Annotated in this window: 88 protein-coding genes and 5 tRNA genes (1 of these 93 running past the window's edge); 70 read left to right on the top strand and 23 right to left on the bottom strand. The window is 36.2% G+C overall.

All coding sequences use genetic code 11. The annotated features are described in order from the left end of the window. Positions 1-609 (top strand): T9SS type A sorting domain-containing protein (locus ACTB0X_RS05220; protein WP_463023937.1); only part of this gene is annotated, 609 nt, incomplete at its 5' end. Between the two features lie 109 nt (positions 610-718). Here the strand turns inward: ACTB0X_RS05220 and ACTB0X_RS05225 are convergent. Continuing rightward, the gene (locus tag ACTB0X_RS05225) at positions 719-1,198 is read right to left on the bottom strand and encodes a hypothetical protein (protein WP_463023938.1); all 480 of its coding nucleotides are present in this window, start codon (positions 1,196-1,198) and stop codon (positions 719-721) included. Between the two features lie 222 nt (positions 1,199-1,420). Here ACTB0X_RS05225 and ACTB0X_RS05230 point away from each other — a divergent pair, with 222 nt between their 5' ends. Both ACTB0X_RS05230 and ACTB0X_RS05235 read left to right on the top strand, forming a co-directional pair. Beyond that, positions 1,421-1,630: a hypothetical protein gene (locus ACTB0X_RS05230; RefSeq protein WP_463023939.1), complete on the top strand. Its 210-nt coding sequence runs from the start codon at positions 1,421-1,423 to the stop codon at positions 1,628-1,630. 189 nt (positions 1,631-1,819) lie between these two features. Then, positions 1,820-6,049 carry a T9SS type A sorting domain-containing protein gene (locus ACTB0X_RS05235; RefSeq protein WP_463023940.1) on the top strand — a complete coding sequence of 1,410 codons (4,230 nt, stop codon included), beginning with the start codon at positions 1,820-1,822 and terminating at the stop codon, positions 6,047-6,049. A gap of 38 nt (positions 6,050-6,087) precedes the next feature. Here ACTB0X_RS05235 and ACTB0X_RS05240 read toward each other — a convergent pair whose 3' ends face one another. The 3 genes from ACTB0X_RS05240 to ACTB0X_RS05250 form a co-directional block, all read right to left on the bottom strand. Then, positions 6,088-7,473 carry a PhoH family protein gene (locus ACTB0X_RS05240; RefSeq protein WP_463023941.1) on the bottom strand — a complete coding sequence of 462 codons (1,386 nt, stop codon included), beginning with the start codon at positions 7,471-7,473 and terminating at the stop codon, positions 6,088-6,090. Between the two features lie 158 nt (positions 7,474-7,631). Beyond that, positions 7,632-8,849, bottom strand: coding sequence for a 3-deoxy-D-manno-octulosonic acid transferase (locus tag ACTB0X_RS05245; protein WP_463023942.1), 1,218 nt, complete (start codon positions 8,847-8,849; stop codon positions 7,632-7,634). A gap of 2 nt (positions 8,850-8,851) precedes the next feature. Beyond that, positions 8,852-9,622, bottom strand: coding sequence for a hypothetical protein (locus tag ACTB0X_RS05250; RefSeq protein ID WP_463023943.1), 771 nt, complete (start codon positions 9,620-9,622; stop codon positions 8,852-8,854). An 82-nt stretch (positions 9,623-9,704) separates the two neighbouring features. On the opposite strand from ACTB0X_RS05250, the gene ACTB0X_RS05255 reads away from it, so the two are divergent. From ACTB0X_RS05255 to ACTB0X_RS05290, 8 genes are read left to right on the top strand one after another with little or no spacing between them, the layout of a single operon-like run. Further along, positions 9,705-10,835 (top strand): DegT/DnrJ/EryC1/StrS family aminotransferase, encoded by a 1,131-nt coding sequence (locus ACTB0X_RS05255; protein ID WP_463023944.1) that lies wholly within the window; start codon positions 9,705-9,707, stop codon positions 10,833-10,835. 13 nt (positions 10,836-10,848) lie between these two features. Next, the gene (locus tag ACTB0X_RS05260) at positions 10,849-12,159 is read left to right on the top strand and encodes a UDP-glucose dehydrogenase family protein (protein WP_463023945.1); all 1,311 of its coding nucleotides are present in this window, start codon (positions 10,849-10,851) and stop codon (positions 12,157-12,159) included. A 1-nt stretch (position 12,160) separates the two neighbouring features. Further along, entirely contained in the window at positions 12,161-13,144 is a 984-nt protein-coding gene (locus ACTB0X_RS05265; protein WP_463023946.1) for a UDP-glucuronic acid decarboxylase family protein, read from the top strand. 2 nt (positions 13,145-13,146) lie between these two features. Further along, positions 13,147-13,719 carry an acyltransferase gene (locus tag ACTB0X_RS05270; protein WP_463023947.1) on the top strand — a complete coding sequence of 191 codons (573 nt, stop codon included), beginning with the start codon at positions 13,147-13,149 and terminating at the stop codon, positions 13,717-13,719. After that, positions 13,719-15,014 carry a nucleotide sugar dehydrogenase gene (locus tag ACTB0X_RS05275; RefSeq protein ID WP_463023948.1) on the top strand — a complete coding sequence of 432 codons (1,296 nt, stop codon included), beginning with the start codon at positions 13,719-13,721 and terminating at the stop codon, positions 15,012-15,014. The genes ACTB0X_RS05270 and ACTB0X_RS05275 overlap by 1 nt, the downstream gene beginning before the upstream one ends. Before the next feature lie 2 nt (positions 15,015-15,016). Further along, positions 15,017-16,069, top strand: coding sequence for a dTDP-glucose 4,6-dehydratase (gene rfbB / locus ACTB0X_RS05280; protein WP_463023949.1), 1,053 nt, complete (start codon positions 15,017-15,019; stop codon positions 16,067-16,069). Position 16,070: 1 nt separating this feature from the next. After that, positions 16,071-17,072, top strand: a complete 1,002-nt coding sequence (locus ACTB0X_RS05285) for an SDR family oxidoreductase (RefSeq protein WP_463023950.1) — start codon at positions 16,071-16,073, stop codon at positions 17,070-17,072. 19 nt (positions 17,073-17,091) lie between these two features. Then, positions 17,092-17,841: a tyrosine-protein phosphatase gene (locus ACTB0X_RS05290; protein ID WP_463023951.1), complete on the top strand. Its 750-nt coding sequence runs from the start codon at positions 17,092-17,094 to the stop codon at positions 17,839-17,841. Between the two features lies 1 nt (position 17,842). On the opposite strand, the gene murB is transcribed toward ACTB0X_RS05290, so the two are convergent. Beyond that, on the bottom strand, positions 17,843-18,883 hold the full coding sequence (gene murB, locus ACTB0X_RS05295; RefSeq protein ID WP_463024127.1) for a UDP-N-acetylmuramate dehydrogenase: 1,041 nt from the start codon (positions 18,881-18,883) through the stop codon (positions 17,843-17,845). Positions 18,884-18,954: 71 nt separating this feature from the next. Here murB and ACTB0X_RS05300 point away from each other — a divergent pair, with 71 nt between their 5' ends. Next, a complete protein-coding gene (locus ACTB0X_RS05300; protein ID WP_463023952.1) occupies positions 18,955-20,037 on the top strand; it encodes a glycosyltransferase in 1,083 nt (360 codons plus the stop codon). On the opposite strand, the gene ACTB0X_RS05305 is transcribed toward ACTB0X_RS05300, so the two are convergent. Next, a complete protein-coding gene (locus ACTB0X_RS05305; RefSeq protein ID WP_463023953.1) occupies positions 20,034-20,765 on the bottom strand; it encodes a cell division ATP-binding protein FtsE in 732 nt (243 codons plus the stop codon). The genes ACTB0X_RS05300 and ACTB0X_RS05305 overlap by 4 nt on opposite strands. 223 nt (positions 20,766-20,988) lie before the next feature. Between ACTB0X_RS05305 and ACTB0X_RS05310 the strand changes: the two genes are divergently transcribed. From ACTB0X_RS05310 to ACTB0X_RS05335, 6 genes are all read left to right on the top strand, one after another. Further along, positions 20,989-24,153: a tetratricopeptide repeat protein gene (locus ACTB0X_RS05310; RefSeq protein WP_463023954.1), complete on the top strand. Its 3,165-nt coding sequence runs from the start codon at positions 20,989-20,991 to the stop codon at positions 24,151-24,153. Next, a complete protein-coding gene (locus ACTB0X_RS05315; protein WP_463023955.1) occupies positions 24,143-25,810 on the top strand; it encodes a TonB-dependent receptor in 1,668 nt (555 codons plus the stop codon). Before ACTB0X_RS05310 ends, ACTB0X_RS05315 begins: the two co-directional genes overlap by 11 nt. 147 nt (positions 25,811-25,957) lie before the next feature. Further along, on the top strand, positions 25,958-27,922 hold the full coding sequence (gene gyrB / locus ACTB0X_RS05320) for a DNA topoisomerase (ATP-hydrolyzing) subunit B (RefSeq protein WP_463023956.1): 1,965 nt from the start codon (positions 25,958-25,960) through the stop codon (positions 27,920-27,922). 181 nt (positions 27,923-28,103) lie between these two features. Next, positions 28,104-29,969: a carbamoyltransferase family protein gene (locus ACTB0X_RS05325; RefSeq protein WP_463023957.1), complete on the top strand. Its 1,866-nt coding sequence runs from the start codon at positions 28,104-28,106 to the stop codon at positions 29,967-29,969. A 1-nt stretch (position 29,970) separates the two neighbouring features. Then, positions 29,971-30,120, top strand: coding sequence for a DUF5989 family protein (locus ACTB0X_RS05330; RefSeq protein WP_463023958.1), 150 nt, complete (start codon positions 29,971-29,973; stop codon positions 30,118-30,120). Continuing rightward, positions 30,121-30,486, top strand: coding sequence for an SxtJ family membrane protein (locus ACTB0X_RS05335; protein ID WP_463023959.1), 366 nt, complete (start codon positions 30,121-30,123; stop codon positions 30,484-30,486). A 123-nt stretch (positions 30,487-30,609) separates the two neighbouring features. Here ACTB0X_RS05335 and ACTB0X_RS05340 read toward each other — a convergent pair whose 3' ends face one another. Then, entirely contained in the window at positions 30,610-31,833 is a 1,224-nt protein-coding gene (locus tag ACTB0X_RS05340; RefSeq protein WP_463023960.1) for a T9SS type B sorting domain-containing protein, read from the bottom strand. A gap of 3 nt (positions 31,834-31,836) precedes the next feature. Continuing rightward, complete coding sequence (locus tag ACTB0X_RS05345; RefSeq protein WP_463023961.1) at positions 31,837-32,400, bottom strand: RNA polymerase sigma factor; 564 nt, start codon at positions 32,398-32,400, stop codon at positions 31,837-31,839. A gap of 180 nt (positions 32,401-32,580) precedes the next feature. Here ACTB0X_RS05345 and mdh point away from each other — a divergent pair, with 180 nt between their 5' ends. Then, positions 32,581-33,516 carry a malate dehydrogenase gene (gene mdh, locus ACTB0X_RS05350; RefSeq protein WP_463023962.1) on the top strand — a complete coding sequence of 312 codons (936 nt, stop codon included), beginning with the start codon at positions 32,581-32,583 and terminating at the stop codon, positions 33,514-33,516. A gap of 63 nt (positions 33,517-33,579) precedes the next feature. Continuing rightward, entirely contained in the window at positions 33,580-33,999 is a 420-nt protein-coding gene (locus ACTB0X_RS05355) for a retropepsin-like aspartic protease (protein ID WP_463023963.1), read from the top strand. Here ACTB0X_RS05355 and ACTB0X_RS05360 read toward each other — a convergent pair. Further along, positions 33,996-36,512: a T9SS type A sorting domain-containing protein gene (locus ACTB0X_RS05360; RefSeq protein ID WP_463023964.1), complete on the bottom strand. Its 2,517-nt coding sequence runs from the start codon at positions 36,510-36,512 to the stop codon at positions 33,996-33,998. The two genes, ACTB0X_RS05355 and ACTB0X_RS05360, sit on opposite strands and share 4 nt — an antisense overlap. 180 nt (positions 36,513-36,692) lie before the next feature. On the opposite strand from ACTB0X_RS05360, the gene secDF reads away from it, so the two are divergent. The 33 genes from secDF (at position 36,693) to ACTB0X_RS05525 (ending at position 71,106) form a co-directional block, all read left to right on the top strand. Next, the gene (gene secDF, locus ACTB0X_RS05365) at positions 36,693-39,737 is read left to right on the top strand and encodes a protein translocase subunit SecDF (protein WP_463023965.1); all 3,045 of its coding nucleotides are present in this window, start codon (positions 36,693-36,695) and stop codon (positions 39,735-39,737) included. Between the two features lie 81 nt (positions 39,738-39,818). Further along, the gene (locus ACTB0X_RS05370) at positions 39,819-40,076 is read left to right on the top strand and encodes a Sec-independent protein translocase subunit TatA/TatB (protein ID WP_463023966.1); all 258 of its coding nucleotides are present in this window, start codon (positions 39,819-39,821) and stop codon (positions 40,074-40,076) included. Then, positions 40,077-41,018 (top strand): calcium/sodium antiporter, encoded by a 942-nt coding sequence (locus ACTB0X_RS05375; RefSeq protein WP_463023967.1) that lies wholly within the window; start codon positions 40,077-40,079, stop codon positions 41,016-41,018. Between the two features lie 153 nt (positions 41,019-41,171). Further along, a complete protein-coding gene (locus ACTB0X_RS05380; protein ID WP_463023968.1) occupies positions 41,172-43,364 on the top strand; it encodes a glutamine synthetase III family protein in 2,193 nt (730 codons plus the stop codon). A gap of 131 nt (positions 43,365-43,495) precedes the next feature. Further along, positions 43,496-45,619, top strand: coding sequence for an OmpA family protein (locus ACTB0X_RS05385; RefSeq protein WP_463023969.1), 2,124 nt, complete (start codon positions 43,496-43,498; stop codon positions 45,617-45,619). 70 nt (positions 45,620-45,689) lie between these two features. After that, a complete protein-coding gene (locus ACTB0X_RS05390; protein WP_463023970.1) occupies positions 45,690-46,859 on the top strand; it encodes an AIR synthase related protein in 1,170 nt (389 codons plus the stop codon). Between the two features lie 5 nt (positions 46,860-46,864). Then, a complete protein-coding gene (gene prfA / locus ACTB0X_RS05395; protein WP_463023971.1) occupies positions 46,865-47,950 on the top strand; it encodes a peptide chain release factor 1 in 1,086 nt (361 codons plus the stop codon). 3 nt (positions 47,951-47,953) lie between these two features. Next, on the top strand, positions 47,954-48,778 hold the full coding sequence (pyrF, locus tag ACTB0X_RS05400; RefSeq protein ID WP_463023972.1) for an orotidine-5'-phosphate decarboxylase: 825 nt from the start codon (positions 47,954-47,956) through the stop codon (positions 48,776-48,778). An 8-nt stretch (positions 48,779-48,786) separates the two neighbouring features. After that, positions 48,787-50,058 (top strand): DUF2851 family protein, encoded by a 1,272-nt coding sequence (locus ACTB0X_RS05405; RefSeq protein ID WP_463023973.1) that lies wholly within the window; start codon positions 48,787-48,789, stop codon positions 50,056-50,058. A 3-nt stretch (positions 50,059-50,061) separates the two neighbouring features. Beyond that, positions 50,062-50,295 carry a PspC family transcriptional regulator gene (locus ACTB0X_RS05410; RefSeq protein ID WP_463023974.1) on the top strand — a complete coding sequence of 78 codons (234 nt, stop codon included), beginning with the start codon at positions 50,062-50,064 and terminating at the stop codon, positions 50,293-50,295. Positions 50,296-50,333: 38 nt separating this feature from the next. Continuing rightward, a complete protein-coding gene (locus tag ACTB0X_RS05415) occupies positions 50,334-51,242 on the top strand; it encodes an SDR family oxidoreductase (protein WP_463023975.1) in 909 nt (302 codons plus the stop codon). 54 nt (positions 51,243-51,296) lie between these two features. Beyond that, a complete protein-coding gene (locus tag ACTB0X_RS05420; RefSeq protein WP_463023976.1) occupies positions 51,297-53,363 on the top strand; it encodes an alanine/glycine:cation symporter family protein in 2,067 nt (688 codons plus the stop codon). Positions 53,364-53,407: 44 nt separating this feature from the next. After that, positions 53,408-54,373 (top strand): helix-hairpin-helix domain-containing protein, encoded by a 966-nt coding sequence (locus ACTB0X_RS05425; protein ID WP_463023977.1) that lies wholly within the window; start codon positions 53,408-53,410, stop codon positions 54,371-54,373. Between the two features lie 2 nt (positions 54,374-54,375). Beyond that, positions 54,376-54,903 (top strand): adenine phosphoribosyltransferase, encoded by a 528-nt coding sequence (locus tag ACTB0X_RS05430; protein ID WP_463023978.1) that lies wholly within the window; start codon positions 54,376-54,378, stop codon positions 54,901-54,903. Positions 54,904-54,913: 10 nt separating this feature from the next. After that, positions 54,914-56,053 (top strand): acyl-CoA dehydrogenase family protein, encoded by a 1,140-nt coding sequence (locus tag ACTB0X_RS05435; protein ID WP_463023979.1) that lies wholly within the window; start codon positions 54,914-54,916, stop codon positions 56,051-56,053. A 64-nt stretch (positions 56,054-56,117) separates the two neighbouring features. Next, complete coding sequence (rpsU, locus tag ACTB0X_RS05440; RefSeq protein WP_463023980.1) at positions 56,118-56,309, top strand: 30S ribosomal protein S21; 192 nt, start codon at positions 56,118-56,120, stop codon at positions 56,307-56,309. A gap of 91 nt (positions 56,310-56,400) precedes the next feature. Next, the gene (locus ACTB0X_RS05445; protein WP_463023981.1) at positions 56,401-57,279 is read left to right on the top strand and encodes a tyrosine-type recombinase/integrase; all 879 of its coding nucleotides are present in this window, start codon (positions 56,401-56,403) and stop codon (positions 57,277-57,279) included. An 11-nt stretch (positions 57,280-57,290) separates the two neighbouring features. Continuing rightward, the gene (gene hpf / locus ACTB0X_RS05450; protein ID WP_463023982.1) at positions 57,291-57,593 is read left to right on the top strand and encodes a ribosome hibernation-promoting factor, HPF/YfiA family; all 303 of its coding nucleotides are present in this window, start codon (positions 57,291-57,293) and stop codon (positions 57,591-57,593) included. A 173-nt stretch (positions 57,594-57,766) separates the two neighbouring features. Continuing rightward, a tRNA-Thr gene (locus ACTB0X_RS05455) sits at positions 57,767-57,840 on the top strand. A 32-nt stretch (positions 57,841-57,872) separates the two neighbouring features. Continuing rightward, a tRNA-Tyr gene (locus ACTB0X_RS05460) sits at positions 57,873-57,955 on the top strand. A 17-nt stretch (positions 57,956-57,972) separates the two neighbouring features. Beyond that, positions 57,973-58,046 (top strand) — tRNA-Gly (locus ACTB0X_RS05465). Between the two features lie 14 nt (positions 58,047-58,060). Then, positions 58,061-58,132: transfer RNA gene (locus ACTB0X_RS05470), tRNA-Thr, on the top strand. 64 nt (positions 58,133-58,196) lie between these two features. Continuing rightward, positions 58,197-59,384: an elongation factor Tu gene (gene tuf, locus ACTB0X_RS05475; RefSeq protein ID WP_463023983.1), complete on the top strand. Its 1,188-nt coding sequence runs from the start codon at positions 58,197-58,199 to the stop codon at positions 59,382-59,384. Positions 59,385-59,461: 77 nt separating this feature from the next. Further along, positions 59,462-59,534, top strand: a tRNA-Trp gene (locus tag ACTB0X_RS05480). A 14-nt stretch (positions 59,535-59,548) separates the two neighbouring features. Then, on the top strand, positions 59,549-59,740 hold the full coding sequence (gene secE / locus ACTB0X_RS05485; RefSeq protein ID WP_463023984.1) for a preprotein translocase subunit SecE: 192 nt from the start codon (positions 59,549-59,551) through the stop codon (positions 59,738-59,740). Between the two features lie 19 nt (positions 59,741-59,759). Then, positions 59,760-60,311 (top strand): transcription termination/antitermination protein NusG, encoded by a 552-nt coding sequence (gene nusG / locus ACTB0X_RS05490; protein WP_463023985.1) that lies wholly within the window; start codon positions 59,760-59,762, stop codon positions 60,309-60,311. Positions 60,312-60,335: 24 nt separating this feature from the next. Next, entirely contained in the window at positions 60,336-60,773 is a 438-nt protein-coding gene (gene rplK / locus ACTB0X_RS05495) for a 50S ribosomal protein L11 (protein WP_463023986.1), read from the top strand. Positions 60,774-60,800: 27 nt separating this feature from the next. Then, the gene (rplA, locus tag ACTB0X_RS05500) at positions 60,801-61,499 is read left to right on the top strand and encodes a 50S ribosomal protein L1 (RefSeq protein WP_463023987.1); all 699 of its coding nucleotides are present in this window, start codon (positions 60,801-60,803) and stop codon (positions 61,497-61,499) included. A 24-nt stretch (positions 61,500-61,523) separates the two neighbouring features. Beyond that, on the top strand, positions 61,524-62,045 hold the full coding sequence (gene rplJ, locus ACTB0X_RS05505) for a 50S ribosomal protein L10 (protein ID WP_463023988.1): 522 nt from the start codon (positions 61,524-61,526) through the stop codon (positions 62,043-62,045). A 54-nt stretch (positions 62,046-62,099) separates the two neighbouring features. Further along, positions 62,100-62,477: a 50S ribosomal protein L7/L12 gene (gene rplL / locus ACTB0X_RS05510; protein WP_463023989.1), complete on the top strand. Its 378-nt coding sequence runs from the start codon at positions 62,100-62,102 to the stop codon at positions 62,475-62,477. A 103-nt stretch (positions 62,478-62,580) separates the two neighbouring features. Beyond that, the gene (gene rpoB / locus ACTB0X_RS05515) at positions 62,581-66,411 is read left to right on the top strand and encodes a DNA-directed RNA polymerase subunit beta (protein WP_463023990.1); all 3,831 of its coding nucleotides are present in this window, start codon (positions 62,581-62,583) and stop codon (positions 66,409-66,411) included. Between the two features lie 76 nt (positions 66,412-66,487). Then, a complete protein-coding gene (rpoC, locus tag ACTB0X_RS05520; protein WP_463023991.1) occupies positions 66,488-70,777 on the top strand; it encodes a DNA-directed RNA polymerase subunit beta' in 4,290 nt (1,429 codons plus the stop codon). A 17-nt stretch (positions 70,778-70,794) separates the two neighbouring features. Beyond that, positions 70,795-71,106, top strand: a complete 312-nt coding sequence (locus tag ACTB0X_RS05525; protein WP_463023992.1) for a DUF3467 domain-containing protein — start codon at positions 70,795-70,797, stop codon at positions 71,104-71,106. A gap of 222 nt (positions 71,107-71,328) precedes the next feature. Here the strand turns inward: ACTB0X_RS05525 and ACTB0X_RS05530 are convergent, their stop codons facing one another. The 4 genes from ACTB0X_RS05530 to ACTB0X_RS05545 all read right to left on the bottom strand — a co-directional run bounded on the left by ACTB0X_RS05530 (position 71,329) and on the right by ACTB0X_RS05545 (position 77,120). Beyond that, positions 71,329-73,611, bottom strand: a complete 2,283-nt coding sequence (locus tag ACTB0X_RS05530; RefSeq protein WP_463023993.1) for a patatin-like phospholipase family protein — start codon at positions 73,609-73,611, stop codon at positions 71,329-71,331. A gap of 56 nt (positions 73,612-73,667) precedes the next feature. After that, entirely contained in the window at positions 73,668-74,444 is a 777-nt protein-coding gene (locus tag ACTB0X_RS05535; RefSeq protein WP_463023994.1) for a helical backbone metal receptor, read from the bottom strand. A gap of 6 nt (positions 74,445-74,450) precedes the next feature. Further along, positions 74,451-75,815: a pyridoxal-phosphate dependent enzyme gene (locus ACTB0X_RS05540; RefSeq protein WP_463023995.1), complete on the bottom strand. Its 1,365-nt coding sequence runs from the start codon at positions 75,813-75,815 to the stop codon at positions 74,451-74,453. Positions 75,816-75,896: 81 nt separating this feature from the next. Beyond that, positions 75,897-77,120 (bottom strand): ABC transporter permease, encoded by a 1,224-nt coding sequence (locus tag ACTB0X_RS05545; RefSeq protein WP_463023996.1) that lies wholly within the window; start codon positions 77,118-77,120, stop codon positions 75,897-75,899. 12 nt (positions 77,121-77,132) lie between these two features. Between ACTB0X_RS05545 and ACTB0X_RS05550 the strand changes: the two genes are divergently transcribed. Then, the gene (locus ACTB0X_RS05550) at positions 77,133-78,398 is read left to right on the top strand and encodes an exo-beta-N-acetylmuramidase NamZ family protein (protein ID WP_463023997.1); all 1,266 of its coding nucleotides are present in this window, start codon (positions 77,133-77,135) and stop codon (positions 78,396-78,398) included. A gap of 80 nt (positions 78,399-78,478) precedes the next feature. Then, positions 78,479-79,333, top strand: a complete 855-nt coding sequence (locus tag ACTB0X_RS05555) for a toxin-antitoxin system YwqK family antitoxin (RefSeq protein WP_463023998.1) — start codon at positions 78,479-78,481, stop codon at positions 79,331-79,333. Between the two features lie 88 nt (positions 79,334-79,421). Here ACTB0X_RS05555 and ACTB0X_RS05560 read toward each other — a convergent pair whose 3' ends face one another. The 3 genes from ACTB0X_RS05560 to ACTB0X_RS05570 form a co-directional block, all read right to left on the bottom strand. After that, positions 79,422-81,821: a gliding motility-associated C-terminal domain-containing protein gene (locus ACTB0X_RS05560; RefSeq protein WP_463023999.1), complete on the bottom strand. Its 2,400-nt coding sequence runs from the start codon at positions 81,819-81,821 to the stop codon at positions 79,422-79,424. Between the two features lie 295 nt (positions 81,822-82,116). Beyond that, complete coding sequence (locus ACTB0X_RS05565; protein ID WP_463024000.1) at positions 82,117-83,310, bottom strand: pyridoxal phosphate-dependent aminotransferase; 1,194 nt, start codon at positions 83,308-83,310, stop codon at positions 82,117-82,119. Positions 83,311-83,579: 269 nt separating this feature from the next. Continuing rightward, on the bottom strand, positions 83,580-84,026 hold the full coding sequence (locus ACTB0X_RS05570) for a DUF1573 domain-containing protein (protein ID WP_463024001.1): 447 nt from the start codon (positions 84,024-84,026) through the stop codon (positions 83,580-83,582). Positions 84,027-84,513: 487 nt separating this feature from the next. On the opposite strand from ACTB0X_RS05570, the gene ACTB0X_RS05575 reads away from it, so the two are divergent. From ACTB0X_RS05575 to pheT, 6 genes are all read left to right on the top strand, one after another. Then, positions 84,514-87,141 carry a valine--tRNA ligase gene (locus ACTB0X_RS05575; protein WP_463024002.1) on the top strand — a complete coding sequence of 876 codons (2,628 nt, stop codon included), beginning with the start codon at positions 84,514-84,516 and terminating at the stop codon, positions 87,139-87,141. 462 nt (positions 87,142-87,603) lie between these two features. Continuing rightward, positions 87,604-89,679 carry a polyphosphate kinase 1 gene (gene ppk1, locus ACTB0X_RS05580; RefSeq protein ID WP_463024003.1) on the top strand — a complete coding sequence of 692 codons (2,076 nt, stop codon included), beginning with the start codon at positions 87,604-87,606 and terminating at the stop codon, positions 89,677-89,679. Positions 89,680-90,138: 459 nt separating this feature from the next. Further along, positions 90,139-90,636 carry a YkgJ family cysteine cluster protein gene (locus tag ACTB0X_RS05585; RefSeq protein WP_463024128.1) on the top strand — a complete coding sequence of 166 codons (498 nt, stop codon included), beginning with the start codon at positions 90,139-90,141 and terminating at the stop codon, positions 90,634-90,636. A 72-nt stretch (positions 90,637-90,708) separates the two neighbouring features. Next, positions 90,709-92,817 (top strand): ATP-dependent DNA helicase RecG, encoded by a 2,109-nt coding sequence (gene recG, locus ACTB0X_RS05590; protein ID WP_463024004.1) that lies wholly within the window; start codon positions 90,709-90,711, stop codon positions 92,815-92,817. 249 nt (positions 92,818-93,066) lie between these two features. Continuing rightward, positions 93,067-93,975, top strand: coding sequence for a WD40 repeat domain-containing protein (locus ACTB0X_RS05595; protein ID WP_463024005.1), 909 nt, complete (start codon positions 93,067-93,069; stop codon positions 93,973-93,975). An 82-nt stretch (positions 93,976-94,057) separates the two neighbouring features. After that, entirely contained in the window at positions 94,058-96,490 is a 2,433-nt protein-coding gene (gene pheT / locus ACTB0X_RS05600; RefSeq protein WP_463024006.1) for a phenylalanine--tRNA ligase subunit beta, read from the top strand. Between the two features lie 326 nt (positions 96,491-96,816). Here pheT and ACTB0X_RS05605 read toward each other — a convergent pair whose 3' ends face one another. Both ACTB0X_RS05605 and ACTB0X_RS05610 read right to left on the bottom strand, forming a co-directional pair. After that, positions 96,817-98,826: a urocanate hydratase gene (locus ACTB0X_RS05605; protein WP_463024129.1), complete on the bottom strand. Its 2,010-nt coding sequence runs from the start codon at positions 98,824-98,826 to the stop codon at positions 96,817-96,819. 5 nt (positions 98,827-98,831) lie between these two features. Then, the gene (locus ACTB0X_RS05610; protein ID WP_463024130.1) at positions 98,832-99,008 is read right to left on the bottom strand and encodes a DUF5522 domain-containing protein; all 177 of its coding nucleotides are present in this window, start codon (positions 99,006-99,008) and stop codon (positions 98,832-98,834) included. Positions 99,009-99,079: 71 nt separating this feature from the next. Here ACTB0X_RS05610 and ACTB0X_RS05615 point away from each other — a divergent pair, with 71 nt between their 5' ends. The 4 genes from ACTB0X_RS05615 (at position 99,080) to ACTB0X_RS05630 (ending at position 103,089) form a co-directional block, all read left to right on the top strand. Next, positions 99,080-99,994: a 1-aminocyclopropane-1-carboxylate deaminase/D-cysteine desulfhydrase gene (locus ACTB0X_RS05615; RefSeq protein ID WP_463024007.1), complete on the top strand. Its 915-nt coding sequence runs from the start codon at positions 99,080-99,082 to the stop codon at positions 99,992-99,994. A 101-nt stretch (positions 99,995-100,095) separates the two neighbouring features. Beyond that, positions 100,096-101,052, top strand: a complete 957-nt coding sequence (locus ACTB0X_RS05620) for a glucosaminidase domain-containing protein (RefSeq protein WP_463024008.1) — start codon at positions 100,096-100,098, stop codon at positions 101,050-101,052. A gap of 384 nt (positions 101,053-101,436) precedes the next feature. After that, positions 101,437-102,336: a Ppx/GppA phosphatase family protein gene (locus tag ACTB0X_RS05625; RefSeq protein ID WP_463024009.1), complete on the top strand. Its 900-nt coding sequence runs from the start codon at positions 101,437-101,439 to the stop codon at positions 102,334-102,336. Positions 102,337-102,342: 6 nt separating this feature from the next. Next, entirely contained in the window at positions 102,343-103,089 is a 747-nt protein-coding gene (locus ACTB0X_RS05630; protein ID WP_463024010.1) for a DUF481 domain-containing protein, read from the top strand. On the opposite strand, the gene hemG is transcribed toward ACTB0X_RS05630, so the two are convergent. From hemG to ACTB0X_RS05645, 3 genes are all read right to left on the bottom strand, one after another. Continuing rightward, entirely contained in the window at positions 103,086-104,453 is a 1,368-nt protein-coding gene (gene hemG / locus ACTB0X_RS05635) for a protoporphyrinogen oxidase (protein ID WP_463024011.1), read from the bottom strand. The genes ACTB0X_RS05630 and hemG overlap by 4 nt on opposite strands. A gap of 192 nt (positions 104,454-104,645) precedes the next feature. Next, a complete protein-coding gene (hemN, locus tag ACTB0X_RS05640) occupies positions 104,646-106,010 on the bottom strand; it encodes an oxygen-independent coproporphyrinogen III oxidase (RefSeq protein ID WP_463024012.1) in 1,365 nt (454 codons plus the stop codon). A gap of 75 nt (positions 106,011-106,085) precedes the next feature. Then, complete coding sequence (locus ACTB0X_RS05645; RefSeq protein ID WP_463024013.1) at positions 106,086-106,907, bottom strand: transporter; 822 nt, start codon at positions 106,905-106,907, stop codon at positions 106,086-106,088. A 119-nt stretch (positions 106,908-107,026) separates the two neighbouring features. Between ACTB0X_RS05645 and ACTB0X_RS05650 the strand changes: the two genes are divergently transcribed. From ACTB0X_RS05650 to ACTB0X_RS05660, 3 genes are all read left to right on the top strand, one after another. After that, entirely contained in the window at positions 107,027-110,407 is a 3,381-nt protein-coding gene (locus tag ACTB0X_RS05650) for a methylmalonyl-CoA mutase family protein (protein WP_463024014.1), read from the top strand. 73 nt (positions 110,408-110,480) lie between these two features. Further along, positions 110,481-111,299 carry a hypothetical protein gene (locus ACTB0X_RS05655; RefSeq protein WP_463024015.1) on the top strand — a complete coding sequence of 273 codons (819 nt, stop codon included), beginning with the start codon at positions 110,481-110,483 and terminating at the stop codon, positions 111,297-111,299. 43 nt (positions 111,300-111,342) lie between these two features. Next, a complete protein-coding gene (locus ACTB0X_RS05660) occupies positions 111,343-111,780 on the top strand; it encodes a DUF2147 domain-containing protein (RefSeq protein WP_463024016.1) in 438 nt (145 codons plus the stop codon). Between the two features lie 41 nt (positions 111,781-111,821). Here ACTB0X_RS05660 and ACTB0X_RS05665 read toward each other — a convergent pair whose 3' ends face one another. Both ACTB0X_RS05665 and ACTB0X_RS05670 read right to left on the bottom strand, forming a co-directional pair. After that, positions 111,822-112,442, bottom strand: a complete 621-nt coding sequence (locus tag ACTB0X_RS05665) for a class I SAM-dependent methyltransferase (RefSeq protein ID WP_463024017.1) — start codon at positions 112,440-112,442, stop codon at positions 111,822-111,824. Between the two features lie 52 nt (positions 112,443-112,494). After that, positions 112,495-113,181, bottom strand: coding sequence for a hypothetical protein (locus ACTB0X_RS05670; protein WP_463024018.1), 687 nt, complete (start codon positions 113,179-113,181; stop codon positions 112,495-112,497). A 110-nt stretch (positions 113,182-113,291) separates the two neighbouring features. On the opposite strand from ACTB0X_RS05670, the gene ACTB0X_RS05675 reads away from it, so the two are divergent. Both ACTB0X_RS05675 and pruA read left to right on the top strand, forming a co-directional pair. After that, entirely contained in the window at positions 113,292-114,032 is a 741-nt protein-coding gene (locus ACTB0X_RS05675; protein ID WP_463024019.1) for a glycosyltransferase family 2 protein, read from the top strand. An 84-nt stretch (positions 114,033-114,116) separates the two neighbouring features. Beyond that, positions 114,117-115,343, top strand: the 5' portion of a protein-coding gene (gene pruA, locus ACTB0X_RS05680) for an L-glutamate gamma-semialdehyde dehydrogenase (RefSeq protein ID WP_463024020.1). 396 nt of this gene lie beyond the right edge of the window; 1,227 of the gene's 1,623 nt are visible here — the first part of the coding sequence; its start codon is at positions 114,117-114,119; its stop codon lies beyond the right edge, outside the window.

Below are 115,343 nucleotides of genomic sequence, written 5' to 3' on the forward strand. Positions count from 1 at the left end.
GACACTACCTTTAATAATTTAGGAAGTCCAATTGACTCTGCTTACCCAGGTACAGCAGGTGTAGGCAGTGTAATAAAAACCCCTGATGACGGGTATTTATTGGGAGGTTATTTTAATCAGGTACAAGGGTATGCAAAAAACAGTTTAGTAAAGTTAGATTCTGTAGGAAACATAGAGCCGCAGTATTTTACATCAAGAGGGCCTGATTCTACCCATGTGTGGAAAAATCAAGGCTATGTTAATAAAATAGTTCCATCAAAATTCGGTGGGTATTATGTAATGGGTAATTGGTTGTATTGGGATGGCGTGCCTACTCAGCCCATTATTCGCATCCATGAAATGCAAGTTGTTGGTTTGAAAGAGCAGCAGCAATTAGGGGCATTGCTTAAAGTATATCCCAATCCTGTGCAAGAGCAGTTGTATTTGGAGTTTTTGTCCAATGTACGCGTTAGTTCAATTGAGTTATACAGTTTGCAAGGAAAAGTGGTACAATCGTTTCATCACAAAGTCAATTCTATTTCTGTCAATGGCTTAAAAAATGGCATCTACTTTCTGAAAGTCATTTCAGAGCATGGGGTGAGTACGGAGAAAGTGGTGGTAGCTAATTGATCATTCAAAAATGAGAGAGACCTACTGATGCAACCCTTCAGAGGGTTTTAAACCCTCTGAAGGGTTAGTGTTTAAGTTTGAGGTGTGAAAGTAACAAAATGAAATTCCATTAATAAGTACTCATTGACTTCGTTTCAATATCTCCACTTGGCTTGAAATATATCATTTGAAAACGATCGTCTTTGGTCACTTTTATCTCGTAAAAGACATCTTCACCAGTACTTTCCGCCTGATAAGCTTCTTCTACTTTCCAAAATTTGTATTCTGTTTTTTTAAACCCTTTCACTACTTTTTTGGGGAGTTCGTTTGGCCAGTTTAGTTTTTTTCTTCGTTGTAAAGTACCACCCTCATTATCAAATAATACTTTATTGATGTTACTTTCTAATGTAAATTCAGCTTGATAGTTTTTGTCTATTCTCCACCACTGAATCAATTTTCCATCTGGATATGCAGCTTTGAAACTGGCAATGGCCTCGTCTGGAACTTCTGCAGCTGTTAATCGAGTTACATGGCTTGATTGTGCAGAAAGATTAATGGTAAAAGTGATAAAAAGTGCGGTTAATAATGCGAATAAGATTGAACGTTTCATATTGTTTTGTATTTTTTTTAAATACTAAAGAAACCTTTATGCCGTTTTTTGTGTCTTGCTGATAAGTGTGTTTTCTTCCTCATCAATTCTAGATAGATGAGGATTTTTAGAAATAAAGTGTGAATATTTTGTAACACTGCACGAAATGGAAAGAATAGTCAATGTGATTTAAAGTTTGGCACATTTTTTAATCACTTCTATTAACCCTTAAAAAGTATTGATATGAAAATAGCTACAAATAGATTGCAATTATTTCCTCACGGTGGGGGATGGACCATATTTTACGAAGGCACCTTTTCTTTTACAGGTGTAATCAATGATTTTGCAAAAGCACTTTTGGTGGCCAAAGATTTGGCTCGTAAAAATTGCGCACAGTTGTTAGTGAGAGACGAAGAAGGGGAAGTGTTATTAAATACTTCGTTTAAAAGTTAGTTAGAGTTAGATTGTTAGTTGATAAAAAAGGAAGCCTTCTCAGTTGAGAGGGCTTTTTTTTGTTTTTTGATTGATTCATGTCTTGTAAAAGTTCCTTTTAAGTATTAATATCTCTAGTTGGTTGTTAATTAGCTTGTTTGTTAAATATTATTAATTATATTTAGCCTTTATTTTCAATCCCTGAAAACTATGAAAAAGCTATTGGTATGTTTTGTAATTATTTTTTCTTTCCATCACTCCTATGCTCAACTTAAGAAGCAAGTTCTTTTGATTGATTCTAATCTCGCTGCAGATACAGCAAATATTCAGAATAGAGACATAAGGTTTGCTGATCTTAATGGAGATGGCTATCAAGATCTTATATTGAGTTGTTGGTTTCCTACTGGCCCTAATTTGACTTCTACTGATTCAATTTTTATGTATGAGAATGATGGTTCAGGTAATTACATTAATAGAAAACTAATTTATACTAAACCATCATTAGGGAATTGGGCATACATTATAGATTTTGTATTTATAGACATGAACTATGATCAAATTCTTGACTTAGTTGTTGGGACAGACAAAAGTGGCAAGCATATTTTGTGGCTTCAGAATGATGGGAGTGGAAATTTCTCTAATCCATACACAATTGTAGATTCGCCAGCCGGTCGAATGGAGAAGTTTAACGTTACGACTAGTAGAAGTCTTCTAACGCCTGATATAGTAATAAAAACGTCTAATGACTTATTTATTTTAATAAATGATAGTGCTGCTCGTAAATGGACTTTAGATACAATAGTATCGGTGAATAACAATATTGGAATTGTTTCATCTGTGATAGATGGTTCTGATCTCTACGCATTGGTATATGAGAATAATAGTCTTAATTTGAATAAGTACTCCTACTTCAGTTACACTTCGAGTTATGTTGAAAAGCTAGATTCAAATTTGCAATTCTTTGCAGCTAGATTATTTATTACAGATTTTGATAATGATTACAATAAAGATATTTTAATTACAGAGGGTTCTTTCTACATAAAAAAGAATTTGTCGGGATCTTATGGACCGCTTACTTACATTGCTTCATATAATAATTTTCGCAGCTTCGGTGATGTAAATGCAGATGGCTTTAATGATATTATTGAACTAAAGCCTAAACCAAATTCCACAACACCGGACTTGAGTTATCGAGAGAATTTAAGGAATGGGAGTTATGGATCATCAATACTTCTGCAGGAGAATTATGTGATGTTTGAGTTGTATAGAATAGGTGTGCTGCGTTCTATTGATTTTGATAATGATAACGACGTAGATTTTTTGACTCGAAATGGAGATACCATTTTTTTACTAGAGAACTATTCAAAATCTTCATATAAAGGAGAAGGGAAAGTGTTTTTAGATGAGAATAGAAATAAAAATTTTGATTCGAATGAAAGGCTGTTAGACGGAATTAAGGCGACGGATTCCAATTCAAGAAATTTCAATTTTACGAATGAGGATGGCGAGTTTAGTATTGATGTCTACCCCTATGGAACTTCTGTTATTACTTTAGATTCGTTATCTTCCTGGGAAATTACAACGGATAGTCTGGATTATTCATTCAATTCTTCTCATCTAGTGCCATCAAGACTAAATTTAGATTTTGGAATTGCTCGAAAGGACACTATATCAAGATTTAATACAACGTTGGTAGGAGGTTTTCCAAGGTGCAATAGCACCACCAATTATTATATAGAGGTTTCAAATGTTGGAGGTTCTATAATAGATGGAAGAGTGGAGCTTCAATTAGATCCTTCCATCACTTTTAATTCAGCAAGCTTAGCCCCCGATTCGATCGTAGGGAATAAAGTATATTGGCGAATAGATTCAATCAATTACTTTGATAAAATAAGAATTAGATGTGATGTAACTATGCCAAATTTTACATCAATTGGATCCACCTTATTTAGCAGCTTAATTGTTAAAGATCATTCCTCAACTGTTATTCATTCGGATAGTTTAAGTCAAGTATTGAGGTGTTCGTATGATCCAAATGACAAAACAGTTTCACCTATCGGTGAAGGAATAAAAGGATATGTTAATAAAAAGGAGGATCTAGAATATTTGATTCGCTTCCAGAATACAGGTAACGACACGGCTTACAATGTAGTAATTACTGATCGGTTAAAAAATATCGATCCACTATCTTTTCAAATGATTTCAAGCAGCCATTCAGTTAGTGTCGATATTGATAAAGCGGAGTTGGTGTCATTTGTATTTAACAACATTAAATTGGTAGATAGTATTACAAATGAAAAAGAGAGTCATGGCTTTGTAAAGTTTAAGGTTCAACCAAGAGATTATATAAGACCAAACACTAAAATGTCAAACACTGCAAAAATTTACTTTGATGGGAATCCTGCTGTTATTACAAATACAGTAAGTAATCATATTGAGTGTTATGATACCAGTTCAGTCTCATTTAGAATTTTTGATAATTATTTAAAAGTCCTTGCAACAGGTTATTTGAATAAATTTCAGTGGTACTATAATAGTGCCTTATTAAACTCTGAAAGTGATACAGTAGTATTTAGGGGTGATGGGGTTTATAAAAGTATAGTAACAAGTCAGTATGGTTGCCAATCGGTTTCAGAGTTGTATTTGGATGGCGATAATGTGATTAATAATTGTGATGATTACTTCTGGCCTCTAAATGGAAGTACATATAATTCTTCAGGGATTTATTTTGATACTATAACTACTAATCCACATCGAGACTCAATCACAGTCTTGAGTTTAGAAATTAAAAATAACACTAGCTCGACATTTACTTCAACTTTTTGCGGGACTTATGCATGGCAAGGAATGAATTTAACACAAAGCGGAACGTATCACGATACGATTCCAAATTCAGGCGGCTGTGATTCACTGATGACGTTGAATTTGATAGTAGGCAATTCTACAAGTTCAAGTTTGTCAGCCACTACATGTGGAGCTTATGCATGGCAAGGAATGAATTTAACACAAAGCGGAACGTATCACGATACGATTCCAAATTCAGGCGGCTGTGATACGTTGATGACGTTGAATTTGACATTGAGCAATTCTACTAGTTCAAGTTTGTCAGCTGCATCATGCGGGGCCTATACTTGGCAAGGAATGAGTTTAACACAAAGCGGAACATATCACGATACCATTCAAAATTCGGGTGGCTGTGATTCATTTATGACGTTGAATTTGATAGTAGGAAATTCCACTAGTTCAAGTTTATCAGCCACTTCATGTGGAGCTTATACTTGGCAAGGGATGAGTTTAACACAAAGCGGAACGTATCACGACACCATTCAAAATTCAGGCGGTTGTGATTCATTGATGACGTTGAGTTTGACATTAGGGAATTCAACTAGTTCAAGTTTATCAGCTACCTCATGTGGGGCTTATACTTGGCAAGGGATGAGTTTAACACAAAGCGGAACGTATCACGACACGATTTCAAATTCAGGCGGATGTGATTCATTGATGACGTTGAATTTGACATTGAGCAATTCTACTAGTTCAAGTTTGTCAGCTACATCATGTGGGGCCTATACTTGGCAAGGAATGAGTTTAACACAAAGTGGAACATATCACGATACCATTCAAAATTCGGGTGGCTGTGATTCATTAATGACGTTGAATTTGACATTAAGCAATTCTACTAATTCAAGTTTATCAGCTACCTCATGTGGAGTTTATGCATGGCAAGGAATGAATCTAACACAAAGCGGAACGTATCATGATACCATTCAAAATTCAGGCGGCTGTGATTCATTGATGACCTTGAGTTTGAATATAGATACAAATACTAGTTCTGTTACTTCAATATCTTCATGTGGTACTTTTAATTGGAGGGGGAATAATTATAGTCAAACCGGGATATATTTTGATACCATTCCAAATGCGAATGGGTGCGATTCATTAATGACCTTTAAATTATTTTTGTTGAATTCTGATAAGTCTGTTGCAATCAATAATGATACTCTGCTTTCTAATCAAACTTTCGGAAGATATCAATGGTTAGATTGTAGTGCCAATTTTGCGCCTTTGTTGAATGATACAAATCAATATTTTGTTCCGAGTCGAAATGGTAGTTATGCAGTTGAAATTAACAATGGGAACTGTACAGATACTTCTAGCTGCATTCTCGTAACAACAGTAGGAGTCGCTAATCCAAAGATTGAATTAAGTGAGGTGAGCCTATTTCCAAATCCATCAAATGGACTATTGAATATTAGTTTTAGTGAGACTAGTTTTTCAGGTAGTGTTGAACTAAAAGATTTAAATGGGAGGTTATTAATGGTAAAGGATCTTTCTTCTACTACTATCTATTCATTCGAGTTAAATCAGCCGCCTGGAGTTTACTTAATAACACTTAAAACCATTAATGAAACTAAAAGTTACAAGGTATTGCTTAGATAATTTATAAAAGAAGGCTTCAATTAAGAAGCCTTCTTTTTTTACAATAACTCATTTGCAATATTTGCTAATTCTGAACGCTCTCCTTTTTCTAGAGTGATGTGAGCAAATAGTTTATTTCCTTTTAGTCGATCAACTAAATAGCTCAATCCATTACTCTGCTCATCCAAGTAAGGCGTATCAATTTGATGAACATCTCCAGTGAAAATGATCTTGGTGTTTTCGCCTGCTCTTGTAATGATTGTTTTGACTTCATGAGGAGTTAAGTTTTGAGCCTCGTCCACTATAAATATAACATCAGACAAACTTCTACCTCGAATATAGGCCAATGGAGTAATAACGATTTTCTCGCTACTCTGCATTTCAGAGATCTGCTTGTAACGTTTGTCAGCCTCGTCAAATTGGTTTTTGATGTATTTTAAATTGTCGAATAAAGGCTCCATGTATGGCCCAATTTTGTCTTTAATGTCGCCTGGTAAAAAGCCCAAATCTTTATTGCTCAATGGTACAATTGGTCGGGCCAAAATAATCTGCTTAAAATTTCGCTTTTGTTCTATTGCTCCTGCCAATGCCAAAAGGGTTTTACCTGTTCCTGCTACTCCTTGCAGCGTGACCAATTTGATGTCAGGGTTTAATATGGCATGCAATGCAAAAGCTTGTTCGGCATTTTTTGGCTTGATTCCAAAAGCGTTGTTTTTTTCTACTCGTTCTATTCGGTCCAAAACCGGATTGTAAAAAGCCAATGAACTAGCTTTTCCGTTTTTTAAAATGTAGAAATGATTGTTGATTTTTTCTTTTGCCATAAAAGAGTGATCCTCTAGAAACCCTTTTTCATAGATTTCTTTTATTACCTGATGGTCCAAATCATTAATAAGCATTTTGCCACTAAATACGCTTCCTAAATCTTTTACTTTTCCTGTTTCATAATCTTCAGCAGTAATGTTAAGAGCTTTTGCTTTTAGTCGGAGGTTGATGTCTTTTGTAACTAGAATTATTTTTCGACCTTTTTCCGTTTCTTGTAGACTTAGTGCAGTATTTAGGATTTTATGATCTGCCTTTTTATCTCCGAAAACTTTCTCGGCATCCAATAAATAATTCTTATTGGCAAGGACTATTTTAAACTTCGACTTTTTGTTTTCCACCATCGGAATCCAGTCTTGCAAGGTGTGGTTCTGACTTAACCGGTCAATAATCCGAGTAAACTCTCTTGCTTCATAGTTTTTCGAGTCATTTCCTTTTTTGAAGTTGTCTAATTCCTCTAATACAGTGATAGGGATCACCACATCGTTGTCCTCAAAGTTGTGAATGGAATTGTGGTCATGAATGATAACTGAGGTGTCTAAAACATAAATTTTAGATTCCTTTTTTGATTTTCCCGTTGAGGTTTTTTTGGCTGTAGCTTTTGATGATTTTGCGCTCGTTGGCATAGGCGTTTATTTTTTCTTTTAAAGCTACTCCCAATATTTTCCAAATGGCAAGCTGAAGTTGAAAAGAAATAAACTGTTAACCTGTGATAATTATATATTAACGGAAAAGTAAAACGAATTAAATGATTGCTTAACTTGTACCTTCGTTTTGTCGGATTTTAGATTTTCTGTGAGATAAAATCTAAGATAATTTTGGTCGCTCCTTGTTGCTTGTAAACGTATTCTCTCGCCAACTTTCCTTTTTTCATTCGTATATCATCATTTTGAAACAAAGTGCGAGCAATTTGTTCAAATTCTGCTTTTGTGGCAATGCTTTCTGCAGCTCCGATTTCAATTAAATCTTTTGCTTCTTGAAATTTCTGAAAATTGGGTCCAAAAACAACTGGTATTCCATAGCTTGCAGCTTCTAATGTGTTGTGGATTCCGCTTCCAAATCCACCGCCAATGTAGGCCCAGGTTCCATAGGCGTATAGTGACGATAACAACCCAATAGAATCAATGATTAAAACCTTTTTGGTCACATCCATTGAAGAATACAAAGTACCTTCCTCACTAAACAATTGCTGTAAGTTTTTTATCCGATTGTCATTCACTTCATGTGGAGCAATGATGAGTTGGATCTTGTTTTGACGGACAAAATCCACCAATATTTTCTCATCTTCTGGCCATGTACTACCTGCAACAAATGTTGGTTTCTCGTCTACGAAAGCAGCGATATCATGAAGTGGTTTTGCAGCACTTACCACATCTATCACTCGGTCAAATCGGGTGTCACCTGCTAATGTTGTATTCGTGTAATTTATGGATGACAATAAGTCGATGGAAGATTGATTTTGTAAGAAAAAATGGTTGAATGATTGAAGTTGTTTTCTGAACCATTTACCGTACCATTTAAAAAAATGTTGATTGGATCGAAAGATTCCAGAAATGAGAAATGTGGGCGTTTTTGATTTTTTTAATTCAATCAGGTAATTGAACCAAAATTCATATTTAATAAAAAATACGAAATGAGGTTTTACAATTTTTATGAATTTCTTTGAATTGCTGAGTGTGTCTGCAGGAAGATAACAAATGTAGTCGGCTCCGCTATAATTTTTTCGAATTTCATACCCTGAAGGTGAGAAGAAGGTCAATAAAATAAAATGAGCAGGGTGTTTTTTACGGTAATTTTCAATGACCGATCTACCTTGCTCAAATTCACCTAAAGAGGCACAATGAAACCACACTACTTTTTTGTCTGAAGGGATATTATTTTCTAGATGTTCAAATACTTTAACTCGTCCATCTACCCATAATTTTGCTTTTTGAGTAAATAGTGAGGCAAAATGAATGGTAAATTGATAAAAGAGGATTCCTAGTGTATAAATCGTCCTCATAATTAATAATAGTAGAATTCTTGAGTAGATTTTTTGTAGAAAGGAATAATCCATCCTATTTTTATTCCATACATGCTATCAAATCTACTTTTAGTATCCTCTTGCTGAAGGTCGTAATTATAGCCTCTCTTATTTTTTGTAAAAGCTTGGATACCCTCAATTCCAGCATAAAAATTGATCAGTCTTGTTTTGCCATAATATTGATAGCCTATAAATTGATTCACTGAAAATCCAGTCGATAATCGATCGTAACCTTTCTCCATTTCTTTCGTGAGTTGAAGAACCTCTCCATCTCTATAATCAAGGTTAATTCGGTGACTTAAAAACCCTAGGCCTGCAGAAACCAATAACCCTGAGTTTTTATTTTTTCCTTTAAAGTTAAAAATTTTACCTGCCATAAAGTGAAAATTATACCCCCGTTGTTCTATTAAAATGGCTGTTACTGAACCATTTTGTGTAGTTACATATCCATCGCCATTAGTAATAAAATTGATGATGGTAGGTTCCTTCACTTCATTCCCAAAATTGCCATCCATCTTAAATGAAAACTGCCAATTGCTTTTTGTTTTGTAGCCAATTTCGCCGCCCACAGAAGCTGTATTCCCAAATCGTTCCGCAAAATCATTCGCAGGGGCATAATACCCGAAGTTTAATTTTACGAAAGCTACTCCAATAGTGGAATCCATATTTATTTGAGAAAACCCATTTAAACCTGATAGTGTAAGGATTGACATTAATAAAATAGACTTAGAAACAGCGAATATTTTTTTCATTTTGCGAATTTACGAATTGTTTTATTTGCCTGTGGTCGGTCAAAAATAACTATCTTCGCAACGCAATTTTTTATATTATCTTATGAATGATATTCAAATGGTTGACTTAAAAGGTCAATACCAAAAAATTAAAGATAAAGTTGATTCTCGAATAGCTGAAGTGATAAATTCCACAGCATTTATTAACGGGCCTGAAGTCAAGTCTTTTCAAGAAGGGTTAGAGAAATATTTAGGTGTAAAACATGTTATCCCATGTGCTAACGGAACCGATGCCTTGCAGATTGCAATGATGGCATTAAACTTAAAGCCTGGAGATGAGATAATTACTACTACTTTTACTTTTGTAGCCACTGCGGAAGTTATTGCTTTGTTGGGCTTGGTGCCTGTGTTAGTTGATGTAGATGCTGATACTTACACTATTAATGCTGATTCGCTAAGAGCCGCAATTACAGATAAAACAAAAGCAATTGTTCCAGTTCATTTGTTTGGACAATGTTCCAATATGGATGAGGTGATGGAGATTGCGAATGAAAAGTGTTTATTCGTCATTGAAGACAATGCTCAAGCAATTGGGGCTGATTTTACCTCAAAAGATGGAACAGTTAAAAAAGCTGGAACAATTGGTATTGTGGGCTGTACTTCCTTCTTTCCATCAAAGAATTTAGGTTGTTATGGTGATGGGGGAGCTATTTTTACTGACAATGATAAGTTGGCTGAAAAAATAAGAATGATTGTAAATCACGGAATGAAGGTGCGTTACTATCACGATGAAATTGGAGTTAACTCGAGATTGGACAGCATTCAGGCTGCCGTTTTAGGGGTTAAGTTACCTGAGTTGGATCACTATAATGCAGCTAGAAGGTCTGCAGCAGATTTTTATGATGCAGCTTTTGCTGGAACTGATAAAATTGAAACTCCGGCTCGAGCACCGTATTCTACCCATGTTTTTCATCAGTATACTTTGAAATTAAATGGTGTAGACCGTGCAGGCTTGCAGCAATTTTTGTCTGAAAATGGAATCCCAGCTATGATTTATTATCCGGTTCCATTGCATCAACAAAAAGCCTATAAAGACGATCGCTACAACGATGGGGATTTTCCTGTTTCTGAGGATTTGAGTCGACGAGTGATGTCTTTGCCGATGCATACTGAATTAACAAAAGAACAATTGACATTTATCACCGAGAAGGTGTTAGAATTTATAAACAAATAATAAGAAATTTTCTATGAAAATAGCAGTAGTAGGAACCGGTTATGTAGGTTTAGTAACAGGGACTTGTTTAGCCGAAACAGGAAATGATGTAATCTGTGTGGACATTGATGCATCTAAAGTTGAAAAAATGAAAAGTGGTATTGTGCCGATTTATGAGCCCCACTTGGATGTAATTTTTGAGAGAAATATCAAGCAAAAAAGATTGAAGTTTACAACGGATTTAGAGTCCGCAATAAAAAAAGCTTCGATTATATTTTTGGCGTTGCCAACTCCTCCTGGTGAGGATGGTTCAGCAGATTTGTCCTATGTGTTAGGAGTGGCTGATCAGTTGGGTAAGTTGATCGAAGATTACAAAGTTATCATTGATAAAAGTACAGTGCCTGTAGGAACAGCTGAAAAAGTTCACGCAGCAGTAGCAGCTAATGCGAAGGTTGATTTTGATATCGTTTCTAATCCAGAGTTCTTAAGAGAAGGGTTTGCAGTTGATGATTTCCTGAAGCCTGATAGAGTCGTAATCGGCACAGAATCTCCAAGAGCCAGAAAAATTTTGGAGGAGTTGTATAAGCCATACGTAAGACAAGGGAATCCAATAATTTTTATGGATGAAAAGTCTGCAGAGTTGACGAAATATGCTGCAAATGCATTTTTAGCAACAAAAATTACTTTCATGAATGAGATTGCAAATTTCTGTGAGAAAGTAGGAGCTGATGTAGACATGGTAAGAGCAGGGATTGGTTCTGATACTCGAATTGGTAAGCGTTTCTTGTTTCCAGGAATTGGATACGGTGGAAGTTGCTTTCCAAAAGACGTTCAGGCTTTAAGTAAGTCTGGAGCAGAGGCAGGATATCCTTTCCAAATTTTGGATGCTGTGATGAAGGTTAATCAAGAACAGAAGATAGCAATTCTTCCAAAAATTGAGGATTACTTTAAAGGAGATTTGAAAGGCAAGAAAATCGCGATCTGGGGGTTAGCATTTAAACCGGACACGGACGATATTAGAGAAGCTCCAGCATTGTATATCATTGACGAATTGATTAAAAGAGGAGCCGTGGTTTCTGCTTACGATCCTGAAGCAATGGACAATGTAAGTAAAGTTTTAGGGGATAAAATTCACTACGCTTTAAACATGTATGCGGCTGTAGAAGAGGCTGATGCATTAGTTATTGCCACTGAATGGTCAGTTTTTAGAACACCAGACTTTACGAAACTATCAAAGAAAATGAAGAGTAAAGTGATTTTCGATGGTCGAAATCTATATGACTTAGATCAGATGAAAGAGCACGGATATTATTACAGCAGTATTGGAAGAACACTAATCGCGTAAAATGAAAAGAATATTAATTACAGGAGCAGCAGGATTTTTAGGATCACATCTTTGCGATCGTTTTATCAAAGAAGGATATTATGTTATCGCAATGGATAATTTGATTACAGGAAACATTGATAACTTGAATCATTTAATGCCCTTGTCAAATTTTGAATTTTTTCACCATGATGTTTCTAATTACGTGCATGTTTCTGGTGAATTGGATTATATCCTGCATTTTGCATCTCCTGCAAGTCCAATAGATTATTTAAAAATCCCAATTCAGACCTTAAAAGTGAGCTCATTAGGGACTCACCGATTATTAGGTTTGGCGAAAGCTAAGAATGCTAAGATTTTGGTTGCCTCAACTTCTGAAGTCTATGGCGATCCATTGGTGCACCCTCAAACAGAAGATTATTGGGGAAATGTGAATCCTATAGGACCTCGTGGTGTTTATGATGAAGCAAAACGTTTTCAAGAAGCGATAACAATGGCTTATCATACTTATCACGGTGTAAAAACTTCAATTGTAAGGATATTTAATACTTATGGCCCTAGGATGCGTCTGAATGACGGGAGAGTGTTACCTGCTTTTGTTGGACAAGCACTTCGAGGAGAAGACTTAACAGTGTTTGGAGATGGTAGTCAAACACGCTCATTCTGTTATGTTGATGATTTAATTGAGGGGATATATCGACTGTTAATGAGTGATATTTCTGAGCCTGTTAACATTGGTAACCCAAATGAGATTACTATTGGACAATTCGCGGAAGAAATCATAAAATTAACCAATACAACTCAAAAGGTGATCTACAAGCCTTTACCAGTAGACGATCCGATGCAAAGACAACCTGACATTACCAGGGCTAGAACTCTTTTAGGTTGGGAGCCGAAGGTAGATAGAGCTGAAGGCTTAAAAATCACTTACGACTATTTTAAATCTTTGCCAGAAGAACAACTTTATAAAAAAGAACACAATACATTTGAAGGTTATATAAAATAGCGATGGAATACTATTCACATGAAACTGCTATAATTGACGAAGGTTGCAAAATAGGTGCTAATACAAAAATTTGGCATTTTACGCACATTATGCCAAATTGTATTATTGGTGAAAAATGTAACATCGGCCAAAACTGTGTTATTTCACCAGAAGTAATTTTAGGTAATAATGTAAAGGTTCAAAATAATGTGTCCATTTATACTGGAGTTGCCTGTCAAGATGATGTATTCCTTGGACCTTCCATGGTTTTTACCAATGTGATCAATCCAAGAAGTGCGGTAATAAGAAGAGACCAATATTTGAAAACGGTTGTAAAGAAAGGTGCTAGTATTGGAGCCAATGCGACTATAGTTTGCGGACACGACATCGGTGAATATGCGTTTATCGGAGCAGGTGCTGTGGTAACTAAAACGGTTCTGCCTTTTGCATTGGTAGTAGGGAATCCGGCTAAACAAATTGGATGGATTAGTGAATTTGGACATCGATTAGAATTCAACCTAGACAATGTGGCGACTTGTACAGAAAGTGGTCAAACATATAAATTAGAAAATAACAACGTAAAAAGAATTTCATAATGGGAATTTATAAAAAAATAGTTGATAAAGAGACCAGTATCGCAATTATTGGATTAGGTTATGTTGGGTTGCCAATTGCTTTAGAATTTGCCAAGAAGGTAAAGGTGATTGGGTTTGATATCAATCAAGAGCGTGTGGATATGATGAAAAATCAAATCGATCCAAGTGAAGAGCTAGAAAAGGAAGCATTTGAGAATTGTGATATCTTGTTCACTGCCAATAAAGCAGATCTTAAAGCAGCGACATTTTTTATTGTTGCAGTTCCTACACCCATTGATCAGCACAATTTACCTGATTTAAAGCCATTGTTATCTGCGTCAAAAACAGTTGGTGATGTTCTGAAAAAGGGAGATTACGTAGTTTTTGAATCGACTGTTTATCCCGGTTGTACCGAGGAAGATTGTATTCCTGTATTGGAGCAAGTTTCAGGACTTAAATTTAGAGAAGATTTTAAGGTAGGATATTCTCCTGAACGAATTAATCCGGGAGATAAAGAGCATACCCTTCATAATGTAGTGAAAGTAGCAGCAGGTTGTAGTGATGAATCATTAGAAGAGATTGCTCAAGTATACGAATTGGTAGTGCAAGCCGGAGTGCATAGAGCAGCTACTATTAAAGTAGCTGAAGCTGCAAAGATTATAGAAAATACACAACGAGATGTAAATATTGCATTGGTGAATGAGCTTTCCATGATTTTCAATAAGATGAATATTAATACGTATGAAGTATTAGAGGCGGCTGGCACAAAATGGAATTTTCTAAACTTTAGACCTGGTTTAGTTGGTGGTCACTGCATTGGTGTAGATCCGTATTACCTTACCTATAAGGCAAAAGAGTATGGCTTCCATGCGCAGATAATTAATTCAGGACGTTCAGTTAATGACGGAATGGGTGCATACATCGCTAAGAATACCATTAAAAAAATTATTGCAAGTGGTGTTCATGTTAGTGAATCTAAGGTGTTGGTAATGGGTGCTACTTTTAAAGAGAATGTGAGCGACATTAGAAACTCCAAGGTGGCTGACGTAATCGAAGAATTGAAATCGTTTGGCGCATCAGTAGATGTAATTGATCCACATGCTAGTTCTGAGCATTTAGAAAAGGAGTATAATTTTGGGTTAGCTGATCGATTGGCGAACAATTACAATGCGATTATCGTTGCAGTGAACCATGAAGAGTATTGTAATTATGACGAGAGTTATTTTAAATCAATAGCTGCAAAAGGTGCCTTGATTTATGATTTGAAAGGAATTTATAAAGGAAAGATTCAAGAACTGAATTATTTAAGCTTATAAAAATGAAGAATATTTTGTTGACAGGGGGTGCTGGTTTTATCGGTTCTCATGTGGTCCGTTTGTTTGTAAATAAATACCCTGATTACCATATTTACAATCTCGACAAATTGACTTATGCAGGGAATTTAGAAAACTTAAAAGACATTGAATCTAAATCGAATTATACCTTTTTAAAGGGAGATATAGTTGATGGAGATTACCTGAAATCCATTTTTGATAAATATCAGTTCGATGCGGTTATACATCTGGCAGCAGAGTCTCATGTAGACCGGTCAATAACTAATCCACTAGAATTTATTAAAACTAATATTGTTGGAACTGTAGAGTTATTAAATATTGCAAGAACCTCATGGAATGGAAATTATGAAGGGAAGCGATTCTATCATATTTCTACTGATGAGGTTTATGGTTCCTTGGGGGAAACAGGATTGTTTGAAGAAACGACTCCTTACGATCCGAGAAGTCCCTATTCTTCTTCAAAAGCATCTAGCGATCATTTAGTACGTGCCTATTTTCATACTTATGATATGCCAGTAGTTATTTCTAACTGTTCTAATAATTACGGTTCTCATCAGTTTCCTGAGAAATTAATTCCTTTATTTATTCACAACATTAAGAATAATAAACCTCTGCCAGTTTATGGCAAAGGTGAGAATGTACGAGACTGGTTGTGGGTAAATGATCATGCAAAGGCAATTGACGTGATTTTTCATGAAGGAAAAAATGGAGATACTTATAATATTGGAGGACATAATGAATGGACAAATATTTCTTTAATAAAGGAATTATGTACGATCATGGACGACAAATTGGGAAGAGAGAAAGGTGCTTCAGAAGAACTGATTACTTATGTAAAAGATAGAGCTGGTCACGATGCTCGATATGCAATTGACGCCACCAAAATAAAAGACGAATTGGGCTGGGTTCCATCCATTACTTTTGAAGAAGGATTAAGAAATACAGTAGATTGGTATTTGCAGAATGAAGAATGGTTGAATAGCGTTACTTCTGGTGATTACAAAAAATATTACGAACAACAATATCAAGAAAGATAATATGTACGATACTCCCTATCATACTGCAGACCTTACTACCCAAACTATTTTAGTAACAGGGGCAGCCGGATTTATCGGTTCTCATATTTCTCAATACTTGTTACGGTATGGAGCTAAGGTTGTTGCGTTTGATAGCTTAGTTACAGGATTGCAGTCCAATATTGATTTATTTAAGGACCATCCCAATTATACATTCATTAAAGGGGATTTGACCAATTTTGATGATTGCAAGAATGCAATGAGTAGAGTGGATGCAGTTTGTCATCAAGCTGCGTTAGGGTCAGTTCCACGCTCATTGAAGTTTCCTAAGGCTACTCATGAGTCAAATGTGACTGGGTTTTTAAATATTTTGGAAGCTGCTAAATTCCATAAAATTAAACGTGTTGTTTATGCTAGTTCTTCTTCTGTTTATGGAGATAGCCAAGAATTGCCAAAAGTAGAGAGTAAAATTGGTAAGCCACTTTCTCCATATGCGGTTTCTAAATACAGCGATGAATTGTATGCGAATGTTTACAATTTGGCTTATGATATGGAGTTGATAGGATTGCGTTATTTTAATGTTTTCGGTCCGCGCCAAAATCCGGAAGGAGAGTATGCTGCTGTGATTCCATTGTTTATGAAAAGGTTATTGTCTGATCAATCCCCATATATAAACGGAGATGGAGAGCAAACAAGAGATTTTACTTTTGTAGAAAATGCTGTTCAAGCCAATATAAGAGGACTTTTCACAACCAATCCCAAAGCGTTTGGAGAAGCATACAATGTGGCTTTTGGTTCAAGAGTTTCTTTGAATCACATGGTAGAACGGTTGAAAGAATTGATACAAACTGAGGTGGATGCAATACATCGTGAACCAAGAGAAGGTGATATAAAAGATTCATTAGCAGACATTTCAAAAGCTAGAGAATTGATGGGTTACAACCCACTCTTCAATATAGATAAAGGACTAGAAATTACCTTAGAATGGTTTAAGGAAAATAAAGAAGTCTTAGGTTTGCACTGAATTTGATTCGATTAAAATCATGAGCCTATTCTCAAAATTATTTAAGAAAAAAGAAAAGTTATTGGAGCCCGCTGATTTATCTGTGCTTCATGCTGATTTTCACTCGCATTTAATTCCCGGTATTGATGATGGAGCTCAGACAATGGAGGAGTCGATTGAGCTTATAAAAGGGTTGGTTGAGTTAGGGTTCAAGAAGATTATCACCACTCCTCACTGCATGGTAGATTACTACCGAAATACTCCTGAAATTATTAATTCGGGGTTGGCTAAAGTTCAAGAAGAACTGAAAAATCAAAAAATAGATGTATTGTTAGAGGCAGCTGCTGAGTATTATTTAGACGATGATTTTGAGCGTAAAATTAATGGTGGCGAGGTTTTAACTTTTGGAAATAATTACGTGTTGTTTGAATTGCCATTTATTTCTGAACCACCAAATTTAGGACAAGTCCTTTTTACATTGCAATCAATGGGCTATCGACCTATTCTAGCTCATCCAGAGCGATATGGTTTTTATTACAATGAGTTCGAAAAATACCAAGAATTCGTAGATAGGGGTGTCCATCTTCAAATTAACCTAATGAGCTTGATGGGGCATTATTCTCCAGAGACCAAGAAAGTAGCAGAAAAATTAATCGATAGAGGATTGGTGACTTTTATAGGAAGCGATTTGCACAATGTCCGTCAATTAGACTTATTGAAATTGGCCATTAAATTCCCCTATTTACATCAATTGTTAGCGTCAGGTAAATTGAAGAATGCTGAGTTGTAGTCTATATTATATTTACTTCTCGCTCTAATTCCACTCCAAACTTACTTTTTACTGATTCAAGAATATCGGTAGATAACTGATAGATTTCATCGCCTGTTGCACCTCCATAGTTTACCAAAACGAGTGCTTGCAATTTGTGCACCCCATATTGACCAATCGTTTTTCCTTTCCAGCCACATTGCTCAATTAGCCAACCGGCCGCCAATTTGAATTCATTATTACCAACATCATAAACTGGAATATTCTCAAACTGTTTTTTTAATGTGTTTGCGATTTTTGCTGATACCACTGGGTTTTTGAAAAAACTCCCTGCATTTCCAATGACTTTTGGATCAGGTAATTTTGAGGAACGAATTGCAATTACTGCATCACTAACATTTTTTATGGTCGGGTTAGTTATACCTCTTTCGTTAAGTTCATTATTGATAGCGCCATAACTGGTGTTTACATTTGGATTTTTGTTCAATTTGAAATTTACTGCGGTGATCAAATATTCGCCTTTTACCGTGGTTTTGAAAATGCTGGAACGGTATCCAAATTCGCAGACTTCATTTTGAAAGATTTTTTTCTCACCAGTGTTAAGGTGAAATGCTTCTACACTTTCTATAACGTCTTTTACCTCTACCCCATAAGCACCAATGTTTTGCATCGGACTAGCACCAACTTTTCCAGGAATTAATGATAGATTCTCTACTCCGGCATAATTTTGGTCAATACAATACAAAACGAACTGATGCCATCCTTCTCCGGCTGCTACATTCAGGTAGACCGAATTTTTACCTTCTTTTGTTTTTCTAATTCCGGTTAAGTTATTGGTCAATACAATTCCATCAAAATCTTTAGTGAATAATACATTGCTACCACCACCTAAAATCAATAATTGCTTGTTACTTTTTTTGATGTAATCAATAATAGATGGGAGTTGATCTTCGTTAGTTAAATTGATCTGCTCAGCAGCGTAGCACTGAATACCAAATGTGTTTAATGATTTTAATGAAGCATTTTTATTGATTTCCATAGAACTTGTGGTTTGCTTGCAAATTTAGATTTTCCACAATAATATAAGAAACCAATGGATAAACTATTTGCTTTTTATATTTTCGTAGCCTTGATATGACAAAAAATAGACGCATCATCGTTTCTGTTACCAATGATCTTTGCACGGACCAAAGAGTGGCTAAGGTGTGCCAATTTCTAATTGATCAAGGATATGAAGTGACTTTAGTAGGTCGAATTCTTCCAAATAGCTGGGAGATGAATGTTCCATATGAAACGAAACGATTTAAATTAATCTTCAATAAAGGACCTTTGTTTTACCTCAATTTTTCTATTTCGTTATTCTTTTACCTGTTGTTTTCTCGAAAGGCAATTCTATTGTCGAATGATCTAGATACGTTATTGCCCAACTACATCATATCAAAAATTAAAGGAGCTTCTATAGTCTATGACAGTCACGAGTACTTCACAGAAGTGCCTGAGTTAATTCATCGACCTAAAATCCAAAAAATATGGGAATTAATTGAACAAACTATTTTGCCAAGAATAAAATCTTGTTATACGGTGAGCGAGTCTATTGCGAAAGCCTATCAAGAAAAATATGCAGTCGATTTTAAAGTTGTTCGGAATTTACCTACTCAGAAATTAAAAGATATTCCACCTCGAAGTTCAACTATTATTTATCAAGGGGCTTTAAATATTGGTAGAGGTTTGGAAGCACTGATTACCGCTATGGAAAATGTCAATGGGAGTTTAATAATAGCCGGCTCTGGGGATATTGAGGATAAATTGAAGAAGCAAGTCATGGACTTAAACTTAGAATCCAAAATTACTTTTTTAGGAAGACTAGATTCAAAAGCATTAACAGAGATCACCAAGACGGCTAAAATAGGTGTTTCCTTGGAAGAAGAATTAGGATTGAATTACACCTTTGCATTGCCAAATAAGCTTTTTGATTATATTCAAGCCCGAGTGCCAGTGCTGGTTTATCAACTGCCCGAAATGAAAAAGATAGTTGAGGGTTTTGCAGTAGGAGAAGTCCTAGAATCTCATGATCCCAACATTTTAGCAGCAAAATTGAATCAAATGCTTCTGTCAGATCAATATGAGGCGTGGGTTAAAAATTGCGACAAAGCTGCAAAAATTCTCAATTGGGAAAAAGAGCAGGAGGTGCTAAAGACTGTTTTTGATTCGATTTAGTCGATGCTCTCTGATGAATTATTTTCTTCTATTATTTCTTTGCTGCTGCTTTTTGCAAACCCTGGGTCGATGGTTCCCTTTTCGAAACTTAACGTTCTGCCAGGAAATTTTGCCATCAACTCGTAATCATGTGTGGCCATTAAAACTGCTTTGCCATTTTGAGCAATGCTAAATAATAGTTTCATGATTTCATTAGAAGTTTCAGGATCTAAATTTCCTGTTGGTTCATCCGCTAAAATAATATCTGGGTCATTCACCAATGCTCTTGCTATTGCCACTCTTTGCTGTTCACCACCTGAAAGTTCATGTGGAAATTTGAATCCTTTTGTGCCCAAGCCAACTTTCGTTAACAATTCTTGAATGGCTTCTTCCATTTTTCGTTTTTCTTTCCAGCCAGTAGCTTTCATGACAAACTTTAAATTTTCATTCACACTTCGGTCTGATAATAATTGAAAATCCTGAAATACAATCCCGATTTCTCGTCTTAAAAACGGGATTTTTTTGCGTTTCAATTCTTTTAAATTAAATCCGGCCACTTTGCCTTCTCCGTGCTCAAGTGTCAATTCCCCATACAATGTTTTAAGAAAACTACTTTTTCCGCTTCCATTTTTACCTACAAGAAACACAAATTCTCCTTTATTGATTTGAATACTAACGTTAGAAAGAACCAGATGTTTCTTAATAAAAACTTGAACGTTAGTTAATTCGATAATTGTTTCTGAGGCCATTGGTTGTTGTTTTAATGGTAGCAAATGTATTAAATCTAATCACAACGAAAGATTTGTGGTATGATAGCACAAATATGATACATTTTGAATCCCGATCTCCTGGCAGTATGTATTTATGTAAACAAGATTGCGTTGAAAACTTGAGACAGAATTATTCCCATACGCCATAATATAGTTTAATTTTAGCGTTTATAGTTATCAAATCAATTAAAGAAATTCAAAGGTGAGTGTAATTGAAATCCCAAAAATTGAGAACCGACTTTTCCAATTGTTTGCGTTTGCGCTTTTTTTAATGCTCGTTCAATCAAGCGATATTAAAGCCCAACAATCGGTAAATTATGTGGATGAATACGTTTCTTATAGAGATGCATTGGATCTCTTTGACAAAGAAAAGTATGGACCAGCGCAAGAGAAATTCGCTCAAGCAATGACTTCAATTAACAATGTCTCTAATGAAGCTTATAAGGATGCCAAATATTTACATGCCATCTGTGCAATTGAGTTATTCCATGCTGATGCAGAAGCATTATTGGTTGATTTTTTTCATCAATATCCTGAAAGTAAGAATATAAAACAAGCATATTTTAATTTAGGGAAATTTGAGTTTCGGAAGAAGAGATACGATGACGCCATTGAGTATTTTGATAAAATTGTTGTTACTGACTTAGAGGTAAAACAACAATCGGAATATTATTTCAAGAAAGGGTATAGCTTATTTTCTGAGGAGAGATTTGATGAAGCAGCAAATAATTTTTATGAAATAGTTGATACGGATAATCCATATACGTCAACAGCGAGATACTATTATGCGCACATTTCTTACCACAACGGGAAGTATGAAACGGCTTCTAAGAATTTCAAAAAAATTGAGAATGATCCTTTGTTCGCCCACATTGTGCCTTATTACTTCACTCAAATATATTATCTACAAGAAAAGTATGACACCCTTTTGGCTTATGCGCCTGGTTTATTAGACTCAATTAAAACAGATAGAGCCGCAGAGATTAGTCGTTTGGTTGGCGACGCTTATTACAGAACTGGTAAGTATGAGCAATCGTTGCCTTATTTGGAAAAGTACATGATTGGCAATCCTTCAATTCGATATGAAGATAAATATCAGTTAGGATACGCTTACTTTAAAACTGGCGATTGCAACAAATCAATTGACTGGTTGGAAGGTGCCATAGGAGATAATGACACCATTAATCAATCTGCTTTTTATAGTTTGGGTGAATGTTTCTTGAAAGTAAACAATAAGAAACAAGCAAGAGCTGCCTTTAGAAGTGCCTCCGAAATTGATTTAGACGCTTCTTTGAGAGAAGATGCATTATTCAATTATGCAAAATTAGCATACGAATTATCTTATCACCCTTATGATGACGCCATTTTAGCTTTCGAGGAATTTATAAATACTTATCCGAAATCACGCAAGGTGGAAGATGCGTATGAGTATTTGGTGGCAGTTTATTACACAACAAAAAATTACAAAGAAGCGCTGCGATCTATGGCGCGTATCAAGGATAAGAATTATAAATTGCAACAAGCGGAACAACGAATTGCCTATTACAGAGGGGTAGAGTTATATAATGATGGAGAGTACAAGTCAGCAATTTCGCATTTTGATCAATCTACGGCTTTGCCAATTGATCCAATGTTGACTGCTCAAGCCACTTATTGGAAGGCAGATGCTTGCTACCGAGTGAAGGACTATGACAATGCGGTTGGTTATTATACTGAATTCTTGTATCTACCTAGCTCAGCTAAATTGACTTATTACAACTCTGCATTTTACAATACAGCATATGCTTTTTACGATCAAAAAGACTATTCTACTGCCATCTATTGGTTTAGAAATTTTATCTCGAAAGAGAAAGGAAAGAAAACTCCTTTACGGAATGATGCTTTTTTAAGATTAGCAGATGCTTATTATGTCACCACTGATTATAATCGAGCATTAGAGAATTATGAGGAAGCATTGAATATTGGGCTAATTGAAATGCCATATGCGACCTATCAGTCTGCAATGGCAAGTGGTTTGATTGGTGACAATAAGGGAAAGTCGGAGTTGTTGAAAATGCTTATTTCTAATTATGAGAAATCAGATTACACTGATGATGCTTTATTTGAATTGGCTAAAACTCAATTGGTGTTCAATAATCCTGACCTCGCTTTGGCAAACTATCAGCGGTTAATTACAGAGTTTCCAAATAGCAGTTACATAAGTGAAGCTTTATTAAAGAAAGGATTGATTTATTACAATAAGAGTCAGGATGATCTGGCCCTAGCTGCATTTGATAAGGTAGTTAAAGACTACGGAAATAGTAAAAACGCTAAAGAAGCACTTGAAAAGATTAGAAAGATTTATGTGGATAAGGGAGATGTCAGTGCTTTCGAAAAATACATTGATGGAGTTCCTTTTGCAGATATTTCCAAGGCTAGATTAGATTCTACGTCTTATGAAATCGCACAGAATAGTTATTTATCAGGCGATTGTAAAGGAGCAACTAAAAATCTAACCAATTACATTACCAAATACCCGAAAGGTGTTTTTTCATTGAATGCCCATTTTTATAGAGCAGACTGTGAGTATAAAAATAGCTTTTACAATGAAGCCCTTATAGATTACAATGTAGTGTTGGCTTCTCCAAAGAATAAATTTACAGAAGATGCTGTATATGCGACCGCATTTATTTATAAAGCTTTAAATGATACGATGAAGGCGATTTCATCTTTTGAAAAATTGGAGAAAATTGCAGAGAAGCCTGCAAATCGTTTCGATGCTCAGTACAATTTGATGGAATTGTATTTCATGAATAAAAACTACAATAAAGCCTATAGTTATGCTGAGCTTATTTTAGCTAGTGAGAAATTGGATGTTAAGTTGATGGAAGAAGTGAAGTTGATTAAAGCCAAGATTGACTTTACTCGTGAAAATTACGATGCGGCAATCGCAACTTATACCGAGGTTTCTAATTATTCGAATAAAAGAGGAGCCGAAGCAAAATACATGGTGGCTAAGATTAGATACCTGAAAGGAAATTATAGTGGTTGTGAGGAAATGGTTTACAAATTGGTAAATCAAGTGCCATCTTATCCTAGATGGATAGGAAAGGGTTTTATATTGTTGGCAGATAATTTTTTAGCACAAGAAGATGCATTTAATGCTAAAGTGACCTTACAAAGTGTGATCGACAATGCAGACGATGAAGAGTTGGTTCAGATTGCTAAAGAAAAATTGAACATCATCATTAAGTCTGAGAAAGAAGAGCAATCAAAAGAGAAAAAAGAAGCACCCCAAATCGAGTTGATCGAAAATGATTCAAAAGATGAAAAATTATTTAATGAGCAATCGCAACCAGAAAAAAAGGAGGGTAAAAATGAAGAATAGTATTTTATTTTTAGTTGCCCTTTTCGCAATAGTTCAACTGAACGCTCAGAATCAAGTATTGAAAGATTCGTTTATTGTAGTAAAATCCTATAAACCTGTAATTGCCGATGGAAATCGTATTGGATTCAATCCTGTAATTGAGGACACTCAAAAAGTAATTCAAGACTTGAAATATTCTTTTATTAGCAAGCAAGTTCCGGTGAGTTTTGAGGTAGAGCCAATCTCAGCTGCTAAGATTAAAGGAGAACCTTTGGTGAAATTATACAATGGTTATGCTAGAATAGGAATTGGGAACGCAATCACACCTTTGGCTGAATTGTATTTGCACAATTCAAGATCAAAAACGTATTCATTGGGTACTCATTTGAAATATCAAAATAACAATGACATCAATGGTTATGATAATTCGTCAATGAGTCGATTGGGTGCTACTGTATTTGGCAAGCGCTTTTGGAAATCGAATACATTGGGTGGTTCAGTTGCCTACAATCGAGAGGGTTTTAATTACTATGGATTTAAGGTAGACGATGCCAACCGTGCTATCGCTGATACAACAGATACAAAGCAAGTGTATCATTTGTTGGCGGCCAACTTAGAATTAAAAAGTACTAAACAAGATTCATTTAATTTAAGACATACAGTTGGTTTGAATTATTATCGAATTAGCGATCTAGATGCTGTTGCTGCAGAAAATAATATTGTGGCGACTGCAAATGTTGGGAAGTTTCACAACAATGAATACTACATGGTAGACGCTAAAGTCGACTTTAATAATATTTCTAATCCTACAGACACTTCCAATAACGTATTGGTAGGGTTAAGTCCACAAGTGAATAGTTTGGGTGAAAAATTTAGATTAAATGTTGGATTGGGGATTTATGTTGATGCCTCCTCGTCGGCTAAATTTCACTTTTATCCAATCGTAGACTTCAAGTACAATGCTTTGCGTGATGTAATTGTGCCATATGCGGGATTTACAGGTCGAATGCAACGAAATAATTTTAGATCGATTACAAGAATCAATGAGTTTGTGACAAACGATTTGTTGTTGTTGAACACGAATTATCGATATGAAGCATTTGCAGGTATTAGAGGGGTAATAAGTTCTAAGTTGTCCTTCAATACTTCTATCAAAAAATCAAAAATGGATGATTACGGTATGTTTGTGAAGGATGTTAGTGTTTTAAGAAATAAATTTAAAGTTATTTACGACGACATTGAACAATTGCAATTAACCGGTGAAATTCATTATCAGCAATCAAAAAAGTTGAAGGTATATCTTAGAGGAGATTATTATGGATACGATGCAGGAACAGAGGAGGAGGTGTGGCATATGCCCAATTATAAGGTGATGTTGTCAGGAGTATATGATTTAAACGATAAAATTTTAGTTCGCCTAGATTTACATGCAATCGGAAGTCAATATGCAAAAACCTTTGCAACAATAGAGACCGGAGGAACTGAGGTTGTTGAGGCGGTAACCAAAGAGAAGTTAGACGGAGTTTTCGATGCTAATATTGGTTTCGAATATCGATACACAAAACGATTGTCGGCCTTTGTAAACTTCAATAATATTGGGTCAGTGAGCTATGAAAGGTGGCAAGATTATCCGACTCAGCGATTCTCTGTTTTAGGAGGATTGACTTATAGTTTTTAAATAATTAACAAACCGCTTAATTATTTCTATTTCATTTAATTAAATGTTGATAAAACAGTTTTTTTAGTGTCCTTTTTATTGGGTCGCTAAAGAGGCAATGGTTATATTTGTTACCGACTGAATTTAGTATAAATCCAAGCTGATAAAATGAGCGAAAAAGAAGAAGAAAAGTTGGATCGTAGCGGTTATTCTGCATCCAATATACAAGTCCTTGAAGGGCTAGAGGCTGTTAGAAAAAGACCTGCGATGTATATTGGTGATATCGGAATTAAAGGCCTACATCACCTGGTGTATGAAGTGGTTGATAACTCGATTGATGAAGCATTAGCTGGTCATTGTGATACCATTGGAGTGTATATCAATGAAGATAATTCGATTACTGTAGAAGATAACGGTCGTGGTATTCCTGTTGATTATCACGAAAAAGAAAAGAAATCTGCACTAGAAGTTGTAATGACAGTTTTGCACGCAGGTGGTAAATTCGATAAAGACACCTATAAGGTTTCCGGAGGACTACACGGTGTTGGAGTTTCTTGTGTGAATGCTTTGTCTACGGATTTAAAAGTAGAAGTTCATAGAAAAGGAATAATTTATCAACAAGAATATAAGATTGGTAAACCTTCTTATCCTGTAAAGGAAGTAGGTGTGACGGAAAAGACTGGAACGATTGTAACGTTTATGCCTGATAAAACTATTTTTCAGGAGTCAGAGTACAATTACAACACCTTATCTGCTCGATTGAGAGAATTGTCTTTTCTGAACAAGCAAATTCGATTAACCATAACCGACCTAAGAGAAAAGGATGAAGAAGGAAACTTTATCACGGAATCATTTTACAGCGAAGGTGGATTAAAAGAATTTGTTGAGTTTTTGGATCAATCTAGAGAACGTTTAATCGATGAAACCATTTATATGGAAGGCGAGAAAAACGGAATTCCTGTAGAAGTAGCGATGGTTTATAATACTTCATACACTGAGAATATTCATGCGTATGTGAATAATATTAACACGCATGAAGGTGGTACACACCTTTCAGGATTTAGAAGAGGTTTAACTCGTACGCTTAAAAAATATGCTGAAGATTCTGGCGCTCTAAATAAATTAAAGTTTGACATTAGTGGAGATGACTTTAGAGAAGGATTGACTTGTGTAATTTCTGTAAATGTTGCCGAACCACAATTTGAAGGACAAACCAAAACGAAGTTGGGTAACAGCGAAGTGATGGGTGCAGTAGATCAAGCGGTGAGTGAAATGCTAACTAATTATTTGGAAGAGCATCCAAAAGATGCGAGACAGATTGTACAAAAAGTAATTTTAGCTGCTACAGCACGTCACGCTGCTCGTAAAGCTAGAGAAATGGTTCAGCGAAAGAATGTGCTATCCGGTAGTGGATTGCCAGGTAAATTAGCTGATTGTTCTGAAAAGGATCCTGCACTTTGCGAAATATACTTGGTCGAGGGAGATTCGGCAGGTGGTACTGCAAAACAAGGAAGAAACCGAAAGTTTCAAGCCATTATGCCGTTGAGAGGAAAAATCTTAAACGTGGAAAAAGCCATGCATCATAAGATTTTTGAAAACGAAGAAATTAAAAATATATATACTGCCTTAGGTGTTCGAGTTGGAACTGAAGAGGATTCAAAAGCGTTAGATACTTCAAAACTACGTTACCACAAAGTAATCATTATGTGTGATGCCGATGTGGATGGTAGCCATATTGAGACATTAATTTTGACTTTCTTTTTCCGTCACATGAAGGAATTAATCGAAGGAGGAAACATTTATATTGCTACTCCTCCACTGTATTTGGTGAAGAAAGGAGCACAATCGGAGTATTGCTGGAATGATAAACAACGAGATTTGGCTGTAGAGCGAATGAAAGGAAGTGGAAAGGAAAGTAGTGTGGGAATTCAGCGTTACAAAGGTCTTGGAGAGATGAATGCAGAGCAATTGTGGTCAACTACAATGAATCCTGAATTTAGAACATTAAGACGTGTAGCTATTGATTCTGCTGCTGAGGCAGATCGTATTTTCTCAATGTTGATGGGCGATGAAGTTCCACCACGTAGAGATTTTATCGAGAAGAATGCAAAGTATGCAAAAGTGGATGTTTAATTCACTTTTAAATGAATAGAAAAAGCCATCCAAATCTAATTTGGATGGCTTTTTTATGAGTGAACTTTTTTCCTTTTGACTTTTAGGTAAGTTCATTTTAATTTACAGTTATTCTGTGCTCGCCACTTTTTACAATACAATCGTTTTGATTAGCTTTAACACCTTTAAATAATCACTTCACTTGAGTAAAATACTTGGAATATCCGCATTCTATCATGATTCTGCTGCAGCTATTATCTGCAATGGTGAAATCATTGCTGCAGCGCAAGAGGAACGTTTTACTCGAAAAAAACACACAGCTGAATTTCCAATTCAATCCATCAAATACTGTTTATTAGAATCTGGATTTTCATTAGACGAGTTAGATGCAGTGGTTTTTTATGATAAACCATTGCTAAAGTTTGAGCGATTACTGGAAACCTATTATGCATTTGCACCCAAAGGATTGTTTTCATTTCTAAAGTCGATGCCGGTCTGGTTAAAAGATAAATTATTTTTAAAAAAAGAGATTTATGACGGATTAAAGGCAGTTGAAGAATACGACAAGAAGAAACTTAAACTGTTGTTTTCAGAACACCATTTGTCTCATGCCGCTAGTGCATTTTATCCTTCTCAATTTTCAGAAGCTGCTATCTTAACAATTGATGGAGTAGGTGAGTGGGCTACTGCTTCTATCGGGAAAGGAGAGGGGAATAAAATTGCCTTATTGAAGGAGTTACACTTTCCGCATTCCTTAGGTTTGTTGTACAGTGCTTTTACCTATTACTTAGGTTTTAGAGTAAATTCAGGGGAGTATAAATTAATGGGATTAGCTCCATATGGTGATCCTATCTCTACTCAAACAATCGAATTTATTTCAACGATAAAAAATCAGTTAGTCGACATTAAGTCTGACGGATCCATCTGGTTGAATCAAAAATATTTTAATTACTCTGTTGGATTGCAAATGACTCACAATGGAAAATGGGCTAACTTATTTGGAATCGACGTTAGAAAAGAAGATGACGAGTTAACTCAAGACCATTGCAATTTAGCATTGGCCATCCAAACGGTCACTGAGGAGATTGTGCTTCTATTGGCGAAAGAAGCTAAACGAATCACTGGTTCTGATCAGTTGGTTTTAGCTGGAGGTGTTGCGTTAAATTGTGTCGCAAATGGCAAGCTGCAATCTTCAGGAATGTTTAAAGCTATTTTTATTCAGCCTGCTGCAGGTGATGCTGGTGCTTCTTTAGGTGCAGCTTTGGCTGCCAATTATGGATATTTCCAAAATGAAAGGGTTGTAGATCTTAAAAATGACAGCATGAAAGGGAGCTATTTAGGGCCTTTCTATTCTGAAAAGGAAGTAATGCAATTGAATGCGAAATATAAAGCAGTTTCCGATAAATGCCTTTCTGATGATGAGTTAGTTGCAACCTGTGCACAATTAATTAAGGATAAGAAAATCATTGGTTGGTTTCAAGGCCGAATGGAATTTGGTCCTCGTGCACTGGGCAATAGAAGTATTATTGCCTTGGCAACTGACGCAGAAATGCAGCAAAAAATAAATCTAAAAATTAAATTCAGGGAGGGTTTTAGGCCTTTTGCCCCTTCGGTCCTTAAGGAAGAATCTATTCGGCTATTCGAGTTGAAAACTGAATCGCCTTATATGTTATTGGTGTCGAAAATAAAGGAAGAATTTCGAAAGGAGTTACCTCGTGATATCTATAATACACCATTAAAAGAGAGATTATCCGTACCACGGAGCCAATTGTCTGCAATCACTCATCTGGATTATTCAGCACGAATTCAGACTGTCACTGCAGAGTCGAATGCATTGTACTATAAATTATTACAATACGTAAAAAAGGAGACCGGCTTTGGTGTTTTGGTGAATACAAGCTTTAATGTGCGTGGAGAGCCTTTGGTATGTAGTCCCGAAGATGCGTATCGCTGTTTTATGAATACTGAAATGGATGTATTGGTTTTGAATAATTACATTTATCACAAAGAATCGCAACCCGATTGGAATAATAAAAATAAGTGGAAACAAACCTTTAAAAGGGATTAAGATGGAATTTTTTAGAGATTTATGGCTGTTTATGCGCGAACGAAAAAAGTTCTGGTTGGCCCCTATTATTATTGTTTTATTGCTCATTGGACTATTGATAGTATTTAGCTCAGGAAGTGCAGTAGCTCCTTTTATATATACATTGTTTTAAATGGAAAACGTTAAATCCAATCCGGATAAAACCATCTTAACCATCAGTGTTGGGCTTTTGGTGGTTTATTACTTTTCTAAAGTAGAAGCATTCTTATTTATTGCTATTTCAATTGGATTGATTGGAGTATTCTCTCATTATTTAGCCACCAAAATTGAGTGGTTTTGGATGAAGTTGGCTCAGTTTTTAAGTTATATTGTTCCCAATATTATACTCTCTTTCGTATTCTATTTCATTTTAACACCAATTGCTCTTTTGTCCAGAATAGGCAAAAAGAATCCACTCCAGCTTAAAAATACAAGCGACTCTGTGTTTATAGATAGAACCTCAGAAATTCAACCATCTGATTTTGATAAAGTGTGGTAATTCTGCGCTATTTCAATGTGTAAAATAAAATCCAAATTTTCCTATAAAAAAAAGAGCCGAAACTTTTGGTTTCGACTACTTTTCATAACTAGTTTGAATAGGGATTCATAATTAGTAATGTCGTTATTTTAAATTCACAATTTTGATTTGACCATTATAAGGATGAATCTCATTGTTATCATCGTATAAATTTACTTTCCACAAGTAGGTGCCCATGGTCATCATTTCACCGTCATTATTTCTTCTTCCATTCCATGGCTTGGTATAGTCTGAAGTGCTGTATAGTATTTGTCCTGATAAGCTATAGATGGTCATTTCAAATTTCAAGTTATTGGCTTCTATAGCTTTTGGAATGAATGCATCATTTATCCCGTCACCGTTTGGAGTAAAAGCATCGTATGAATAGATGTTGAAATCTTCTTCAATTTGAATCGTTTTTGTAGTGGTTGATTTGCAACCATTATTATTTTTTGTCGATAGAGTTACGTTTATTTTCGACTCTCTACTAAATGTCTGGTTAAAGTCAGCTTTGTTCGCTACCTCAGTGCCATTAATGAACCAAGTATATACTATTTCGCTATTTGATTCGCTTTCAAAATTGTAAGTAATCTTTGCAAATTCCTCACTTTTTTTCGCTGCTATAAAGTTAGATTTAGAAGCCGATGAAATGGTAAATGATTTTGAATCAATTCTTTTGTCACCTTCAAATAAAGATAAGTTGTATTCGCCTTCTCTCTCAGTTATATATTCATTTCCATCAACTGCCTCTCCATTTATCTTTATAACCTGATTTTTAGAAAGTGGGGTTTTAGTTTCAAATTTAACAACGTCGTCTAGACAAAAGGCAGTTTGATTTAGCACCAACTCATTCTTTGGAGAATTGCTCTCAATAGAAATTGATTTTTCATCTGAAGCAGGTTGTAGCTTCTTAGGAATTGTCTTTTCTGTTGGATTAACTTTTTCTCCCTTTTTTTCGATTGATTTTTGTTGCTTAGTTTCTTGCTTTAAATCTTGTTGTTTTACATTATTGATAGAAGTGCCTTCTAGATTATCTATTTTTTCGATCGAAGGATTTGTCGACGATTGATCTTGTTCTTTTTCAATTGCGTCAGTAGGGGCTATTTTTTCGGCAGTTACTGGTTTGGTAGGTTGGTCTGAATTAAAATAATATGCACCCAAAGCAATAATCGCGGCACCTACAAATATAGAAGCCACTTTGTAGAAAGGCGCTATACCTTTCTTAGGTAGCTGCTTAGAAAGGGAGTTCCAGTCTGCAGCATTGTATTCAAATTCAAACTCATTAAGCTTGTCTTGAATTATTTTGTTGTATTTATCTTGTTCCATCATTGTCTAATCTCTTTTTCTATCTTCTAAAAGTTTTCTCAGGTTTCTTTTGGCTTTCGCTAAGTTTGATTTGGAGGTGCCTTCACTAATGTCTAATTCATCAGCAATTTCTTTGTGCGAGTATCCATCCAAAACAAATAAACTAAATACGGTTCGATACGATGGGCTCAACTTTTGAATGCTGTCCATTATATCTTTTGCCCTAATATCATCATATATTGATTCGTCTTCATCTGGTGTTTCCACTAGCATGTTTTCGTCAATATTTGATTCAGAAATCGCGTATTTATTCTTGTTCAATCGATAATAGTCAATCGCATTATTTACCATTATTCTCCTGATCCAACCTTCCAAAGAACCCACATTGTTGAATTTATGTATTTTCTTAAATACCTTCAAAAACCCATCTTGCAATAAATCTTTTGCCTCTTCTGGTCTTCTTGAATACCGATAACAAACTGCTAGCATCTTTCCATACATCATTTTGTATAGGTCTTGCTGTGCGTCTCTATTGCCTTTTGAGCAACCCACAACAATTTCTTCTAACTTTTCAGGCGATATCGGCTCCATTCAACTTTTATACTGCTTTGACGGTAAAAGTAACAAAGGTTGCCTTCACCTTTTAAATTTTCCTCAATTCCTTTTTTCGACATTTTAATCGATAAATAATTGGCGGTTTATTTTCCTCAAAGCTTTAGGTTTCCTAATTTAGCAGCTTCCTTAGAGTTTCATATTAAAACATAAAATAAAATGAAAGTAACTGTAGTTGGTGCCGGTAATGTAGGTGCTACATGTGCAAATGTTATCGCTCACAAAGAGCTTGCAAACGAAGTGGTATTAGTAGATATTAAAGAAGGGTTTGCCGAAGGTAAAGCGCTTGATATTTGGCAAACTTCTCCAATTAATTTATACGATACAAGAACGATTGGTTCTACTAACGATTACGCAAAAACTGCTAATTCTGATGTAGTTGTAATAACTTCTGGTTTGCCAAGAAAACCAGGAATGAGCAGAGATGATTTAATTTCTACAAATGCTGGTATCGTTAAGTCGGTAACTGAGAACATTATAATGCATTCACCAAATGCTAAAATTATCATTGTTTCTAATCCTTTAGATGTAATGACTTATGTAGCATATTTGACTGCAAAAGTTGATTCAAGTAGAGTATTTGGAATGGCTGGTATTTTGGATACTGCGCGTTACAGAAGTTTCTTAGCGGAAGCATTAGATGTTTCTCCAAAGGATATTCAAGCAGTATTAATGGGCGGTCATGGTGATACTATGGTTCCACTTCCTCGTTATACTACTGTTGGTGGTATTCCGGTTACTGAATTGATCGATGCTGATAAATTAGACGCAATTGTTGAGCGTACTAAAAAAGGTGGCGGTGAATTAGTAAACCTAATGGGTACTTCTGCTTGGTATGCACCTGGTGCTGCAGCAGCTCAAATGGTTGAAGCTATTGTTAGAGATCAAAAAAGAATCTTCCCAGTTTGTGCGTGGTTGCAAGGTGAGTACGGAATGAAAGATATTTATCTTGGAGTTCCTGTAGTTTTGGGAAAAAATGGAATAGAAAAAATTATTGAATTGGATTTAAATGCAGACGAAAAAGCACTATTAGAAGAATCAGCTGTTGCTGTGAAATCAGTTATGGATGTTTTTGATAAAATGAATATCGTTTAATTTCAATATTAATTATAGTATAATTGGGGTGAGAATTTTTTCTCACCCTTTTTTTATGGTAAAATGGCAGTTAAAATACCAATCGAATTTGTTCAAATAGATGAAGGAATTCACTTATTAGTAGAAGTAATTATTAATGGATTTCCAGTTAAGCTAGTGTTAGATACTGGTGCTTCTCGCACAGTATTAGATAGAAATACAATCGACCTATTCTTGGTTGATCAACTAGAAGAAACTGATGAGGAATCGACTAGTATAGGAAATGGTTCATTGAAAAGTCAAAAAGCAGTAATCAATGAGCTTCTGTTCGGTTCATTAGCACTTACGAATAGAATCGTCAACGTTTTGGACCTTTCCAATGTGATCGAAGTATACGAAGCCCTTAATTTGCCAATGATTCACGGAATACTTGGTGCCGAATTATTGCAAGAACTAAATGCGGTAATTGACTTTAAAGAAAAGAGTGTAACAATCTCTAGTTAATGTACGATTAGCTTTTCAGCCTTGCTCACTTTGCCGTCAGATTGAAGTTGTATAAAGTAAACCCCTTTATTTTGTTGACTTAAGTCTAGTTGTTCCATTTTTTGGCGGATGGTTTTCTCCAAAACTAATTTTCCTACTAAGTCAAATATTTTTACTTGATATGATTTTCCTTCTTCGAAATCAGATAGTAATAGGTTAAATTCTCCTTTAGAAGGGTTTGGGAATATTTTGAGTTGCATTTTAGAAGAACTTTCAAAATTAGCATGGTCATTATCGATTCCAACAAATCCATCACCATAAAAAATAGTTATACCACCCGATTGATTACCCAAAATAAGATCAATTTTCCCATCATTGTTTAAGTCATAAACATCACCTGATAAATTATACCCAATATTTAAATCAAGTGCATTGTCTTGAGTGAAAGTAAATGATCCGTATATGTTGGAGTCTATGTCTGTAAATGCTTTTAATTTGCCATTATTAGCAGGTGAAAGTAGTTGTAATTTACCTTGGTACTCGTAAAAAAGCGGTTGGCTGTTGTTGGATGGTTTATTTTGATTTTCATATATAGCAGACCTTACATTTCCAATAGAATCATATGAAACATTGATATATCCATTCCCGCTTTCATTGATAGTATCACTATCTATAATGTAGTTTCTAAAAGTAAGGTAATTGCTTGCTTGATTAACGCCTGTTAAATATAGAAATCCCCTATTCGCAGGGATGCTTGTTTCTGTAATCTCATATCGATCATTGATTGTTAAACCTGAAAGGTCCGGGTTGCCTTCAATGTAATATTTGAATATAAAGTTGCCTTCCCAAACAATAGAATCAATTTTTAAGTTGAAAATTGGAGATGCGTTAGTGCCTCTGTTTTTGAAAAAGTTTAGGTTACCTAACCGCTCGCCAACAACTAAATCAACTTTGCCATCTTTGTCTAAGTCAATAATTCTAGGGTTAGCATTTTCCCCTACTTCTATTTTTTGATAATTTTTCTCAGCTAATCTAAAATCGGCAACTGCTCCAATTCCTGCAATGTTTTCAAAGTAATGTAGTTTGCCAGTATCGTCACCAATAAGCATATCTACATCACCATCAGCGTCCAAATCACCAAAAGCAGTTGAGAGTCTATTAATGGCTCTATTTCCAAACCCTAATAATGGAAGTGTGTCAATTTGAAGGTAGTTTCGATCAATTAATTCAAATCTTGGATTGTTCTGAGTTCCTACATTTTTTAGTAATGCTAATCTACCCGCAGTAGTTAAAGAATCATCTCGATAAAAATTATTTCCGACAACCATGTCCATTAATCCATCAGAATTATAGTCAAAGAAGGTAGGCAAAGCATCTTTCCCGAAATCTAGGATTTCATCTTGAAGGAAATCACTTTTTACATATTCAAATTTTGGATTTCCAAGCGTTCCTGTATTTAAAAATAACCTTGTATTTTTTGCGTTTAAAGCGCTTACGTCATCAGTATTCACTGTTAAAATTAAATCCTTATTTCCATCATTGTTAAAATCCATAATGTATGTGGCTGGGAAGGTTGGGATATTGTTTCGATTTAATGAGTCCGGAGGATATATCCCATCATAGCTTACAATGTGGGAAGATTTAAATCCTGGCGTTTGGTCTCCATTAATCAAACGTTTTACAGAAGTTGAAGAAATGTCACCTAAAAGTAGATCCATTCCATTTTGATTGTCAAAGTCGTATAAAGTAACTGTGGATCCTGAGTGTTTATCTGTATTTACAGGAGTTCCTTTTGTGCCATCAGTAATTTCAGGATTATTGATATTGTTGTAACCACAACTATCTAAAAAGAGTTGTTCATCCACATTGCTTTCTGTGAACCTCCCCCAACAATAATTTCTATACTCGAATTTCAATCCGCAAATACCTAAAGAGTCCATTGAAACATTCTTTTGGTAATTGAGTTGGGTTGCCCCAAATGTTAGAAAATCAATGTCCCCATCCCCGTCTATGTCAGCAATGCCCGGTATGTCAGTTTTGGTTGAATTTAAGTTTTGTGGGAAAGTTGAAGAGCCTTTAACGAATAAAATTTCAGCAGCTCTAAATCTATTATTACCTAAAGATCCGATATTCTTGTGTGCCACAACTCCGCTTGATCCATCTCCTCTGAACATATCAATCATTCCATCGCAATCATAATCAATTAGTTTGATCCAGTCGTAAGATTTTGGGAGTATGTTGATGTATTTTGGTGCATACTTATAACGTACAACTCCTTGACTGCCTTCATTTAAATAGGTAACAAATTTCTCTCCTGCTCTATCAAAAACAACTAAATCTAGTTTCCCATCACCATTCAAATCAATTTCGTTGAATTGTGGCGCATTGAATCCGCCAGCGAACGCTGCATCCAAAAGAATTCCATTTTCCGAAACTTTTATGGAGTCAGCAATAACATATGTAAATTGAGAATGGGCAGAAATTTGTGTAAAAATAAATCCTACAAGTAAAAATAGTTTAGAAGGTATTCGCATGGTAAATGGTAGTTAATTTTAATTCAATCCAGTAGACGCCAAGATAAGAAGAAACGTTGTCTAACAGACCTTTTTTTTTTAATTCAAAATAATATGAATATAAAAGTACATCAAAATTGTTAATTACTAATGGAAATTCTATATTTGCACGCTTAATTTTGACGCACAAATACTAATAAAATGCAGAACAAAGGTTTAATCTGGACTTTCATCGTATTGCTATCACTAGCTTGTCTTTATCAATTGTCATTTACTTGGGTTGTTTCCGGAGTAGAGTCTGACGCTAAGGCATATTCGAATGGAGACCCCAAGGCTGAAGAAAGATATTTAGATTCAATGTCTTCAGTAGCAGTCTATCCAATTTTTGGATTTACTTATGCAGAGAGTAAGAAAAATGAACTGAACTTAGGTCTTGACCTGAAGGGTGGAATGAACGTAACCTTAGAGGTTTCTGTTGAGGATGTAGTAAAAGCTTTGGCCTCAAATAGCCAAGATGAGACTTTTGCAAAAGTAATCAACCGTGCTAAGGAATTGAAAAGAGAAAGTGACGATGATTATGTGACTCTTTTTGATAAAGCGTGGAAAGAAGTAGCTGCTGATAAGCAGATGACTGCTATTTTCTATACCTTGGAGAACAAGGATCGAATAGAAAGAAGTGCTACTAATGAAGACGTAATTGCCTTCATTCGTGAAGAAGCAGAGTCTGCATTTGATAGAAGTTTTGAAGTTTTGAGAACTAGAGTTAACCTATTTGGTGTAGCTCAACCTAATATTCAGAAGTTATCTGCTTCTGACCGTATTTTGGTTGAATTGCCAGGTGTTAAGGATAAAGATCGAGTTAGACAGTTACTGCAAGGAACTGCTAAGTTGGAGTTCTGGGAAACATACGAGAACCAAGAAGTATATCCTATGCTAGCTGAAGCCAACACGAAGTTGAAAGGCTTGTTGCTTGGTGAAGATTCTGATAAAGTGATTGAAATTGATTCAGCGGCAGTAATTGTTTCTGATTCTACAGTTGAAATTGCTGAAAATAATGAAGAGTTACTTTCTGGTGATTCAACAATGGTGGATACTGCGGTTGCTAAAGAAGAAAATTTAACTGATTTAATTTCTGGTGGAAATGAGTCGGATAGTTTAGGTCAAGGCGAGCAATCTATAGAGGAGTTTACAAAAGAAAATCCTTTGTTTGCGGTTTTGACTCCTGCTATTTTTCAAAATGAGCAAGGTAGTTACAGCCCTGGGAATGGTCCTGCTGTAGGTTTTGCAAGAATTTCTGATACTTCTAAAGTAAACGAATACTTGAGAATGGAAGAAATCCAAGCGATGTTCCCTTCTAAATTAAAATTGTTATGGACTGCAAAACCTTATGATGACGCTGAGCAATTTTTGCAATTAATCGCTATCAAAGTAAACAATAGAGACGGAAAAGCTCCTTTAGAAGGTGATGTTATTACTGATGCATTTCAAGATTTTAGCCCAATGGGTGGACGTCCTGAGATTACCATGAAAATGGATGCAGTAGGAGCAAAAGAATGGAAAGCCATTACAAAAAGCAATGTTGGTTCAAGCATCGCAATTGTTTTAGATAACTACGTTTACTCTTTCCCAAATGTGAACCAAGAAATTTCAGGTGGAGTTTCATCAATTGAAGGTGACTTCTCTATTGATGAAGCGAAATTAATCGCAAACATTTTGAAGGCTGGTAAATTGCCTGCTCCGGCTAAAATCGTTGAAGAAGCTATTGTTGGTCCTTCATTAGGACAAGAAGCAATTTCTTCAGGACTGTCATCATTCTTGATCGCCTTGTTGATTGTATTAATATACATGGTCTTTTATTATGGTAAAGCGGGTATTGCTTCAGATATCGCATTGTTGGCTAACTTATTCTTTGTTTTAGGAGTTCTAGCTTCAACGAATATTGCTTTGACACTTCCTGGTATTGCGGGTATTGTTTTAACGATAGGTATGTCAGTGGATGCAAACGTGCTAATTTATGAGCGAATTCGAGAAGAGCTTGCTGCCGGTAAAGGTGCTAGATTGGCAATTGAAGATGGATATAAAAATGCTTATTCTTCAATCCTAGATGCAAACGTAACTACACTATTGACTGGTGCTATTCTTTGGTTCTTCGGTACAGGTCCTGTTGAAGGTTTTGCTAAGACTTTAGTGATTGGTATTTTTACTTCACTATTCTCTGCAATCTTCATTACTCGATTGATTTTTGCTTGGAGATTGGATAATAAAAAGAAGATTACAGTTTCTACTCCTTTTACAGAAGGTGCATTCCAAAACATGGCGTTGAAGTTTGTAGCCAATAGAAAGAAGTTTTACATCTTCTCAGGAATCCTAATCTTAGTTGGAATTAGTTCTTTTGCTACAAAAGGATTGTCTTATGGAATTGACTTTACTGGAGGTAGGACTTACTTAGTTCGTTTTGATCAAGAGGTAAATACTACTGATGTTAGAAATTCATTGAAAGATGCATTTGTTACCGAGAATGGAGTGAATTTATCTCCTGAGGTAAAAACTTTTGGTAATGCGGATCAAGTAAAGATTACAACATCATTCTTAATTGATGATGAAGCTTTGGATGCTGATGATAAAGTAGAGGGTAAGCTAAACGAAGGTTTGTCTAAGATGAACTTGGATTATGAAATCATGAGTTCACAAAAAGTTGGTCCGACTATCGCAGACGACATTAAAACATCATCATTCTGGGCTATTGCATTCTCTTTAGTTATCATTTTCTTATACATTGTATTTAGATTTAGAAAGTGGCAGTATGGCCTTGGGGCTATTGTAGCGATTTTCCATGATGTACTTATTGTGTTAGCAATATTCTCAATATTCTATGGTATTTTACCTTTCTCTTTAGAAATTGACCAAGCATTTATTGCAGCTATTCTAACGGTAGTGGGATACTCTATTAACGATACAGTGGTAGTGTTTGATAGAATTAGAGAGTATTTAGGGATGCACAAGAAGGCGCCAATGGATGAGACTATCAATAATGCCTTGAACAGTACATTGAGTAGAACATTTAATACTTCTTTAAGTACAATATTCGTATTGTTAATGATCTTCCTTTTTGGTGGTGAAGTAATTCGAGGATTTGCTTTTGCACTTTTAATTGGTGTAATCGTTGGAACTTACTCTTCACTTTGTATTGCTACACCGGTAGTAGTAGATTTAGCGAAAAGAGACGAGCAAAAGAAAGTAAAGTAATAAATTAATATTTTTAATAAGCCCCATTCTTCAATAGAGGAGTGGGGCTTTTTATTTAATTTTGTTTCAAATTATAAAGACATGTTGAACTCCATCTTGCTTTTTTTCAATATTGGTACTCCCGAGTTATTCGTGATTATTTTAGTCATTATTATGTTCTTTGGATCTAAGAAGATTCCGGAGCTTGCGCGTGGTCTTGGGAAAGGGATTAGAGAATTCAAGAATGCCACTTCAGATATTCAAGAAGAGATTCGTAAAAGCTCTAAAGTTGTGAATGAAGAAATCAACATTACAAAAGACATAAACAGTCAGCCTCGAAAGAAAAATTCTGAAAACTAAATGCTACTATCCACTCTATTTCTTATTGGTGGTTTTCTGCTTTTAATATTAAGTGGAGACTTTTTAGTTAAAGGAGCGGTATCGATAGCATTAAAATTTAAGCTGTCTTCATTGGTCATAGGAATGACTATCGTCTCTTTTGGTACTTCTGCACCTGAATTGCTCGTGAGTATAGATGCTGCATTAAGTGGTTTTCCCGATATTACAATTGGAGCAATCGTTGGTTCTAATATCTCTAATATTGCTTTGATATTGGGACTTACAGCAATTATTTTTCCCATCGCTGTTAAACGTGCTACCATTCGGACGGATTGGCCAATGATGATGTTTTCTACATTGTTGTTCATTGCATTTGTCTTAGACGGAGAATTGTCGGCAATCGAAGGCCTTATTTTATTTGCTGCCTTGATAATTTTTATTGTTTGGTTAATTTACAACAGTAGAAAGACCCATGAACTGCCTGCTGCAGCAGAAGAAGTAGATGAAAGTGCTAAGAAGATTCCTGTTTGGAAGGCTGTTTTTTTAATTGGTCTTGGTGCATTAGGGTTGGTTTTTGGAGCTGATTTGATGTTAGAAGGTGCTGTCGATATAGCCAGGAAGTTTGATGTAACTGAACGTGTCATCGGATTAACCATCGTTGCTTTTGGGACAAGTTTACCTGAATTGATTACATCTTGCGTCGCAGCTTATAGAAAGGAGGCTGATATTTCAATTGGAAACCTTATTGGCTCCAATATATTTAATCTATTAGCAATTTTAGGTATAACAGCCATGATTCATCCAATACCGGTATCATCTAGTATTATCAATTTTGACAATTATGTGTTGTTGGCTATTTCAGCACTAATTTTTCCATTAATCTATTTTGGAAGGAAAGTCTCAAGAATAAAAGGTGTATTTCTTGTGTTATTCTATGTAATATACATTTATTCCCTCTTTTAGTAGTTCTTGGAGGGGGTGTCACATAATAAAGTGATTTTATTTTCACTTTGATTGAATAATTATGGGGGGTGGTTGATAAATAAATGCTTTTTTTTGAGCGAATCTAGATTATCTGTTTAAATTTGCAGGATAATTCACCTCAAATTTAATTTTATGTCAACTATACGTTTTAAAGCTTTAGAGGCCGTAATGTCTCGAACCCCAAAAGAAGTTAATTATCCTTCTGCTAAAGTTTCTGATTATTATGGAGTTCATGTATTCGATAAGGATGCAATGAGCCAGTATATGCCTAAAGATATCTACAAGGCAGTAGTTAGTGCAATTGAACAAGGTACACGTGTTGAACGTAAGATTACTGACTTAGTAGCATCGTCTATGAAGTCTTGGGCAATGGAAAAAGGGTGTACACATTATACGCACTGGTTTCAACCATTGACAGGAACTACTGCAGAAAAGCATGATGCATTCTTTGAGCCAATTAGCGAGAATAATGTAGTTGAGCGATTTGACGGAAATCAGTTGGTTCAACAGGAGCCAGATGCATCAAGTTTGCCAAATGGGGGTATCCGAAATACATTTGAAGCCAGAGGATATACTGCTTGGGATCCATCTTCCCCTGCATTTATTATTGGTAAAACTTTATGTATTCCAACTATATTTATTTCATACACAGGCGAGTCGTTGGATTATAAAATGCCATTATTAAAGGCATTGAACGCAGTTGACAAAGCTGCAGTTGATGTGAATCACTATTTTGATAAAAATGTAAATAAAGTAATTGCTACATTAGGTTGGGAGCAAGAATATTTTTTAGTGGACATCGCATTATTTAATGCGCGCCCTGACTTAATTGCAACTGGACGAACAGTTTTTGGTCATTCTCCTGCAAAAGGGCAAGAGTTAGAAGATCATTATTTTGGTGCAATTCCTGAAAGAGCAAGCGCGTTTATGCGTGAACTCGAGATTGAATGCATGCGTTTAGGTATCCCTGTTAAGACTCGTCACAATGAAGTAGCTCCAAATCAGTTTGAGTGTGCTCCGATTTTTGAAGAAGCCAATTTAGCTGTTGATCACAACCAATTGCTAATGGATATTATGGATCGAGTTGCTCGAAAGCATAATTTTAAAGTGTTGTTGCATGAAAAGCCATATGCTGGTGTAAATGGATCAGGAAAACACAATAACTGGTCATTGAGCACCAATACAGGTGTAAACTTATTAAGTCCGGGAAGTACGCCTAAATCTAACTTGAGATTTCTAACTTTCTTTATTAGTGCTATAAAAGCAGTTCATGATAATGCTGATTTATTAAGGTCTTCCATCGCAACTCCAGGTAATGAGCATAGATTAGGAGCAAATGAAGCACCTCCTGCAATTATCTCTGTTTTTATCGGTTCTCAATTAACAAAAGTGTTGAACCATCTGGAAACAAAAGTGAGTGAAAATAAAGCATTGACGGCTGATGAAAAAACAGAGTTGAAGTTGAATATTGGAAAGATTCCTCAAATATTATTAGACAATACAGATCGAAATAGAACTTCTCCATTTGCATTTACAGGAAACAAATTTGAGTTTAGAGCTGTTGGCTCAACAGCAAACTGCGCCAATGCAATGACTATTATCAATACAATTGTTGCTAAGCAGTTGGTAGACTTTAAAGAAGATGTTGATGCCTTAATTTCTAAGGGAGATAAAAAAGATGATGCAATCTTTAAAGTATTGAGAAGATACGTTGTTGAGTCTAAGAAAATTCGTTTTGAGGGTAATGGCTATGGTGAAGAATGGTTAAAGGAAGCGGAGAAAAGAGGATTAAATAATATCAATTCTGCGCCGCATGCATTAGATGTACTAAAAGAGAAGAAAACAATTGATTTGTTTGCGTCTCAAAATGTTTTGACGCACAGAGAATTGGAGGCTAGGCATGAGATTGCATTAGATAATTATACCACTGTTATTCGAATTGAATCAAGAGTAATGGGTGATTTAGCAATTAATCACATCATTCCTGTTGCAATTCGTTATCAAAATATTCTGATCAACAATGTAAAAGGTTTGAAAGCCATCTTTGATGCCGCGGACTTTAAGAAAAATGCAAAGAATCAATTGGAGATGATAGCAGCAATTTCTCAACACATCCAGATTATTTCTGAAAATGCTGAAAAAATGCGCGTTGAACGAAAAAGAATTAACAACTTATCTTCATCTGAAGAAAGAGCAAAAGAATACAGCTTAAAAGTGAAACCATTTTTCGATATTATAAGAAAAAGTGTCGACAAATTGGAGTTGACAGTAGATGACGAAATGTGGCCATTGCCAAAATATAGAGAATTATTGTATACCAAATAATCCCAAAATACAATCATGTACAAGCTTGATGTGTGCATGATTATATTTTACTTTAATGTACTTCATTGTAACATTAAAAAGATTTGTTTATTTTAGCACCCGTTGTGTAAAAAAAACCTTAATTCACCTCTATGAACTATAACAAACTAGTAGGTCTATTTTTCTTTGCTTTTATTTTTTCCCTAAATGTTAGCGCTCAAAAAGATTTCTTAAAAGAAGCAGATCATGCTCTTTACACTGAAGGAAAATACTTCGACGCCATCGAAATGTATAAGAAAGCCTATACAAAAGAGAAAGGCAGAGACGTAAAAGCCGAGATCATTTTTAAAATGGCTGAATCTTATCGCTTAAGTGATCAACCTGAACAAGCCGAAGTATGGTATGATAAGGCAATTCTTGCTCGTTATAACAACCCTTTATCTTACCTTCATTTAGGTGAAATGAAAATGGTGAATGGGAAGTATGATGAAGCAATTGTGCAGTTTAAAAAATACATTGCTGAAGTTCCCGAAGATCCAAGAGGTCAGCAAGGAGTGAAGTCAGCGCAAGATGCTCAAAAATGGAAAGATCAACCTACAAAGTATGTGGTTGAACCAATGAGTTTATTGAATTCTGAAGGCTATGATTTTTCTCCAACCTTTTCTGACAAAAACAATGAAGAAATAATTTTTACTTCTCTAAGAGAAGGCGCCACTGGTTCAGGAGTTTCTGCTGTTACTGGTCAAAGCTTTGCAGATTTGTATGTAACTTCTGTTGATAGAAAAGGAAAATGGAGTGAACCTAAATTAGTAGAAGGTATCAATACTGAAAGTGAAGAAGGTTCTGCAGTGATGAATCAGCGTAGAAATACAATTTACTTTACTAGATGTATGGTGGATAAAAAAGGGTATTTCGGTTGTAAGATTTATCAAGCTAAAAAAATGGGAAATTCCTTCGGTCAAGAAGAAGCTATTCCATTAGGAACTGATAGTACTACCATTGGTCACCCTGCATTGTCAGAGGATGATAAAACACTGATTTTCGCAGCTGACCTTGAAGGCGGCTATGGTGGAAAGGATTTATGGTATTCTACCTTAATTTCTCGTTCTAAAGGATGGTCTGAGCCAATCAATTTAGGTTCTGATATCAATACAGAAGGAGATGAAATGTTCCCTTACATTAAAGATGATGGAACATTGTATTTTGCCTCCAATGGTTTACCAGGGATGGGTGGATTAGACATTTTTAGTGCAGAGTCATTGGGAGAGAATAAGTGGGGAAATCCACAAAACATGAAGTCTCCAATTAACTCAAACGCCAATGATTTTGGAATTATCTTTAATGGAAAACAAAATAGAGGTTACTTTACGACTAGCCGACAAGGTGGTAAAGGGGAAGATGATATTTGGTCATTCTCTGAGCCTCCATTATTCTTTAAGTTAGAAGGATTAGTTAAAAACCTAGAAACAGGAGAGCCATTGGTTGCTGCTACAGTTACTTTAATTGGAACAGATGGTACCACTGCAGAGGCTGAAACGGATGCTGCCGGTACTTTCTCTTTTGCAGACAATGCTGGAGATCCTTATATTAAACCAAATACTTCCTATTCGATTTCTGTAACTAAGCCTGAGTTTTTAAAAGCAAAAGGTAACGAAACGACAGTCGGTGTTGAGGAAAGTAAGCGATTTGCACACTTGTATGAGTTGCAGCCTATAACTAAAGAAGCAATTAAGTTACCGGAGATTTTATATGAATTTGGTAAAACGACTCTTACCCCTCAAGCGAAAGATTCTCTAAATTATTTATACACTACGTTGATAGATAACCCGAATATTGTTATTGAGTTGAAGGCAAATACCGATAGTAGAGGTAGTGGCCCATTCAACATGAAACTATCTCAAGGACGTGCAGAATCTGCAGTAAACTACCTAATAAGTAAAGGTATTGCAGCAGACAGAATGGTGCCGAAAGGATACGGTGAGGACGCTTTGTTGATTACAGATGCTGAGATCAATGCAATGGCTACTGAGGAAGAACGTGAGGCTGCTCACCAATTGAACAGACGTACTGAATTTTCTATTTTGAGAACAGATTACATTCCTAAGAATGTACCTCAAATCCCAACGATAGAAACCGAGGGTTCTGAGGAGACAACACCTTCCGAAGAAGTGGTTCCTAGTGAAGATGCTGCACCATCTGGAGAAGTCGCTCCTGATAGTGAAGTAGAGTCAACAGAAGAGAACACAGAGGATACCGCTCCTGAAGGAGAAGAGTAGCGCAATAGATTTTATGATACTAAACGTCCCTTTCGTCTTATTCGAAGGGGATGTTTTTTTATTTTAACACATGGGTAATAACGAAAGATACGCACAGCGGGGTGTTTCAGCATCTAAAGAAGATGTGCACAACGCCATTAAGAATGTAGATAAAGGATTGTTTCCACAAGCTTTCTGTAAGATAGTACCTGATACTTTAACTGGAAGTGAGGATCACTGTATTGTGATGCACGCAGATGGTGCAGGCACGAAATCTTCGTTGGCTTATGCTTACTGGAAAGAGACTGGAGATATATCAGTTTGGAGAGGAATTGCACAAGATGCCATTATTATGAATACCGATGACTTATTGTGCGTCGGTGCTATTGATAATATTTTAGTTTCTTCTACAATTGGTAGAAACAAAAATTTAGTGCCAGGCGAAGTGATTTCAGCCATTATTAATGGAACAGAAGAGGTTTTAGCAGATTTAAGAAACCAAGGAATTGGGATTCATTCAACTGGTGGTGAAACTGCTGATGTAGGAGATTTGGTGCGGACAATTATTGTGGATTCTACGGTTACTTGTCGCATGAAGAAATCTGATGTAATCTCAAATCACAACATAAAACCCGGAAATGTTATTGTTGGATTGAGCTCTTTTGGTCAAGCTTCCTATGAAACGGAGTATAATGGAGGAATGGGAAGTAACGGACTTACAAGTGCTAGACATGATGTGTTTGGGAAAGCTGTTAAATCAAAATTTCCTGAAACTTATGATTCAGCAATTCCTGATGAGTTGACTTACTCCGGGAAATATGCCTTAACAGATCATATTGATGGGGTTTCTATCGATGTGGGTAAATTGGTGTTGTCTCCTACGAGAACGTATGCTCCTATCATTAAGCAAATCATAGAAAAGTATAAAGGGCAGATTGACGGAATGGTGCATTGCAGCGGTGGAGCACAAACTAAGGTGTTACACTTTGTTGATAAAGTACACGTTGTAAAGGACAATTTATTTGATGTTCCCCCATTGTTTCAATTAATAAAAGAGCAATCTGGAACTGAATGGAGCGAGATGTACAAAGTCTTCAATATGGGACATCGTATGGAATTGTATGTAGACGAATCTATCGCAAATGACATCATTAAAATAGCTCAATCATTTAATGTGGAAGCGAAGATTGTGGGAAGAGTTGAAGCGTGTGATCAAAAGAAGCTGACCATTAAGAGTGAGTTTGGCGAATTTATTTATTAGAAACTATGAGTAATTTATTACAAAAGCTGCAATCCATTAAAGAACGATGGGACGAAGTAGCACAATTGATCGTCGATCCAGAAATTATTTCGGACATGGATCGCTATGTCAAATTGAATAAAGAATATAAAGACTTAGAAGTTTTTGTTTTGACTTATGAAGACTATAAGAATGTGCTTGATAATATAGTTTCCTCCAAAGAAATTATATCGAAAGAGAAAGACGAAGAGTTTCGTGAGATGGCCAAAATGGAGTATGATGATTTGGTCGAGAGAAGAGATGAGTTAGAGGAGAAAATTAAATACATGTTGATTCCTAAGGATCCAGAAGATTCTAAGGATGTTATAGTCGAAATACGTGGAGGTACAGGAGGAGATGAAGCTGCTATTTTTGCTGGAGACTTATTTAACATGTATACGCGTTTTGTACAATCTAGAGGCTGGAAATATGAAGTGCTTTCTATGAATGAAGGAACTTCTGGAGGCTTTAAAGAGGTGTCGTTTAGCGTTAGTGGAGATGATATTTATGGAACCTTGAAATATGAATCAGGGGTGCATCGAGTTCAACGTGTACCTCAAACTGAAACTCAAGGTAGAGTGCATACTTCTGCGGCTACAGTTGCAGTTATGCCAGAAGCTGATGAAGTAGATATTAATTTGAATATGTCTGATGTGAAAAAAGATACGTTTAGATCTTCAGGTGCAGGTGGACAGCACGTAAACAAGACCGAGTCGGCAGTTCGATTGACTCACATCCCTACCAATACAGTGGTAGAATGTCAAGAAGGTCGAAGCCAGATAAAGAATTATGCTCAAGCATTAACCGTATTGCGATCTAGATTGTACGAAAAGGAATTGGCTATTAAAAATGCTGAACGAGCAGCACACCGGAAAACATTAGTATCCTCAGGTGATCGATCTGCAAAAATTAGAACATATAATTATCCGCAAGGAAGAGTAACTGATCATCGGATCAACTTTACGGTTCATAATCTAGATGCGATTATAAATGGTGGATCACTAGATGAAATAAGCGATGCCTTGAAAATGGCTGAGAATACTGAGAAAATGAAAGAAGGTTCAATTGATTAAATCATGAATAGAGTAGAGTTAGTTGCCCAAATTAAAGCAAAGAAGAGTTTTTTGTGTGTTGGGTTAGATACCGATATAGAAAAGATACCTGTGCATCTTCGAGAAAAAGAAGATCCAATTTTTGAATTTAATAAGGCCATTATTGATGCCACAAAGGACTATTGTGTAGCCTATAAACCAAATATTGCTTTCTACGAAAGTCTAGGAAGTAAGGGGTGGTTGAGTTTGGAGAAAACGTTGAATTATATTCCGAAAGATATTTTTACCATTGCGGATGCAAAGCGCGGAGACATCGGAAATACATCTAAATTGTATGCACGCGCATTTTTCGAGCAAATGGATTTTGATTCCATTACTGTGGCTCCTTATATGGGAAGCGATTCAGTGTTGCCTTTTTTGACTTACGAAAATAAATTTGTCATTTTGTTGGCTTTGACTTCCAATGAAGGAGCGTTAGATTTTCAGTTTATGACATCAAACTCAACTGGACTGAAATTATATGAAAAAGTAATTGCAAAGGCGAGTACTTGGGGAAATTCTGAAAACTTAATGTTTGTCGTTGGTGCCACTCGCCCAGAGATGTTGAAGAATATACGAAAGTTGGCTCCTGATAATTTTCTACTAGTTCCTGGTGTAGGTGCTCAGGGTGGTAGTTTAGAAGGAGTGGCAATGAATGGTATGAATAAAGACTGCGGACTATTAGTTAATTCTAGTAGAGGGATTATTTATGCCGATCAATCAGAAAGCTTTGCAACTGTAGCTGGTGAAAAAGCAAAAGAGCTGCAACAAGAAATGGAAGGTTACTTAAAGAAATTTGAAGTAATTTAAAGCAAAAAATGAAAGAAGACTTTCTACATTATATCTGGAAATTTCAAAATTTCAATACAGTAGAACTGGTTGGAACAAAAGGCGAACAGATTACAGTAAAGTCGATAGGAGTGCACAACCAAGATGCAGGGCCTGATTTTTTAAACGCACGTATACTTATTAATGGCCGCGAATGGGCAGGAAATGTGGAGATTCATATCAAGTCTTCTGATTGGTATGCCCATAAACATGAAAAGGACACCAACTATGAAAGTGTGATTCTACATGTGGTGCATGAATATGATCAACCGGTTCAACTAAAGGATGGGACTGAAATTCCAACTTTGGAATTGAAATCAATTATTCCTAGAACTGCGATTGAAAATTATACATCATTATTAAAGGAAACAGATTGGTTGGCTTGTCGCAATAGCATTGCGGACATAGATTCATTTACTTTAAAAAATTGGATTGATCGTTTGTTATTCGAACGATTGGAGACCAAATTGAAGCCCATTAATGATATCTTAAAACAATTCAATGGAGATTGGGAAAGCGTTTTCTATATATGGTTAGCGAAGTATTTCGGCTTCAAAGTAAATAGTGATCCTTTTTTTCAATTGGCCATCAACGTACCGTTTCAGCTGTATTCCAAATATGATCAATCGATGCAAATTGAAGCCCTTTTGTTTGGGCAAGCTGGATTATTGAGCAAAGAATTCAATGATGATTACCCGATTCTTCTAAAAAAAGAATACACCTATCTGAAGGCAAAACATAATTTGTTTGAAATGGATGGAAGCAATTGGAAGTTTTTAAGACTGCGACCTGCTAACTTCCCAACTATTCGATTGTCTCAATTTGCAAGCTTAGTTTTTCAGCATAAAAAGATGTTTTCATTGATCTTGGGAGCAAAATCTATTAATGATTTGATTCATTTGCTAGATGCAAAGTCTAATGAATATTGGGAATCGCATTTTTTATTTGATAAAACATCCAAGCCAAACAGGTTTACTCAACTCGGAATTTCTGGGAAAAGGATTTTAATAATTAACGCTATTGTCCCGGTTCTATTTGCCTACGGAAAAGAAACCGGAAATGATGTCCTAGTGAATCGTGCAGTTCAATTTTTAGAACAGCTGGAATCAGAAAAAAATACAATTGTGACTCATTTTAAAAAAAATGGAGTGAAAGTGAATAATGCCTATTCATCTCAAGCACTCATCCAGTTAAGTACATTGTATTGTAAAAATAAAAATTGCTTAAATTGTGCAATCGGAAATAAAATAATAAGAAGTTAATCTATGATACAAAGAGTTCAAGAAGTAGTCGAGAAAAATGCCTTCGGAGTTTGCGAATGGTGGGGTGAAAAGTTGGGAATCAAGATCCATCGAATTCGATTATTTTTCATTTATTTCTCATTCATTTCTGTTGGATTGTCCTTTTTCGTCTATCTAGCGATGGCATTTGTGTTGGAGCACAAAGAGCTCTTTAAGCATGTATTTTCAAAAAAAAGAACCAGTATTTGGGATCTTTAAGCTAATTCAATTCACTTAAAATCAAAAATTACATTTCATTGAAACGAATACTTATTACTGGTAGCAATGGCCTTTTAGGCCAAAAAATAATTAAAAACCTCGACACAGTTCGAAAAGGTCAATATGAAGTTTTAGCTACTTCTCAAGGAGAAAATAGAATTTCTGAAAAAAACGGATATCAATATAGATCATTAGACATTACCAATTCGGCAGAAATAGATGCTGTTTTTGATAATTTTAAGCCTGATGTAGTGATCAATACTGCCGCTATGACAAACGTTGATGTTTGTGAGGTCGAAAAAGTGAAATGCCGTCAACTTAATGTAGAGGCAGTGATGCATTTGATTAACGCATCAAGAAAGCACAATTCACACCTTATTCATTTATCTACAGATTTTGTTTTTGATGGTAAAGATGGTCCGTACAAAGAATCAGATGAGCCCAAACCATTGAGTTTTTATGGACAAAGTAAGTTCGATTCAGAGCGGTTGTTAGAAGAAAGTGATATCAAGTGGAGTAATGTTCGAACCATAATAGTGTATGGTGTTGCTGAAGCGATGAGCAGAACCAATATCGTACTATGGGCAAAACAGGCCTTGGAAAAAGGGGATCCATTGAGCATTGTAAATGATCAGTTTCGATCGCCTACTTTAGCAGAAGATTTAGCGGAAGGGTGTTTGTTGATTGCCGATCAAGGGAAGGAAGGGACTTATCACATTTCTGGAAAAGACCAAATGAGTATTGTAGAGTTGGTAAAACGAGTAGCCGCATACTTTAAGTTGGATGCAACTGAAATAAATGAGGTGAGTTCAAATACTTTGAATCAAGCGGCTAAACGTCCACCGAAAACTGGCTTTATTCTAGATAAAGCAATTTCTGAATTGAATTATCAACCACATACATTTGAAGAAGGACTACAATTTATAGAAGAACAATTGAAAGCCTAAAAAAAAGAATATATTTGTTAAATCACCTAACTAATAAAACCCAAAATCTTATACATGTCTAAATACACCAATTTTCTACTAGCCTTTTTGTTCATTACAGTAAATTTAACTGCTTCTGAATTTAAAGCGACAATTACAACAGACAATCCATCACCTGAAATTAATGATGGAGAAGCAAGAGTAAAAGTTAATGGTGGTGTTCCTCCGTATATTTATAAGTGGGATAAACAAAGCGTAAAACTTACTTCTGATTTGGCCACTGGTTTAACAGAAGGAGAAGAATTTTCTGTTATAGTTAGGGACTCTTTAGGTTCAGAAATAAAGCTGACAGGCATTGTTGAAACAAAATCAGGACCTGAAAGTATTAATTCACTTGTGAAGCCAATCGTTGGTTACATGAGTGATTTTTTGTTTTGGGACCCTTTTTCTGCGATGGGTATTTATGATCCTGTAGTGTATTCAGATTTAAAAAATGTGAAAGCACCAGGCTGGTCGAATCCTGAGGTAACTAAAATAGTGCTAAAAGAATGGAAAGTTGCAGAAGGAGTGGAGGTCAAAAAAGGACAACTTATTGCGATTGTAACTCAAGACAACATTAAAGATTTCGATGTGTTTGCTAACGCAGATGGAAAATTAAGGCACAATACAGCTGAAGGGAAAATTATTTTTGACTCCGATAATATTAGTGATATTATACAAGTGGGGGCTGAGAATATGGCTTCTATAATTTATGATACGCCTCAACCTGTTTTGCATCCTAATGGAGATATTCAGAAAAAGGGAATTCCATTCATTGTCGTTTGGTTGGTTTTAGGTGCTATTTTCTTTACCATTCGCATGCGATTTATCAACGCTATGGGTTTGCCTCATGCCATGGAATTAATAAAGGGTAAATATGACAATCCTGATGATGAAGGGCAGGTTTCTCATTTTCAAGCATTGACTACAGCTCTATCAGGAACGGTTGGGTTAGGAAATATTGCAGGTGTTGCTGTTGCGATTAGCTTAGGTGGACCAGGCGCAACCTTCTGGATGATAGTAGCTGGCTTGATTGGAATGGCTAGTAAATTCACTGAATGTACGTTGGGCGTAAAATATAGAATTGTAGGTAAAGATGGGGATGTGTCTGGTGGACCGATGTATTACTTAAGTGAAGGGTTGAAGCGCAAAGGAATGGGCGGACTAGGAAAGGTCTTGGCTGTTTTATTTGCTATCCTTTGTATTGGTGGTTCATTTGGTGGCGGTAATATGTTTCAAGCTAACCAAGCTTTCGCTCAGTTATCAGGTGAATTTCCTGCATTAGAGGGAATGGGGATTTGGTTTGGAATCGTTTTAGCCCTTTTGGTTGGAATCGTAATTATTGGTGGTATAAAAAGTATTGCGAAAGTGACAGACAAGATTGTACCTTTTATGACTGGTATCTATGTATTGTTTGCTTTGATAATTATTGGAATCAACTATGCAAATGTAGGAGATGTGTTCTACGAAATATATGAAGGAGCATTTAACTCACCTGCGATTAAGGGCGGAGTAATTGGTGTATTGATAGTAGGATTTCAACGAGCTGCTTTTTCGAATGAAGCAGGTGTTGGATCAGCTTCTATTGCCCACTCTGCATCTAAAACAAATGAGCCAGTTAGTGAAGGTGTAGTGGCTTTATTGGAGCCTTTTGTTGATACGGTATTGGTTTGTACGATGACTGCATTGGTATTAGTATTTACTGGATATGCTGATGGTACATCTGGTTTGGAGGGGTCTGAGTTGACTTCTGCTGCTTTTGGTTCTGTTTTCCCATGGTTCTCTTTGGTATTGGTAATTGCAATCTTCTTGTTTGCTTTTTCTACTATGATTTCTTGGTCTTACTACGGTTTAAAAGCATGGACTTATTTATTTGGAAAGAGTAAAACGGCTGAAAATGTATACAAATTAATCTTTTTGATTTTTATTGTGATTGGATCTTCAGTTGGACTAGGAGCAGTACTTGATTTTTCAGACTTAATGATTTTAGGGATGGCATTTCCTAATATTCTCGGTTTATTAATCTTATCTAAAGAAGTGCGATTGGACATGATTTCTTACTTCCAACGAATTAAATCTGGAGAAATTAAAAGGTTTAAGTAGTTTGATTTTTATAAATCAGTATATTAGAGGTGAAATTCACCTCAATGAGAAAGCAAGTTCGTGACTTTTTAACCTTTACTAAACTTGAAAAAGAAGGAGTGTTTGTATTCCTTCTACTAATCCTTTTTATCTGTGGGGTACTTTACACAATGGATTGGATCAATTGGAAAGCCAATCCTAACCCCGAAAAAATAAAATCCGAATTTGCTCGAATTGAACAACTAATTGATTCTGCACATACAGCTAAAATTGAAATCGAAAAAGCTGAAAAGGAGGCTAAATATGCTAAAAGGAAGAGTTTTAAAGAAACTGATGACTCAGATTCTAGCCCAATTTCTTATACCAACTTTAATCCAAATGAATTTTCGGTTGAAATGGGTCAATCAATCGGTCTTTCAGAAAAACAGTCTGGTTCTATCATAAATTACATAGAGAAAGGTGGGCAATTTAGAATTAAGAGCGATTTCAAAAAGATGTATGTAATTTCTGATGAAAAGTATGCTGATTTAAAAGAGTATATTTCTCTTCCAGATGAATACCCAAAAGATAGTCCTAATAAATTCGAGAAGAAGGTTCCCGAGTATAAGGAAAAGAAAAAGGAGTATCCGATAGCTTATGCAGACATTAATAGTGCTGATTCAGCTACTCTTGTAAAAGTTAAAGGGATTGGTGGGTATTATGCCAAATCAATTGTGAAATATAGGACTGAGCTTGGTGGATACATTAACATGGAGCAATTGAAAGAAATTTATGGAATGGATGAAGATCGATATTCTGCATTGTTACCATTTTTAAAATTGTCCAATCCAAAACCATTTAGAATGATTAATGTTAATACGGTATCAAAGGATGAGTTGAAACTTCATCCATATTTTGACTGGAATCTGACGAGGTCATTAATAAATTATAGAGAGAATCATGGAAAGTTTGAAGCTTTAAAGGATCTGCAGAAACTCCAGTTGATAGACACTAATATATATCGTAAAATTGCACCATATTTAACATTGTAAGCATGCTAGAAGATAAAATAAAAGGGACAATTCGAGATGTTATTGACTTTCCAAAAGAAGGGATTGTTTTTAAAGACATTACCCCTATATTAGAGAATCCGGAGTTAACAGAAGAGATTACAAAAGCATTTGTAAATCAGAGTAAGGTGTTAAAACCTGATGCTATTTTAGGGATTGAGAGCAGAGGATTTTTCTGGGGATTATTGATTGCTCAAGCGATGGGAATTCCGTTTATTCCGGTTCGTAAGAAAGGTAAGTTGCCCTACAAAACCATCTCATATAAGTATGATTTAGAGTATGGTTCTGCCGAGATTGAAATGCATGAAGATGCGCTTTCTAAAGGAATGAATGTTATCGTTCATGATGATTTGTTAGCTACTGGCGGTACGGCTATGGCCGCTGCTGAATTAGTAAAATCTCAAGGTGCAAATGTTGTGGGTTTTTCATTTCTAGTGAACCTTACTTTTTTGAACGGAGAACAAAAAATTGCCCCTTATTCCAATAATATTATAAGTTTAGTCAATTATTAAAATAGATACAATGGATTTTAATTACAATGAAAATCAGAAAATGATTGCGGATATGATTCGTGATTTTGCTGATGCACATATACGTCCTGATATGATGAAATGGGACGAAAGTCAGGAATTTCCGATACATGTTTTCAAAGAACTTGGAAAGTTAGGTCTGATGGGTGTTTTGGTTCCTACAGAATACGGAGGCTCAGGTTTTACTTACGATGAATATGTTACCGTAATTTCTGAAATTTCTAAGGTTTGTGGATCAATTGGATTATCAGTGGCTGCTCATAATTCATTATGTACAGGCCATATTATGACTTTTGGAAATGAAGAGCAAAAGCAGAAATACTTGCCGAAATTAGCTACGGCTGAATATCTTGGTGGATGGGCATTGACAGAGCCCAATACAGGTTCGGATGCCATGCGAATGAAATGTACAGCTGTTGAAGATGGTGATGACTACATTATTAATGGAACGAAGTGTTGGATAACGCACGGGAAAAGTTCAGATGTAGTGGTGGTAATTGCTAGAACTGGAGACCTACTAGATTCTCATGGAATGACCACTTTTGTTGTAGAACGATCCAATCCAGGAATAAAAGCAGGAAAGAAAGAAGATAAACTAGGAATGCGTGCTTCAGAAACAGCTGAAGTGATTTTTGATAATTGTCGGGTACCTAAATCAGCTATTTTAGGAAACGTAGGTGATGGGTTTATTCAAGCTATGAAAATATTGGATGGTGGCCGTATTTCAATCGCAGCATTAGGACTCGGAATTGCAAAAGGAGCTTATGAAGCTTCTGTGAAATATTCCAAAGAAAGAGAGCAATTTGGTAAGCCAATTTCAGAGTTTCAGGCCATAGCCTTTAAAATCGCTGATATGGCTACAGAAATTGAAGCAGCAGAGTTATTGATTTATCATTCGGCAGATTTAAAAAATAGGGGTCAGAAAATGACAAAAGAATCTGCAATTGCTAAATATTATTCTTCTGAAATAGCAGTAAAAATTTCAACAGATGCCATTCAGATTTTTGGTGGATATGGCTATACCAAAGAGTTTCCAGTAGAAAAGTTTTACAGAGATTCTAAATTGTGTACCATCGGCGAAGGAACTTCTGAGATTCAAAAATTAGTTATTTCAAGAGAAATTTTAAAGTAGTTGTTTTGTTATTAAAAAATAGCTACTTTTGTCGCCCAATTAAATTTATAAAAAAGGATTTGCGATGATTATAGTTCCCGTAAAAGAAGGAGAAAACATAGAGAGAGCGCTTAAGAAGTTCAAAAAGAAATTTGATAAGACAGGCGTTGTTAAAGAATTAAGAGAGCGTCAGCAATTTGACAAGCCTTCTGTATTAAATAGACAGCAACGTTTAAAAGCTATCTATAAACAACATTTACAGCAAGAAGAAGTTTAGTACTAAGCTTTTTTAATAATATATCTGAAGAGATACAGTTTTTCTGTGCCTAAGTCTTAACTTAGTGCAGTAAATTGTATCTCTTTTTTTTATGCTCAAAAAATTCATCGATTTTCTTAGAAATGAAAAGCGGTATTCCGAAAATACCATCATTGCATATCAAAATGATCTAGTACAGTTCTCTGAGTTTTTATTGGAACATTATTCATTTAAACTTTCTGAAGAGGAAGTTTATTCTGAGCATATTCGGTCATGGATGGTTTTTATGGTTGATTCGGGGGTTTCTGCTCGGTCAGTCAATAGAAAGATGACCACCTTAAAGTCCTATTTTAAATTTCTACTTCAAAAGAAATGGATAGAAACAAACCCCACTTACAAAGTAAGAAGTCTTAAAAATCAGAAGCGTCTTCCTCAATTCGTTTCAGAAAAAGAAATGTTCCTACTTTTTGATGAATTTTTCAAGGAAGATACTTTCGAATCGAAAAGGGATCGAGTTATTTTAGAATTGTTTTATGCCACTGGTGTCCGGCTATCTGAATTGATCAACCTTAAAAAGTCAGATATCAATCGATATGAAGGAATCATAAAGGTGATAGGAAAGAGAAATAAGGAACGATTTATTCCGGTCTATCCTGAGTTGCTCAGTAAATTAAAAGAATTAGAGGAATTGAATAAAGAGATGAGTAACGTAAGTGATTTTGTATTTTTAACAAAAAAAGGAGCAAAAATTTATTCCAAACTTGTTTATAGAATCGTTAATACCTACCTTAGTCAGGCTAGTAATAGCGAAAAAAGGAGTCCACACGTTCTTCGACATACTTTCGCCACACACCTTTTAAATAATGGTGCAGAATTGAATACTATAAAAGAGCTGCTAGGTCATACAAGTTTAGCTGCAACTCAAGTATACACTCACAATTCGATTGAAAAATTAAAAAAAATATATCAACAAGCTCATCCGCGAGCATAAAACTAAATAGTATGGATGTAAAATTGAATGTAAGATCAGTGCATTTTGATGCAGATCAGAAATTAATAGACTTTATTCAGGAGAAAATTAACAAGCTTAGTCAGTTTTTTGATAAGATAATTGATGCAGATGTTTATTTAAAGTTGGAAAATGTATCTAATATGGAGAATAAGACAGTTGAGATACGAATGAATATTCCAGGAAATGATTTGTTTGCAAAGCGAACTTCAAAGTCGTTCGAAGAGTCAACAGATGAAGTGACTGAGGCTTTAAGACGGCAGATTAAACGTCACAAAGAGAAGGCAAGAGGGTAGTAAAATCGGCAATATTTTTACCATAAATAGCGTGTATTTTAGCACGCTATTTTTTTTGTTTAAAAAAAATGCAAAAATGCTTTATCAATAAATAAATCTTTTTTACATTTGCAGACCTTTTTCAGGGGGATATTTGATCCACCTTTTTGAAAGGGTAGAAATTTTGAAAAAAAGCCGGTGTAGCTCAGTTGGCCAGAGCAGCTGATTTGTAATCAGCGGGTCGTGGGTTCGAATCCCTCCACTGGCTCTCGTTTTTTGAATATTAAAGATTAAAGTGTTGGGGGGATACTCAAGCGGCCAACGAGGACAGACTGTAAATCTGTTGGTGTACACCTTCGCAGGTTCGAATCCTGCTCCCCCCACAAGAAAACGATTAAAAGCGGGAGTAGCTCAGCTGGCTAGAGCATCAGCCTTCCAAGCTGAGGGTCGCGGGTTCGAATCCCGTTTCCCGCTCTTTTAATTCTTTAGCCGATGTAGCTCAGGGGTAGAGCGTTTCCTTGGTAAGGAAGAGGTCAGGGGTTCAATTCCCCTCATTGGCTCGAGTTTGGGAAGTTTTTTAAGTAAGTAATAAATAAAGTTAATAATCTAAACAAGCAATAAGTCATGGCTAAAGAAACATTTGATAGATCCAAGCCGCACGTAAACATCGGTACTATTGGTCACGTTGACCACGGTAAAACCACTTTGACAGCTGCAATTACTGTAGTATTGGCAAAAAAAGGTTTTTCTGCTGCTAGAGATTTTGCATCTATCGACAACGCTCCTGAAGAAAAAGAAAGAGGTATTACAATTAACTCTTCACACGTAGAATATCAAACTGCTAACAGACACTACGCTCACGTAGATTGTCCTGGTCACGCGGATTACGTAAAAAACATGGTAACTGGTGCTGCTCAAATGGACGGTGCTATTTTGGTTGTTGCTGCTACTGATGGTCCAATGCCACAGACTAGAGAGCACATCCTTCTTGCACGTCAGGTTGGTGTACCTACTATCGTTGTTTTTATGAACAAAGCGGATATGGTAGATGATCCAGAATTGTTAGAATTAGTAGAGATGGAAGTTAGAGATCTATTGAGCTTTTACGAGTTTGATGGTGATAATACTCCAATCATTATTGGTTCTGCGCTAGGTGGTCTTAACGGAGAAGCTCAGTGGGAAGATAAAATTATGGAGTTAATGGATGCAGTTGATTCATTTATTCCAATTCCTCCACGTGAAGTGGACAAGCCATTTATTTTACCTGTGGAGGATGTATTCTCTATTACAGGTAGAGGAACTGTAGCAACTGGTAGAATTGAAACTGGAGTTATAAACTCAGGTGATGAAGTTGTTATTATTGGTATGGGTGCTGAAAACAAGAAATCAACGGTTACTGGTGTTGAGATGTTTAGAAAAATTCTAGACAGAGGAGAAGCTGGTGACAACGTAGGTTTGTTGTTGAGAGGTATTGAAAAAGCTGACATTAAGAGAGGTATGGTAATTGCTCGTCCGGGTACTATTACTCCTCACACTGAATTTAAAGCTGAGGTTTATATCTTGAAGAAAGAAGAAGGTGGACGTCATACTCCATTCCATAATAAATACCGTCCTCAATTTTACGTTAGAACAACTGACGTAACAGGAGAGATCTTCTTAGAAGATGGTAGAGAAATGGTAATGCCAGGTGACAATGTTACTATTACTGTTAAGTTAATTGCTCCTGTAGCTTTGAATAAAGGTGTAAGATTTGCGATTAGAGAAGGTGGTAGAACTGTTGGTGCAGGTCAGGTTACTGAGATTTTAGTTTAATTACTGAAGTAGATTTATATCAAGAAAGGTGTCTCGCAAATGCGTGATACCTTTCTTGACTTTATAATATTAGACCTACGGGTGTAGCTCAATTGGTAGAGTAGTGGTCTCCAAAACCATTGGCTGGGAGTTCGAGTCTCTCCACCCGTGCAAAAATAAAAGAAATGTCAAAAATTAGAACATATATCGAAGAGTCAGCTGACGAGCTTTTTAATAAGGTCTCTTGGCCAACTTGGAGTGAGCTTCAAAGTAGTGCTCTTGTAGTAATGGTAGCAGCGATAATTATTTCTCTTTTGATTTTTGCAATGGACTCTACTTTCAGTACAATGATGGAGTTCATTTATCAGATGTTTTAATTTATTGGAGGGATAGAAGATGAGTGAGACTACTAAGAAGTGGTACGTTGTAAGAGCCGTGAGTGGTAAAGAAAAAAAGGTTAAGTTATACATTGAGGACGAAATCTCTAGATTGGGATTGTCTGATTATGTAACACAGGTGCTTATTCCTACAGAAAAAATTTATCAAATACGTAAAGGAAAAAAGATCAGTAAAGAAAGAAGTTTCTTTCCTGGATATATCTTAATTGAAGCAGATTTAGTTGGTGAGGTGCCTCACGTTATTAAAAATGTGAACAACGTTATCGGATTTTTGGGAGCTGAAAAAGGAGGAGATCCTGTTCCATTGAGAATGTCTGAGGTAAATAGAATATTGGGTAAAGTTGATGAGCTTGCAGAAAGCGAAGAAGAGTTGAATATTCCATTTATTGTGGGTGAATCAATAAAAGTAATTGATGGACCATTTAATGGATTCAATGGAACGATTGAAGAAATTAATGAAGAGAAGAAAAAGTTGAAAGTAATGGTGAAAATTTTCGGTAGAAAACAACCATTAGAATTAAGCTTTCTTCAAGTAGAAAAAGAATCTTAATAGTATACAATAAAGAAGACTAAGATGGCAAAAGAAATAAGTGGTTTAATTAAACTACAGATTAAAGGAGGGGCAGCGAATCCATCTCCACCCGTAGGTCCTGCATTAGGAGCTAAAGGAGTTAATATAATGGAGTTTTGTAAGCAGTTTAATGCAAGAACTCAGGATAAAGCTGGAAGAATTGTTCCTGCTGTAATTACGGTTTATGCTGACAAATCTTTTGATTTTGTAATCAAAACTGCACCTGCACCAATTCAATTATTGGATGCAGCGAAAGTTAAATCAGGATCACCAGAACCAAATAGAAAGAAAGTTGCATCTGTTACTTGGGATCAAGTTAGAGCAATCGCAGAAGATAAAATGGAAGACTTGAATGCTTTCAAAATAGAATCTGCTATGTCGATGGTAGCCGGTACTGCAAGAAGTATGGGATTGACAGAGAAGGGTACTAAACCTTTCTAATTACGTAAGAAAAGAAAAGTTTTAAAAATGGCAACATTAACAAAAAATAGAAAGGCAGTTGAAGCTAAAATTGATAAGGATAAATTGTATTCTTTGAAAGAAGCTTCTCAGCTAGTTAAAGAAATTACTTTTACAAAATTTGATTCTTCTGTAGATATTGATTTGCGTTTAGGAGTTGATCCTAGAAAAGCAAACCAAATGGTTAGAGGAACAGTATCATTGCCTCACGGTATTGGTAAAACTGTAAAGGTTTTGGCACTAGTTTCTGCTGACAAAGAAGAGGAAGCTAAGGCTGCTGGTGCAGACTACGTTGGTTTAGATGAGTATATCGAAAAAATCAAAGGTGGATGGACTGATATTGATGTTATTATCACTATGCCAAGTGTAATGGGTAAAGTTGGTGCTTTAGGTCGTGTTTTAGGACCAAGAGGTTTAATGCCAAACCCAAAATCTGGTACAGTAACAATGGATGTTGCAAAAGCAGTAACTGAAGTAAAAGCGGGTAAAATTGACTTTAAAGTAGACAAATATGGAATTATCCATACTACAATTGGTCGTATTTCTTTTGATGAGAAGCAATTAGCTGAAAATGCAAGAGAATTTATTCAAACTGTAGTGAAGTTGAAGCCAGCTGCATCTAAAGGTGTATATCTAAAAGGAGTCGCTATTTCTAGTACTATGAGTCCTGGAATACATGTGGATCCAAAAAGATTTATAGAAGATTAATACAAATAATTCAACCGAAAGGCGATGACTAAAGAAGAAAAAAATAGCATAGTTAATGAGCTTTCAGATAAACTGAACCAAGCAAGTGTATTTTATTTAGCAGATGTTGCTGAGTTAGATGCAGTAAGTTCGACTAGACTGAGAAGATTATGTTATAACAAAGAAGTTTCTCTTCAAGTTGTGAAAAATACCCTTCTAAGGAAGGCTTTAGAGCAAGCTGATGGAGAATACGAAGAGCTATATGCTGTGTTAAAAGGAAACACTTCGATTATGTTTGCGGAAACTGGAAACGTTCCTGCAAAATTAATTAAGGATTTCAGAAAAAAAGGTACTAAGCCAGCATTAAAAGGGGCTTTTATTGACTCTGCAATTTTTATTGGAGACAATCAATTAGAAACCTTAATAAATATCAAGTCAAAAGAGGAAGTTATTGCAGATGTTATTGCATTACTTCAATCTCCAGCGAAAAACGTTCTATCTGCACTTCAGTCAGGTGGAGCTACTATCGCAGGGCTTGTTAAAACATTAGGTGATAGACCTGAATAGTATTGTACGCACTCAATCCAAATAATAAAAATTTAAAATAAAAAAAGTAGTAAAATGGCGGATTTAAAAGCACTTGCTGAAGAGTTGGTAAACTTAACAGTAAAAGACGTAAATGAGTTAGCAGGTATTCTTAAAGATGAGTACGGAATTGAGCCAGCTGCAGCAGCAGTTGCAGTAGCAGGTCCAGCAGGCGGTGACGCAGGCGATGCACCAGAAGAGAAAACAGAATTTGATGTAATCTTGAAGGCAGCAGGTGGATCTAAGTTAGCAGTAGTTAAATTGGTTAAAGAATTGACTGGTTTAGGTTTGAAAGAAGCTAAGGAATTAGTTGATGGAGCACCAAAAGCTGTTAAAGAAGGAATTTCTAAAGACGAAGCGGAGTCATTAAAATCTTCATTAGAAGAGGCAGGAGCAGAAGTTGAGCTTAAGTAATATTAGTTCAACAATATAATATTTAAGGTTTAGACCCATCTTTATAGGTGGGTCTAAACCCTTTTGTCGTTTATATCTATTATTAACTAATCATTTCTCCAAAATGATGAATTCAGCAGTCTCTAATAAAAAGCAAAGCAGAATAAGTTTTGCTTCGATCAAAAATAAATTAGAATATCCTGATTTCTTGGATATCCAGTTGAAGTCTTTTAGAGATTTCTTTCAATTGGAAACAAATCCAGAGAATAGAGAGGAAGAAGGACTATTTAAAGTATTCAGTGAGAACTTTCCAATTACAGATGCACGTAATCAATTTGTTCTTGAATTCCTGGATTACTTTGTTGATCCACCCCGTTACACCATTGATGAGTGTATTGAAAGAGGGTTGACTTATAGTGTGCCTTTAAAAGCTAAACTTAAGCTATATTGTACCGATCCTGAGCACGAAGATTTTGAAACAATTGTACAAGATGTATATCTTGGTACAATTCCTTACATGACACCAAAAGGTACTTTTTGCATCAATGGTGCAGAACGTGTAATTGTTTCTCAATTACACAGATCTCCTGGTGTGTTCTTTGGACAAAGCCGTCATGCGAATGGTACTAAGTTATACTCTGCAAGAGTAATTCCATTCAAGGGATCTTGGATTGAGTTTGCTACAGACATTAACAATGTGATGTATGCATACATTGACAGAAAAAAGAAATTACCTGTAACCACGCTTTTAAGAGCTATTGGTTATGAGTTTGACAAAGATATTTTAGACATTTTCAACCTTGCTGATGAGATAAAAGTTAGCAAAGCAGGTTTGAAAAAAGTACTAGGAAGAAAATTAGCTGCTAGAGTTTTAAAAACTTGGGTAGAAGATTTTGTTGATGAAGATACTGGTGAAGTTGTTTCTATTGAAAGAAATGAAGTTATAATTGACCGTGAAACTGTATTGGACAAAGAGCACATTGATGCTATTGTTGATTCAGGAGCTAAAACAATTATTCTTCACAAAGAGGATGTAAATTCTACTGATTTTGCTATTATTTATAATACACTTCAGAAAGATCCATCTAACTCTGAGAAAGAAGCGGTAGAGCATATCTATAGACAACTTCGTAACTCTGAGCCACCAGATGAAGAAACAGCAAGAGGTGTTATTGATAAACTATTTTTCTCTGAAAATCGTTATGATTTAGGTGAAGTTGGTCGTTATAGAATCAACAAGAAATTGAATCAAAACATTGATGCTGAAGTAAAAATATTAACAAGAGAAGATATTATTTCTATCATCAAGTATTTGATCGAATTGATCAATTCTAAAGCTGATGTAGATGATATCGATCACTTGAGTAACAGACGTGTTAGAACAGTTGGAGAGCAATTGTATAGCCAGTTCGGTGTTGGTCTTGCAAGAATGGCAAGAACAATTAGAGAGCGAATGAACGTTAGAGATAACGAGGTATTTACTCCTGCCGATTTGATTAATGCAAAAACGTTATCTTCTGTAATTAATTCATTCTTCGGAACGAATCAATTGTCTCAATTTATGGATCAAACGAATCCATTGGCTGAGATCACACACAAAAGAAGAATGTCGGCACTAGGACCAGGTGGTCTTTCGAGAGAAAGAGCAGGTTTTGAAGTGCGTGATGTTCACTATACTCACTATGGTCGTCTTTGTCCGATTGAAACACCAGAAGGTCCAAACATTGGTTTGATTTCTTCATTGTGTGTTTATGCCAAAGTAAACCGTTTAGGATTTATTGAAACTCCTTACCGTAAGGTAGCGAATAGTAAAGTAGATTTAGATCCAGAAAACGTAATTTACTTAAGTGCTGAGGAAGAAGATGAGCAAACAATTGCACAAGCAAACGCTCAGATTGATGAGAAAGGTTCGTTCTTAACTGAGCGAGTTAAATCTCGTTTGGAAGGTGACTTCCCAGTTGTTGAGCCAAGCGAATTGTCATTGATGGACGTTTCACCTAACCAAATTGCATCTATTGCAGCATCTTTGATTCCTTTCTTGGAGCATGATGATGCGAACAGAGCGTTGATGGGATCTAACATGCAGCGTCAGGCAGTGCCGTTAATGCAGCCACAAGCTCCTATTGTTGGAACTGGTTTGGAAGAGCGAATTGCAATTGACTCAAGAGTATTGATCAATGCTGAAGGTAATGGTACAGTAGAGTATGTAGATGCTCGTACGATTTCTATTAAGTATGACAGAACAGATGAAGATAAGTTAGTAAGTTTTAATGAAGACACTAAAACGTATAACTTAATTAAATATCAAAAAACGAATCAGAGCACTACTATTAGCTTAAGACCTATCGTAAGAAAAGGTGAAAAAGTGAAAAGAGGACAAGTGCTTTGTGAAGGTTATGCTACCGAAGGTGGTGAATTGGCTTTAGGTAGAAACTTAAAAGTTGCATTCATGCCATGGAAAGGATATAATTTTGAGGATGCGATTGTGATTTCTGAGAAAGTAGTACGTGAAGATGTATTTACTTCAGTTCATATCGAAGAATTCGTTTTAGAAGTAAGAGATACCAAAAGAGGATTAGAGGAGTTGACTGCTGATATTCCAAACGTAAGTGAAGAAGCAACAAAAGATTTGGACGAGAATGGTTTGATCAGAGTTGGAGCAGAAGTGAAAGAAGGAGATATCCTAATTGGTAAAATTACACCTAAAGGTGAAACTGATCCAACGCCTGAAGAGAAGCTGTTAAGAGCAATCTTTGGTGATAAAGCTGGTGATGTTAAAGATGCTTCTTTGAAAGTGTCTCCATCTGTTAAGGGTGTGGTTATCGATAAGAAATTGTTTGAAAGAGCAATTAAAGATCGTAAAGCAAGATCTGAAGAGAAAATAGTTTTAGAGAAGTTAGACATCGAAATGGAAAAAGAGTTAATGGCTCTTAAAGATCGTTTGATTGAAAAACTTTACTCTATTGTAAACGGTAAAACGTCTCAAGGTGTTTTTGATTTCTATAAGGAAGAGAAAATTGCTAAAGGAACTAAGTTTACTCAAAAGATTTTAGCTGGAATCGATGATTTTGGTCATATTGATCCAAACAATTGGACGACTCAAGATGAATTGAATGTTTTAATCAAGAGATTGTTGCACAATCACAACTTGAAAGCAACTGAGATTCAAGGATTGTACAAACGTAAGAAGTATGCAATCACTATTGGTGATGAATTGCCTGTAGGTATTGTGAAGTTGGCTAAAGTATATCTTGCTAAGAAACGTAAGTTGAAAGTAGGAGATAAGATGGCAGGACGTCACGGTAACAAAGGTATCGTTGCTAAGATTGTAAGAGCTGAAGACATGCCTTTCCTTGAAGACGGAACTCCAGTTGATATCGTATTGAACCCACTTGGGGTGCCTTCACGTATGAACTTAGGTCAGATTTATGAAACTGTTTTGGGTTGGGCCGGTGAAAAATTAGGATTGAAATTCTCAACTCCAATTTTTGATGGTGCTACTTTAGACCAGATAAATGACTACACTGATCAAGCAGGTATTCCTAGAAACGGTAGAACTTACCTTCACGATGGAGGTACAGGAGAACGTTTCCACCAGCCAGCAACAGTAGGTATTATCTACATGTTGAAGTTGGGTCACATGGTTGACGATAAGATGCACGCAAGATCAATCGGACCATATTCATTAATTACGCAACAACCATTGGGTGGTAAAGCTCAGTTCGGTGGACAGCGATTTGGTGAGATGGAGGTATGGGCTCTTGAAGCATTTGGAGCAGCAAATATCTTACAGGAAATTTTGACCATTAAGTCAGATGACGTAATGGGAAGAGCAAAAGCTTACGAAGCAATTGTTAAAGGTGAGGCGATGCCTACTCCAGGAATTCCGGAGTCATTTAACGTATTGTTACACGAATTAAGAGGTTTATGTTTAAACATCACTTTGGGAGAATAATCTTCTAAAGTGGTGTAAACCACTTTTAATTTTTGTAGGCTTATTAATGTATTAACAACTATTCAACTTAAAGAATATGGCTTTTAAGAGAGAAAATAAAACACAAAGTAATTTTAATAAAATTACTATCAGTTTAGCTTCACCAGAGATGATATTAGAATCTTCTAGCGGTGAAGTACTCAAGCCTGAAACGATTAACTATCGTACATACAAACCAGAAAGAGATGGTCTTTTTTGCGAAAGAATCTTTGGACCGGTTAAGGATTGGGAATGTCATTGTGGGAAATACAAAAGAATCCGATACAAAGGAATCGTTTGTGACCGTTGTGGTGTTGAAGTAACTGAAAAGAAAGTTCGTAGAGAACGAATGGGGCATATTTCATTAGTTGTTCCTGTAGCACATATTTGGTATTTCAAATCGTTGCCAAACAAGATTGGTTACCTTTTAGGATTGCCAACAAAAAAGTTGGACACTATTATCTATTACGAAAGATACGTGGTTGTTCAAGTTGGTCTTGCTAAAAATACCAATGGCGAAGAATTAGAATACTTAGACTTCTTAACTGAAGAAGAATACTTGGATATATTGGATACCCTTCCAAAAGAAAACCAATATTTAGACGAATCAGATCCAAACAAATTTATTGCAAAAATGGGTGCTGATGCACTTTATGAATTGCTAAGAAGATTGGATTTAGATAGTCTTTCTTATGATTTGAGACATAAAGCAAATCATGAGACTTCTCAACAAAGAAAGAATGAAGCATTAAAAAGACTTCAAGTTGTGGAGTCTTTCAGAAATGCAAATGAGAATATTGAGAATCGTCCTGAATGGATGATTGTTAAAGTTGTACCGGTTATTCCACCTGAATTGAGACCATTGGTTCCTTTAGATGGAGGTCGTTTTGCAACTTCAGATTTAAATGACTTGTACCGAAGAGTGATCATCAGAAACAACCGTTTGAAGCGATTGTTAGAGATCAAAGCTCCAGAAGTAATCCTTAGAAATGAGAAACGTATGCTTCAAGAAGCTGTGGACTCATTATTGGATAACTCAAGAAAGTCAAGTGCAGTTAAAACTGATTCAAACAGAGCTTTGAAATCACTTTCTGATAGCTTAAAAGGTAAGTCTGGACGTTTCCGTCAAAACTTATTGGGTAAGCGTGTGGATTACTCTGGTCGTTCTGTAATTGTAGTAGGACCAAGTTTGAAATTGCATGAATGTGGTTTGCCAAAAGATATGGCAGCAGAACTTTACAAGCCATTTGTTATTCGTAAGTTGATCGAAAGAGGTATTGTAAAAACTGTAAAATCTGCAAAGAAAATAGTTGACCGCAAGGATCCTGTAGTTTGGGATATTTTAGAGAACGTATTGAGAGGACACCCTGTGTTACTTAACCGTGCTCCTACATTGCACAGACTAGGTATTCAAGCGTTTCAACCAAAATTAATTGAAGGAAAGGCAATTCAGTTGCACCCATTAGTATGTTCGGCGTTTAACGCGGATTTTGATGGTGACCAGATGGCAGTTCACTTACCATTAGGTAATGCTGCAATTTTGGAAGCACAAATGTTAATGTTGTCTTCTCACAATATTTTGAACCCTGCAAACGGTTCACCGATTACTGTACCTTCTCAGGATATGGTACTTGGTCTATATTATTTGACCAAAGAACGTTTCTCTGAGCCTGAATTAATCATTAAAGGAGAAGGAAAAACTTTTTATTCTCCTGAAGAGGTTATTATTGCGAACAATGAAGGTCGATTAGACATTCACGCAAAAATTAAAGTAAGAGTAAAGGACAGAGGTGAAATTAAAATTATTGACACCACTTGTGGTCGAGTAATCTTTAATCAAGTAGTTCCTGAAAGTGCTGGTTACATCAACGAATTGTTGACTAAGAAATCGTTGAGAGACATTATTGGTAACATTCTTAAAGATGCTGGTACAGCATTAACTGCGAAGTTTTTGGATGATATTAAGGACATCGGTTACGAAATGTCATTTAGAGGTGGTCTATCGTTTAATTTAGGTGATGTAATCATTCCTAAAGAGAAAGATGAGTTGATGTTGAAAGCAGCTGGTCAAGTAAAAGAAGTTTGGGATAATTATAACATGGGTTTCATTACTAATAATGAGCGTTATAACCAAATTATTGATATCTGGACACACACGAATACTAGATTGACAAACACAGTAATGGATCGATTGAAAACTGACAACCAAGGTTTCAACTCAGTTTATATGATGTTTGATTCTGGTGCAAGGGGTTCTAAGGAGCAAATTCGTCAGCTTTCAGGAATGAGAGGTTTGATGGCTAAGCCACAAAAATCTGGTTCTACAGGTCAAGAAATTATTGAAAACCCAATTCTTTCTAACTTTAAAGAAGGTCTTTCTATTTTGGAGTACTTTATTTCTACTCACGGTGCACGTAAAGGTCTTGCGGATACAGCATTGAAAACAGCGGATGCGGGTTACTTAACTCGTCGTTTAGTTGATGTTTCTCAAGATGTTGTGATTATCGATGAAGATTGTGGTACATTAAGAGGAGTAATGATTTCACCATTGGTTAAAAATGATGAGATTGTAGAATCGATGTATGATAGAATTCTTGGTAGAACTACTGTTCACGATGTTTACCATCCAAATACTGGAGATTTAATTATTGAATCAGGTGAAGAGGTAACTGAAGAAATCGCTAAATTAATTGATGAGTCTCCAATCGAGGAAATGGAAATGCGTTCAGTATTGACATGTGAATTGAAAAGAGGTGTTTGTTCTAAATGTTATGGAAGAAGTCTTTCAACAGGTAGAATGGCGCAACGAGGAGAGTCTGTTGGTGTAATTGCTGCACAGTCTATTGGTGAGCCTGGAACACAGTTGACATTGAGAACATTCCACGTAGGGGGTACTGCATCTAAAATTGCTGATGAATCAAGAATTGAAGCGAAACATGATGGTATTCTTGAAATGGATGAATTGAAAACAGTTGAAGGTGAAAATAAGGATGGGAAGAAAGTTCAAATCGTTATTGGTCGTTCTGCTGAAATGAGATTAGTTGACTCTAAAACAGGTATTGTTTTGGCTACTGCTAACATCCCTTATGGTGCATTATTGTATCAAAAAGAAAATGTTAAAGTTGCAAAAGGAGACTTGATTTGTGAGTGGGATCCATATAACGCTGTTATTGTTGCAGAATTTAAAGGGAAAATCGTTTTTGAAAACCTTATCGCAGGTGTTACTTATAAAGAAGAGTCTGATGAGCAGACTGGATTTAGAGAGAAAGTAGTAACTGAGAATAAGGATAAGAAAAACGTTCCTGAAATTAAGATTGTAAACAAGAAAGGCGAAGTTCTTAAAACCTATAACTTACCTGTTGGTGCTCACATTTCTATTGATGAAGGTGATGAAATCGAAACAGGAAAGATTTTGGTTAAGATTCCTAGAGTTTCCGGTAAATCTGGAGATATTACAGGGGGTCTTCCAAGAGTAACAGAGTTGTTCGAAGCAAGAAATCCATCTAATCCTGCAGTGGTTACTGAAATTGATGGTATAGTTTCTTTCGGTAAGATTAAGAGAGGTAATAGAGAAGTTATTGTTGAATCAAGAACTGGAGAAGTTAAAAAGTATTTGATTAACTTATCTAAACACATTTTGGTTCAAGAAAATGACTTCGTAAGAGCAGGAAGTTCACTTTCTGATGGAGCGATTACCCCAGCTGATATCTTAGCAATTAAAGGACCTACGCAAGTTCAAGAGTACATTGTAAACGAAGTTCAAGAAGTTTACCGACTACAAGGAGTGAAGATCAACGATAAGCACTTTGAAGTAATTGTGAGACAAATGATGCGTAAGGTGGTTATTGAGGATCCAGGTGATACTCGTTTCTTAGAGAAGCAAATTGTTAACAAAACTGAGTTCATGGAAGAAAACGACTGGATTTTCGGCAAAAAGATTGTTGAAGATGCAGGAGAATCTGATGTATTAAAACAAGGTCAAATTGTTACTGCTCGTAAATTAAGAGAAGAGAATTCTCGTTTGAAGCGTTCTGATAAGAAGTTGGTAGTAGCGAGAGATACTATGGCGGCAACTTCAAGTTCAATACTACAAGGTATCACAAGAGCATCGCTACAAACAGATAGCTTTATCTCTGCTGCTTCTTTCCAAGAAACAACAAAGGTATTGAATGAAGCTGCTGTAAGTAGTAAGGTAGATCACTTAATGGGATTAAAAGAAAACGTTATCGTTGGACATTTAATACCTGCAGGTACAGGTCTGAAAGCTTACCAAGATATCGTTGTAGGTTCAAATGAAGAATATACAAGATTGAAAGCAGCTAAAGAGGTAACTCAAGAAGTTGAATAAATATAAAGCAGAGCACTATGAGTGATGAGAAGAAGGATGATAAGCTCAATATTGAGCTGAGTGAAGAGATTGCTGAAGGTCAATATTCAAATTTGGCCATTATCAGTCATTCAAATTCTGAGTTTGTTTTTGATTTTATCAAAATCATGCCTGGAATGCCAAAAGGAAAAGTGAAGTCTAGAATTTTGATGACTCCTCAACACGCTAAAAGATTGTTAAGAGCACTTAATGATAACGTGGTAAAGTTTGAGTCGCAGAACGGAACAATTACCGAAGGAGAACAACCAAGTTTTCCAATGAATTTTGGTGGTCCAACGGCTCAAGCTTAATTGCTTTTAGCTTTAAATTACAAAGGGTTTCAAGTCGATATTTCGATTTGAAACCCTTTTTTTTGTCCTATAATTTATCACTTATGTTAGTGGTGGTTATCCTTTAATAGGATTAATTCATGAATCCTCCCTCCATCTTAGGAGTAGGTTGGTAGAATTTAAAAATTTTTATAAGTTGGTTTAAGAATAGAAATGGGTGAGAAGACAGAGTAGAGTTAAACTTTAGTCCAGTGCTTTTTTGTTAAACAAGATATATCCAAAATGGATAAGGAACTTATATTGATCAACAGCTTTGTCATAATAATTAAAAGATGCTGCAATTGGACCAATTCGTGTAGTATAAACAGTTGTTATTGTACCGATAATATCTCTTGTTGAAAATTCCTCTCCATATTGGGCAGCTTTATTTACCTCTTTAATTTCTTGAATTGGTTGGAACAAGTAACCTTCGACTCTTAAATCAAGTTTCTTGTGAATAGAATAAATTGCTTTTAGCCCTGCAGCAGAATATGAATGAGTTCTATATTGATATTGAAACAAAGTAGACATCTCTGGCAAGGGTTGAAAGGACGGAGAAATTAAAACAGTTGACGTATAATTACTAAAGAACGGTTGGTTTGTGGAGATAAATTCAACTTGACCTCCCAATTTGAATTTATGTTTACTTAAAAAATAATTTTGGTAGATAAACTTTAATTCAAACCACTCTCTTTTATTCAAAGTATTAACTGTTTCTAAGGAAGTAGAACCCGGTTTATTTTTCTCATCTCCATTTACCCAACGACCTTGTAACTTTAAGTAACTACCTGTTTTGGCATACTGTTTTTGATCGAGTGTACTTCTTGTATAGCTTAAAAAAGGAGAAAATCCTTTGAAATCATTTAAGTCAGCAGTGTCGGTTCTTAAAAAGTCATTGGTTTGGTAATATTCATTATCTAGAATAAAGAAAGTCGAGCCTAGTTCCAGTTTGCCTTTAAATCGAATAGGAGTTCCAACTTTAGCTTCAATAAAACTCTCATTCTTGATTAAATAGGAGGGGTTAATGTCCTCTAGAATGGTGGTAGAGCTATTGAAAAAATCCCATTTACTAGCCGTATAATTTACTTCAGTATATATTGGAAGCTTGTTAGGGAATTCCATTCTTCCTCCTATTTTAGCTGAACTGTGAAGTTTCCCAAAATAGGTATTGCCACTCAAGGTTAAATTGGTTTTTTTCATCCGATTGTATCGAAGACCTACGTATCCTGTATTGATCGGACGTGTTGAGATAATTCCACCAAACTCAACTTGAAATGCTTTTTCCTTTTTTATATCTAGGTTTAAATCATATAGTCCTGTTCTTTTGTTGTAGGTTGCTAAAGGATAAATTTCCCTGATTCCTCTATCAGATAACAACCGCATGTATGATTGCTCTAATTTATCAAATTCAAAAAACGATTTATTTTTTAAAGCTTGGTTGAAAATATAATTGGTTTGTTGTTCATCTATTCCATTAACTGAAACGGAGCCAAATCTCAATTGTTTCTGTTTGTTTTTAAATGCGCTTCTCTCTTCAGCGAGCAGGGAGTCATTTTTTCTTACCGATACATGAAATTTAATCGAGTCCATCACAGAAATAGTGGCTTTATATCCTTCTTGAATAGCACTGTAATTTTCTTCAAAATCTAGCAGTGTTATTTCATTTACTTTTGGAGTGATGATAATCCCATTCGCACATTCAATGGTATAATTGGATTCCTTACTCAACATGCTTTTGATTTGAGAGATTAAATTGTCCTCAGTAGGAGGTAAATCTGCTCTTGACACATTACTACCAATAATGTAATCTGGCATAAAATCATGGTACATAATGTCAGAAGGGAAATTGTTATACAAACCTCCATCCAATAATAATCTATTATTATGTCTTATCGGGGATAAATAAAATGGATAAGCTATTGATGCCCTGACAGCAGTAGATAAATCTCCTCTATAAAATGGATATTCTCGTCCATTGGTGATGTCTGCAGCAATGCATCTAAATGGTATAAACAAGCTATCAAAATTGTAGTTGGCTGCTGCTGAAGCCGGCGCAAAAAGCTGTAATAAGCCAAAGTCTATAGGTACAGAAGAGATAAAGCTGGTAGGTAGATTATTCTCAAAAATAGTGTCTAGATTAAAATCAATATTTACCAATTCAGCACTTGGATCCTCTTTTTTATAATAAAATGAGTAGCGGTCTATGGCCACTCCATTCGACCATTTAATAAATTCGTCAGAAATAAATAAAGCCTCAATTTCTCTGGGGGTTTTTCCAGAAGCATACAAAGCACCCACCAAAGCACCAATTGAGGTTCCTGTAATATAGTCAATGGGAATGTTATTGTCTTCCAATGCTTTTAACACCCCAATGTGTGCTGCACCACTTGCACCACCACCACTTAATACCACACCTACTTTTTGGCCATATGTTACAAATGGCAAGCAAATTAGCAAGAATGTAAGGTGTCGAATATATTTGAACATGAATACTTTAATTCGAATAAAGGTATTAAAATTTTAAATGCTGGTATTACCTTTCATCATTTAAAGGATGTTAAGTAATCTGTTACTTTATAAATTCTTGATCCATACCATGAAAATGCTTCTCCATCTACTAATCTTATTGATGATTTTGGGAATTTAACTTTAAACTCTTTGAGGTGATTTTCTTTAAATGGGAAAGGCTCAGAAGACAATAATAGCTCATCTGGTTGAAGTTGATGTATGTCTTCTTCTGTTACCATTGGATATCGTTCCTTATGGTCTAAACAATTAACATATCCCACTCTTCCCAGCATATGATTTATAAAGGTGTCATTTCCAATACTCATAAATGGATCGTTCCATATTAAGTAGAGTGCAGTTCGTTTTGGTTGAATGGGAATAATTTCATCCATTGTGTTTTGTACCCTTTCAAGGATACCTTTTGATTCCAATTCACGATCGCAAATTCGACCAATGTCAGAAATGAAAACATACATTTCGTCAATCGTATTGATATTACTGATATAGGTTGGAATTTGGGCAGAGATGAGTTCTATTTCTTCCTTGGTGTTTTCTTCCAAGTTGGCGATTACAAAATCCGGCTGTAATGCCAATAGTCGTTCTATTTTGACATTCTTGGTGCCTCCAACAATTGTTTTTTCTGCTCTTAAATTCTCAGGATGTATACAAAACTTAGTTACACCAATCAACTCATTTTGGAGATTCAAATCCCAAAGCAATTCACTGATGGATGGAACCAACGATACAACTTTTTGGGGAGCCTGCTCAAAGCTGAGCATTCTCCCCATTTGATCTTTCAATTGTATCTTCATTTTGTTTTATTTCAAAGAATCAATCACGTCGTGAATCGTGATGATGTGAGCAATTCCTGCTGCATCTTTTATCAATACTGCTCTGTTATTTTTATCAATTTGTTTGGAAACGTCTTCGATAGTTGCATTTGCTTCAACAAATGGATACGCTTTGCCCATTACTGAATTGACTTTATCTTCGCCTATTTTTGGATTTTTAATCAAAGCTGCATACAATTCTGTATCGTTTAATGAACCAACGTATTCTCCTGATTCGTTAACTACTGGCACTTGAGAAATATTGTATTTCGTCAATACAGCAATTGCTTCAGAAATGGTATGGTTGTCATTTACTGTTACCAACGTTTTGTCTTTGTGATTTTTAATCAAATCTAATGCCCTAGCTTTTTCTTTGTCTAAAAACCCTCTGTCTCGCATCCAGTCGTCGTTAAAGATTTTTCCTACATATCGAGAACCATGGTCATGGAAAATAACCACTACTACATCGTCTTTTGTCAATTCGTTTTTTAGCTGATTTAATCCGGCAACGGCACTACCTGCAGAGTTTCCCATGAATAAGCCTTCCTCACGAGCTAATCTTCTGGTCATTAACATGCCGTCCTTATCGCTTACCTTTTCGAACTTATCAATCAATCCGAAGTCAACATTCTTTGGTAAAATATCTTCACCAATTCCTTCAGTTAAGTAGGAGTAAATTTCAGATTCATCAAATTCACCCGTTTCATGGTACTTTTTAAACACTGAGCCATAAGTATCAATTCCCCAAATTTTCACATTTGGATTCTGTTCTTTCAAATATTTAGCTGTTCCAGAGATTGTTCCTCCAGTACCTACACCAACTACCAAGTGAGTAATTTTTCCATCCGTCTGCTCCCAGATTTCAGGACCAGTTTGCTCGTAATGTGCTTTTCTATTCGACAGGTTGTCGTATTGATTCGGGTAAAACGAGTTTGGAATATCTTCATTTAGTTTTTTTGCAACTGAATAATAGGATCTTGGATCGTCAGAAGAAACATTGGTCGGAGTTACAATAACTTCGGCACCCATTGCTCTTAAAATGTCAATCTTTTCTTGAGATTGCTTGTCTGCCATCGTACAAATCAATTTGTACCCTTTTGCAATGGCTGCTAGCGCCAATCCCATTCCTGTGTTTCCTGAAGTTCCTTCGATAATGGTTCCACCTGGTTTCAATAAACCTGCAGCTTCTGCATCTTCTACCATTTTTACAGCCATTCGATCTTTTATCGAGTGACCAGGGTTAAAGGTTTCTACTTTGGCCAAAACCAATGCAGGAACATCAGCTACCGTTTTGTTTAATTTAACCAATGGCGTGTTTCCGATGGTTTCTATGATATTATTGAAGTACTTCATGATCGTTCTTTTTTTACGATTACAAAAGTATCATTTTAATGACCCAAATAGAAGTGAAAACCATTCTATTTGAAAAGAAAACTAATCGAATTTAATCGCCTTCGCTGGAGAGATTTTGGAAATAATCAAAGAGGGAATTAAGAGCATTACAATACTAATCAATAAGGTTCCTAAGTTTAGCCCAATTATATCCAATGTTGAGATTTCAATTGGCACGTGATCGATGTAATAGGCATCTTGGTCAAGTTTTAAAAATTGGAATTGAGATTGAAGAACACAAAAAAGAATTCCGATTAAGTTTCCCCAAAACAAACCAACACCTACAAGGTAAGTGGCGCTGTACAAGAAAATCTTACGAATGCTTAAGTTGTTTGCCCCAATTGCTTTTAATATTCCGATCATATTGGTTCGTTCGATCACCATGATCAACAATGCAGAGATGATATTTATTCCAGCAACTAAAAGCATTAGTATAATAATGACAAATACATTGATGTCTTGTAATTCTAGCCAATTAAAAATGTCGGCACGTGATTTTTTAATGCTAGTAGAATTGAAATTATATCCGATGGATTGATAAATTTCTTCATCTACTGATTCTAAATCATTAAAATCTTTGATAGAGACTTCGAATCCAGCTACCAAATTTTCCGACCAATCGTTCAGTTTTTGAATGTGTCGGATATCGCAGATTGCAAAGACTTCATCCATCTCGCCAAAGCCAGTATTGTATATGCCCGAAATGTTGAATTTTCGAATTCGTGGAGGCTCTTGAATAAAATAAATTTTGATATCGTCTCCAACTTTTAAGAAGAGCTTATTTGCCACATATTCTGAAATCAAAATGGCATCGCTTTTCGAGCTGTCTTCAATGGAGAAAGTAGAACCATCCACTAATTTGTCCTCGAAAAAACTCCAATCAAAATCGGAATCAATTCCTTTGAGCACAATACCATAAATGTCTTCATCCGTTTTTATTATTCCACCTTTGTTGGCAAAGACCTGTATGTTATCCACCTTTGGATTGTCTTTGATGGAGGAATAGAAATCTTGATTTCTATCAATTGGTTTGGCTTCGAGTGGATTGTCAGTATTGTAAGAAGTGATGCTGATGTGTGAGCCAAATCCAACTATTTTGTTTCGAATTTCAGTTTGAAAACCAGTCACCACAGCCAATGCAATAATCATAACTGCCATACCTAGAGCTATCGCTAAAATAGAAATTCGTATGATGGGTGCAGAAAAACGATTACCTTCGCTGTTGCCTTGAAGGATTTTTTTGGCTGTAAAAAGTTCGAAATTCAAAGGGTAATATTTATGGACAAAGGTAATAATAAGATGTATTCATATAAAAAAGCATTTTCGCTCCTCCTGATTTTATTTTTTACGGCTTCATTTAGCCTTGTAGCTTGTAATGATGTGGTGAAACGCGTTGAAAAAGCGGAAGCACAAATTCAAAAATCCACTCCAGTAGAAACAAAGTTAGTTTTAGGTGCGGAGCAAATGAACCTGTTGCTTCCATTGCTAAAAGACAAGAGTGTTGGGATAACTGGAAACCACAGTTCAATGGTTGGAAAAGTTCATTTAGTAGATTCTTTGTTGGCCCTAAAAGTAGCAGTCAAAAAAGTGTACAGTCCCGAGCATGGATTTCGAGGCGATGCTGACGCTGGTGAAAAAGTAAATTCTTCGGTAGACGAAAAAACTGGACTGCCGATATATTCCCTTTACGGGAAAAACAAGAAACCTTCGGTAGAAATGTTGAAAGGGATTGATGTGATGATTTTCGACATTCAAGATGTTGGCGCACGATTTTACACCTACATTTCTACGCTGCATTATGTCATGGAAGCTTGCGCTGAAAATAATATTCAGGTTGTTGTGTTGGATCGTCCGAACCCGAATGGATATTATATCGATGGACCAATTTTAGAAAAGGACTATTCTTCTTTTGTTGGCATGCATCCCATTCCTGTGGTTCATGGGATGACCATCGGAGAATATGCGAAGATGATCAATGGAGAAAAGTGGCTAAAAAATAACCTTCAAGCCGATTTGAAAGTAATCCCGATGTTGGGTTACTCCCACAAGGACAGGTATCAGTTACCTGTGAAACCTTCACCGAATTTGCCCAATATGGACGCCATTTATTTGTATCCTTCCTTGTGCTTTTTTGAAGGAACACCTATTTCCATTGGAAGAGGAACGGACAAACCCTTTCAGCAGTTTGGGCATCCTGCATTCAGGTTGTATTCCCATGTATTTACTCCAAAATCGATGTATGGTGCAAAAGATCCAAGACTAAAAGGAGTGAATTGTTCTGGTAGATTATTGACCAAAGACGCTGAGCGATTAAAAAACAATGGGATGATAGACTTACAATGGTTGATTGACAGTTATAGCCAGTATCCTGAAAAGGAGGAGTTTTTCACCAATTTCTTTTTATTGTTAGCCGGAACCAGACAATTGGAGGCTCAGATAAAATCGGATTTATCAGCAGATGAAATTAGAACCTCATGGAAACCAGGTTTGGAGAAATTTCAAAAGGAAGTGAGAAGTAAGTATTTGTTGTATGAGGATTTTTGAGAATTTTAGTTCACGACCATTCTAGATTTAAATTTTTATAATTCACGCTGCACCAAGAACGGCAGTGCCTAGATAATACTATGAGAAACAAAATTATAATTTTACATTTTTTTTACTTTTTCCAAACATTTGTTTTTGGGCAAACATTTTTAAATAGCAATGATGGATTATATTATGTAGATACTTCATATCAAACTTTAGCAAATGGAGTTATAGGTTATGTTCCCATAAGATACATGGAAGATTCTTCAGGGTATGAAATTTTAGATTCTGTTAACTTTGAATTTGATAATGGCAATTTGATTTGGAAAACGGTATTTGATAATCAAGATAGCTATCAATTATATAAGTTGAAGTTTGAGAATAATAGGATTTTTGATAGTGTATATGACTTTACAAGTAGAATATATTTTAATGATGAGTATACTGAGATTATCGAAAGAGTAAATTTTTTTAATGGTAAAAGGAGTGGCTCATATTTTAAGTATTATTTAAATGATCCGAGTTTTGAGTTTGAAATAGGTTCTTATAAAGATGGGTTATTGCATGGGTTAATTACTGAGTTCAATAAGAATGGTTTTCCACTAAATGAAACGGTTTATAAAGATGGTAAAATCAGTGGATTTGAGAGGACCTATTTTTTTAACTCTAATCAAATCCAATATGAAGCTCAATATAAAAATGGACTGGCAAATGGAAAGTTAATTACTTGGTGGGAAAATGGTAATGTCAGAGCCGTAACTGATTATATTAATAATAAACCAATGGGTAAGAGTGTTGTATATCTTGAAAATGGAGATACAGCCATTGTTCAGATTGTCGAAAATGGAATAGCATTAAGAACAGAGCAATATGTTAGAGATGTTGAAAACTTAAAAAACTTGCGACTTCTGTTTCCTAGTAAAGATAATACTCAGAAGTTCATTAGGAAGTGAAAGACCCGTTAGCGCGGACTTGCAGTCCGTGAAAATTTTCTTGATAGTTGAAACTAACTAGCCCATTCCGAAATCTAAAAAGCAAAATCTACTTACTCAACAACTGCAAAGTTCCTTTAGTATTCAATTTCTTTCCATCTATAAAATGAATGGATAATTGATAAAAGTAAGTGCCATCAGTTGCTTTTTCTCCGCTCTTATTTCTTCCGTCCCAACAAACATCATTTTCGTCAAAAATAGTTACACCCCATCGGTTGAGTATTGTAATCTTAAAGCGGACAATATCATTTCCTGTAGGCTCAAAACAGTCGTTAATTCCATCGCCATTTGGTGTAAATACATTGGGGATGGTATAATTCGAAGGCAATACTTCAATGGTTTTTTGAACTTCGAATGAACATTCCTCCGCTGACTTTAGTATTAATAGAACAGGATAAAATCCAGGAGATTTAAATTGATAGTAAATACTTTCAAGATTACCCACCACTTGATTTTCTATCAGCCACTGAGGTGAAAAAGAATTTCGAGTGGTATTCGTAAACAGCACAGAATCTCTTGTTCTAATTAAAGTAGGCATAACTTCAAAAGAAGGTTCTATAGAAGGATGAGTTTGTATAAAAATGCTGTCTCTCAAAGTGTCGCAACCATTATAAACCTCAACCCAAAAGATCCCGGAATCCTGAACAGTGATAGTCGAAGTCGTTTCATTGGTTGACCATAAATAATTCGGATAAACTCCTGCAGTTAACTCCAACGATTCATTGGGGCAGAGAGTAGTGTCCTTGCCAAGTGAAAGTGGTGATAAAGGAGGAATTTCAGTAATTTCTATCGAATCTCTAACGGTTCCGCAGAAATCGGAGGCTTCTAACCAATAGATGCCGGCTTGTCCCACTTTAATTGATGCAGTAGTTGAAGCATTCGACCAAGTATAATTAGGCAATACCGTATTGCTTTGAAGCAAAACAGAATCCCCGCTGCAGAATGAAGTATCCTTTCCTAAATCAATTGAAATTAATGGTTGGTAGCTAATCGTTACAGTATCTCTTAAGGTATCGCAAGCAGCAATAACAGATAAGATATATTGTCCAGGTTTGTCCACTAAAATGGTTTTTGTAGTTGCTCCGGTAGACCATAGGTATGCATCAAAATTAGAATTTTGATCGCCCAATCGGATACTCTCAGCGCTGCAAAGTATGGTGTCGTTTCCTAGCTCAATACTTCCTCTATCTTTTGTATAACTGCAAAGTGTGGTTGTAGTAATGTTCTGATTAGTAACAGTAAATAGTTCGTCGGTAGAAGTGATGACAGTGCTGTTTGTATGGGATGGTAGCGATAACTGAGCGATTGATAATGTATCAATGGTGTAGTTTGCGGTGACATTGGAATCGGGGCAATTCAACAGTGAAAGCGTATCATTCAACTTGGCTATTGTGATTTTTGGAATGATTTGAGTTTGCGTGATTCCACTGGCTAAGATATTGCCATTTTTGTCTTCTATGAAATCGGATAATGAGATATTTTGGTATGGATGAATCAATTTTTTGAATAGCACTTGACTGCCATTTGATGGGTCGATTTCAAGGGTTGTATTCAATCCAGAAGTGCCATCCATTCCTAAATACAACAAGTTCCCATTCTTTCGAAGTACTGAGCTATTGGGAAGGAAAGTGTTAAAGTTTTTGATGTTCCAGCGCACTGAACCATCTTTATTCAACATCAAATAATTAATGGGTTGGCCCGAAGAGTGGTCAAATGACGAAAAGGCATAACCAAAGGGAGTTTCTATTCCTTTCATAGGGTCGATTCTTCCATTAAATTCATTTCTCCATTCTATATTTCCATTATCATCTAGTTTAACAAAAGTTTTGTCCATTGTAAAAAGAGCTCCTCCATCAGAGGTTCCAAACATAAAGCCATAATGCCATGAGTGAAAATCGTATAACTTGTACCAAACAATGGATCCATCTGGGTTTAGTTTTAGAATTGATGGTCTGCTAGCTGGACCTGGAGTGGTATTGTCATAATTGATATAAACTAAGATTTGATTGCTTGTGGAGATGTCCAAACTATAGGTAATACAACTTAAATTAGACGTGTTGGTAGTATATTTTTTGAAGAAATTAATGGTCCCGTTTTTAGCAATACTGATTACAAATGGTTCTCTAAAACTACCATTAACAAAATATCCTGCAATGACAGTATTATCTAGTTGATCAGACTGTGTTTCTATCATTCGCATACTTGATGGATGTTCAATCAATTTTGACCACAAAACATCGCCACAAGGATTATAGGAAGACACCATTATGTTTCTTATTCCTTGGCTGTTATTTTTTTCAGCAACAGTTATGATGGTTCCATCATTAAGTTCGGACAATTTTGGGTTGCCTACTGAACTATTCGTTGGATGATCAAACTGCTTCAAGTATAAATCTTGAGAGAATAAAGTGAATGGAAGAAATAGGATCAAATATATAAAACGTCTCATACTACAGATGACGAAAAATAAACTTGAAGGGTTGTTTTTTGTAAAAAAAAAGAATGGCTGCGCTGATATCGCAAAAGGCAGCCATTCTATTCTTCAGTTAAACAATTTAGTTTGAATTTGAAAACAGATAAGTACTTCAAACTTCATCATTTTAGAGTGTTTTAGGTCATGGAATTTCATAGATGACGACAAATTCTTCATAATAGTTGCAAACGGATCGAAATGAAAAAAGTCACCTTCCATCCAAATAACAGGATAAAAGATGACTTTTAAAGTCCGTAAAATAAAAAGACTCTTATCTACTTTTATAAGCTTCTAACCCTTTTTCAAGGCAAACCAATGCTTTCTTCAGTTTGTCAATTTCTAGCACATAAGCTAGTCTCACTTCGTTCATTCCGCTTCTTGGAGTAGAGTAAAATCCACTTGCTGGTGCCATCATAACTGTTTCTCCATTGTAATCAAACGACTCCAACATCCACTGGCAAAAATGCCCTGCATCTTCAACTGGTAGTTGAGCAACTGCGTAAAATGCGCCGCCTGGTTTTGGACAAAACACACCATCAATCGCATTCAAACCATCTACTAAAATGTCTCTTCTATGCACATATTCAGTGATTACTCCATCAAAATAACTCTGAGGCGTTTTTAATGCTGCTTCAGCGGCTACTTGTCCTAATGATGGTGGGCTCAATCTTGCTTGAGCAAATTTCATGGCGGTTGCCATCAATGCTTTGTTTCGGCTAATCATTGCTCCAATTCTAACACCACACATGCTGTATCGCTTAGAAACAGAATCTACCACAACTACGTTTTGCTCAATTCCTTCTAGATTCAAAACAGAATGATGAACATTGTTGTCGTAGCAAAACTCACGGTATACTTCATCAGCAAATAAGAATAAATCGTGTTTTTTCACGATGTCTCTCAATGCTTCTAATTCTGCTTTGGAATATAAATAACCAGTTGGGTTACCCGGATTACAAATTAGAATGGCTTTGGTTTTTGAGGTAATGTTTTTCTCAAACTCTTCAATTGGAGGCAACGCAAATCCACTTTTAATGGAAGAGGCTATTGGCTTAACAGTGATTCCTGCTGTAGTAGAGAAACCATTGTAATTCGCATAAAATGGTTCTGGGATTATCACTTCATCACCTGGATTTAGACAACTCATGAATCCAAAAATCAACGCTTCAGATCCACCAGTTGTAACGATGATATCTTCAAAAGTGATTCCTTTACTGATGTTGTCGTAGTAACCTGCTAAGCCTTTTCTATAACTTTCAAAACCGGCAGAGTGACTGTACTCGATTACTTTTGGCTCATAATTATGTACTGCTTCCAAAGCTACTTCAGGAGTCGCGATGTCAGGCTGGCCGATGTTCAATTGGAAAATTGTTTTTCCTTGCGCTTTAGCTTTTTCTGCAAATGGTACCAATTTTCTAATCGGTGACTCGGGCATCTGTTGCCCTCTGTTAGATATTTGAGGCATATTCTTTTCTTTAAAATTCGACTGCAAAACTCAACATTATTTCTATTATACCAATGTGATTTAAAAAATGGACTCATTTTTTTAAATCTTACAGTGGTAAATGCCGATTGCTAAAACAAACAGTAGAATGAGGCATTGCCGATATTAGGCTGTATTATTTTCCATTTCGGTATTAATTCGAAATGAAAAAATAGATCATAAAAAAAGCGTCTTGGCTTAGCCAAAACGCTTTCGAAAAAATTAAGTTATTCGCAGTAACTTAGTTTATATTAGTTTTCTACCGGACCAGCAGGTGCTGATTTCTCTGGTGTTGTTTGTACATCTTTTACAGTTCCTTTAATTCTTAAAACTGTAGTTGGGTTCGTTGCGTTTGAAGTTACAGTAACTGATTTGTTAATTGGTCCAACTCTATCCGTCGCATATTTAACTTTGATAGAAGATTTTTCGCCTGGCTTAATAGGCTCTTTTGGCCAAGAGGGAACAGTACATCCACAAGAACCTCTAGAGTTAGAAATAATTAATGGCTGATTACCAGTGTTTGTGAATGAAAATTCACGAACGCCATCTGCATAACGATCAATAGTACCGTAATCAATAACTTCCGTGTCGAAAGTGATTTCAGGACCGTCCTCAGCTGGTTTTGCTGTTGAGCTCTGTGCATTCACTGCAAAGATTGAACTGATTAGAATTCCAAATAGTAAAATGCTTTTTTTCATGACTCTTGTTTTTTAAGATTGTCTCAAATTTAGAGATAAAATGCTTTTGGAAAAAATGTGTTAACAGTTCTTTAACACTTTTTCTTGTTGAATCAGTGAATAAGTTAATGAGTGAATAAGTCAATTAATTTAGAGATTTGAAAAATGAGAGAATAGACCGCTTCGCTGTTAGAGGTTAGAAGCAAGAGGTTTTTGTTTTTTCTTAGCGAAGCCTTTGTGTTCTTTGTGCCTTTGTGGTGAAATCTCAGAGATTAGACCGCTCCGCTGTTAGAGGTTAGAAGCAAGAGATAATAAGAAAGAAGTTAGAGCTTAGAGATGTTTGTTTTATACTTCGCGAAGCCTTCGTGCTCTCTGTGCCTTTGTGGTGAAAATTTTAGCAGTTAGCTTTTTTATAACACTCCTCACACAATTAAAAAAATCGTTAGAATAGCACAACTGGAATTGATAAATTTGCAAATCAATTTTTAATCTCAAGAATACCGCATTAATGGAAATTTCAAAAGCATACAACGCAATAGAGTCGGAGAAGAAGTGGTACAGCTACTGGATGGAACAAAATTTCTTTCACTCTGAGCCAGATGAGAGAGAGGCGTATACCATCGTAATTCCTCCTCCAAATGTTACCGGTGTATTACACATGGGGCATATGTTGAACAATACCATCCAAGATGTATTGGTCAGAAGAGCGCGTATGTTGGGTAAAAATGCATGTTGGGTTCCAGGAACTGACCATGCTTCCATTGCTACTGAAGCAAAAGTGGTTGATAAATTAAAGAAACAAGGAATCAATAAATCTGACCTAACTAGAGAGGAGTTTTTAAAACACGCTTGGGAATGGACGGAAGAATATGGTGGAACTATATTAAGTCAGCTAAAAAGGTTGGGCGCTTCTTGTGATTGGGAACGTACCCGATTTACGATGGAAGATGATTTGTCTGCTGCTGTTCAAGAAGTATTTATTGACTTGTTTAATAAAGGATTAATTTACCGGGGAGTTCGAATGGTCAATTGGGATCCTTCTGCTCAAACGGCTCTTTCTGATGAAGAAGTTGTACATAAAGAAGTAAATTCTAAGTTTTACCACATCCAATATCAAGTTGAAGGTAGTGAAGAGGTATTAACGATCGCTACTACTCGTCCGGAGACGATTTTGGGTGATACTGCAATTTGTGTCAATCCAACTGATGAGCGATATACTCACCTTAAAGGAAAGAAAGCGATTGTTCCTTTAATAGGAAGAGTTATTCCAATTATTCAAGATGAATACGTAGATGTAGAATTTGGAACAGGTTGTTTGAAAGTAACACCTGCGCACGACATTAATGATTACGAATTGGGAATTCGCCACAATTTAGAAAGTATCGACATTTTAAACGATGATGGTACATTAAGTGAAGCGGCACAATTATATATCGGTCAGGATCGATTTGACGTAAGAAAACAAATCGCAAAAGACTTAAAAGAAAAGGGTGCTTTAATAAAAGAAGAAGACATCCAAAATAAGGTGGGTTATTCAGAACGAACCAATGCTGTTATCGAACCTAAATTATCGATGCAGTGGTTTTGTAAGATGAAAGAAATGGCTGCTCCTGCTTTGGATAAAGTAATGGACGATACCATCAAATTCTATCCTGCGAATACCAAGAATACATATAAGCATTGGATGGAAAACATCAAAGATTGGTGTGTTTCGCGTCAATTGTGGTGGGGTCATCAGATTCCTGCTTTTTACTTTGGCAATGGAGCCAATGATTATGTGGTTGCTGCCACTGCAGAGTTAGCATTGGATTTAGCAAAGGAGAAGTCTGGAAATACAGGGTTAACTGTTGCTGATTTAAGACAAGATGAAGATTGCCTAGATACTTGGTTCTCTTCATGGTTGTGGCCTATTTCTGTTTTTGATGGATTTAAAGATCCTGATAATAAAGACATCAACTATTATTACCCAACCAATGATTTAGTAACTGCTCCTGAAATTATGTTTTTCTGGGTAGCACGTATGATTATGGCTGGTTATGAATACAAAGACTTGCCACCGTTTAAGAATGTGTATTACACTGGTATCGTTCGCGATAAGCAAGGACGTAAAATGTCTAAGTCATTAGGAAATTCACCTGACCCGATTGAGTTGATTGAAAAGTACAGCGCTGATGGTGTTCGTATTGGTATGTTATTCAGTTCGCCTGCAGGAAATGACTTATTGTTTGATGAAAGTTCATGCGAGCAAGGAAGAAACTTTAGCAACAAAATTTGGAATGCATTCCGATTGGTAAAAGGATGGGAAATCGCAGACATTGAGCAACCAGAGAGTTCTAAAAAAGCCATTGAATGGTTTGACCATAAATTGAATGAAACATTAATTACGATTGAAGATCATTACGGTAAATTCCGAATGTCTGATGCGTTAATGTCGACTTATAAATTAGTTTGGGATGAATTCTGTTCTTGGTATTTAGAGATGATTAAGCCGGCTTATCAGCAGCCGATTGATAGAGCTACTTTTGATGCAACGATTGTGAATTTTGAGCGAATCTTAAAGGTGATTCATCCGTTTATGCCATTTATCTCAGAAGAGCTTTGGCACTTAATTGCTGATCGTGAAGCCAAGGATTGTCTGATTGTAGCACAATGGCCAGCCATCGGAACACCGGATGAAAAACTGTTAGCTGATTTCGATTATACTAAAGAGATTGTATCAGCAATAAGAAACTTTAGAAAATCGAAAAATATCCCGAATAAGGATGCCATTCAATTGAAAGTAAAATTGAACGATACCTATAATAAGTCGTTTGATTCGGTAATGACCAAGTTGGGAAATATTGAAGAGTTGGAATTTGTAACTGATAAAGTTGACGAAGCCATGTCTATCGTTATTGGTAAAAATGAATTCTTTATTCCTGTTTCAGGAGCCATTGATGTGGAAGCTGAAAAAGAAAAAATTCAGAAAGAATTGGACTATACCAAAGGCTTTATGAAAGGAGTGGAGAAGAAATTGAGCAACGAACGATTTGTAAACAATGCACCAGAAGAAGTGGTAGCCATTGAGAAGAAAAAGATGGACGATGCCAAAGCGAGGATTGCTGTATTGGAAGAGCAGTTGGTGAACTTGGGGTAATTCTTTTAATGGTGAATTATTAATGGTGAATTGTTAATTTTTGAATTGCTCCGCAATTCCATCTGTCAGCCAATTAATGCGCAATGAGGGTTAAGTTGCTGTTTTGTTACAAGTTAGGGCTTTTTGCTTCGCGAAGCCTTTGTGCCTTTGTGGTGAAAAAATCAATAAGTGAATAGGTCAAAGAGTGAATCAGTTAATTAATAAAATTTGAACTCCGAAGGAGTGTTATTATTATAGTATATAATTCATAGTATCAAAGAACCCTGTAAGGGTGATATTTCCTTGAATCTTATAATTGATGGTAGAATGCATTGAATTTAGAAGTGAGTGAGAATGTTTTATTAAACCATAAAACTAGTCTATTCGAGAATTTGTACCCAACCAGTTTAAAAAAATTATTAATAGTATTTTAACTTTCATTAGCTGAATTTCATTTTAATTTGCATCGAATATTAGACTATCATGGCAAGAAAGGATTGGAAATATCAAAATAGAGAAATCAGTTGGTTATCATTTAACGAACGCGTATTGCAAGAGGCGATGGATCCAAATGTTCCACTGTTGGAGCGGATGCGCTTTCTGGGTATTTATTCCAATAACTTAGACGAGTTTTTTAGAGTTCGTGTGGCTACCATTAGTCGCATGATAGAATACGGGAAAAAAGCCATTCCCATTTTAGGATATGATCCAAAGGTAACTTTAAAGGAAATTTTAAGTATTAATCGGCAGCACTTGCTTCAATTTGAAGAAACCTATGCCGAACTCAAACGACTATTAGTTGACCAAGAAATATTTCTTGTCGACGAGAATGAACTAACTCCTGAACAGGGAGAGCAAGTGACGAAGTACTTCAGGAATCATGTGCGTCCATCATTGGTTCCACTAATGATAGAAGATAAACGTCCATTTCCAACTTTAAATGGAAAAGGGATTTATTTTGCAGTTAAATTATACAATGGAGAGGGTTCTTCTAAAAAAGACATTCAGTATTCCATTATTGAAATTCCTTCACAAATAATTTCTCGTTTTTATATTCTACCTGAGGAAGAAGGGAAAAAATACATCATTCTTTTAGATGATGTGATTCGATTTTGTTTAGGAGAAATTTATGCCATATTTGAATACGAAAATGTAGAAGCGTACACCATCAAATTTACTAGAGATGAGGAGCTGGACATGGAAGACAATGTTTCGGTGAGTTTAATTGAAAAGTTAGAGTCGGGAATTAAAGCACGCAAGAGAGGAGACACGGTTCGGTTTGTTTATGATAAGACAATGCCTTCTGATTTGTTGGATTTCTTGCTGTCAAACAATGCTATAGAAGAAGAGGATAATATAGTTGCTGGTGGTCGATACCATAACTTTAAAGATTTTATTGACTTTCCTGTGATTGGAGCAAAACGGTTGAGGTATAAACCACTTCCTGCGGTTAAGCACAAATACTTGGAGAGCCATGTGAGTTTGTTTACAGCCATTAGAGAAAAGGATATTTTATTGTCTTATCCTTATCAATCCTTTAATTATGTGATTGATTTGTTGAGAGAAGCCGCAATTGACCCCAAAGTGAGGTCCATAAAAATTACGTTATATCGAGTGGCTAAAAACTCCAAGGTGATTAATGCGCTAATCAATGCAGCTAAAAATGGGAAAGCAGTTACTGTAATCGTTGAGCTTCAAGCTAGATTTGATGAAGAGTCTAATATTTATTATGCCAACAAGCTGCAAGAAGAAGGGATTAAAGTGAATTTTGGAATTGCAGGGTTAAAAGTGCACACCAAAATCATCCTAATTCGTAGAAAAGAGACCAATAAAAATGTTTACTACGCCCACATCGGAACAGGGAATTTTAACGAGAAAACTTCTGAGATTTATTGCGATCATTCTTTTTTAACTGCCAATACGAAGATTACAAATGAAGTAAAGAAAGTATTTGCTTTCTTTAAGGATAACTACAAGCGACATGTTTTTAGACATTTGATTGTTAGTCCGTTTAACACAAGAAGGCAATTTATTAAATTGGTGAAAGCTGAAATTGCAAATGCAAAAGCTGGTTTACCTTCAGGGGTAACGATAAAAGTAAACAACCTCAATGATGAGGAAATGGCAAATGTGCTGTATGAAGCTAGTGAAGCCGGAGTAAAAATCAATTTGATTGTTCGAAGTATTTGTAACGTAATCCCACAACAATCCTACAGCAAGAACATCCACGCCATAAGTTTAGTAGATCGTTTGTTGGAGCATGCGAGGGTTGTGATCTTTCAAAATGGTGGAGACCCAAAAGTTTACATTGGTTCAGCCGATTGGATGACTAGAAACATTGATCGAAGGGTAGAGGTAACGGTTCCTATTTTTGATCCGAAGATAAAGCAAGAGTTGATTGACATGATCAATATTCAGTTAAAAGACAATAAGAAGGCTAGAATCTGGGATGAAGAATTGACAAACGAATATGTAAAGACCAATTCGGATAAAGAATGTCGGGCGCAGATTGCTACTCATGAGTATTTTAAGCGAAAGCTAGAGACGAAGATTAAATAAGTCAATTTATTAATGAATTAATGAATCAATAAGTCAATTTGTCAATCAATGAATAAGTGAATTTTTCTTTACTTCCAATTTTATTGCCTTTTTAGTATTTTAAATTAACAAGTTAATGTGTTATTACAACTAGCTTTTTCATCCAGAGCTTTTTGAGTTTACATTGAGTTATGTCGAAATGAAGGATATGAAAAGCTCAAAGCTGAAAGCATAAGGCCAAAAGCCCGATGCTGAGTAATATTCTTACATTATCTGCGAAAATCAGCGAGAACTTGTCCGCCTTTTGGCTGATCTGCGGGAGAAAAATATCAATGTAACAATTCATAAATATATCAATGTGATAATGGAAAGATCCTTAGCGCCCTTTGCGAAAAACTTAGTGACCTTTGTGGTTAAATAAACAATCCTAAAAATCCGACATTTGTTTTCCAATCATCAAACCATTTACTATTGAAGCCTATTCCAACTTTTTTAACCGATAAACTTGATCGAGCCAATCAAAATAAAAAGGAGAATAAGGCTTTTTTAGACCGATTGAAAAAGAAGAAACCCAAAGATTTGGATCAGCAGTTTCATGAGTTGCATGAAGAAGCTTTTGATGAAATTGATTGTTTGGATTGTGGCAATTGTTGCAAAACAACTTCACCCATATTTCAGCAGAAAGACATTGAACGCATGGCCAAGCATTTCAAAATGCGACCTGCTGAATTTGTCACCCAATATTTGGTGGAAGACGATGAGCACGACTTTGTATTTCCATCTGCACCTTGTCCGTTTCTAGCCGACGACAACTATTGCATGGCGTATGAAGCTCGTCCAAATGCTTGTCGGGAATATCCGCATACCGACCGCAGAAAAATGCATCAGATTTTAAATTTGACTTATAAAAACACTTTTGTTTGTCCAGCTGTTTCTGATATCGTGGAGCAGATTAAAATCAAATCCGCCAATAGATAATTGCAATTTAACCGCCCTTTTAAAGGAGTTTCCAAATTATCCCCTTATTTTTATAGACTATCTTAATAAGTGATGAGTCAATTATTACAAACGTCTATTGAATACCTGAAAGGAGTTGGCCCTAAGCGTGGTGAGCTGCTGAAGAAAGGGTTGAATATCCATACGTTTGGAGACTTAATGACGCATTATCCGTTTCGATATGTCGATCGAACGAAGTTCTATACCATTTCAGAACTGCATCCTGATTTGCCCTATATTCAAATTGTAGGCGAATTTGTGAACATTGAAACCATTGGTGCAACTCGGCAAAAAAGGTTATCTGCAACCTTCAAAGATGATACTGGTCGAATTCAAGTGGTTTGGTTTAAGGGAATTAAATTTCTGGGTTCAACGGTTCGAGTAGGAGTAAAGTATGTGCTGTTTGGAAAAGTCACTGCATTCAATCATTCGCTGAGCATTGTCCATCCGGAGCTAGAAACTTTGGTGGAGTATAAAAACAATATTCAATCGACACTCCAAGCCGTTTACACTTCCACCGAAAAGTTGAATAATTCTGGGCTGAGCACCAAGAATATTGTCAAGCTACAGAAGAATCTTTTTACTCAATTGATTGGAAAAATTCCTGAGAATTTATCTGCTGATTTAATTGAGCAATATAAATTGCTGCCAAGGGAAAAGGCATTGATTCAATTGCATTTTCCGAAGAATACAGAATTGTTAAAGCGCGCTATTTTTAGACTAAAGTTTGAAGAGTTGTTTTTTATTCAATTGGAATTGTTGAAACTAAAACTCATCAATACCAATAAAACGAAAGGCTTTGCTTTTCCAACCATTGGGGAGTATTTCAATTATTTCTATCAGAATAACCTTGCCTTTGAATTGACGAATGCTCAAAAACGAGTATTGAAAGAAATTCGGAAAGACATGGGAACCGGCCGACAAATGAATCGACTGCTGCAAGGAGATGTAGGAAGTGGAAAAACAGTGGTGGGATTAATGTCGATGTTGATGGCGATGGACAATGGATTTCAAGCATGCTTGATGGCGCCAACGGAAATTTTAGCGCAACAGCATTATATATCATTGCAAGAAATGTTGGAAGGCATGCCAGTTAAAATTTCCTTATTGACTGGTTCGGTTAAGATCAAAGATCGAAGAATTATTCACAAAGAATTAGAAAGTGGCGAGCTCCATATTTTGGTGGGAACACATGCACTTTTAGAAGATAAAGTCAAGTTTCAAAACCTTGGGTTGTGTGTCATTGACGAACAACATCGATTTGGAGTAGCACAACGAGCCAAATTGTGGAAGAAAAATGAAAATGGAGTGCCGCATATTTTAGTGATGACAGCCACTCCAATACCACGAACCCTAGCCATGACGCTTTATGGAGATTTGGATGTCTCTGTTATTGATGAATTGCCACCAGGTCGGAAACCAATCTCTACACTTCATTGGTTTGAGAATAAACGAGAGCGATTGTGGGGCGTGCTTCGTGAGCAAATTAAATTAGGTCGTCAGGTGTACATTGTTTATCCATTAATTGACGAATCAGAAAAGATGGATTACGCGAATTTACAAGCTGGTTTTGATGATGTGTTGAATAAATTTCCTCGACCTGAATATCAAGTGAGCATTGTGCACGGACAAATGACCAATGAGAATAAGGAAGCAGAAATGCAGCGCTTTGTGAAAGGCGAAACCCACATTATGGTGGCCACAACAGTTATCGAGGTGGGCGTTAATGTGCCGAATGCTTCCTTGATGGTGATTGAAAGTGCAGAGCGTTTTGGTCTGTCGCAATTGCATCAGTTGAGAGGCAGAGTAGGACGTGGAGCAGAACAGTCGTATTGTTATTTAATGACTGGGTATAAATTGTCGGACGATGGAAAATTGCGGATGAAAACCATGACCGAGACCAATGATGGGTTTCAAATAGCAGAAGTAGATTTGAAATTACGTGGTCCAGGTGATTTGTCGGGCACTCAACAAAGCGGCGTGCCAGTCAACTTAAAGCTAACTAATTTGGCCAAGGATGGTCAGTTGATAGAAATGGCGAGAAATGCGGCTAGAGATATTTTGGATAAAGACCCGGATTTGCAATTGACCGAGCACCAACCAATATTGGCTTTCGCCCGAGAACAGCAAAGAGGGAAGACGAATTGGAGTCGGATTTCGTAATTGAATTATTCAATCAGTTAATATTTTAATAAGTCAATAGTTATTTGTCAGACTGAGCGGAGTCGAAGTCTAGATAAATCATTATTACAGAATCAATTTCCTTAGCGTACCTGCCTGCCGCAGGCATGGCTTTGCGAAAATTCTTTGCGCCCTTTGCGGTTAATAATCATTAAAATGTTTCTGCGAAAATCAGCGAAATCTAAGGGAGAACACTTTTTAAACCCTTAATTTTACCCCAAAATCTAAGCTTTGACAGAAATCCTAACTTTCGTAAAAGAATACCACGAACATCAAGCAGCAGTTTATGCCTTAGAGCAAGGACCCACTCCCGAAACTTTTTTCTCTGCAGGTTCAGATCGAAAAGTAATACTGTGGGATGTGGCCACGGATGAGCACAAAGTAATTGCTCAAATTCCTGCTATGATTGTTTCCTTGTGCTACTTAACGGAGCAAAACATTTTGTTGGTGGGGCAAACTGGTGGAGGAATTCACGTATTGGATTTAGCTCAAAAGAAGGAAATTAAATTACTCGCAGCACATAAAGAATATGTGTTCGACATAAAACACAATGCAGATAAAAAGCAATTTTATGTGGCGTCAGGCGATGGAAGCATTTCCATTTGGAATTTAGTAAACTTTGAATTGATCCATCAAGTGAAATTGACCGATCAAAAGATTAGACAATTGACTTTTTCAACCAAACGGAACGAGTTAGCGATTGGTTGTGGAGATGGAAAAGTTCACCTCATTGATGGGGATACATTTGAAGCGAAACAAATATTGTCTCATGATTCGGGCGTCAATTCTTTGCTTTATATCAATGATCAACAGCATTTGTTAGTGGGATTAAAAAATGCACATTTAGCAGAGTGGGACTTAATGATGTATCAAAAAGTCAATGAATTTCCTGCACACAATTGGGCGATTTACAGTTTGAAGCAACATTTAAATCAATCCTTTTTCTATTCCGCTAGTCGAGATAAAACCATAAAAGTGTGGGATGTGAATGCATTAAAACCACTGCAGCGAATTCAGTTGCCAAAATACAAAGGACACACACATTCGGTGAATGCACTTTTGCCTTTAGCTTCAACTGATTTATTGATCAGTACAGGAGACGATCGACGAGTGAAAGTGTGGCAAGTTAAATCGGTATAAATCACATTTAATCGATTCGCAGGCCTTTACTATCTAAGCGTTTTTTTATCTTTGTTCTTTTAATTTTTGATTCCATTATTCCATGAAGATAGCATACAGTTGGTTACGCAATTACATCAAAGTTGATATTACTCCTCAAGAAGCTTCTATTTATCTAACCGATTGTGGATTAGAAGTAGAAGGAATGGAAGAGGTAGAAACCATCAAAGGTGGTTTGAAAGGCATTATAATCGGTGAAGTTTTGACCAAAGTAAAACATCCTGATGCTGATAAATTGAATTGCACGACCGTAAATGTTGGAAGCGGAGAGCCGTTGAGTATTGTTTGTGGTGCACCCAATGTGGAAGTGGGACAAAAAGTAGTTGTTTCAACTGTTGGAGCAGAGCTATTTCCAATCGATGGAGAATCTTTTAAAATCAAGAAATCAAAAATAAGAGGTGAAGTTTCCGAAGGGATGATTTGTGCAGAAGATGAAATCGGATTGGGAAAAGGTCACGATGGAATCATGGTCTTGGATCCCAATGCAGTTGTTGGTACTCCTGCTGCCGAATATTTCAATGTTGAAAGCGATTGGATGATAGAAATTGGCTTAACGCCAAACAGAGCTGATGCAGCATCACATTTTGGAGTAGCTAGAGATTTAGTGGCTGTATTAAAACGATACGATAAAGCGGCCGAATTAATAAAGCAATCAGTTGACGCATTTAAAGTAGCGAATACATCAAGAACGATTGCGGTTTCCATTGAAGATCAAGAAGCTTGTCCGCGTTATTCTTCTGTAACTATTTCAGGAGTGGAGGTAAAGGATAGTCCGAATTGGTTGAAGAATCACCTATTGACAATTGGCGCAAAGCCGATCAATAATGTGGTGGATGTGACCAATTATGTATTGCACGAAATGGGGCAGCCGCTTCATGCGTTTGATGCCGATAAAATTGTTGGAGACAAAGTAATCGTGAAACAATTACCAGAAGAAACTGCTTTTGTAACCTTAGACGGTGTAGAAAGAAAGTTATCTGACAAAGACTTGATGATTTGCAATGCAAAAGAAGGCATGTGTATCGCAGGTGTTTTTGGTGGCGAAAAATGTGGCGTAAAGACTTCAACTACAAATGTATTTTTAGAGAGTGCTTACTTTAATCCTGTTTCAGTTCGTAAAACGGCGAAAAGACATGGATTAAACACAGATGCTTCTTTCCGTTACGAAAGAGGAACTGATCCAAATATTACGATTTATGCTTTGAAAAGAGCGGCTTTGTTGATTCAAGAATTAGCAGGTGGTGAGATTTCAAGTGAGATCAATGACATCTACCCAAATCCGATTGCCAACTTTGAGTTTGATTTTTCCATTGCCAACTGCAATAGAATCATTGGTCAGGAAATAGGAGAGGAGCGAATCAAGCAAATTTTAACTGATTTAGAAATAGAAATAAAGGCAGAAAAGGATGGCGTTTTAAGTTTGTCTGTTCCTCCTTACCGAGTAGATGTGCAGCGTGAAATTGATGTGATTGAAGATATATTAAGAATCTTTGGGTACAACCACATTGAGATGCCAGACTTTTTGAAGTCGTCATTATCCTATGCACCAAAACCAGATGCTGAAGAAATTCAGAACAGTGTTTCTAACTTAATGACCGACAACGGATTTTACGAGATTTGGAACAATTCTTTAACGGCTGCTAGTTTGTATAAAACAGACGATAAACTAGGTAATGATGTTGTGGAAATGCTAAATCCATTGAGCTCTGACTTAAGTGTGATGCGTCAAAATTTATTGTTTGGTGGATTGGATACGTTGAGGTATAACATCAACCGAAAGTCAGACCGATTGAAATTATATGAATTCGGAAAGACCTATTTCAGAACAGAAGAAGGAAAATACAAAGAGATTAAGCGAGTGGCTTTATTGATGACAGGAACTAGCCAAACTGAAAACTGGCAATCCAAATCAGTGAATGCAGATTTCTACAATTTAAAGAATCAAGTAGAGTTAATCATCCAGAAGTTGCGATTAAAAGGACGATTGGAGACGGCAGAAGTTACCAATGACGAGCAATTCGCCTATGGAATTTCTTATACTTTAAATAAACGACCATTGGTAACTTTTGGAGCTATAAGTGCGAAATTGAGAAAGCAGTTTGATATTGCTCAAGAAGTGTTCTATGCCGATTTTAATTGGGACAATGTGTTGAAGTTGGTTTCAACTAAAGCGGTTCAATATTCTCCGATTTCTAAGTTTCCAACGGTTCGAAGAGATTTAGCATTGTTGATTGACAATGGAATTCAATTTGAGCAAATCGAACAATTGGCGCAAAATCAGGAGCGAAAGCTGTTGAAAGAAGTGAACCTATTTGATGTTTACCAAGGAAAGAACCTAGCTGAAGGAAAGAAATCTTACGGCGTTAGTTTTACTTTCGGTGACGATGACAAAACGCTGACTGATGTCCAAATCGAAAAGGTAATGGAGAAGTTGATCAAGACCTATCGGAAGGAGTTGGGAGCGGAACTGCGTTAATTTATCAATAGGTTAATGTAGCAATGTATCAATTTTTTCATGTTAGAATTTAACAATGAAGAATACTTTGCAATTCCTGTTTTATAGATTAATGGTGTTTCTTTCCTTTGTCATCCAGAATTTTTTAAGTTTATACTGAGCGCGCCGAAGTGAAGCATAGATAATGGATTTGTTTTTTGCTCACCCAGAGCCTGACTTAACAATTCCTACTTAGCGCCCCTTGCGGTTTAACAACAAATAAAGGGCTTCAGTTTCCAAAAGCCTTTCTGTTTATCTTTTCCTTTGTCATGCAGAGCGGAGTCGAAGCATTTACAAAGGCTTAATAACTAAAACAACCCCTCCAAATCTGCATCATCAGCAATATTCGGAAGTGTAACCTTCAATAAAGGTTCTGCTGCCATGGCGCGTTTAATGGCGAAAATAGCTTCGTCATTTCTAGCCCAGTTTCTGCGAGCAATACCATTGTTTACATCCCAATGCAACATTGATTTTAAGCGTCTGTCACTGTCGGCAGTGCCGTCTAGCATCATTCCAAAACCACCATTGATTACTTCACCCCAGCCTACGCCGCCACCATTGTGGATAGATACCCAAGTGGCACCTCTAAATGAATCTCCAATCACATTTTGAATGGCCATATCAGCCGTAAATTGTGATCCATCATAAATATTGGATGTTTCTCTATAAGGAGAATCTGTACCGGAAACATCGTGGTGATCTCTTCCCAAAATAATGGGAGCAGACAATTCACCAGAAGCAACAGCTTTATTAAACGCTTCAGCAATCTTCATTCTTCCTTCTGCATCGGCATATAGAATTCGAGCTTGCGAACCCACCACCATTTTATTTTCACCTGCAGCTTTGATCCAAGTGATGTTGTCTTGCATCTGCTGAGTGATTTCAGGTGGTGAAGTTTTAGCCATTTTTTCCAATACTTCTGTCGCAATTCGGTCGGTTATTTCTAAATCTTTTGGGTCGTTTGAAGCACAAACCCATCTAAAAGGACCGAATCCGTAGTCAAAACACATTGGCCCAAGAATGTCTTGAACATATGATGGATATTTAAAGTCGACTTTGTTTTTCATCACATCAGCTCCTGCTCTGGATGCTTCCAATAAAAATGCATTTCCATAATCGAAAAAATACATGCCTTTTGCTGATAATTTATTAATCGCTGCAGCGTGTCTTATCAATGTGTCTTGAATGGCGGTTTTAAATGCTTTCGGCTCTTCCGCCATCATTCGGTTGGCTTCTTCAAAACTCATTCCTGCAGGGTAATATCCACCTGCCCAAGGGTTGTGCAATGAAGTTTGATCTGAACCCAAATCGACATGAAAATCTTCTTTGACTAATTTCTCCCACAAGTCTACAATGTTGCCTTGGTAAGCCAATGAAACGGCTTCTTTATTGTTCTGAGCTTGTTTGGTTCGAGCTAGTAATTCATCCAAATCGGTGAACACTTCATCTACCCAACCTTGGCTGTGTCTGGTATGTGTCGCTTTTGGATTCACTTCTGCAGTAATACTCACCGCACCTGCAATTTTAGCAGCCTTTGGTTGTGCACCCGACATGCCTCCTAAACCTGCAGTGATGAATAATTTCCCACCCAAACCTTCTCCGGGAATTTTAGCAATTTTTCGTCCTGCATTCAAAACAGTAATCGTAGTTCCATGCACAATCCCCTGTGGGCCAATGTACATAAAAGATCCGGCTGTCATCTGTCCATATTGACTTACGCCCAAAGCGTTGAATTTCTCCCAATCGTCTGGCTTACTGTAATTCGGAATCACCATACCGTTGGTCACTACCACTCTTGGTGCATCTTTATGTGATGGAAATAAACCCATCGGATGACCTGAGTATAATGCTAATGTTTGCTCGTCTGTCATCTCCGCCAAATATTTCATCGTTAGGCGATATTGCGCCCAGTTTTGAAATACAGCTCCATTTCCGCCGTAGGTTATTAGTTCATGTGGATGTTGAGCTACAGCGTAATCTAAGTTGTTGCTCAGCATGAGCATAATGCCGGCTGCTTGCTTCGATTGATGCGGAAAATCGGTAAATTTTCTTGCTTTTATCTCGTAATCCGGACGAAAGCGATACATGTATATTCGACCGTACGTTTTTAGTTCGTCAGCGAATTCTGCAGCCAATTCTTTATGTTGCTCTTTCGGAAAGTAACGCAATGCATTTTTTAGAGCTAACTTTTTCTCTTCCTGATTTAGAATTTCCTTTCGCTTAGGAGCGTGATTGATATTGGGATCATACTCTTTTTTTGCAGGAATTGATTGTGGTATTCCTTCTAAAACTGACTTTTTGAAATCTTCTAGTTGCATTGTACTCATTTCTGAAATCTTTTTTTGTTTGCTTTATTAAACCCATACGGACAATGTTTGCAACCATTTTTGCAACAATAGCCTCGCTTTAGGTGGTACTTTTCAGTAAAAACAATATACCCTTCTTTCGACGTATAATAGTCTTCTGGGTCTAGTTTATCAAAAGGTGAAAATCCATCCATAGGGTTCGTGTAATTTACAAAGTTAATCAACAACGCAGCAATTTGGAAACGAATTCGATTAACTTTGAGGAATGGTAAACGCTCAACAAACCGCTATTGTTCAAGAATTATTTTCTCCACTTTTTGAGGCGAAAAAAGTGCGTTTGTTTTTGCAACGAGATGATCTGTTGCATCCTGAAGTAAGTGGGAATAAATTCAGAAAGCTGAAATACAATATTCAAAATGCGATAGAGCAAGGTCACAAGACCATTCTCACCTTTGGAGGAGCTTATTCCAATCATATTGCATCAACTGCGGCAGCCGCTAAACTTTCTAATTTAAAATCAATAGGAATAATTAGAGGCGAAGAGCACCAACCTCTAAATGTGACACTTCAAACTGCGGTAAACAATGGCATGGAATTACATTACATTAGTAGAAGCGATTATAAACTAAAAGAAGATACCTCATTTTTAGAGGGATTGAAGGAGCAATTTGGGGATGTTTTTATAATTCCTGAAGGAGGAACCAATCATTTGGCATTAAAAGGAGTGGCTGAAATGAAAGCAGATTGGGACCAAGATTATGATTGTATTGCCACTCCTTTTGGAAGTGGAGGTACTGCAGCCGGAATTTATTCGGTGTTGGAGGAGCACCAACAATTACTCATTTTTTCTGCACTAAAAGGAGATAAGGTAGGTGATGAGTTTACCTCAATATTGACGAATAATGAAATCGTTGACAAGGCAAACTGGACGATGTTCAATCAATATCATTTTGGCGGTTATGCCAAAGTGAAACCAGAATTAGTTGATTTTGTGAATGCTTTTAAAAGAGATCATCAGGTTCAATTGGATTTAATCTACAACGGTAAAATGCTCTTCGGATTAACAGACTTGATTCAAAAGGACTATTTCTCATCTGGTACTAAAATTTTAGCCATTCATACGGGTGGTTTGCAGGGCAATAAAGGAATGGAAGAGCGACTCGGGTTAGAGTTGCATTAGAGTTAATAATTGACTGTTAATATCTTGTTCATTTTGCTCAATTTTTCAGCTACAACTACGTTTAAATTTGTAAATTAATCTTATTAACACCAGTTGATAACATGCGTAGTTTACTATTTACATTTACTTTTTTATTGTCCACTCTACTATTTGCGCAAGCCGGATCCAAGCGAATGACTCGAGCCGAGTATATTGCTGCATATAAAGATGATGCCATTGAAGAGATGCAACGAACAGGAATTCCTGCGAGCATTACATTGGCGCAAGGAATTTTAGAATCAGGAGATGGAAATAGTGCGTTGGCGCGGTACGCCAAAAATCATTTTGGGATTAAATGCCATTCAGATTGGAAAGGACCAACCTTTACAATGGATGATGACGCCAAGGACGAATGTTTTAGAAAGTATAAAAAGGTAATCGAAAGCTATAAAGATCATTCTGCATTCCTAACAGGGAGAAATAGATATGCGTTTCTATTCGAATTAAAAATTACCGACTACAAAGGGTGGGCAAAAGGATTAAAAAAAGCGGGTTATGCCACTAATCCCAAATATCCTGATTTGTTAATTGGAATCATTGAAAAGAGTGAGTTGTACAAATACGATGATCCCAAAGCCCACAAAAAAGACCAAAAACAATTGGCTGATAAGAAAGAGAGTAAATCAAAAACGAATAGAGGTTCATCAGCTTATACTAGCAAGAATGGAAATCATAAAGTCGCTACCCACGATAACAATATCAAGTATGTTATCGCAAAATCTGGTGATGATTTGGAGGCTATTGCTGATGAATTCAATATGGGATTGTGGCAAATTACAAAATACAACGACTTAGAAGAAACGGATTCGCCTGAATTGGGTGACATTATTTACCTGCAACCTAAGAGAGGTCGAGCAAAGAAGGATATTCATATTGTTAATTCAGGAGAAACCTTATTGGAGATTTCGCAGATGCATGGCGTAAAACTCAAAAAGCTGTGGAAACGAAATCGAGTAAATGAAGGCTATAAGCCAAAAGCCGGAGAGAAAATTTATCTGAATAAGAAGAAACCTAATTAATTTAGCAATGTAACAATTGTTTAATGAATCAATTTAGCAATTAATCAATGTAATTCTGTGTGCTCCTTTGCGTTCCTGCCTGCCGCAGGCATGGCTTTGCGATAATCTCCGTGCTCTTCGTGGTTAATTTTAAGAGCTGTAAGTAGAATAACCTAGAGCGATTGTAATTACATCAACATGTAACCTTCCGGGTCATTTTCCTATCATTAACGTTACTATTAACGATATGTGAACACTACAGGTTTAAGAATTCCAAAAAGCAGTATTTAATTTAAATATTATTTGGTATAATCTTCGAAAATTTTAGGGTTCTTAGTGGTTAAATAGTACAAATATTATCAACTTCAATCTCGCTCTTTCCCCTAAAACCATTATTTTTGAAGAATGGTAGAAACGTTGAGGTTTGCAGCTATTGATATTGGTTCTAATGCGATTCGGTTGTTATTTAGTAATGTTTACGAAACCCAAAGTGGACCAATAATTAAGAAAGCCTCACTGATTCGCATCCCAATCCGACTAGGGGAAGACTCTTTTAACCTCAATAGAATTACCGAAGAAAAAGAAGAAAAGCTCATCAAAAGTATGTTGGCGTTTCGGAATTTGATGGAAGCATATGATGTTGTTTCCTATAAAGCGTGCGCCACATCTGCAATGCGTGACGCCGAGAATGGGCCTGATGTCATCAAGAGAATTTTCAAGAAGTCGGGTGTGCAATTGAACATTATTGATGGAGAGTCTGAAGCAGAGTTAATCTTTCAAACTCATATTGCGGATGCTTTGGATACTTCTAAAACATACCTTTATATGGATGTTGGTGGAGGTAGCACCGAGTATACTGTTTTCAAAGATGGTGCTAAATTGATTGCTCGTTCTTTTAACGTTGGAACCATTCGATTGAGAGATAATATCGTGAAAGAAGGGGTTTGGGAAGAGATGAATAGCTGGCTCAAGGTGGTCGGCAAAAAGTTTGACCCGGATTTGGTGATTGGTTCAGGAGGAAACATCAATAAGTTGTTTAAATTAAGCGAACTGCCCCCGATGAAGGTTTTAAAGAATGCAAAACTGAAGCATTTAAAAGAGCATTTAGAATCTTTTACTTTGGAAGATCGGATTGAAATCCTTGGGCTTCGTCCAGATAGAGCAGATGTTATTATTCCTGCGGCAAATCTCTTTCTAAATACGTTGAAACAAGTTAAAATTTCAGGAATTTTAGTTCCTAAAGTGGGGTTGGCCGATGGTATAATACACCAACTTTACCACGATTATAAAGCCCAAAATGGCTAATTTTTGATGAAGTACTTTGCAATTGTTTTCTTTTCTTTCCTACCGGTTTCCATTTTTTCTCAAATCGTAAATATAGAAGACCAGCGTCAGAATGCACCTGAAATGGGGTTTAGTGGTCAGGCTGATTTTAATTTCAATATCAATAAAAATACTTCTGTTCTTTATCAATTAGGCAATCGGATTCAAGCACGTTATCGGAAAGCGGAGCATTTGTTTTTGTTCTTCAATGAAATTAATTTGGTGAAAGCCGATGGAGAAAATTTTGTGAATGGTGGATTTCAGCATTTGCGATACAATAAAATTGTAAGCGATAAGTTTCGGTGGGAAGCGTTTACACAAAGTCAATACAATGGTGTTCAGAAAATTGATTGGAGGTATTTGTTAGGGGTTGGGCCTCGATATACATTGCTCGATTCAGACTCTTTAGCCATCAATACTGGATTGCTTACAATGTTTGAATACGAGCAACTAAAAGAGGGATTAGGGTCTGAAGCGACAGTTAGACTAAGTGCCTATTTGTCTTTTAAATATGACATTACAAAAAATGTAAACCTAAGTAGTACGACCTACTACCAGCCTAAGATTTGGAATTTTAAAGATTATCGATTGTCAAATGAAACCACCTTTAATATTGGTCTGACGGATAAATTATCGCTCAAAGTGATCTATACATTGATTTACGATTCTCGTCCAGCTTTTGAAATTCCAGAGACCATTTATGTCTTAAAGAATGCGATTTCCTATAAGTTTTAAGTAGTAATTTTTTGAGCTGCTAAAACTCCTTTTTTGATAGAGTCAGCTACAGATACTCCGTGGATGTAGTTTCCAATTATCTGATAATTTGGATTGTCTAAACAGAATTTAGCTTCCTCAGTTACTAGGTTTTCATGGCCTAAATTATATTGAGGAATTCCTTTTTCCCATTTGATGTAATTCACCAACTCTGGTTCGCCAGAAATTTCCATAATCTCAGCCAATTCAGTTTTGATCTTTTCGATCAATGCCTCTTTTGGTAGTTGGGTCAATTCTGGTGATCGAGCGCCTCCGATTATAATCGCGAATAAATCTTTGTCTTTCGGCGCATTGTGTGGGAAAAATCGATTGATAAACAAGACGCCCAAAAAGCTTTTCTTTTCCAATATTCGAGTTAATATCCCAAATCCTGCGGTTTGATTTTTGACTTGTTTTTTATTGTATCCAAGATGTATGGCAACTGTAGGAGCGTAATAAACTTGTTCTAATTGTTCAGTGAAACGGGGGTGGACTTCCTTCCAAAACTGAGCTTCAACATAGGCTGGCAATCCACTAATGATATGATCCACTTCCAATTGATGTTGTTGCTCATTTTTGGTATAATGAATTCGATATCCGTTTTCTAATTGCTGAATGGAATTAACCGATGAATTTAACTGTAGTCGATCACCTAGTTTCGATTGAATTAATTCGGGAATCGTTCTTAACCCTTCCTTGAAGCTAATCATCTTTTGCTTTGGCAGTTCCTGCTGTCTGGGGTCGGATTTCCTTTCTTTCATCGACTTCATCATTCCTTTGATGATGCTGCCGTGATTTTTTTCAGCATCCCACAATGCTTTCATAGAAAATTTAGCACTCATTTTTTCAGGGTCACCTGCATAAACTCCTGTAACAAATGGTGCAATTACATTGTCAAAAAGCGAGGTGCTGAATCGTCTTTTGCAGAATGAGGCCAATGATTCATCGGCAGAATATCTATTGGCTTTTCGGAATGGCTCTCTTAAAATAGTTGCAATTCCTCCCCAGCCAATCACTTTGTTTCCCAATAAGTTTCCAGGGCCTGATGGCAGAGCAATTGGCTTTTTTCCCATTAAAATGAACCGACTTTTAGCTGCGATTTCTTCCGGATAGATAATAGAACCGACCAAGTCTAAATCCTTCAATAAATCCAAGAACTCAGGATTATTAAGCATTACTGAATTAGGCCCTGTTTCTAGATGGTAACCTTCTTTGGTAGCAGTATTCATTAACCCGCCCACTTGGCTGGATTGCTCGATTACAGTCAATTCAATGTCTTCTCGAATTAAAAAATTAGCAGCACTTAATCCACTAATCCCTGCTCCTAAAACCGCTATTCTTTTCATTTTTTATCTTATTATTTACCCTAAATCATCTAAGAACAACTAAAATGCACTTAACAAAACCAAAGTTTAACCGCAAAGCCCACAAAGATTTCGCAAAGTTCGCTAAGTGAAGAATACCAATTGATTTAACTTTTTTCCTCTAGCAGCGCAGCGGTCTAACATCTAACTTCTAAAAGCGAAGCGTTCTTCCCCCTAAATCGTCATCGAAAACAACTGCGTCTGCGGTTTATTCCGAATCAATCTTACGTCAAAAGCCATACAAATATTTCGAATAAAAGGCTTGCCAGCTTCAGTTACTTTCAAGCTTTTGTCGCCCAATTCTAAGAATCCATCTTCAATCAATTCGGCTAAACGTGGAATACACTCATCTATAATTTCGTGGTAACTTTCTTCATCTGCCCATGAAGTTTCATAGTGACACATGATGTCTAAAATGTGCCTTCTGATGACTAAATCCTCTTCGGTTAGCTCATGCCCTCTGAAGATTGGAATTCTACCTTCTTCGATTATTTTATAGTATTCTTCTACGGTTTTTACATTTTGTGCAAACGCATACCAACTGTCACTAATGGAAGAAACTCCCAGTCCTATCATCAATTGAGTTTTGGATGCAGAGTAACCCATGAAATTTCGGTGCAACTCTTTGTTTTTCATGGAGACATACATATTGTCGGTTTCCAATGCAAAGTGATCCATGCCTATTTCTTTGTAGCCAGAATCCAATAGTAACTGATAGCCAATTTCGTATAATTCACGCTTCTCATCATCTTTTGGAAGATCTGCTTCATCATATCCGCGCTGACCGTTTCCTTTAATCCACGGCACGTGGGCGTAACTATAATAAGCTATTCGATCTGGCTTTAATTCTCTTACTTTATTGATGGTATCAATGATGCTGTCTTTTGTTTGGTGTGGCAATCCATAAACCAAATCAAAACTGGTTGATGTAAAGCCTGCTTCTCGGGTATTCTTTGTCACCTCTTCTACCACTTCAAATGGCTGAACTCGGTTGATTGTTTTTTGAACCTTCGGATCAAAATCCTGAACCCCGTAACTAGCTCGATTGAAGCCCAGGTCATTCATCACTTTCAAGTGTTCCATCTTCGTGTTGTTCGGATGGCCTTCAAAGCTGTATGAATGATCTTTTGGAATAATTCCTTTTGAGGTCAATCCCAAAATTAGTTTCCTCAAGCTATCGGGACTGAAGAAAGTAGGAGTGCCGCCACCAAAATGAATCTCACTGATGATTGGTGTTTCTCCCAATAGCTCCAAATACAAATCCCATTCTTTTAAAACTGCGGTAATGTATGGGTCTTCCACTTCATGATTTTTTGTAATTCGTTTATTGCACCCACAGAAGGTGCATAAGCTTTCGCAAAATGGCAAGTGCACGTAAAGACTAATTCCTTCTTTAGCATTACTTTCATTAAATGATAGTTTCACCGACTTTTTCCAAGCGTCTAAGCTAATTCCAACTTCGTCCCAATATGGAACGGTCGGATAAGAGGTGTAGCGTGGTCCTGGAATATTGTATTTTGCGATAAGCGATTGAGCCATAATATTTCTTCGTTTTGATTCGTCAAATTTACGAAGAAAGGAAGACTAAGGTCGAGCAAAGTGGAAAAGACTTTTCTACTTCTTTTTTTGAATTAACCAGCTTACACCAGCTGAGATAAATCGATAATGTCTGAAGAAATCTCCATCTTCTAGATTTAAATTGCTTCCAATTGATAAGTCAATTTGAAGGTTGTCTTTGGCCAAGAATGTGACACCACCATTTAAATTGGATATGTAATCTATAGTTTGACTTCCACGACCTTCTCTTGCATATAAATACTCTTCAATAAATACGCTAAACCGTTCTTTAATTTTAATTGTAGCTGAAATGGATGCGAATACTTGATGGAATCCCTCTTCATAATAAGTATGACCTAAATTGTAACCTAGATTAACATTACCCCCTACTTTGTGTGAGATTAAAAGTCTATTGTTAATGCCAAAACTCTCACTACTAAATAAATTTGACCCTGTTGGAGTAGAAATGTGAGTTAACCAGCCTAATTTTAAACGTTTATCTTCTTTATTCAAAAGTTGGAACTTAAATCCAAGTTGAAGATCGCTTATTCCAGTATAGGTATTTGATTGAGTTCTGTCAAAGTTTGAGAATTTAAATTTTTCATCAAAGTGATTAATTTGAGTAACTAAACGGAATTCTATATTCTTTACAAAAGCATACCTAAATGTAGTTGTTGGCAAAGCAAATTGAAATGCTCTGTAGTTATCGATGCCTTTAATGGTAGACTTAGCAGCTGTCAAACCTGCTTCAATCTGAAATGCTCCTTTTGGTAAAACGATAGCACTCGTACCTTGTGTAGGTCGATCTGTATCGATGTTTTGGCCAATAGATAAAAAAGTAGATAGAATCGCAAGCGAAAGGAAAAATGCTTTTTTCATAGATTCAGAAGTTGAGGGTTGGAAATTAAGCGTAGTCTAACTGATAGTGTCCAAAGCTATTAAAATCTTTTTAATCTAAGACTTGAAAAGTGTAAATTTGTGTTCTTAAAATTCAAGAAATGATAGACGCGAAACCATATACACCAATAAATAAAGTTAGAATCGTAACTGCAGCTTCCTTGTTTGATGGACACGATGCAGCCATCAATGTGATGCGACGAATTATTCAAGCTACTGGCGTTGAGGTGATTCATTTAGGTCACGATAGAAGTGTGCAAGAGGTAGTAGATACCGCCATTCAGGAGGATGCCAATGCAATTGCAATGACTTCTTACCAAGGTGGGCACGTAGAGTATTTCAAATACATGCGTGATTTGTTGGTGGAAAATGGCGCAGGCCACATCAAATTATTCGGTGGTGGTGGAGGTGTAATTCTACCTGAAGAAATTAAAGAATTGCAAGAATATGGAATCGAACGAATCTACTCACCTGATGATGGCCGTTCTATGGGTTTGCAAGGAATGATTAACGATTTAGTTGAGCGTTCAGATTACCCCACAGGAAAAGACATTACGGATGAAGTCGATCATTTAAAATCGAAAAAGACAACGGCTATTGCTCGATTAATTTCTGCAGCTGAGAATTTCCCAGAAGAAAGCAAAGCGACTTTTGACAAAGTACATGAAATGGCTTCAAAAGTAAAGACACCAATTTTGGGAATCACTGGAACAGGTGGTTCTGGGAAGTCTTCTTTAGTGGATGAGTTGGTTCGTCGTTTCTTGTTGGATTTCGAAGATAAAACGATTGCAATTGTTTCAGTAGATCCTTCAAAAAGAAAGACTGGTGGAGCACTTTTAGGTGACAGAATAAGAATGAATGCCATTAAAAATGACCGAGTGTATATGCGATCGTTGGCGACGCGTCAGTCTAACTTGGCGTTGTCAAAATATGTAGCAGAAGCCATCTCTATCTTAAAAGCAGCTGAATATGATTTGATCATTTTGGAAACTTCAGGTATTGGTCAATCGGATACAGAAATCACTGATCACTCTGATGTGAGTTTATATGTGATGACACCTGAATTTGGTGCAGCTACTCAATTAGAAAAGATTGATATGTTGGATTTTGCAGACTTAGTGTCGATCAATAAATTCGACAAAAGAGGAGCTTTAGATGCGTTGAGAGATGTAAAAAAACAATTCAGACGCAACCACTTGATGTGGGAAGAGGATGATAAAGATATTCCTGTTTTTGGAACAATCGCTTCACAATTTAACGATCCCGGTACGAATCAATTGTACCGAACTTTAATGGCGAAAATAGAGTCGGTTACTAAAGCAGGATTAAATTCTAGTTTGGAGATTACTGACGAGATGTCTGAAAAGATTTTCATTATTCCTCCGAGTCGAGTTCGTTATTTGTCTGAAATTTCTGAGAACAATAGAAGTTACGATAAGTGGGTTGAAGCCCAAGCAAACGTAGCAGAACAATTATATGGATTACACAACTCTATTCAAACGATTAAGGATTCGTCTATGGATGATAAAGATCGTTTAGTAAAAGGATTGCAAGAGTCTTTTGAAACGGTAAAGTTGGAGCTAGACCCTAAGAATTGGTTGCTGCTAGAAGAGTGGGAAGCCAAGAAAGAAAAATACAAGCAGCCCATTTTTACCTTTAAAGTAAGGGATAAAGAGTTAAAACTGAAAACGCACACCACTTCGCTTTCTCATTCTGAGATTCCAAAAGTAGCGTTGCCCAAGTATCGTTCTTGGGGAGATATTTTGAAGTGGAATTTACAAGAGAATGTTCCTGGAGAGTTTCCATACACAGCGGGTTTATTCCCATTTAAGCGTGAAGGGGAAGATCCAACGCGAATGTTTGCAGGTGAAGGTGGTCCGGAAAGAACCAATAGAAGGTTTCACTATGTGTCACTTTCTATGCCAGCTAAGCGGTTATCAACGGCTTTTGACTCGGTAACTTTATACGGAAATGATCCTGCTTACCGCCCTGATATTTATGGAAAGATTGGGAATGCAGGTGTTTCTATTTGCTGCTTGGACGATGCTAAGAAATTGTATTCAGGATTTAATTTGTCGGATCCAATGACTTCGGTTTCTATGACCATTAACGGTCCTGCGCCGATGTTGTTAGGTTTCTTCATGAATACAGCCATCGATCAGCAGTGTGAGTTTTACATCAAAGAGCATGGATTAGAAGAAGAGGTAGAAGCAAAAATTGCCAAAATCTACAAAGATAAAGGGACGGCTCGACCTAAATATCAAGGTCCATTGCCTGAAGGGAATGACGGATTGGGTTTAATGCTATTGGGTGTCTCTGGTGACCAAGTGTTACCAGCAGATGTGTATGCAGAGATTAAAAAATCAACGCTAACGAAGGTTAGAGGAACCGTTCAAGCAGATATACTAAAAGAAGATCAAGCGCAGAATACCTGTATTTTTTCTACAGAATTTGCATTGCGATTAATGGGAGATGTGCAGGATTATTTCATTCGTGAAAACGTACGGAATTTCTACTCGGTTTCTATTTCAGGGTATCACATTGCTGAAGCGGGAGCTAACCCAATTACACAATTGGCATTTACCATTGCAAACGGATTTACTTATGTAGAATACTACTTAAGTCGAGGAATGGACATCAATAAATTTGGTCCAAACTTATCGTTCTTTTTCTCCAATGGGATCGATCCAGAATATGCAGTAATTGGCCGTGTGGCTCGAAGAATATGGAGTAAAGCACTAAAAAATAAATACGGAGCGAATGCAAGAGCACAAATGTTGAAATACCACATTCAAACCTCAGGTCGTTCGTTGCATGCTCAGGAGATTGATTTTAATGATATTAGAACAACTCTTCAAGCGCTTTATGCGATTTATGATAACTGTAATTCATTGCATACGAATGCATACGATGAAGCAATTACCACTCCTACAGAAGAAAGTGTAAGACGCGCCATGGCGATTCAGTTAATCATCAACCGTGAGTTAGGTTTAGCGAAAAATGAAAATCCATTGCAAGGGTCATTCATCATCGAAGAATTAACAGAATTAGTGGAAGAAGCGGTTTTGACAGAATTTGACCGAATCACCGAAAGAGGTGGCGTATTAGGTGCCATGGAAACCATGTATCAGCGAAGCAAAATACAAGAGGAAAGTTTGTATTATGAAGGATTGAAACATTCTGGTGAGTTTCCAATTATTGGAGTAAATACCTTCTTGAGTTCAAAAGGTTCTCCTACTGTTTTGCCGAGAGAAGTTATTCGAGCAACGAAAGAAGAGAAAGTATACCAAATTGAAATGGTAGAAGCTTTGCAAACTAAGAACGCAGATCGTTCCGAGAAGCTATTACGTGAGCTGCAGGAAAAAGCCATTGCCAATGAGAATCTGTTTGAAGAGTTGATGGAAGTAACCAAATATTGCTCATTGGGTCAGATAACCCATTCATTATTTAATGTGGGTGGACAGTATAGAAGAAATATGTAAAATAAAAAAGTAGCAATTTAGAACGCGATTTATCGCGTTCTTTTTGTTTGTAGACATTTTTAAAATTTGAAAAATGAAGAAAATAATAGTTGTAGCAATAGTTGGTCTGGGCTTGGCGGCTTGTCAATCCAAATCGACTGAAAACAATGAGCAGGGTGAAGTGAAAGAGGTGGAACAAGTAAAGGATACATCAACTTTCTACTATTCAATAGAGAAAGCACATAATGCCGATAAGTGGCATTCTCAAGAAGTGTTTAAAGCCAATTTCAACTTGGTTTTTGGTGGAAATGTGAGATTTGATGGCGTGCTGTATACTACTCCAAATGGAGGAAAGTCAAGATTAGAGGCAAAAGACGGAAGAGTGATGATTTTTGATGGTCAAAACGCCTACATCAGTCCAGATACATCGAGTTATCAAAAAACGAGGTTTGATGTATTGACATGGCCTTACTTTTTAACTGCACCATATAAGTTGTCAGATCCTGGGACAAATATCGAGAAGCAAGGAAGCCGGAAGTTAGCTGATGTTGCTTTTGAGGCCGCTAAACTCACTTTTGGAGAAAATATTGGCGATGCGCCAGATGATTGGTATGTTCTTTATAAAGATCAGACTTCAAATTTGCTTTCTGGAATGGCTTACATCGTTACCTATGGGAAGGACTTGGAGAAGGCAAACTCAGATCCACATTGCATTACCTATGAAAATTTCGTTGACTTCGATGGAATTCCAATGGCTACGACCTGGAATTTTTGGACATGGAATGAAGCCGGAGAGTTGAATAAACTGCTAGGAACAGCTACTTTGAGTTATTTTGAATCGGTAAAAATGGCCCCTAATTTGTTTAGCAAAAGTGAAAATTCCCGCTTAGCTCCGCTACCAAGCGTGGAATAATTCAAAAGAAATAGTATTTTTAGCTAAACTTAAAAGAAGAAAGATGAAAATTAAATTAATTATGTTGACTTTTTTCGCCTCCATTTTTGCTGTTTCAGCATATGCACAAGGCGACATTTTCGGAAAATGGAAAACCATTGATGACGAAACAGGGAAACCAAAATCCATAGTAGAAATTTACAAGAAAGATGGCAAGGCCTATGGAAAAATTGTAAAGTTATTCCGTGAGCCAGGAGAAGATCAAGATCCAATTTGCGATAAATGTGAAGACTCAAGAAAAGATAAAAAAATAATCGGAATGACCATCATTACAGGTATGGAATTCGATAAAGATGACAATGAATGGGATGACGGTGAAATCTTAGATCCTAAAAAAGGCACCATTTACGATTGTAAATTGTGGCTAGAAGATGGCGATTTACAAGTTAGAGGTTATATTGCTTTCTTCTTTAGAACGCAAACTTGGAAACGAGTAGAGTAAACAAGACATTAGATGTTCTAAAAAAGGGGAAACTGATTCATTCAGTTTCCCCTTTTTTTATAAACTGCATTTGAAATGTAATTCCCGAAATAACTATTCTTCGATTGTAAGTGAAAATGACTGGGGTTAAAATGTTGCGAATAATCTTCAATTCGATTAGTAGTAATATTTGTGGTCAATTTTAGAAATTGAAACATAGCAAATTCAATTCCCTTTTGCCACCAATTTTGAGCAACATTAAAGTCGGCATACAGCCATAATCCTTCCTCTTTTAGATGAGAATTTAATTTGATGAACACTGCTTCTCGATCTAAAGCTTTGAATAAGTCTAAAAAGAAAAAGGTGCAAATCACATCGAATTTCTCATTGGGAATATCCTTTTCTGTTCCTTGAATAAACCTAGTTGTTTTTAGGGTGGATTGCTTTTTAGAACTGCGAATCATTTCCGAAGAAGGATCAATATAGGTTATGGAAAGTTGAGGTCTGAGTTGCTCAATTGCCTTGAGCGTTTTTCCAGTTCCTCCTCCTATGAATAGCAATTTCCCTCTTTCCGGTAATTTAGAAAGGAGTTCTTTCTGAGCTTTCAAAACTTGTCCTCGAAATACCAAGTTGGTGATGAAATCATAAATGGGCGCAAGTGTGTTGTAGTTATTTTTAGACATAAAAAAAGCTCCTGAAATATCAGGAGCTAAGGTATATTTATTTTGAGGGTTATTATTTAATACCCTGCTTTTTTGATTTTAATTGATCTACATTGTTATCTGAGCTATTGATTTTTTCTTCTAACTTTTTCAGTTCTTTTTTATTTTCTTCAATCTGTTCAGCCTTTTCTTTATTCTCTTTGGTCATTTTTTCAATGTCCTTTTTGTTGTCTTCTATATCCTCATTCAAATCTTTGTTTTTGTCGGTCAATTTTGATTTGTCCTTTTTTAAATCTCCACTTAAGTCAACCGCATCTTCTAATTTGTCTTCATAATATTCCCCTAAATATCCGTTCAAGAAATCTTGAAAGAGGGTTCTCATATTTGAGAATGCTGCTCCATCTGAGGTAGGGGTGATGTATAAATCATATCCTTTTCTAGCAAATAATGACATTTGTGTTCCACCATCTTTGTTTTCTTTGAAAGCGCTGTATAAGTCGATTTGAACATCTGTGATGGCAACAACTTTAGATTGTTCTACAGCATAAAAATCTCCGTCTCGTTTTAACTTTACATCGTGCTGCTTTTTTAAAAACTTCTTAAAAGCCTTCCTTGTATCTTTCGGCTCAGGTGCAATCTCCACTTCTAATGAAGTTTCGCTTTTATCGTTGTGATAAGCCGTAGATTGAATAATAGAATATGTTTGAGCACTTAAGCTCAATGATGCAAATGAAATTAATATTAGTGCAAGTCTTTTCATGTTATCTCTGTGTGTTTATTTGGTTATTATTAATCTAAATATAGTCAATTGATATGCCGTAACGGTTAAAAAACAACAATTTTTATACATTTGTGTTCCAAATTAGATACATGTTAAACAATAAGAAGGTGGTAGTGGTAATGCCTGCCTACAATGCTTCAAAAACTTTAGACCGCACTTTTTCAGAAATTCCTTTTCCATTGGTGGATGAAGTTATTTTGGTGGACGACAATAGTTCTGATGATACCTATCTAAAAGCAAAAGAGTTAGGAATAAAGCATGTCATTAAGCACGAGCAAAATAAAGGATACGGTGGCAATCAAAAAACCTGTTATAACACAGCTTTAGGTTTGGGTGCTGACATCATTATTATGGTGCATCCAGATTATCAATATACCCCAAAGTTAATTCCGGCTATGGCTGAAATGTTGACCTGTGGATTGTATGACGTGGTCTTAGGTTCGCGGATTCTGGGTACTGGTGCACTCAAAGGAGGCATGCCTTTCTACAAATACTTCGCAAATCGAGTTCTGACCTTCACTCAAAATCTATTGGTAGGAGCGAAGCTTTCAGAATACCATACTGGATATCGCGCTTTTACCAAAGAGGCTATTCAGTCAATTAACATTAAAAATAATTCTGATAATTTCATTTTCGACAATCAAATGCTCTCTCAATTATTGATGAAAGGGTACGAAATTGCGGAAGTGACCTGCCCTACAAAATATTTTGAAGATGGCTCATCCATTAATTTTAAGAACAGTTCAATATATGGATTGGGTGTGCTAAAGGTGAGTATTCAGCACCGATTAAAATTAATGGGGATCTACACTGCGAAAATCTATCGTTAAAGCAGTCGCAGCTGTCCTTGTTATCCCCATTTTGAAATCTTAATTTCGCATACTATTTACGATATAAAATTAAAATTTTAAGATATGTCAAATGCCATTTTTAAAACGCCGATTGCTATCAATGAGCCAATTCTAAGTTATGCTCCTGGTTCAGCAGAGCGAAAAGAATTACAAGAAACAGTAGCGAAAATGAAAGCTGCGCCTGTAGATGTGCCAATGTACATTGGAGGAAAGGAAGTAAAAACTGGGAATACAGTGAGTATGCATCCTCCTTATGACCATCAACATAATTTGGGTCAGTTTCATAAAGGAGACAAATCGCATGTAAAAATGGCGATTGATGCAGCGTTGGAAGCGAAAGAATCTTGGGCAAATACATCATGGGAGCACAGAGCTTCTGTGTTTTTAAAAGCAGCGGAATTAATTGCAGGTCCATATAGAGCAAAATTGAATGGTGCAACTATGTTGGCCCAATCAAAAAATGCATTTCAAGCAGAAATTGATTCAGCTTGCGAAATCATTGATTTCTTCAGATACAATGTGCAGTTCATGCGTCAAATTTATACCGAGCAACCAGAGTCAGGTGTAGGTGTTTGGAATAAATTGGAATACCGACCATTAGAGGGTTTTGTGTTTGCTTTGACTCCGTTTAACTTTACAGCGATAGCAGGAAACTTGCCTGCAGCTCCTGCAATGATGGGAAATACAGTAGTTTGGAAGCCAGCCGATACGCAAATTTATTCTGCAAGAGTGATCATGGAAATTTTAATCGAAGCGGGCTTGCCTGCTGGGGTGATTAACTTAGTGTATGTAGATGGTCCAGAAGCAGGAGATGTTATTTTTGGTCACAAAGATTTTGCTGGAATTCACTTTACAGGATCTACTAAAGTTTTTGAAAATATTTGGAAAACAATCGGTAACAATATCTCGACCTATAAGAGTTACCCAAGAATAGTTGGAGAAACAGGTGGTAAAGATTTTATCATTGCTCATGAATCTGCAAATCCTATTCAAATAGCCACTGGTATTTCAAGAGGTGCATTTGAGTTCCAAGGGCAAAAATGTTCAGCAGCTTCTAGAGCCTATATTCCTTCAAGCCTATGGCCTGCAGTGAAAGAGAAATTGGTTGCAGATGTGAAGTCCTTCAAAATGGGTTCTCCTGAAGACTACTCTAATTTTGTAAACGCAGTAATTAGCGAGAAAGCATTTGATAGCATTGCGAGTTATATTGATGGGGCTAAAAATTCGCCTGATGCAGAAATTATTGCAGGTGGTGGATATGACAAATCAAAAGGATATTTCATAGAACCA

The organism is Acidiluteibacter sp. (assembly GCF_055129545.1).

Bases quoted from the DNA above. Each gene is read 5' to 3' on its own strand.
- ACTB0X_RS05225 (WP_463023938.1), bottom strand. From the start codon at position 1,198: ATGAAACGTTCAATCTTATTCGCATTATTAACCGCACTTTTTATCACT.
- ACTB0X_RS05230 (WP_463023939.1), top strand. From the start codon at position 1,421: ATGAAAATAGCTACAAATAGATTGCAATTATTTCCTCACGGTGGGGGA.
- ACTB0X_RS05235 (WP_463023940.1), top strand. From the start codon at position 1,820: ATGAAAAAGCTATTGGTATGTTTTGTAATTATTTTTTCTTTCCATCAC.
- ACTB0X_RS05240 (WP_463023941.1), bottom strand. From the start codon at position 7,473: ATGCCAACGAGCGCAAAATCATCAAAAGCTACAGCCAAAAAAACCTCA.
- ACTB0X_RS05245 (WP_463023942.1), bottom strand. From the start codon at position 8,849: ATGAGGACGATTTATACACTAGGAATCCTCTTTTATCAATTTACCATT.
- ACTB0X_RS05250 (WP_463023943.1), bottom strand. From the start codon at position 9,622: ATGAAAAAAATATTCGCTGTTTCTAAGTCTATTTTATTAATGTCAATC.
- ACTB0X_RS05255 (WP_463023944.1), top strand. From the start codon at position 9,705: ATGAATGATATTCAAATGGTTGACTTAAAAGGTCAATACCAAAAAATT.
- ACTB0X_RS05260 (WP_463023945.1), top strand. From the start codon at position 10,849: ATGAAAATAGCAGTAGTAGGAACCGGTTATGTAGGTTTAGTAACAGGG.
- ACTB0X_RS05265 (WP_463023946.1), top strand. From the start codon at position 12,161: ATGAAAAGAATATTAATTACAGGAGCAGCAGGATTTTTAGGATCACAT.
- ACTB0X_RS05270 (WP_463023947.1), top strand. From the start codon at position 13,147: ATGGAATACTATTCACATGAAACTGCTATAATTGACGAAGGTTGCAAA.
- ACTB0X_RS05275 (WP_463023948.1), top strand. From the start codon at position 13,719: ATGGGAATTTATAAAAAAATAGTTGATAAAGAGACCAGTATCGCAATT.
- rfbB (WP_463023949.1), top strand. From the start codon at position 15,017: ATGAAGAATATTTTGTTGACAGGGGGTGCTGGTTTTATCGGTTCTCAT.
- ACTB0X_RS05285 (WP_463023950.1), top strand. From the start codon at position 16,071: ATGTACGATACTCCCTATCATACTGCAGACCTTACTACCCAAACTATT.
- ACTB0X_RS05290 (WP_463023951.1), top strand. From the start codon at position 17,092: ATGAGCCTATTCTCAAAATTATTTAAGAAAAAAGAAAAGTTATTGGAG.
- ACTB0X_RS05300 (WP_463023952.1), top strand. From the start codon at position 18,955: ATGACAAAAAATAGACGCATCATCGTTTCTGTTACCAATGATCTTTGC.
- ACTB0X_RS05305 (WP_463023953.1), bottom strand. From the start codon at position 20,765: ATGGCCTCAGAAACAATTATCGAATTAACTAACGTTCAAGTTTTTATT.
- ACTB0X_RS05315 (WP_463023955.1), top strand. From the start codon at position 24,143: ATGAAGAATAGTATTTTATTTTTAGTTGCCCTTTTCGCAATAGTTCAA.
- gyrB (WP_463023956.1), top strand. From the start codon at position 25,958: ATGAGCGAAAAAGAAGAAGAAAAGTTGGATCGTAGCGGTTATTCTGCA.
- ACTB0X_RS05330 (WP_463023958.1), top strand. From the start codon at position 29,971: ATGGAATTTTTTAGAGATTTATGGCTGTTTATGCGCGAACGAAAAAAG.
- ACTB0X_RS05335 (WP_463023959.1), top strand. From the start codon at position 30,121: ATGGAAAACGTTAAATCCAATCCGGATAAAACCATCTTAACCATCAGT.
- ACTB0X_RS05340 (WP_463023960.1), bottom strand. From the start codon at position 31,833: ATGATGGAACAAGATAAATACAACAAAATAATTCAAGACAAGCTTAAT.
- ACTB0X_RS05345 (WP_463023961.1), bottom strand. From the start codon at position 32,400: ATGGAGCCGATATCGCCTGAAAAGTTAGAAGAAATTGTTGTGGGTTGC.
- mdh (WP_463023962.1), top strand. From the start codon at position 32,581: ATGAAAGTAACTGTAGTTGGTGCCGGTAATGTAGGTGCTACATGTGCA.
- ACTB0X_RS05355 (WP_463023963.1), top strand. From the start codon at position 33,580: ATGGCAGTTAAAATACCAATCGAATTTGTTCAAATAGATGAAGGAATT.
- ACTB0X_RS05360 (WP_463023964.1), bottom strand. From the start codon at position 36,512: ATGCGAATACCTTCTAAACTATTTTTACTTGTAGGATTTATTTTTACA.
- secDF (WP_463023965.1), top strand. From the start codon at position 36,693: ATGCAGAACAAAGGTTTAATCTGGACTTTCATCGTATTGCTATCACTA.
- ACTB0X_RS05370 (WP_463023966.1), top strand. From the start codon at position 39,819: ATGTTGAACTCCATCTTGCTTTTTTTCAATATTGGTACTCCCGAGTTA.
- ACTB0X_RS05375 (WP_463023967.1), top strand. From the start codon at position 40,077: ATGCTACTATCCACTCTATTTCTTATTGGTGGTTTTCTGCTTTTAATA.
- ACTB0X_RS05380 (WP_463023968.1), top strand. From the start codon at position 41,172: ATGTCAACTATACGTTTTAAAGCTTTAGAGGCCGTAATGTCTCGAACC.
- ACTB0X_RS05385 (WP_463023969.1), top strand. From the start codon at position 43,496: ATGAACTATAACAAACTAGTAGGTCTATTTTTCTTTGCTTTTATTTTT.
- ACTB0X_RS05390 (WP_463023970.1), top strand. From the start codon at position 45,690: ATGGGTAATAACGAAAGATACGCACAGCGGGGTGTTTCAGCATCTAAA.
- prfA (WP_463023971.1), top strand. From the start codon at position 46,865: ATGAGTAATTTATTACAAAAGCTGCAATCCATTAAAGAACGATGGGAC.
- pyrF (WP_463023972.1), top strand. From the start codon at position 47,954: ATGAATAGAGTAGAGTTAGTTGCCCAAATTAAAGCAAAGAAGAGTTTT.
- ACTB0X_RS05405 (WP_463023973.1), top strand. From the start codon at position 48,787: ATGAAAGAAGACTTTCTACATTATATCTGGAAATTTCAAAATTTCAAT.
- ACTB0X_RS05410 (WP_463023974.1), top strand. From the start codon at position 50,062: ATGATACAAAGAGTTCAAGAAGTAGTCGAGAAAAATGCCTTCGGAGTT.
- ACTB0X_RS05420 (WP_463023976.1), top strand. From the start codon at position 51,297: ATGTCTAAATACACCAATTTTCTACTAGCCTTTTTGTTCATTACAGTA.
- ACTB0X_RS05425 (WP_463023977.1), top strand. From the start codon at position 53,408: ATGAGAAAGCAAGTTCGTGACTTTTTAACCTTTACTAAACTTGAAAAA.
- ACTB0X_RS05430 (WP_463023978.1), top strand. From the start codon at position 54,376: ATGCTAGAAGATAAAATAAAAGGGACAATTCGAGATGTTATTGACTTT.
- ACTB0X_RS05435 (WP_463023979.1), top strand. From the start codon at position 54,914: ATGGATTTTAATTACAATGAAAATCAGAAAATGATTGCGGATATGATT.
- rpsU (WP_463023980.1), top strand. From the start codon at position 56,118: ATGATTATAGTTCCCGTAAAAGAAGGAGAAAACATAGAGAGAGCGCTT.
- ACTB0X_RS05445 (WP_463023981.1), top strand. From the start codon at position 56,401: ATGCTCAAAAAATTCATCGATTTTCTTAGAAATGAAAAGCGGTATTCC.
- hpf (WP_463023982.1), top strand. From the start codon at position 57,291: ATGGATGTAAAATTGAATGTAAGATCAGTGCATTTTGATGCAGATCAG.
- tuf (WP_463023983.1), top strand. From the start codon at position 58,197: ATGGCTAAAGAAACATTTGATAGATCCAAGCCGCACGTAAACATCGGT.
- secE (WP_463023984.1), top strand. From the start codon at position 59,549: ATGTCAAAAATTAGAACATATATCGAAGAGTCAGCTGACGAGCTTTTT.
- nusG (WP_463023985.1), top strand. From the start codon at position 59,760: ATGAGTGAGACTACTAAGAAGTGGTACGTTGTAAGAGCCGTGAGTGGT.
- rplK (WP_463023986.1), top strand. From the start codon at position 60,336: ATGGCAAAAGAAATAAGTGGTTTAATTAAACTACAGATTAAAGGAGGG.
- rplA (WP_463023987.1), top strand. From the start codon at position 60,801: ATGGCAACATTAACAAAAAATAGAAAGGCAGTTGAAGCTAAAATTGAT.
- rplJ (WP_463023988.1), top strand. From the start codon at position 61,524: ATGACTAAAGAAGAAAAAAATAGCATAGTTAATGAGCTTTCAGATAAA.
- rplL (WP_463023989.1), top strand. From the start codon at position 62,100: ATGGCGGATTTAAAAGCACTTGCTGAAGAGTTGGTAAACTTAACAGTA.
- rpoB (WP_463023990.1), top strand. From the start codon at position 62,581: ATGATGAATTCAGCAGTCTCTAATAAAAAGCAAAGCAGAATAAGTTTT.
- rpoC (WP_463023991.1), top strand. From the start codon at position 66,488: ATGGCTTTTAAGAGAGAAAATAAAACACAAAGTAATTTTAATAAAATT.
- ACTB0X_RS05525 (WP_463023992.1), top strand. From the start codon at position 70,795: ATGAGTGATGAGAAGAAGGATGATAAGCTCAATATTGAGCTGAGTGAA.
- ACTB0X_RS05530 (WP_463023993.1), bottom strand. From the start codon at position 73,611: ATGTTCAAATATATTCGACACCTTACATTCTTGCTAATTTGCTTGCCA.
- ACTB0X_RS05535 (WP_463023994.1), bottom strand. From the start codon at position 74,444: ATGAAGATACAATTGAAAGATCAAATGGGGAGAATGCTCAGCTTTGAG.
- ACTB0X_RS05540 (WP_463023995.1), bottom strand. From the start codon at position 75,815: ATGAAGTACTTCAATAATATCATAGAAACCATCGGAAACACGCCATTG.
- ACTB0X_RS05550 (WP_463023997.1), top strand. From the start codon at position 77,133: ATGGACAAAGGTAATAATAAGATGTATTCATATAAAAAAGCATTTTCG.
- ACTB0X_RS05555 (WP_463023998.1), top strand. From the start codon at position 78,479: ATGAGAAACAAAATTATAATTTTACATTTTTTTTACTTTTTCCAAACA.
- ACTB0X_RS05560 (WP_463023999.1), bottom strand. From the start codon at position 81,821: ATGAGACGTTTTATATATTTGATCCTATTTCTTCCATTCACTTTATTC.
- ACTB0X_RS05565 (WP_463024000.1), bottom strand. From the start codon at position 83,310: ATGCCTCAAATATCTAACAGAGGGCAACAGATGCCCGAGTCACCGATT.
- ACTB0X_RS05570 (WP_463024001.1), bottom strand. From the start codon at position 84,026: ATGAAAAAAAGCATTTTACTATTTGGAATTCTAATCAGTTCAATCTTT.
- ACTB0X_RS05575 (WP_463024002.1), top strand. From the start codon at position 84,514: ATGGAAATTTCAAAAGCATACAACGCAATAGAGTCGGAGAAGAAGTGG.
- ppk1 (WP_463024003.1), top strand. From the start codon at position 87,604: ATGGCAAGAAAGGATTGGAAATATCAAAATAGAGAAATCAGTTGGTTA.
- recG (WP_463024004.1), top strand. From the start codon at position 90,709: ATGAGTCAATTATTACAAACGTCTATTGAATACCTGAAAGGAGTTGGC.
- pheT (WP_463024006.1), top strand. From the start codon at position 94,058: ATGAAGATAGCATACAGTTGGTTACGCAATTACATCAAAGTTGATATT.
- ACTB0X_RS05605 (WP_463024129.1), bottom strand. From the start codon at position 98,826: ATGCAACTAGAAGATTTCAAAAAGTCAGTTTTAGAAGGAATACCACAA.
- ACTB0X_RS05610 (WP_463024130.1), bottom strand. From the start codon at position 99,008: ATGGATGGATTTTCACCTTTTGATAAACTAGACCCAGAAGACTATTAT.
- ACTB0X_RS05615 (WP_463024007.1), top strand. From the start codon at position 99,080: ATGGTAAACGCTCAACAAACCGCTATTGTTCAAGAATTATTTTCTCCA.
- ACTB0X_RS05620 (WP_463024008.1), top strand. From the start codon at position 100,096: ATGCGTAGTTTACTATTTACATTTACTTTTTTATTGTCCACTCTACTA.
- ACTB0X_RS05625 (WP_463024009.1), top strand. From the start codon at position 101,437: ATGGTAGAAACGTTGAGGTTTGCAGCTATTGATATTGGTTCTAATGCG.
- ACTB0X_RS05630 (WP_463024010.1), top strand. From the start codon at position 102,343: ATGAAGTACTTTGCAATTGTTTTCTTTTCTTTCCTACCGGTTTCCATT.
- hemG (WP_463024011.1), bottom strand. From the start codon at position 104,453: ATGAAAAGAATAGCGGTTTTAGGAGCAGGGATTAGTGGATTAAGTGCT.
- hemN (WP_463024012.1), bottom strand. From the start codon at position 106,010: ATGGCTCAATCGCTTATCGCAAAATACAATATTCCAGGACCACGCTAC.
- ACTB0X_RS05645 (WP_463024013.1), bottom strand. From the start codon at position 106,907: ATGAAAAAAGCATTTTTCCTTTCGCTTGCGATTCTATCTACTTTTTTA.
- ACTB0X_RS05650 (WP_463024014.1), top strand. From the start codon at position 107,027: ATGATAGACGCGAAACCATATACACCAATAAATAAAGTTAGAATCGTA.
- ACTB0X_RS05655 (WP_463024015.1), top strand. From the start codon at position 110,481: ATGAAGAAAATAATAGTTGTAGCAATAGTTGGTCTGGGCTTGGCGGCT.
- ACTB0X_RS05660 (WP_463024016.1), top strand. From the start codon at position 111,343: ATGAAAATTAAATTAATTATGTTGACTTTTTTCGCCTCCATTTTTGCT.
- ACTB0X_RS05665 (WP_463024017.1), bottom strand. From the start codon at position 112,442: ATGTCTAAAAATAACTACAACACACTTGCGCCCATTTATGATTTCATC.
- ACTB0X_RS05670 (WP_463024018.1), bottom strand. From the start codon at position 113,181: ATGAAAAGACTTGCACTAATATTAATTTCATTTGCATCATTGAGCTTA.
- ACTB0X_RS05675 (WP_463024019.1), top strand. From the start codon at position 113,292: ATGTTAAACAATAAGAAGGTGGTAGTGGTAATGCCTGCCTACAATGCT.